The sequence below is a fragment of the Falsiroseomonas algicola genome (genome assembly GCF_011040385.1).
GTDB classification, from domain to species: domain Bacteria; phylum Pseudomonadota; class Alphaproteobacteria; order Acetobacterales; family Acetobacteraceae; genus Falsiroseomonas; species Falsiroseomonas algicola.
Genome location: NZ_JAAIKB010000002.1, coordinates 336736 through 448609, shown reverse-complemented (window position 1 = coordinate 448609; position 111874 = coordinate 336736). Strand labels below are relative to the sequence as shown.

At 69.5% G+C, this 111874-nt stretch carries 103 protein-coding genes and 3 pseudogenes (1 of these 106 cut by a window edge); 49 read left to right on the top strand and 57 right to left on the bottom strand.

Going from position 1 to position 111874, the window contains the following annotated elements:
• Positions 1-107 precede the first annotated feature (107 nt).
• Positions 108-482: a hypothetical protein gene (locus tag G3576_RS07430; protein WP_164693706.1), complete on the top strand. Its 375-nt coding sequence runs from the start codon at positions 108-110 to the stop codon at positions 480-482.
• A gap of 18 nt (positions 483-500) precedes the next feature.
• Here the strand turns inward: G3576_RS07430 and G3576_RS32220 are convergent, their stop codons facing one another.
• Positions 501-2810, bottom strand: coding sequence for a serine/threonine-protein kinase (locus G3576_RS32220; protein ID WP_164693705.1), 2310 nt, complete (start codon positions 2808-2810; stop codon positions 501-503).
• Positions 2811-2985: 175 nt separating this feature from the next.
• Here G3576_RS32220 and G3576_RS07420 point away from each other — a divergent pair, with 175 nt between their 5' ends.
• Positions 2986-4131, top strand: coding sequence for a Gfo/Idh/MocA family protein (locus G3576_RS07420; protein WP_164693704.1), 1146 nt, complete (start codon positions 2986-2988; stop codon positions 4129-4131).
• Between the two features lie 39 nt (positions 4132-4170).
• Here G3576_RS07420 and G3576_RS07415 read toward each other — a convergent pair whose 3' ends face one another.
• The 3 genes from G3576_RS07415 to G3576_RS07405 are packed head-to-tail and all read right to left on the bottom strand — an operon-like array spanning position 4171 to position 6144.
• Positions 4171-5037, bottom strand: coding sequence for an HpcH/HpaI aldolase/citrate lyase family protein (locus tag G3576_RS07415; protein ID WP_164693703.1), 867 nt, complete (start codon positions 5035-5037; stop codon positions 4171-4173).
• Between the two features lie 13 nt (positions 5038-5050).
• Complete coding sequence (locus G3576_RS07410) at positions 5051-5440, bottom strand: RidA family protein (protein WP_164693702.1); 390 nt, start codon at positions 5438-5440, stop codon at positions 5051-5053.
• Complete coding sequence (locus tag G3576_RS07405; protein WP_164693701.1) at positions 5440-6144, bottom strand: hypothetical protein; 705 nt, start codon at positions 6142-6144, stop codon at positions 5440-5442. The genes G3576_RS07410 and G3576_RS07405 overlap by 1 nt, the downstream gene beginning before the upstream one ends.
• A 100-nt stretch (positions 6145-6244) precedes the next feature.
• On the opposite strand from G3576_RS07405, the gene G3576_RS07400 reads away from it, so the two are divergent.
• Complete coding sequence (locus G3576_RS07400; RefSeq protein ID WP_164693700.1) at positions 6245-7015, top strand: HpcH/HpaI aldolase family protein; 771 nt, start codon at positions 6245-6247, stop codon at positions 7013-7015.
• On the opposite strand, the gene G3576_RS07395 is transcribed toward G3576_RS07400, so the two are convergent.
• Positions 7012-7968: a tripartite tricarboxylate transporter substrate binding protein gene (locus tag G3576_RS07395; RefSeq protein WP_164693699.1), complete on the bottom strand. Its 957-nt coding sequence runs from the start codon at positions 7966-7968 to the stop codon at positions 7012-7014. The two genes, G3576_RS07400 and G3576_RS07395, sit on opposite strands and share 4 nt — an antisense overlap.
• A gap of 206 nt (positions 7969-8174) precedes the next feature.
• On the opposite strand from G3576_RS07395, the gene G3576_RS07390 reads away from it, so the two are divergent.
• The 12 genes from G3576_RS07390 (at position 8175) to G3576_RS07335 (ending at position 20241) form a co-directional block, all read left to right on the top strand.
• A complete protein-coding gene (locus G3576_RS07390; protein ID WP_164693698.1) occupies positions 8175-9035 on the top strand; it encodes an NHL repeat-containing protein in 861 nt (286 codons plus the stop codon).
• A gap of 6 nt (positions 9036-9041) precedes the next feature.
• On the top strand, positions 9042-10502 hold the full coding sequence (gene hydA / locus G3576_RS07385) for a dihydropyrimidinase (protein ID WP_164693697.1): 1461 nt from the start codon (positions 9042-9044) through the stop codon (positions 10500-10502).
• Positions 10503-10573: 71 nt separating this feature from the next.
• Entirely contained in the window at positions 10574-11137 is a 564-nt protein-coding gene (locus G3576_RS07380; RefSeq protein WP_164693696.1) for a GbsR/MarR family transcriptional regulator, read from the top strand.
• Between the two features lie 3 nt (positions 11138-11140).
• Entirely contained in the window at positions 11141-12496 is a 1356-nt protein-coding gene (locus G3576_RS07375; RefSeq protein ID WP_164693695.1) for a cytochrome ubiquinol oxidase subunit I, read from the top strand.
• Entirely contained in the window at positions 12493-13506 is a 1014-nt protein-coding gene (locus G3576_RS07370) for a cytochrome d ubiquinol oxidase subunit II (RefSeq protein ID WP_164693694.1), read from the top strand. Before G3576_RS07375 ends, G3576_RS07370 begins: the two co-directional genes overlap by 4 nt.
• 62 nt (positions 13507-13568) lie before the next feature.
• Positions 13569-14720 (top strand): Gfo/Idh/MocA family protein, encoded by a 1152-nt coding sequence (locus tag G3576_RS07365; protein ID WP_164693693.1) that lies wholly within the window; start codon positions 13569-13571, stop codon positions 14718-14720.
• Positions 14721-14774: 54 nt separating this feature from the next.
• A complete protein-coding gene (locus G3576_RS07360) occupies positions 14775-15653 on the top strand; it encodes an amidohydrolase family protein (protein ID WP_164693692.1) in 879 nt (292 codons plus the stop codon).
• Positions 15650-16435 (top strand): ABC transporter permease, encoded by a 786-nt coding sequence (locus G3576_RS07355; protein WP_164693691.1) that lies wholly within the window; start codon positions 15650-15652, stop codon positions 16433-16435. The genes G3576_RS07360 and G3576_RS07355 overlap by 4 nt, the downstream gene beginning before the upstream one ends.
• Before the next feature lie 17 nt (positions 16436-16452).
• Positions 16453-17493, top strand: a complete 1041-nt coding sequence (locus G3576_RS07350) for an ABC transporter substrate-binding protein (protein ID WP_164693690.1) — start codon at positions 16453-16455, stop codon at positions 17491-17493.
• 2 nt (positions 17494-17495) lie between these two features.
• Positions 17496-18332: an ABC transporter ATP-binding protein gene (locus G3576_RS07345; protein WP_328728626.1), complete on the top strand. Its 837-nt coding sequence runs from the start codon at positions 17496-17498 to the stop codon at positions 18330-18332.
• Positions 18329-18997, top strand: coding sequence for a cysteine hydrolase family protein (locus G3576_RS07340; protein ID WP_164693689.1), 669 nt, complete (start codon positions 18329-18331; stop codon positions 18995-18997). The genes G3576_RS07345 and G3576_RS07340 overlap by 4 nt, the downstream gene beginning before the upstream one ends.
• Positions 18997-20241 carry an amidohydrolase family protein gene (locus tag G3576_RS07335; protein ID WP_164693688.1) on the top strand — a complete coding sequence of 415 codons (1245 nt, stop codon included), beginning with the start codon at positions 18997-18999 and terminating at the stop codon, positions 20239-20241. The genes G3576_RS07340 and G3576_RS07335 overlap by 1 nt, the downstream gene beginning before the upstream one ends.
• On the opposite strand, the gene G3576_RS07330 is transcribed toward G3576_RS07335, so the two are convergent.
• The gene (locus tag G3576_RS07330; RefSeq protein WP_164693687.1) at positions 20242-21222 is read right to left on the bottom strand and encodes a Bug family tripartite tricarboxylate transporter substrate binding protein; all 981 of its coding nucleotides are present in this window, start codon (positions 21220-21222) and stop codon (positions 20242-20244) included. It abuts the gene before it with no gap.
• A 121-nt stretch (positions 21223-21343) separates the two neighbouring features.
• On the opposite strand from G3576_RS07330, the gene G3576_RS07325 reads away from it, so the two are divergent.
• Positions 21344-22684: an LLM class flavin-dependent oxidoreductase gene (locus tag G3576_RS07325; protein WP_164693686.1), complete on the top strand. Its 1341-nt coding sequence runs from the start codon at positions 21344-21346 to the stop codon at positions 22682-22684.
• Here G3576_RS07325 and G3576_RS07320 read toward each other — a convergent pair.
• From G3576_RS07320 to G3576_RS07310, 3 genes are read right to left on the bottom strand one after another with little or no spacing between them, the layout of a single operon-like run.
• On the bottom strand, positions 22677-23417 hold the full coding sequence (locus G3576_RS07320; RefSeq protein ID WP_164693685.1) for a sulfite exporter TauE/SafE family protein: 741 nt from the start codon (positions 23415-23417) through the stop codon (positions 22677-22679). The genes G3576_RS07325 and G3576_RS07320 overlap by 8 nt on opposite strands.
• A complete protein-coding gene (locus G3576_RS07315; protein WP_164693684.1) occupies positions 23417-24712 on the bottom strand; it encodes an amidase in 1296 nt (431 codons plus the stop codon). The genes G3576_RS07320 and G3576_RS07315 overlap by 1 nt, the downstream gene beginning before the upstream one ends.
• An 11-nt stretch (positions 24713-24723) precedes the next feature.
• Complete coding sequence (locus G3576_RS07310; protein WP_164693683.1) at positions 24724-26025, bottom strand: amidase; 1302 nt, start codon at positions 26023-26025, stop codon at positions 24724-24726.
• Between the two features lie 260 nt (positions 26026-26285).
• On the opposite strand from G3576_RS07310, the gene G3576_RS07305 reads away from it, so the two are divergent.
• Genes G3576_RS07305 through G3576_RS07285 form a run of 5 tightly spaced genes read left to right on the top strand, consistent with a single transcriptional unit; the run spans position 26286 to position 31712 of the window.
• Positions 26286-27896 (top strand): ABC transporter substrate-binding protein, encoded by a 1611-nt coding sequence (locus tag G3576_RS07305; RefSeq protein WP_207622700.1) that lies wholly within the window; start codon positions 26286-26288, stop codon positions 27894-27896.
• Between the two features lie 9 nt (positions 27897-27905).
• On the top strand, positions 27906-28859 hold the full coding sequence (locus tag G3576_RS07300) for an ABC transporter permease (protein WP_164693682.1): 954 nt from the start codon (positions 27906-27908) through the stop codon (positions 28857-28859).
• The gene (locus G3576_RS07295; protein ID WP_164693681.1) at positions 28856-29731 is read left to right on the top strand and encodes an ABC transporter permease; all 876 of its coding nucleotides are present in this window, start codon (positions 28856-28858) and stop codon (positions 29729-29731) included. The genes G3576_RS07300 and G3576_RS07295 overlap by 4 nt, the downstream gene beginning before the upstream one ends.
• Positions 29728-30753: an ABC transporter ATP-binding protein gene (locus tag G3576_RS07290; RefSeq protein WP_164693680.1), complete on the top strand. Its 1026-nt coding sequence runs from the start codon at positions 29728-29730 to the stop codon at positions 30751-30753. The genes G3576_RS07295 and G3576_RS07290 overlap by 4 nt, the downstream gene beginning before the upstream one ends.
• The gene (locus G3576_RS07285) at positions 30750-31712 is read left to right on the top strand and encodes an ABC transporter ATP-binding protein (RefSeq protein WP_164693679.1); all 963 of its coding nucleotides are present in this window, start codon (positions 30750-30752) and stop codon (positions 31710-31712) included. Before G3576_RS07290 ends, G3576_RS07285 begins: the two co-directional genes overlap by 4 nt.
• Positions 31713-31823: 111 nt before the next feature.
• Here the strand turns inward: G3576_RS07285 and G3576_RS07280 are convergent, their stop codons facing one another.
• The 3 genes from G3576_RS07280 to G3576_RS07270 all read right to left on the bottom strand — a co-directional run bounded on the left by G3576_RS07280 (position 31824) and on the right by G3576_RS07270 (position 34797).
• Positions 31824-32582 carry a DUF3750 domain-containing protein gene (locus G3576_RS07280; protein WP_235951564.1) on the bottom strand — a complete coding sequence of 253 codons (759 nt, stop codon included), beginning with the start codon at positions 32580-32582 and terminating at the stop codon, positions 31824-31826.
• 19 nt (positions 32583-32601) lie between these two features.
• On the bottom strand, positions 32602-33108 hold the full coding sequence (gene dps / locus G3576_RS07275) for a DNA starvation/stationary phase protection protein Dps (RefSeq protein ID WP_164693678.1): 507 nt from the start codon (positions 33106-33108) through the stop codon (positions 32602-32604).
• A 78-nt stretch (positions 33109-33186) separates the two neighbouring features.
• Positions 33187-34797, bottom strand: a complete 1611-nt coding sequence (locus tag G3576_RS07270; protein ID WP_164693677.1) for an MFS transporter — start codon at positions 34795-34797, stop codon at positions 33187-33189.
• A gap of 92 nt (positions 34798-34889) precedes the next feature.
• On the opposite strand from G3576_RS07270, the gene G3576_RS07265 reads away from it, so the two are divergent.
• Both G3576_RS07265 and G3576_RS07260 read left to right on the top strand, forming a co-directional pair.
• The gene (locus G3576_RS07265; RefSeq protein ID WP_164693676.1) at positions 34890-35231 is read left to right on the top strand and encodes a DUF962 domain-containing protein; all 342 of its coding nucleotides are present in this window, start codon (positions 34890-34892) and stop codon (positions 35229-35231) included.
• A 289-nt stretch (positions 35232-35520) separates the two neighbouring features.
• On the top strand, positions 35521-36159 hold the full coding sequence (locus G3576_RS07260) for a calcium-binding protein (RefSeq protein WP_164693675.1): 639 nt from the start codon (positions 35521-35523) through the stop codon (positions 36157-36159).
• A gap of 9 nt (positions 36160-36168) precedes the next feature.
• Here the strand turns inward: G3576_RS07260 and G3576_RS07255 are convergent, their stop codons facing one another.
• On the bottom strand, positions 36169-37455 hold the full coding sequence (locus G3576_RS07255; RefSeq protein ID WP_235951562.1) for an NCS2 family permease: 1287 nt from the start codon (positions 37453-37455) through the stop codon (positions 36169-36171).
• A 70-nt stretch (positions 37456-37525) separates the two neighbouring features.
• On the opposite strand from G3576_RS07255, the gene sugE reads away from it, so the two are divergent.
• A complete protein-coding gene (sugE, locus tag G3576_RS07250) occupies positions 37526-37840 on the top strand; it encodes a quaternary ammonium compound efflux SMR transporter SugE (protein ID WP_164693674.1) in 315 nt (104 codons plus the stop codon).
• Here the strand turns inward: sugE and G3576_RS07245 are convergent.
• Both G3576_RS07245 and G3576_RS07240 read right to left on the bottom strand, forming a co-directional pair.
• Positions 37824-38270 carry a hypothetical protein gene (locus G3576_RS07245; protein ID WP_164693673.1) on the bottom strand — a complete coding sequence of 149 codons (447 nt, stop codon included), beginning with the start codon at positions 38268-38270 and terminating at the stop codon, positions 37824-37826. The two genes, sugE and G3576_RS07245, sit on opposite strands and share 17 nt — an antisense overlap.
• The gene (locus tag G3576_RS07240) at positions 38267-39007 is read right to left on the bottom strand and encodes a DUF2786 domain-containing protein (RefSeq protein ID WP_164693672.1); all 741 of its coding nucleotides are present in this window, start codon (positions 39005-39007) and stop codon (positions 38267-38269) included. The genes G3576_RS07245 and G3576_RS07240 overlap by 4 nt, the downstream gene beginning before the upstream one ends.
• A 125-nt stretch (positions 39008-39132) precedes the next feature.
• Here G3576_RS07240 and G3576_RS07235 point away from each other — a divergent pair, with 125 nt between their 5' ends.
• The 3 genes from G3576_RS07235 to G3576_RS07225 are packed head-to-tail and all read left to right on the top strand — an operon-like array spanning position 39133 to position 41667.
• Positions 39133-40101, top strand: a complete 969-nt coding sequence (locus G3576_RS07235) for a Bug family tripartite tricarboxylate transporter substrate binding protein (RefSeq protein ID WP_164693671.1) — start codon at positions 39133-39135, stop codon at positions 40099-40101.
• Between the two features lie 9 nt (positions 40102-40110).
• Positions 40111-41016 carry a dienelactone hydrolase family protein gene (locus G3576_RS07230; protein WP_164693670.1) on the top strand — a complete coding sequence of 302 codons (906 nt, stop codon included), beginning with the start codon at positions 40111-40113 and terminating at the stop codon, positions 41014-41016.
• 24 nt (positions 41017-41040) lie between these two features.
• On the top strand, positions 41041-41667 hold the full coding sequence (locus G3576_RS07225; RefSeq protein ID WP_164693669.1) for a glutathione S-transferase family protein: 627 nt from the start codon (positions 41041-41043) through the stop codon (positions 41665-41667).
• Positions 41668-41670: 3 nt separating this feature from the next.
• Here G3576_RS07225 and G3576_RS07220 read toward each other — a convergent pair whose 3' ends face one another.
• From G3576_RS07220 to G3576_RS07200, 5 genes are read right to left on the bottom strand one after another with little or no spacing between them, the layout of a single operon-like run.
• Positions 41671-42642, bottom strand: a complete 972-nt coding sequence (locus G3576_RS07220) for a Bug family tripartite tricarboxylate transporter substrate binding protein (RefSeq protein ID WP_164693668.1) — start codon at positions 42640-42642, stop codon at positions 41671-41673.
• 23 nt (positions 42643-42665) lie between these two features.
• Complete coding sequence (locus tag G3576_RS07215) at positions 42666-43658, bottom strand: 3-hydroxybutyryl-CoA dehydrogenase (RefSeq protein ID WP_164693667.1); 993 nt, start codon at positions 43656-43658, stop codon at positions 42666-42668.
• The gene (locus G3576_RS07210) at positions 43648-44718 is read right to left on the bottom strand and encodes an NAD/NADP-dependent octopine/nopaline dehydrogenase family protein (protein WP_164693666.1); all 1071 of its coding nucleotides are present in this window, start codon (positions 44716-44718) and stop codon (positions 43648-43650) included. The genes G3576_RS07215 and G3576_RS07210 overlap by 11 nt, the downstream gene beginning before the upstream one ends.
• Positions 44715-45593 carry an NAD(P)-dependent oxidoreductase gene (locus G3576_RS07205; protein WP_164693665.1) on the bottom strand — a complete coding sequence of 293 codons (879 nt, stop codon included), beginning with the start codon at positions 45591-45593 and terminating at the stop codon, positions 44715-44717. The genes G3576_RS07210 and G3576_RS07205 overlap by 4 nt, the downstream gene beginning before the upstream one ends.
• Positions 45581-47266: a dihydroxy-acid dehydratase gene (locus G3576_RS07200; protein ID WP_164693664.1), complete on the bottom strand. Its 1686-nt coding sequence runs from the start codon at positions 47264-47266 to the stop codon at positions 45581-45583. The genes G3576_RS07205 and G3576_RS07200 overlap by 13 nt, the downstream gene beginning before the upstream one ends.
• An 86-nt stretch (positions 47267-47352) precedes the next feature.
• Here G3576_RS07200 and G3576_RS07195 point away from each other — a divergent pair, with 86 nt between their 5' ends.
• The gene (locus tag G3576_RS07195; RefSeq protein ID WP_235951560.1) at positions 47353-48318 is read left to right on the top strand and encodes a Bug family tripartite tricarboxylate transporter substrate binding protein; all 966 of its coding nucleotides are present in this window, start codon (positions 47353-47355) and stop codon (positions 48316-48318) included.
• Complete coding sequence (locus G3576_RS07190; RefSeq protein WP_164693663.1) at positions 48311-48988, top strand: 4'-phosphopantetheinyl transferase family protein; 678 nt, start codon at positions 48311-48313, stop codon at positions 48986-48988. The genes G3576_RS07195 and G3576_RS07190 overlap by 8 nt, the downstream gene beginning before the upstream one ends.
• Here G3576_RS07190 and G3576_RS07185 read toward each other — a convergent pair.
• Genes G3576_RS07185 through G3576_RS07165 form a run of 5 tightly spaced genes read right to left on the bottom strand, consistent with a single transcriptional unit; the run spans position 48976 to position 53633 of the window.
• Positions 48976-49782: a metallophosphoesterase family protein gene (locus tag G3576_RS07185; protein ID WP_164693662.1), complete on the bottom strand. Its 807-nt coding sequence runs from the start codon at positions 49780-49782 to the stop codon at positions 48976-48978. The two genes, G3576_RS07190 and G3576_RS07185, sit on opposite strands and share 13 nt — an antisense overlap.
• Before the next feature lie 8 nt (positions 49783-49790).
• Positions 49791-50600, bottom strand: a complete 810-nt coding sequence (locus tag G3576_RS07180) for an ABC transporter permease (protein WP_164693661.1) — start codon at positions 50598-50600, stop codon at positions 49791-49793.
• Entirely contained in the window at positions 50597-51409 is an 813-nt protein-coding gene (locus G3576_RS07175; protein WP_164693660.1) for an ABC transporter permease, read from the bottom strand. Before G3576_RS07175 ends, G3576_RS07180 begins: the two co-directional genes overlap by 4 nt.
• A 4-nt stretch (positions 51410-51413) precedes the next feature.
• Entirely contained in the window at positions 51414-52556 is a 1143-nt protein-coding gene (locus G3576_RS07170) for an extracellular solute-binding protein (protein WP_164693659.1), read from the bottom strand.
• Positions 52557-52583: 27 nt separating this feature from the next.
• On the bottom strand, positions 52584-53633 hold the full coding sequence (locus G3576_RS07165) for an ABC transporter ATP-binding protein (RefSeq protein ID WP_164693658.1): 1050 nt from the start codon (positions 53631-53633) through the stop codon (positions 52584-52586).
• Between the two features lie 182 nt (positions 53634-53815).
• Between G3576_RS07165 and G3576_RS07160 the strand changes: the two genes are divergently transcribed.
• From G3576_RS07160 to glnT, 9 genes are all read left to right on the top strand, one after another.
• Positions 53816-54901: an ABC transporter ATP-binding protein gene (locus G3576_RS07160; RefSeq protein ID WP_164693657.1), complete on the top strand. Its 1086-nt coding sequence runs from the start codon at positions 53816-53818 to the stop codon at positions 54899-54901.
• A gap of 22 nt (positions 54902-54923) precedes the next feature.
• Positions 54924-56207: an ABC transporter substrate-binding protein gene (locus tag G3576_RS07155; RefSeq protein WP_164693656.1), complete on the top strand. Its 1284-nt coding sequence runs from the start codon at positions 54924-54926 to the stop codon at positions 56205-56207.
• A gap of 43 nt (positions 56208-56250) precedes the next feature.
• Positions 56251-57093 carry a carbohydrate ABC transporter permease gene (locus tag G3576_RS07150; protein WP_328728619.1) on the top strand — a complete coding sequence of 281 codons (843 nt, stop codon included), beginning with the start codon at positions 56251-56253 and terminating at the stop codon, positions 57091-57093.
• Positions 57090-57902, top strand: a complete 813-nt coding sequence (locus G3576_RS07145; RefSeq protein WP_328728618.1) for a carbohydrate ABC transporter permease — start codon at positions 57090-57092, stop codon at positions 57900-57902. The genes G3576_RS07150 and G3576_RS07145 overlap by 4 nt, the downstream gene beginning before the upstream one ends.
• 2 nt (positions 57903-57904) lie before the next feature.
• Positions 57905-58534 carry a helix-turn-helix domain-containing protein gene (locus G3576_RS07140; RefSeq protein WP_328728616.1) on the top strand — a complete coding sequence of 210 codons (630 nt, stop codon included), beginning with the start codon at positions 57905-57907 and terminating at the stop codon, positions 58532-58534.
• A gap of 175 nt (positions 58535-58709) precedes the next feature.
• The gene (locus G3576_RS07135) at positions 58710-59507 is read left to right on the top strand and encodes a class II glutamine amidotransferase domain-containing protein (RefSeq protein ID WP_235951558.1); all 798 of its coding nucleotides are present in this window, start codon (positions 58710-58712) and stop codon (positions 59505-59507) included.
• Positions 59504-60199: a GltB/FmdC/FwdC-like GXGXG domain-containing protein gene (locus tag G3576_RS07130; protein ID WP_164693652.1), complete on the top strand. Its 696-nt coding sequence runs from the start codon at positions 59504-59506 to the stop codon at positions 60197-60199. Before G3576_RS07135 ends, G3576_RS07130 begins: the two co-directional genes overlap by 4 nt.
• A 10-nt stretch (positions 60200-60209) precedes the next feature.
• Positions 60210-61535: an FMN-binding glutamate synthase family protein gene (locus G3576_RS07125; protein WP_164693651.1), complete on the top strand. Its 1326-nt coding sequence runs from the start codon at positions 60210-60212 to the stop codon at positions 61533-61535.
• A 128-nt stretch (positions 61536-61663) separates the two neighbouring features.
• Positions 61664-62962, top strand: coding sequence for a type III glutamate--ammonia ligase (gene glnT, locus G3576_RS07120; protein WP_164693650.1), 1299 nt, complete (start codon positions 61664-61666; stop codon positions 62960-62962).
• Here the strand turns inward: glnT and G3576_RS07115 are convergent.
• From G3576_RS07115 to G3576_RS07085, 7 genes are all read right to left on the bottom strand, one after another.
• A complete protein-coding gene (locus tag G3576_RS07115) occupies positions 62925-63716 on the bottom strand; it encodes a heme ABC transporter ATP-binding protein (protein ID WP_164693649.1) in 792 nt (263 codons plus the stop codon). The two genes, glnT and G3576_RS07115, sit on opposite strands and share 38 nt — an antisense overlap.
• Positions 63713-64786, bottom strand: coding sequence for a FecCD family ABC transporter permease (locus tag G3576_RS07110; protein ID WP_328728613.1), 1074 nt, complete (start codon positions 64784-64786; stop codon positions 63713-63715). The genes G3576_RS07115 and G3576_RS07110 overlap by 4 nt, the downstream gene beginning before the upstream one ends.
• Positions 64783-65652, bottom strand: a complete 870-nt coding sequence (locus G3576_RS07105; protein ID WP_164693648.1) for a heme/hemin ABC transporter substrate-binding protein — start codon at positions 65650-65652, stop codon at positions 64783-64785. Before G3576_RS07105 ends, G3576_RS07110 begins: the two co-directional genes overlap by 4 nt.
• Positions 65649-66680, bottom strand: a complete 1032-nt coding sequence (locus G3576_RS07100; protein WP_164693647.1) for a hemin-degrading factor — start codon at positions 66678-66680, stop codon at positions 65649-65651. The genes G3576_RS07105 and G3576_RS07100 overlap by 4 nt, the downstream gene beginning before the upstream one ends.
• Before the next feature lie 10 nt (positions 66681-66690).
• A complete protein-coding gene (locus G3576_RS07095; RefSeq protein ID WP_164693646.1) occupies positions 66691-67020 on the bottom strand; it encodes an energy transducer TonB in 330 nt (109 codons plus the stop codon).
• 630 nt (positions 67021-67650) lie between these two features.
• Positions 67651-69654, bottom strand: coding sequence for a TonB-dependent hemoglobin/transferrin/lactoferrin family receptor (locus tag G3576_RS07090; protein WP_164693645.1), 2004 nt, complete (start codon positions 69652-69654; stop codon positions 67651-67653).
• A gap of 162 nt (positions 69655-69816) precedes the next feature.
• Positions 69817-71409, bottom strand: coding sequence for an ABC transporter substrate-binding protein (locus tag G3576_RS07085; RefSeq protein ID WP_207622698.1), 1593 nt, complete (start codon positions 71407-71409; stop codon positions 69817-69819).
• Between the two features lie 267 nt (positions 71410-71676).
• On the opposite strand from G3576_RS07085, the gene G3576_RS07080 reads away from it, so the two are divergent.
• The 4 genes from G3576_RS07080 (at position 71677) to G3576_RS07065 (ending at position 79340) form a co-directional block, all read left to right on the top strand.
• A complete protein-coding gene (locus G3576_RS07080; protein ID WP_164693644.1) occupies positions 71677-73089 on the top strand; it encodes an amidase in 1413 nt (470 codons plus the stop codon).
• 11 nt (positions 73090-73100) lie between these two features.
• Positions 73101-74063, top strand: a complete 963-nt coding sequence (locus G3576_RS07075; RefSeq protein ID WP_164693643.1) for a Bug family tripartite tricarboxylate transporter substrate binding protein — start codon at positions 73101-73103, stop codon at positions 74061-74063.
• Positions 74064-74385: 322 nt separating this feature from the next.
• Positions 74386-76677 carry a molybdopterin guanine dinucleotide-containing S/N-oxide reductase gene (locus G3576_RS07070; protein ID WP_164693642.1) on the top strand — a complete coding sequence of 764 codons (2292 nt, stop codon included), beginning with the start codon at positions 74386-74388 and terminating at the stop codon, positions 76675-76677.
• Between the two features lie 53 nt (positions 76678-76730).
• Positions 76731-79340 carry a helicase-related protein gene (locus tag G3576_RS07065; RefSeq protein ID WP_235951556.1) on the top strand — a complete coding sequence of 870 codons (2610 nt, stop codon included), beginning with the start codon at positions 76731-76733 and terminating at the stop codon, positions 79338-79340.
• Positions 79341-79475: 135 nt separating this feature from the next.
• Here the strand turns inward: G3576_RS07065 and G3576_RS31560 are convergent.
• Together G3576_RS31560 and G3576_RS07060 are read right to left on the bottom strand one after the other, a co-directional pair.
• Positions 79476-79596, bottom strand: a pseudogene (locus G3576_RS31560) (IS3 family transposase); the annotation flags it as partial.
• Positions 79597-79749: 153 nt separating this feature from the next.
• Positions 79750-81144, bottom strand: coding sequence for a FliI/YscN family ATPase (locus G3576_RS07060; RefSeq protein WP_328728610.1), 1395 nt, complete (start codon positions 81142-81144; stop codon positions 79750-79752).
• Between the two features lie 76 nt (positions 81145-81220).
• Here G3576_RS07060 and ctrA point away from each other — a divergent pair, with 76 nt between their 5' ends.
• The 3 genes and pseudogenes from ctrA to G3576_RS07050 form a co-directional block, all read left to right on the top strand.
• Positions 81221-81955, top strand: coding sequence for a response regulator transcription factor CtrA (ctrA, locus tag G3576_RS07055; protein WP_164693641.1), 735 nt, complete (start codon positions 81221-81223; stop codon positions 81953-81955).
• A gap of 18 nt (positions 81956-81973) precedes the next feature.
• Positions 81974-82250, top strand: a pseudogene (locus tag G3576_RS31555) (transposase); the annotation flags it as partial.
• 117 nt (positions 82251-82367) lie between these two features.
• Positions 82368-83657 (top strand): annotated as a pseudogene (locus tag G3576_RS07050) (transposase); the annotation flags it as partial.
• Between the two features lie 121 nt (positions 83658-83778).
• Here the strand turns inward: G3576_RS07050 and G3576_RS07045 are convergent.
• From G3576_RS07045 to G3576_RS07010, 8 genes are read right to left on the bottom strand one after another with little or no spacing between them, the layout of a single operon-like run.
• Positions 83779-84699 carry an SRPBCC family protein gene (locus G3576_RS07045; protein ID WP_164693640.1) on the bottom strand — a complete coding sequence of 307 codons (921 nt, stop codon included), beginning with the start codon at positions 84697-84699 and terminating at the stop codon, positions 83779-83781.
• Positions 84700-84711: 12 nt separating this feature from the next.
• On the bottom strand, positions 84712-85542 hold the full coding sequence (locus tag G3576_RS07040; protein ID WP_164693639.1) for a phosphoenolpyruvate hydrolase family protein: 831 nt from the start codon (positions 85540-85542) through the stop codon (positions 84712-84714).
• A gap of 2 nt (positions 85543-85544) precedes the next feature.
• Positions 85545-86741 (bottom strand): Tm-1-like ATP-binding domain-containing protein, encoded by a 1197-nt coding sequence (locus G3576_RS07035; protein WP_164693638.1) that lies wholly within the window; start codon positions 86739-86741, stop codon positions 85545-85547.
• An 11-nt stretch (positions 86742-86752) separates the two neighbouring features.
• On the bottom strand, positions 86753-87454 hold the full coding sequence (locus G3576_RS07030) for an ABC transporter ATP-binding protein (protein ID WP_164693637.1): 702 nt from the start codon (positions 87452-87454) through the stop codon (positions 86753-86755).
• Positions 87454-88200 carry an ABC transporter ATP-binding protein gene (locus G3576_RS07025; protein ID WP_164693636.1) on the bottom strand — a complete coding sequence of 249 codons (747 nt, stop codon included), beginning with the start codon at positions 88198-88200 and terminating at the stop codon, positions 87454-87456. Before G3576_RS07025 ends, G3576_RS07030 begins: the two co-directional genes overlap by 1 nt.
• A 42-nt stretch (positions 88201-88242) precedes the next feature.
• Positions 88243-89508, bottom strand: a complete 1266-nt coding sequence (locus G3576_RS07020; protein ID WP_164693635.1) for an ABC transporter substrate-binding protein — start codon at positions 89506-89508, stop codon at positions 88243-88245.
• Complete coding sequence (locus G3576_RS07015; RefSeq protein WP_328728605.1) at positions 89505-90563, bottom strand: branched-chain amino acid ABC transporter permease; 1059 nt, start codon at positions 90561-90563, stop codon at positions 89505-89507. The genes G3576_RS07020 and G3576_RS07015 overlap by 4 nt, the downstream gene beginning before the upstream one ends.
• On the bottom strand, positions 90556-91431 hold the full coding sequence (locus G3576_RS07010) for a branched-chain amino acid ABC transporter permease (protein ID WP_164693634.1): 876 nt from the start codon (positions 91429-91431) through the stop codon (positions 90556-90558). Before G3576_RS07010 ends, G3576_RS07015 begins: the two co-directional genes overlap by 8 nt.
• Positions 91432-91547: 116 nt before the next feature.
• Between G3576_RS07010 and G3576_RS07005 the strand changes: the two genes are divergently transcribed.
• A complete protein-coding gene (locus tag G3576_RS07005) occupies positions 91548-92177 on the top strand; it encodes a phosphoenolpyruvate hydrolase family protein (protein WP_164693633.1) in 630 nt (209 codons plus the stop codon).
• On the opposite strand, the gene G3576_RS07000 is transcribed toward G3576_RS07005, so the two are convergent.
• The 8 genes from G3576_RS07000 to G3576_RS06965 are packed head-to-tail and all read right to left on the bottom strand — an operon-like array spanning position 92141 to position 101901.
• Positions 92141-93778: a phosphoenolpyruvate hydrolase family protein gene (locus G3576_RS07000; RefSeq protein WP_164693632.1), complete on the bottom strand. Its 1638-nt coding sequence runs from the start codon at positions 93776-93778 to the stop codon at positions 92141-92143. The two genes, G3576_RS07005 and G3576_RS07000, sit on opposite strands and share 37 nt — an antisense overlap.
• A gap of 29 nt (positions 93779-93807) precedes the next feature.
• Positions 93808-95121, bottom strand: coding sequence for a xylose isomerase (gene xylA / locus G3576_RS06995; RefSeq protein WP_164693631.1), 1314 nt, complete (start codon positions 95119-95121; stop codon positions 93808-93810).
• Positions 95118-96599: a xylulokinase gene (gene xylB, locus G3576_RS06990; RefSeq protein WP_164693630.1), complete on the bottom strand. Its 1482-nt coding sequence runs from the start codon at positions 96597-96599 to the stop codon at positions 95118-95120. The genes xylA and xylB overlap by 4 nt, the downstream gene beginning before the upstream one ends.
• Positions 96599-97780 carry a Gfo/Idh/MocA family protein gene (locus G3576_RS06985; protein ID WP_164693629.1) on the bottom strand — a complete coding sequence of 394 codons (1182 nt, stop codon included), beginning with the start codon at positions 97778-97780 and terminating at the stop codon, positions 96599-96601. The genes xylB and G3576_RS06985 overlap by 1 nt, the downstream gene beginning before the upstream one ends.
• Position 97781: 1 nt before the next feature.
• Positions 97782-98837, bottom strand: a complete 1056-nt coding sequence (locus tag G3576_RS06980) for a sugar phosphate isomerase/epimerase family protein (RefSeq protein ID WP_164693628.1) — start codon at positions 98835-98837, stop codon at positions 97782-97784.
• Positions 98838-98869: 32 nt separating this feature from the next.
• The gene (locus tag G3576_RS06975) at positions 98870-99691 is read right to left on the bottom strand and encodes a carbohydrate ABC transporter permease (RefSeq protein ID WP_164693627.1); all 822 of its coding nucleotides are present in this window, start codon (positions 99689-99691) and stop codon (positions 98870-98872) included.
• Positions 99691-100629, bottom strand: a complete 939-nt coding sequence (locus G3576_RS31550) for a carbohydrate ABC transporter permease (protein ID WP_207622697.1) — start codon at positions 100627-100629, stop codon at positions 99691-99693. Before G3576_RS31550 ends, G3576_RS06975 begins: the two co-directional genes overlap by 1 nt.
• A gap of 15 nt (positions 100630-100644) precedes the next feature.
• On the bottom strand, positions 100645-101901 hold the full coding sequence (locus G3576_RS06965; RefSeq protein ID WP_164693626.1) for an ABC transporter substrate-binding protein: 1257 nt from the start codon (positions 101899-101901) through the stop codon (positions 100645-100647).
• Between the two features lie 205 nt (positions 101902-102106).
• Between G3576_RS06965 and G3576_RS06960 the strand changes: the two genes are divergently transcribed.
• The 3 genes from G3576_RS06960 to G3576_RS06950 are packed head-to-tail and all read left to right on the top strand — an operon-like array spanning position 102107 to position 105093.
• Positions 102107-103309 (top strand): ROK family transcriptional regulator, encoded by a 1203-nt coding sequence (locus G3576_RS06960; RefSeq protein WP_164693625.1) that lies wholly within the window; start codon positions 102107-102109, stop codon positions 103307-103309.
• Positions 103310-103331: 22 nt separating this feature from the next.
• On the top strand, positions 103332-104429 hold the full coding sequence (locus G3576_RS06955) for a Gfo/Idh/MocA family protein (protein WP_164693624.1): 1098 nt from the start codon (positions 103332-103334) through the stop codon (positions 104427-104429).
• Positions 104430-104445: 16 nt separating this feature from the next.
• Positions 104446-105093, top strand: a complete 648-nt coding sequence (locus G3576_RS06950) for a ThuA domain-containing protein (RefSeq protein ID WP_164693623.1) — start codon at positions 104446-104448, stop codon at positions 105091-105093.
• A gap of 12 nt (positions 105094-105105) precedes the next feature.
• Here G3576_RS06950 and G3576_RS06945 read toward each other — a convergent pair whose 3' ends face one another.
• The 7 genes from G3576_RS06945 to G3576_RS06915 form a co-directional block, all read right to left on the bottom strand.
• The gene (locus tag G3576_RS06945; RefSeq protein ID WP_164693622.1) at positions 105106-106098 is read right to left on the bottom strand and encodes an ABC transporter ATP-binding protein; all 993 of its coding nucleotides are present in this window, start codon (positions 106096-106098) and stop codon (positions 105106-105108) included.
• Entirely contained in the window at positions 106095-107117 is a 1023-nt protein-coding gene (locus G3576_RS06940; protein WP_164693621.1) for an ABC transporter ATP-binding protein, read from the bottom strand. The genes G3576_RS06945 and G3576_RS06940 overlap by 4 nt, the downstream gene beginning before the upstream one ends.
• Complete coding sequence (locus G3576_RS06935; RefSeq protein WP_164693620.1) at positions 107114-107995, bottom strand: ABC transporter permease; 882 nt, start codon at positions 107993-107995, stop codon at positions 107114-107116. Before G3576_RS06935 ends, G3576_RS06940 begins: the two co-directional genes overlap by 4 nt.
• A complete protein-coding gene (locus G3576_RS06930) occupies positions 107992-108930 on the bottom strand; it encodes an ABC transporter permease (protein ID WP_164693619.1) in 939 nt (312 codons plus the stop codon). The genes G3576_RS06935 and G3576_RS06930 overlap by 4 nt, the downstream gene beginning before the upstream one ends.
• Positions 108931-108948: 18 nt before the next feature.
• Positions 108949-110535, bottom strand: coding sequence for an ABC transporter substrate-binding protein (locus tag G3576_RS06925; RefSeq protein ID WP_164693618.1), 1587 nt, complete (start codon positions 110533-110535; stop codon positions 108949-108951).
• 30 nt (positions 110536-110565) lie between these two features.
• Positions 110566-111684, bottom strand: coding sequence for a mandelate racemase/muconate lactonizing enzyme family protein (locus G3576_RS06920; RefSeq protein WP_164693617.1), 1119 nt, complete (start codon positions 111682-111684; stop codon positions 110566-110568).
• A gap of 162 nt (positions 111685-111846) precedes the next feature.
• On the bottom strand, positions 111847-111874 hold the 3' portion of the coding sequence (locus G3576_RS06915) for a hotdog family protein (protein ID WP_164693616.1). It continues 788 nt past the right edge of the window; the window shows 28 of its 816 coding nt (coding positions 789-816); its start codon lies beyond the right edge, outside the window; its stop codon occupies positions 111847-111849.

Below are 111874 nucleotides of genomic sequence, written 5' to 3'. Positions count from 1 at the left end.
CGCAGGTTTTCGCGTGGCTCACAGAACATAGCAGAAACATGCTTATGGATGCCAGGGATTCCTGGGCCGCGGGTGACGTGCCGCGCGCCCTATGGCAGCCTGCCCTCATGCGGGAGATCGTCATCGCCGAGGAGTTCGTCGCCAAGCCGGACGGCGCGGGCCAGTTCCTGCATGGCGAGATCCATCACGTGACGCGCTGGCCGGCCGTCGGCACAGGAGCGATGTATACGCCTGTCGCGAAGTACTTCGTGTGGCCCGGCGTGGCAGCGCCGGAAGTCCTCAGGCCGCATTGGCGCATCGATTGCGTGCTGCGGGAGCACCATCTCGCCCCGGCGCCGGACTGGCTGGGCCGGAGGCTGGCGGATGCGATGATGCTGCATGGCATCGTGCGGGAGCCGCTCGCCGTGACGTGGCAGATCGCCACCGCGGTGGGCAGCGAAAGCCGCGGACCTATCTGGGACGGTGACGACGGCGAAGACTGACGCGCCAGCCCTGCCGGCTCAGCGCCGCTGCACCGTCTCCACCACCACCGCCCGCGCCGCCACCTGGCTGTTCTGCATGCGCGCATCGCGCAGCGCGGTGCCGAGGGCGGCAAGGTAGTCGTCCAGCGGCTCGATCACCGGGCGGGGCTGGGCGAACAGGGGACGCTCGGAGGCGAAGACGACGATGAGGTCGGTGCCGTAGGGCTCATCCACCTCCCACCCCGGGAAACCGGGGCGGGGATCGCCAAGGCGCACGCGGGCGCCCGGCGCCTGGGGCTGGGAGGGGACGAGATGTACGATCTCGTTCGACTTCATGATGTAGCTGACATAGAGGTGGCTCGCCCGGTCCGGCATCTGGACATCGAGGCGCAGCAACTCCGCATGCTGCAGCGGCTGGATGCCAACGATCTGGACGCGCGGCGTGGCGCCGGCGGGGGCGGCGACCTGGCGGAGGACATCGAGCGCGCCGCAATAGGGGCCCTCGAAATTCTGCAGGTTCAGGGTGGCGGCGCTGCTCGGTACGGCGCGGTCGGCGAGGACGCGGCGGATCTGCGCCTCTCCGCCGCGGCGCAGAACGCCGGATACGCTGAGCGCCTGGTCAGTGGAGACGCCGTCCAGCAGGCTGCAGGGCGGGGCCGCGGCGGCGGCCTGGGCAGCCGCGCGGAAATCGATGCGGGGCGGAACCGGCGCGGCGGTCGGGGCAGGCTGGGGGGCCGGCTGTTGTGTCGGCTGGGGGGCGGGTGTCGGCAGCGACGCGATCACCGGTCCCGGGGCGGGCGTGGTGCTGGGCGCCGGCGTCGCCTCCGCCGGGGGCTTGGCCGGGGCGGGTTGCGGCGAGGCGATGACGGGCGGCAAGGGCGCGGCGGGCTGCGGGGCCGGTTGCGGCGCGGGCTGGGCCTGGGGCTGCGGCGCCGGCTGGGGCGTGCTGGCGACCGGGCCGGGCTGCGCCGGGGGCTGGGGCAGCGGTTGGGGCTGGAGGGCTGCTGGCGGCACGGAGGGCGGCAGGGCGGGCGGCGGTGCGACGGCCGCCGGCGCCGGCAGCGGGGCCGGTGGCGCGGCAGGGCTGGCGGAGGGCGTGGGCGGCGCCAGCACGCCGAGTCCGGGCGGCGGCGTGGTTGCCGCGGGGGCCTCGAGGGCGGGCGGCGCGACGGGCTGGCTTGGCGTGGGCGCGGCAGCCTGGGTGGCAGGCGGCGTGACGCTGGGCGGCGCGGGCGGTGGCGCCGCGGGGGTCGCGGGATCGCTGGCGGTCGGCGGCAGGCTGGTGACCGGGCCCGGCGCGGGGTCCTTGCCCATCAGGAAGAAGGCGGCGGCACCGGCGGCAACCAGCACGGCCAGGCCGCCCCCGATGAGCGCCGGTGAGGCGCCGCCGGACTTTGCGGGCGGCGGTGGCGCGGCCGGCGATGGTGGCGGGATGGGCGGGCGGGACTGGGTCGCGACCATGGTCGCATCGTCCAGGCCGGGCAGCTTGCCGGCGTCGGCGAAGCCCGTCGGCTCCGGCGCCGCGCTGGCGCCCGCGCCCGCCGCGCGGATCGCCTCGGCGAAGGCAGTCGCCGTCGGAAACCGGTCATCGGGGCGCTTGGCCAGCGCACGGGCCAGCACGGCGTCGAAGCCGCGCGGGGCGCTGACGGCAAGCTGGCTCGGCGGGGGCGGGTCGGTGTTCAGGACCCGGTGCATCAGGGCGGTGTAGTTGCCCTCGAAGGGCTTCTCGCCCGTCAGCAGCTGGTAGAGCACGACGCCGGCAGCCCAGATGTCGGCGCGGGCATCCACCGCCTCGCCGCGCAGCTGTTCGGGCGCCATGTAGGCGGGAGTGCCCATCACGGTGCCGACCTGCGTCATCGAGGAATTCTCGATGCGCGCGATGCCGAAATCCGCGATCTTCACCGCGCGGTCGCCGGCCAGCATGATGTTGGCAGGCTTGATGTCCCGGTGCACCACGCCGCGGCCATGCGAATAGGCCAGCGCGGCGAGGATCTGGTCCATCAGCCGCACCACCTCCGCCACCGGCATGCGGTCGCCGCGGTCGATGATGGATTTGAGCGAGCCGCCCTCCACCATCTCCATCACGATCCAGGCGGTATCGGCATTCTCGCCGTAATCGTAGACGCCGACGATGTTGGGGTGGCTGAGGCGGCCCGCGGCCTGGGCCTCCCGCCGGAAGCGCGCATGGGCTTCCTGCGATTCGGCGTCCCCGCCTTCCGGCAGCTTCACCAGCTTCACGGCGACGCGGCGTTCGATCATGCGGTCGAAGGCCTCGACCACCGTGCCCATGGCCCCGGCGCCGAGCGTGCCGCGCGCCTCGTACTTGCCTGACAGCTCCCTCGGCAGCATGGACCCCGCCTGCGGCCCAGGCCGCGCTCGTTGCGCCGGCGGACCGCACCGCCGGGATCAGTGCCCGCAACAATAGGGGCGCGGCGCGGCGGCGGGAAGCGTGACGGTGGTGCGTGGACGCGTCGTGGTGCTTCGCCTAGCGTCCGGCCCGAGGACTGTTCCAGGGAAATGCGGCATGGCTGTGCGCAGGCTCGGCATCATCGTCAACGGCGCCACGGGCGAATTGGCGCGGCGGCAGCACCTGCCGGCGCTGGTGGCGATGCGGGAGGAAGGCGGGCTGCCGCTGTCCAACGGCGACCGCGTGATGCCGGATGTGATGTTGCTCGGGCGGTCCGCCGAACGCCTGGCGCCGGTGGCGCAGGCCACGGGCTTCTCCCGCTTCACGGACGACATGGGCGCGGCGCTGGCGAATGCGGAGGACACGCTGTTCTTCGATGTCGGCGCGACGGGCGGGCGCGTGGAGGTGCTGAAGCGCGCCATCGCGGCCGGCAAGCACATCTACACGGACAAGCCGATCGCGCCCGATGTGCCGACCGCGATGGCGCTGGTCGCGGCCGCGGATGCGGCGGGGGTGAAGCACGGCACGGTGCAGGACAAGCTGTTCCTGCCGGGCTTCGCGACGCTGCAATCGCTGATCCGGTCCGGGCGGCTCGGAAGGCTGCTGGAGGTGCGGCTGGAGATGGGGCGCTGGATCTGGGATGGGGAGGTGCATCCGGGCCAGCGGCCGAGCTGGAACTACCGGAAGAAGGATGGCGGCGGGCTGATCCTCGATATGTTCCCGCATTGGCGCTACATGCTGGACCACCTGGTGGGCGAGGTGCAGGCGGTTTCCGCCGTGGCGCGCACGCAGATTCCCCGCAGGCGGGATGAGCGCGGCGAGCCCTATGACGTGGATGTGGAGGATGCGGTCTTCGCCAAGCTGGAGCTGGCGGGGGGTGTCATGGCCTCCGTGAACTGTTCCTGGGCGACGCGGGTGCGGCGCGACGCGGGCATCCAGATCCAGGTGGACGGGACCAAGGGATCGGCCGTGGGCGGCCCATATGAATGCTGGATCCAGGAGGAGGCGCAGACGCCGGTGGAGGCGATCTCGGCGGCCATCAAGATGAGCCGCAGCTTCTTCGATGACTGGACGCCGGTGCCGGTGCCGACGGGGATGGTGAACAGCTACCGCGCGGGGTGGGAGAAGTTCATCCGCCACGTCATGGAGGATGCGCCCTTCCCCTATCCGCTGGTGGAAGGGGCGAAGGGCGTGCAGCTGGCGGAGGCGGCGTATCGGAGCGCGGCGGAGCGGCGCTGGGTGGAGTTGCCGAAGCTGGGGTGATGGCCTGCGCTGCCACCACCCCGCGTCGCTTCGGGGTGGTCAGGCGGCGCCGGCCATGGCGATGAGGTCGCGGGCGCGCTTGGCGACGGGTTCGTCCACCAACTTGCCGCGGACGATGATGGCGCCGCTGCCGCTGGCCTGGGCGGCGGCATAGGCGGCGTCCACCTCCCTCGCCCATTCCAGCTCGGAGGCCGGCGGCACCAGGCCGGCGCGGAGTGGCGGGATCTGCGCGGGGTGGATGGCGAGCTTGCCGCCGAAGCCGATGGCAAGGCTGGCGCGCATCGCGGCCTCCGCCCCCGCTGCATCCTTCACGTCGAGATGCACGCCATCGATGGGCGCGGCGAGGCCCGCGGCGCGGGAGCCCGCCACGCAGAGGCGCTGCGCATGCAGGATCGCGGCATCCGTATCCGCGGCACCGGTGCCGAGATCGGCCAGCAGATCGACTGTGCCGAGGGCCACGCGGTTGATCCCGCAGGCGCGCCAGGGCAGCTGCGCGAGGTGGACGAGGCCGCGGGCGGTCTCGACGATCGGCAGGATCTCGATACTGGCGGGGTCGCGGTTCAGCGTTCCGCAGATCTGCCGGAAGGACCAGGCGAAGGCGGCGAGGTCCTCGGCATTGTCGGCCTTGGGCAGCACGATGCCCTCCGCGCCCGCGGCTAGCGCCGCCTGGAGGTCGGCCAGGCAGAGCGGCGTGGTGGCGGCGTTGACGCGGACATAGCGCAGCGCCGTGCCGCTGCGGGGCGTGGCGAGGAGCGGGGCGAGCGCATCGCGCGCGGCGGTCTTCTCGCCCGGGGGAACGGCATCCTCGAGGTCCAGGATCGCGGCATCGGCGGCCGCGGCCATGGCGCCTTCGGCACGGCGCGCGACATTGGCGGGGGCGAAGAGGAAGAGGCGGGGCGTGGTCATGAGCGCGTCCTGTTCAGGCGTTCGGCATTCTGGCGGTGGCCTTGATCTCCACCAGCAGGCCGGGGCGGGAAAGCTCGACGATGCCGATGGCGGTCCAGGGCGGCTGGTGGCCCTGCATGAAGCGGTCCCTCACCTGCTTGAACAGCGCGATGTGGGACTGCAGGCCGACATGGAAGGTGGTGAGGTCCACGATGTCCCGCACCGTGCAGCCGGCTTCCGTGAGGATGCGGCCGACATTCTCGAAGGCGCGGGCGAATTGTGCCTCGGGATCGGCGATGACGTTCATCTGCGCGTCGCGGCCGAGCTGACCGGCCATGAAGAGAAAGCCGTTGCAGATCATGCCGGGGGAGTAGCCGGATTGGGCCGGGAAGTTCTCCATGCCCGGGGGCACGATGGCGCGCATCAGCCGAAGCCCTTCTGACGGGAGGCTTCGGCGCCCCACAGTCGGAAACCCTCGGAGGCCGGGATCTCGTTCCGCTCGATCATGCCCTGCCAGACGCCGCAGGCATCGACGAAATTGGGGATGCTGCCGGGGAACATGGCGTAGGAGATGCCCTCCGCCAGTTCGAGTTCGGGAACGCCTTCCGCGTAGGCGCCGCGGATATGCACGGCGAGTTCCCACCAGGCGCGGCGCGTGGTCTGCACGGCGGCCAGGGTGGTTTCGACGAGACCGCGGGAGACGGTGCTGCCGGCCTGCGCGGCATCGAGCGCGGCGCGATAGGCGGCTTCGCGGTTGTAGGCGGGCAGGTGGTGGCCCCATTTCTCGCCGGCGAAGGCGAAGCAGCGGGCGCCTTCGGCGAAGCCGGCCAGGCGCACGGCCAGCTCGATCTCCGCATCCGTGCCGCCGCCGTTGCGGAACTTGGCGATGTGGTGCGTGGCCAGCGCCTCGTCGGTCGAGACCAGGACGGCGAGCCAGACGAATTCCTTGGAGCGTTCATCCATGAAGCGCGGCGTCAGCGTCAGCGCGGTGTAGGCGGCATCATAGCCCGCGAGCAGCGCGGGGGCGGCGATGGCCAGCAGCCCGTGATGCGGCAGCAGGTAGCCGCGCTTGGCGCGGACCTCGGACAGGCGGCGATCGATTTCCTCGGCGTCAGGCATGCTGGTCATGGCGATGTCTTCTCCCGTGTCGGGGTGACCATGACCATGCAAGCGCGGTGGCGGCAAGACGGGGTGGACGCGGCGGCGCGCGGGCGGCAGGCTTCGCGGCATGGTGATCAACGGGTTGAAGGCACGGCTGGCGCAAGGTGCGACGGCGGTGGTGGTGACGCTGCAGCTGGCGCGCAGCGGCGACGTCGCGCGCATCATGGCGCAGGCGGGGTACGACGCGCTGGTGCTGGACCGCGAGCACAACCTGGTCGGCGGCGATGCGGCGGGCGAGATCATGATGGCAGCGCTGGAATCGGGCATCGCGCCGCTGATGCGCCTGCCGGATGCGCAGCCAGGGCCGATCGGCCAGGCGCTGTCGGCGGGGGCGCTCGGCGTGATGATCCCGCGCATCGAGGATGCGGCGCAGGCGGAGGGCGTGGCGCGGGCGGCGCGCTTCGCACCGGAGGGGCGCAGGCCCCTGCCCCCGCTATTCCCGCATTTCCGCCGGCGCCCGGTCAGCCAGGGCGATGCGGTAGCGGCGCTGGCGGCGGAGACATTGGTCGTGGTGATCATCGAGACGCGGATGGCGGTGGAGAATGCGACGGCGATCGCGGCGGTGCCGGGGATCGACGTGCTGTTCCTCGGCGCGTCGGACCTGAGTGCCGATCTCGGGCGGCCGGGAATGAAGGAGGATCCGGTGCTGTGGGAGGCGGCGGCGCGGGTGGCGGAGGCCTGCCGCGATGCGGGCAAGGTGCCCGGCATCGGCGGCATCACGGAGGAGGCGCATTTCGCGCGGGCGAAGGCGCTGGGCTTCCGCTGGATCTCGGCGGGGCATGACGCGACGCTGCTGCAGGCGGCAGCGACCGCGAAGGTGAAGGCAATCCGTGCCTAGACGTTCCAGGGCCGCGTGCGCCACAGCGCGCGGTGCGTGGCGTCGGAGGCGCGGAGATAGGCGATGTAGTCTGCGGAGTTGAGGTAGCGGAGCGGCTGGAAGGCGCGCTCGCTCGTCGTGATGAACTCCGGGTTGGCGACGACCTTGGCGATGGCGGCGGAGAGCCGCGCGACGACATCGGGGGCCATGCCGCGCGGCCCGCCGACGCCGCGCAGGCTGCCGCCCAGGATGTCGTAGCCGAGCTCGCGAAGCGTCGGCACGTCGGACGCCATGGCGTTGCGCGCCTCGGCCATCACGCCAAGCGTGCGCCAGGGCTGGCTGCGGGCGAAGGTCAGGGCCTCGCCAAGGTTCGCGGTGGCGATATCGACTTCCTTGCGCAGCAGCGCGAGGGCCGCGGGGGCGGCGCCCTGGTAGACCACAGGTTCCAGCTTCGCGCCCGTGGCCTGTTCCAGCAGCAGCGTGTTGATGTGGCCGGCGGAGCCGACGCCCTGGGTGGCGACGGTGATGCGGCCGGGCTCGCGCCTTGCGGCCTCGATCAGGCCGGCCATGCTGCGGATGGGGCTGTCAGGATGGACGGAGAAGGTGCCGGGATCATCGACGACGCCGGCGATGAAGGTGAAGCTGTCCATCGTCCAGCCGGCATTGCGCTCGATCGGGATGGTGACGATGCCGGGCGTGTTGATGATGGCCAGCGTGTAGCCATCCGGTGCCGCGGCGGCGAGCGCGCCGAGACCGATCGCACCGCCGGCGCCAGGGCGGTTCTGCACGACGAAGGGCTGGCCGAGTTCGCGTTCGAGATACTGCGCCATGACACGCGCGGAGATGTCGGTGCCGCCGCCGGCCGCGAAGGGGACGATGAGCGTGACGGGACGCTCCGGCCAGGCGGCCTGCGCCAGGCGCGGCGCGGCAAGGGCGAACGGCGTGGCGAGCGCGGCGCGGCGGGTGAAGTTCATCGGGACCAGTCCTCGTTCTGCGGTGCGACGGGTGACTGTGCGTTCCTGGCCGTGACCCGATCTGGGTCGGGATGGGCGATGCGGCTTGTGTCCCCATCGTCGCGGCGTGAAGCTGGCATAACATCCGTGTCTTGGGACTGTCCATGCGGTGAGCCACTTGCTGGTACGGTCTCGGCGTGATGCCGGATTGCGAAGGGGGCCGCGTGATGCGCGAGGAGAAGCTCGTCGTCGGGCTGGGCGACGATCTCTATGAGGTGGAGCGGCCCTGGGCGCTGGATGGCGCGGCCTTCAAGGGCGGGCGCATCACCGATGTCGCGGTGGATGCGGATGACAACGCGCATGTTCTGGTGCGCTACGATCGCTATGTCGATCCCGCCGGGCTGCCGGTGGTCGTGGTGGTGGCGCCGGATGGCAGCGTGCTGCGGAGCCACGAACTGCCGGGCGTGACGGATGGGCATGGCATCACGATCGGGCCGCGGGGCGAGGCGCTGATCGCGGATCGCGACCGGCATGAGATCCAGGTGCTGGATGCCACGGGCGAGGTCGTGCTGCGGCTCGGCGAACGCAACCGCCCGGGGCGGCCCTTCAGCCATCCCGCCAATGCGGCCGTGCATCCTAATGGCGACATCTACGTGGCCGATGGCTACGGGAACTCCGTGGTGCATCGCTTCTCCGCCGGCGGCACGCTGCTGAAGACATGGGGCTCGCCGGGCGCGGGTGCGGGCGAATTCACCACGCCGCATGACCTGGCCTTCGGGTTGCAGGGCGAGGTGATCGTCTGCGACCGGGAGAACAACCGCATCCAGTTCTTCGACCCCGATGGCGCCTTCATCCGGGAAGCGATGGATCTGTTCCACCCCATGGGCATCGTGGTGGAGCCCGATGGCTGCATCCTGGTGAGCGACCAGATCCCGCGCCTCACGCGGCTGTCGCCGGAGGGGAAGCTGCTGGGGCGGTGCAGGCCGGTGCTGAATGCGGGGCATGGGCTGGCGCAGGACAGCAAGGGCAACATCCTGTTGGCGGAGATCCGGGACAACCGGCTGACGCGCCTCACGCGCAAGGGCTGAGCCGCCATGCATGACCTCGTCATCCGCAACGGCGTCCTGGTGACGGCGAGCGATGTCTTTCGGGCTGAGATCGGCATCACGGGCGGCGTCATCGCGACGCTCGGCGACGGGCTGGAAGGGCGCGAGGTGATCGATGCCGGGGGGAAATTCGTGATCCCTGGCGGCATCGACAGCCACTGCCATGCGGAACAGCGGATGAGCGGCGGCGTGAACAATGCCGATGACCTCTTCACCGCGACACGCAGCGCGGCCTGCGGCGGCACGACGACGATCATCGCCTTCGCGCTGCAGCCGCGCGACGGCACGTTGGCCGACATCGTGCCGCACTACACCGAGCGCGCGACGCGCTGCGCGGTGGACTATGCCTTTCACCTCTGGGTCACGAACCCGACGGAGGAGGTGCTGCGCGAGGAATTGCCGGCGCTGATCGCGGCGGGGCACCGGTCCGTGAAGGTCTTCATGACGGGGAAGACCAACTGGCTGGACGACCTCGCGCTGCTGCGCGTCATGGAAGTGGCGCGGGAGCATGGGGCGCTGGTGACCGTGCATGCGGAGAACTGGGGCATCCACCAGTACCTGGGCGAGAAGCTGGCCGAGGGCGGCTTCCGGCACCCGAAATACCAGGCCGTGCTGAAGCCCGCGATCGGGGAGCGGGAGGCGGTGCATCGCATCGCCTCGCTGGCGGAGCTGATCGACACGCCGATCCAGGTCTTCCATGTCAGCGCGCCGGAAGCGGCCGCGGAGATCGAGGCGGCGCAGCGCCGCGGCGTGCGCGTGCATGCGGAGACCTGCACGCAATACCTGGCCCTCTCCGCCGCCGATCTCAACCGGGAGGGCTTCGAGGCCGCGAAGTTCGTGTTCGGTCCGGCGCCGCGCGGCAGCGCGGAACGCGGGTCGCTGTGGGACTACCTCAAGCGGGGCGTGATCGATGTCGTCACCTCCGACCATGCGCCCGTCAATTTCGACGCGCCGGATGGCAAGAAGCGTTGGGGGACGGATCCGCGGGTCGACCAGATCCCGAACGGCATTCCGGGGGTGGAGACGCGGCTTTCGATCCTCTGGTCGGAAGGCGTGGCGAAGGGACGGATCACGCCATCCCAATTCGTCGCGCTGTCATCCACCAGTGCCGCGAAGGCCTTCGGGCTGCATCCGCGCAAGGGCACCATCGCGGTCGGGACGGATGCGGATTTGGTGGTGTGGGATGGCGCGCGGACGGAGCGCGTCACCAATGCGAGCCTGCATCACGCCGTGGACTACACGCCCTATGAGGGCATGGCGCTGACGGGCTGGGCGGAGACGACGCTGCTGCGGGGCCAGGTGGTGTATGACCAGGGCCGCTATCTCGGCCATGAAGGTCAGGGGCGCTGGCTGAAACGGGACCGCTATGACTGGCTGCGGCCGACCGGGCGCTTCCCCTCGGGCTACGATCCGTTCGGGCAGGTCGTGACGCATCCGGACCTGGGCTGAGCGACGTCAGAGAAGCTTGACATTCCTGGCATGATTCGCCATTTCAGAAATTCCTGAAATGACGGTCAGCCATGAAGCTACCTCCGCTCGTCCAGTCCTTCGTGCTCCATTTCGGCGAAATGGGCAGTCGATGGGGCATCAACCGCACAGTCGGGCAGATCTATGCGCTGCTCTACGTGTCACCCGGCCCGTTGAATGCAGAACAGATCGTGGAGGCGCTGGGCGTATCCCGGTCCAACGTCTCCATGGGCCTGAAGGAATTGCAGGCCTGGAACCTGGTGCTGCTGAAGCATATCCCGGATGACCGGCGCGACTACTTCACCACGCCCGATGATGTCTGGCTGATCCTGCGGACGCTCGCGGAGGAGCGGAAGAAGCGGGAGGTGGACCCGACGCTGTCCGTGCTGCGCGAGCTGCTGATGCAGACCGCGGGCAGCGAGGATGAGCGCCACGCCCAGGCGCGCATGGCCGAAATGCACGGCCTGATCGAGCGCCTGACCACCTGGTACGAGGACGTGAAGCGGTTGGAAACCGAACGTCTGGCAGCCTTGCTGGCGCTGGGCGCCAAGGTGACGCGGCTTCTGGAGGCAAAGGACAAGGTCGTCGGCCTGGTGCGGCCGCGCAAGGGAGGTTGAGCCATGGACCCCATCCTGCTGGCGCGCATCCAGTTCGCCGCCAATATTTCCTTCCACATCCTGTTTCCCACCATCACCATCGCGTTGGGCTGGGTGCTGCTGTTCTTCAAGCTACGCTTCAATTCCACACGCGACGAGGCGTGGATGGATGCCTACCGCTTCTGGGTGAAGGTCTTCGCGCTGTCCTTCGCGCTCGGCGTCGTGTCCGGCATCACCATGTCCTTCCAGTTCGGCACCAACTGGCCGGGCTTCATGGAGCGCGTCGGCAACATCGCCGGGCCGCTGCTGGCCTATGAGGTGCTGACGGCCTTCTTCCTGGAGGCGACCTTCCTCGCCATCATGCTGTTCGGCTTCAGCCGCGTGCCGGGCTGGGTGCATACGGGGGCGACCTTCCTTGTCGCCTTCGGCACGACGATGAGCGCCTTCTGGATCATCGTGCTGAATTCCTGGATGCACACGCCGCAGGGGCATGAGATGCGCGATGGCGTCGCGCATGCCGTGGACTGGGCGGCGATCGTGTTCAACCCCTCCATGCCCTATCGCCTGACGCATATGCTGATCGCCAGCGCGCTGACGGTAGCCTTCCTGCTGGCTGGCATCTCCGCCTGGCGTTGGCTGAAGGGGGACCGCGCGCCGGCGGTGATGGCAGCGCTGCGGACGGGCGTGGTGATGGGCGCAGTGCTGGCGCCGGTGCAGGCCTTCGTCGGCGACCTGCACGGGCTCAACACCCTGGAACACCAGCCGGCCAAGGTGGCGGCGATGGAAGGGAACTGGGAGACGCGCGGGCATGTCCCCCTCGTGCTCTTCGCCATCCCGGACGAGGCGAACCGCACCAACCGCTTCGAGATCGCGATCCCGTCCGGTGCCAGCCTGATCCTGAAGCACGACCCCGCCGGCGTGGTGCCGGGGCTGAATGACTTCGAGGGCAAGCACCCGCCCGTCGCGCCGGTGTTCTACGCCTTCCGAATCATGGTCGGCGTGGGCCTGCTGATGATCGCCATGGCCTGGGCGGGCGCCTGGTTCCTGTGGAAGCGCGGCACGCTGCCGGTGCTGATGCTGCGCGGCTTCGCGGTGATGGCCTTCGCGGGCTGGGTCGCGACTCTGGCGGGCTGGTACGTCACGGAAATCGGGCGGCAGCCCTGGCTGGTGACGGGCGTGCTGACCACGGCGCAGGCCGCGGGGCCGGTGCCGGCCATGGCCATCGGATCGACGCTGGTCACCTACCTCGTGCTCTATGTGCTGCTGCTGGGCGCCTACATCACGACGATCTACCGCCTGGCGAAGAAGGGCCGGGTCGCGGAGGCGACGGATGGCTCGATGGTAAAGCCCGGCAGCGCGCCGGGGGAGATGGTGGCATGACCCCCTTCCTGCCTGCCGACTGGCTGCCGGTGATCTTCGCGGGTCTCATGGCGGTCGCGATCCTCGCCTATGTCGTGCTGGACGGCTTCGACCTTGGCGTCGGCATCCTGCTGGAGACGCGGGCGGCGGAGCCCGACCGGGACCGCATGATCGCGGCCATCGGGCCCTTCTGGGACGCCAACGAGACCTGGCTGGTGCTGGGCGTGGGGCTGCTGCTGGTGGCCTTCCCCGTCGCGCATGGGATGATCCTGACGGCGCTGTACCTGCCGGTCGCGGTGATGCTGGTGGCGCTGACCCTGCGGGGCGTCGCCTTCGAGTTCCGCGCCAAGGCGACGGACGAGGCCGGCAAGCGGCGCTGGGACCGGTGGTTCTTCGCGGGATCGCTCGGCGCGGCGCTGGCGCAGGGCTGGATGCTGGGACGCTACGTGCTGGGCTTCGCGGAGGGCTGGGCCGCGATCGGCTTCGCGGCCATGGCGGCCATCGGCCTTGCCATCGCCTATGCCTTCATCGGTGCCTGCTGGATGATCTGGCGCTGCGAGGGCGAGTTGCAGCGCCACGCCATCCTCTGGGCGCGGCGCGCGATCTGGCCGCTCGGGCTCGGCATCCTGCTGGTCTCGGCCGTGACGCCGCTGGTCAGCGAGCGCATCGCGGCGCGGTGGTTCGAGATGCCGGTGGTGTTCCTGCTGGCGCTGCTGCCGCTGGCAACGGCCGCGCTGCTGGTGGGGCTGGCGCAGCTGCTGCAGCACATGCCATTGCCGAACGACGTGCTGCGCCGCCTGCCCTTCTGGGGCGCGGTCGGGCTGTTCCTGCTGTTCTTCGCAGGGTTGGCCTGGTCCTTCTTCCCGTACGTCGTGCCGGAACGGCTGACGATCTGGGATGCGGCGAGCGCGCCGGAGAGCCTGTCCATCATCCTGGCGGGCGCGGCCTTCGTGCTGCCGATCATCCTGGCCTACACGGTCTTCGCCTGGCGCATCTTCGGCGGCAAGGCGCAGGCGCTGAGTTACGACTGAGCCTGTTTTGACAGCCTGCCGCCGGGGTTCCTACCGTGTCCTCCACCAAAGGGGGACACGGCATGGCCACGCGCAGCATCCGCATCATCATGGACGGCGTCACGGGAAGGCTGGGCACGAACCAGCACCTCGGGCGGTCGCTGATGGCGATCCGGCGCGATGGCGGGCTTCCGCTGGCGGACGGCGATCGGCTGATGCCGGAGCCAGTGCTGCTGGGCCGCAACACGGAGAAGCTTCAGGCGCTGGCGGCAGCGAATGGCGGGCTGGCCTGGAGCACGGATCGCGCGGCGTGCCTGGCTGATCCTGCGGCCGCCATCTACTTCGACGTCAGCGCCACCGGTGGCCGCCACCAGCGCGCGCTGGCGGCGATCGCGGCGGGCAAGCATGTCTATCTGGAGAAGCCGGTCGCCTCCACGGTCGAGGAGGCACTGGAGATCGCGCGCGCGGCGGAGGCGGCGGGCGGGAAGCATGGCGTGGTGCAGGACAAGATCTACCTCCCGGGCTTCATGAAGCTGAAGAGCGTGATGGAGACGGGGCTGCTCGGGCGCGTGCTGTCGGCGCGGCTCGACTTCGGCTGGTGGATCTTCGACGGCGTGCTGCATCCCGCGCAGCGCAGCAGCTGGAACTACAAGCGGGCGGAGGGTGGGGGACTCGTCCTCGATATGTTTCCGCACTGGCGCTACATCGTCGAGCACCTGCTGGGGCCGATCCGCAGCGTCTCCTGCCGCGTCGCGACGCGGGTGCCGGAGCGGCGCGACGAGAATGGCCGCGCCTATGCCGTGGATGTGGAGGACGAGGCCTTCGGGACCTTCGAGCTCGACGGCGGCGTGCTGGTGCAGGTCAGTGCCTCCTGGAACACGCGGGTGAAGGGGGAGGACATGCTGACGATGAAGGTGGACGGGAGCATGGGATCCGCCACCTGTTCGCTGCACCGCGCGCATGTGCAACCGCTGGCCACGACGCCGAAGCCGCGCTGGGACGTGGATGCGCTGGTGGACAATCGCCACGCGGAGCACTGGCAGGAAGTGCCCGACATGGGCCCCTATACAAACAGCTACCGGCGGGGGTGGGAGATGTTCCTGCGACATGTGGCGGAGGGAGCGCCCTTCCCCTCCCCGCTGCTCGCCGGCGCGAAGGGGCTGCAATTGATCGATGCCTGCTATCGCAGCGATCGCGAAAGGCGGTGGATCGATTTGCCGGCGTTGACCACGTGATCCGCGATTGACCGCGCGGGCGGGCGGCTTACGATCCCGGGCAACGGAGGCACAATGAAGCTGGGCGCGCTGATCGACCACCATGGCCATCTGGCGCCGCGCGATGCGCTGGCGGAAACGATGGGCCGCCACTTCATGCCCTTCCCGAAGGACCCGCCACCGCTGCTGTTCGACATCGACGGCAACCATGCGCAGATGGAGGCGCAGGGGATCGTGAGCCGCATCGTCTCCGTGCCGCCGATCCTCTACCTCTATGAGTTGCCGGCCGAGGAGCAGGCACGGCGCATCGCCGCGATGAATGACTGGCTGGCGGAGACGGTCGCGGGCACACGGATGACGGCGATGATGGTGCTGCCGCTTGGCGATACGGCGGCGACGCTGGCGGAAATCGCGCGCTGCCGCGGCGTGCATGGCACGGCGGATGTGGCCATCGGCACGCATGTGCATGGCGTCGATCTCGACAAAGCCGTGCATGAGGAGGTGTGGGCGGCGCTGGCGGAGGGCGGCGGCCTGGTGATGATCCATCCCTGGCAGGTGCGGGATGGCAGCCGGCTGAACGACCTGAAGCTTGGCAATCCGCTGGGCAATCCCTTCGAGACAACGGTGGCGGCCGGGCGGCTGATCGAGGCGGGGACGCTGATGCAGCATCCGGCGCTGCGAGTCATGCTGGCGCATGGCGGCGGCACGCTGCCCTTCATCCTGGGGCGTATGGACCGGGCGTGGGAGGCAGCTGCGCATGGGCGCGCGCCGGAGCGGCCTTCGCTGGCGGCGAAGCGATTCCTTTACGACACGGTGCTGTTCGAGGCGGCGCCGCTGCGCTTCCTGGCGGAGATGGTGGGTGCGGAGCGCATCATCTTCGGCACGGACAGCCCCTTCGACATGAGCCTGCAGGATCCGGCGAAGCTTCTGGCAGAAGCGGGACTGGCAGCATGAGCGGGCTGCGGCGCTGGGCGGGCGGCCAGGGCGCGGCGGTGCTGACTCTGGCGGCACTGCTGGTGTTCTGGGAAGCCGCGGTGGTCGGCCTCGACATCCAGCGCTTCCTGCTGCCGGCGCCGAGCGACGTCGTGGCGGAGTTCATCAAGGACCATCGGCTGATCTTCGGCCATGCCATCCAGACGGTGTGGGGAATCCTGGCGGGGTACGTCGCGGCGGTGATCTTCGCACTGGCGGCGAGCATGGCGATGATTCGCTGGCCGCTGGTGGAACGCATGATCATGCCGATCTTCGTCGCCAGCCAGTCCGTGCCGAAGATCGCCATCGCACCGCTGATCCTGCTGTGGATCGGAGCGGGGGCTGGTTCGAAGATCCTGGTGGTCGCCTCCATCGCCTTCTTCCCCGTGGTGATCAACACCATGGCGGGGTTCAAGCAGGTGGATCAGGGGCTGATGGACGTGTTCCGCAGCGTGGACGCGACCAGCCGGCAGACCTTCCTGCGGCTGCGCCTGCCCTATGCGGTGCCCTATATCTTCGCGGGGCTGCGCATCGCGACGACGCTCGCGGTGCTGGGCGCGATCGTGGCGGAATGGTTGGCCGCGACGGATGGCATCGGCTACCTGGTGCTGTCCGGCAGCTTCAACTTCAACACCGCGCGCAGCTTCGCCGCCATCATCCTGCTGGCCGTCATCGGCATGAGCTTCTTCGGCGCCATGGGCGCGGTGGAACGCGCGCTGTCGTGGCGCAGGCCCTCGGAAGAGGCGACACGGGTCCAGGCTTGATCACGGGAGAGAACACGATGAGCGGTATCGGACGACGCAGCTTCGTGGCCCTCGGCGCACTGGCCGGGCCGATCCCCATCGGGCTGCGGCCCGCGCGGGCCCAGGGGCGGTTGCAGGACGCCATTCTGCGGCTGAACTTCACGCCCTGGGGCATGCATGCGCAGTACTATGCGGGGCTGAAGCAGAACATCTACCGCAGCGAGGGCATCAACCTCGAGATCAGGCCCGCAGCCGCGGGGCAGCAGAACGAGGTCTTCATCGCGGCGGGACGCGAGCAGTTCCTGGTCGCGAATGCGGATGGCTACATCAAGTCCCGCGCCGCGGGGCTGCCCGTCGTGGCCGTGATGGCGGACCAGCCGGACAATCCCTTCTCCGTCTTCTCGCTGAAGACTAGCAACATCACGAAGCCCGCCGACATGCGCGGCAAGAAGATCACCTGGTTCCAGAGCCAGGTGCGCGGGCTGCTGGACCCGCTGCTGGCCTCCGGCGGGCTGACGCGGAACGACATCACCTTCCTGACCGTGAGTCGGGGCGCGGAGGTGCAGATCGTCGCGGCTGGCCAGGCGGAATGCGGCTTCGGCTTCAGCTATGGCCAGCCGCTGACGCTGGAGGATCGCGGCTTCCCCTGCAACGTGATGGCGCTGAAGGATTACGGGGTGAAGTTCGCCGGCACGCAGATCGTGGCGAATGAGCGGGAGGCGCAGCGCGGCGACCTGACGGAGCGCTTCATCCGCGCCACGATGAAGTCGCTGATCTGGACGAAGGACAACATGGACACCGCGATGAACTACGTCGTGGAGGTCTCGCCCGATCGGAGCCATGCTCTGGAGGTGCGGAAGCTGCGCATCATCTACGACCTCTACCGCAGCCCGGATTTCAGCCAGCGCTTTGGGCGGTTCGAGGAGAGCAAGTGGGAGAGCTCCATCAACTACCTGATGGAGGGCGGTGACCTGCAGCGGCGGCCGACGGCGCGGGAACTCTACACCAACGACTTCGTGGATCGCATCCCAGAGGCGCTGCGGCTCTCCGCGCTGGTGCATGGAAGGGCGGCCAGCTGAGCGTGGACGGGGTGACAGGCCCGCGGGGCTTCGCGGGGCCGCCGGGCACGGAGGAGGCCGCGCCCTTCATCGCGGTGGAGGGCGTGCAGGTGGTGTATGGCGCCGGCGGCACGGAGGCCGTGCAGGCGCTGAGCGACATCCATCTGGCGGTGCCGGAAGGCGCCTTCGTGTCGCTGGTCGGGCCCTCGGGCTGCGGCAAATCGACGCTGCTGAAGGCGGTGGGCGACCTGCTGGCACCGACATCGGGGCGGATCACCATCGGCGGCACGCCGGCGGCGGAACTGCGGCGGCAGGGGCGGATCGGGACGGTGTTCCAGGCGCCGAACCTCATGCCGTGGCTCAGGATCGAGGATAATGTCCGGCTGCTCTACCGGATCGTGGCGGAGAAGGCGCCGCGCGCGGGGCTGGTGGAGCCGGACGTCCCTGCCCTGCTGAAGCTTGTGGGGTTGGACGGGTTCGGGGGCAAGCGGCCGGCACAGCTATCGGGCGGCATGCAGTCACGCGCGGCGCTCGCGCGGGCGCTGGCGCTGGATCCGACGGTGCTGCTGATGGACGAGCCCTTCGCCGCGCTGGACGAGATTACGCGGGACCGCATGGGGATCGAGCTGATGCGCATCCATGCGCAATTCCGCAAGACGGTGCTGTTCGTGACTCATTCGCTGGCGGAAGCGGCCTTCCTGTCGGACGCCATCGTGCTGATGACGCCGCGGCCAGGCCGCATCGCGCGCATCATCCCCGTGCCGCTGCCGCGGCCGCGCGTGCCGGAGATGCGGCTGACCGACGAATTCGCGGCGCTGGTCGCGGAGCTGAACCGGGACCTGTATCGGATGATGGCATGACGCATCCCATGCTGACGCCGGCGGTGATGGACCGTGCGGCGATGCTGCTGGTGGACATGAATCGCAGCCACCTCGACCACGAGATGGGACACCTGCTGGTCGCGAAGCCGGAAGCGGACCGCATCATCGATGCGGCGGTGAAGGTGCGGGAGGCCTGGGCGGCGGCGAGGCGGCCGGTGATCTTCGTGCGCACGCATCACCGCTGGAACAGCGACACGGGCGAGGTGATCGACAACCGCAACCCCTTCTGGATGGCGCAGCACAAGGCCCCGATCCCGGGCCTCGCCAAGCCGCGCAAGACGCTGGCGGTGGAGGGCGCGGCGGTGACGGAGGTGGTGCCGCAGCTGGCGCCTCGGCCCGGGGAGCACACGGTCTTCAAGCATCGCTACAGCCCCTTCCACAACACGGATCTGGAGCTGCTGCTGAAGAACCTCGGCACTGAGACGCTGGTGATCGGCGGCGTGAACACCAACAACTGCGTGCTCTGCACCTGCTTCGAGGCCTTCAACCGCGACTTCCGCGTGGTGCTGATGCCGGATGTCTGCGCCAGCATGAACGGGGCGGACTACCACGATGCCTCGCTGAAGCTGATCGAGGCGGCGCTGGGCTGGCTGGTGCCTTCGACCGACGTGATCGCTGCCTGCAGCGCCCAAGGAACACCCTGATGGATTTCGACCTGCTGCTGCAGAATGCGCGCCTGCCTGGGACCGCGAAGGATGCGCCGGCCGTGGATATCGGCGTCGTCGGCGGGCGTATTGCCGCCATCGCACCGGCGCTGCCCGGCGCCGCGAAGGACAGCGCCGATGCGGGCGGCAGGCTCGTCTGCGCGGGCTTCGTCGAGACGCATATCCACCTCGACAAATCCTGCATCCTCGATCGCTGCCGCTGCGAGACCAGGCGCTTTCCGCACGAGGCCATGCAGATGGTTTCCGAGGTCAAGCACAGCTTCAGCGTGGAGGATGTGACGCAGCGCGCCAGCGGCACGCTGGAGAAGTGCATCAGCCACGGCACGATGCGCATGCGCACCCATGCGGAGGTCGATCCCAAGGTCGGGCTGCGCGGCTTCCAGGGGGTGAAGGCGCTGGTCGATTCCTACGCCTGGGCGATGGACATCGAGATCTGCGTGATGCCGCAGGAGGGGATGCTCAACAATCCCGGCACCGAGGAGCTGATGATCGAGGCGCTGAAGACCGGCGCGCGCGTCATCGGCGCGGCGCCCAACTTCGACAGCGACCGGCATGGGCAGATCAGGCGGGTCTTCGAGATCGCGCGGGAGTTCGATGTCGATATCGACATGCATCTCGACAGCGGGCATGTGCCGGATGACCTGGACACGCGGCTGGTCTGCGAGCTGACGGAGCAGTATGGCTGGGGCGGGCGGGTCGCCGTCGGGCATGTCACGAAGCTCGCGCACCTCACCCTGCCCGCCTTCGATGACATCGCGAGGCGGATGGCGGATTCGGGCGTGGCGCTGACGGTGCTGCCGGCGACGGACCTCTACCTGATGGCGCGGGCCTTCGACCATGCGGTGCCGCGCGGCGTGGTGGATGCGACCAGGCTGGTGGCGCAGGGGGTCACCTGTTCGCTGGCGTCGAACAACATCCTCAACCCCTTCACGCCCTTCGGCGATGGGCAGCTGCTGCGGCAGGCCAACATGTTCGCGAATGTGGTGCAGCAGGGCGCCGACCGGGAAGTGGCGGCGGCCTGGGGCATGGTGACGGATGGGGCGGCGAGGCTGATCCGCAACAGGGATTATGGCGTCGCTGTCGGCAATCCCGCCGACCTCGTCGTGCTGGACGCGCCGGACGAGATCGCGGCGCTGCGGCAGCTGTCACCGACGCTGATGGGCTTCAAGCGCGGGCGGCGGACCTTCACCCGCCAGCCTGTCGAGTTGCACAAGCCGCACTGATCATCGCGCCGCGGCGCCGGAAACCTCCACGGCCCGGCGCCACTTCGCAAGCTCCGCGCGGTGGATGGTGGCGGCTTCCTCGGCTGTCGTGCCGGTGACGGTCGCGCCGAGCTCGGCGAGGCGCGCGCGGATGGCGGGTTTCGCCAAGGAGATCCGGGTTTCCGCCGAGAGCTTCTCGATGATCGCGGGTGGCGTGCCGGCGGGGGCAAAGAACATCACCCAGGCGCCGGCGTCGAAGCCGGGCACGGTTTCCGCCACCGCGGGCACGTCCGGCAGCAAATGGGATCGCGCGGCACCCGTCACGGCGATGGCGCGGACCTTGTTTTCCGCCAGGAAGGGCGGGAGCGTCAGGATGCCCTCCACGCACATCTGCACATCGTTGGAGAGGATGGCCTGCACGGTGACGAGGCCGCCGCGATAGGGGACATGCGTCGCCTCCAGCCCCGTCGCGGCGCGCAGCATCTCCATCGCCAGGTGGTTGGTCGCGCCGACGCCGGAGGAGGCGTAGTTCAGGCGACCGGCGTTGGCCTTCGAATAGGCGACGAGCTCGGGCAGCGTGCGCGCCGGCAGGCTGGGCGCAATCACCAGCACCTGCGGGAAGGTGACGAGGTGCGTCACGGCGCTGAAGTCGCGCGACACGTCGAAAGGAAGGTTCGGCATCATCGCGGGGTTAATCGCCATGTTGCCGGGGGAGCCGACGAGGAAGGTGTCGCCATCCGGCCGCGCCCGCGCCGCGGCTTCCGTGCCGATGGCGCCGCCGGCGCCGGTGCGGCTTTCCACGATGAAGGGCTGGCCGAGGCGCTCCGCGAGGTCCTGCGCGACGAGGCGGGCGACGACATCGACGGCGGAGCCTGGCGTGAAGGGGAAGATGAAGCGCACGGGGCCGCGCGGCCAGGCGGGTTGCGCGGATACGGCGCCGGTGATGCCGAGCGCGGCAGCAAGGCTTGCCAGGCCGCGACGGCACAGGGTGATGCTGGCCATGTGACGTTTCCTCCTGTTGCCGCAAGCGTGGAACACTTCCATCAGCGGCGGCAAGGGGCCTTCCGTGCGGCGCGATATGGCGGGAGACTGCGCGGCCTCCGGTCAGGGACACACGCCTTCCATGCCGCCACGCCAGCTCAAGCTCGCCGCCTTCTTCAATCCGCCGGGATCGCATGTCGCGGGGTGGCGGATGCCGGATGCGGTGCCGACGGATCTGGAGTTCGACGAATACCTCGACGTGGTGCGGGAGGCCGAGCGCGGGCTGTTCGACATGGTGTTCTTCCAGGACAGCGCCGCGGTGCCGCCCGCGATCACGCTGGCGGGGAAGGATACGGAAGCGGCGGCGGGTGCGGCGCGGACCGTGCGGATCGAGCCGATGACGCTGCTGGCGGCCCTCGCCGTGACGACGACGCATATCGGCCTGGTGGCGACAGGGACCACTTCCTACAACGAGCCGTACCACATCGCGCGACGCTTCGCCTCGATCGATCACCTCAGCAAGGGGCGCGCGGGATGGAATTTGGTGACCTCGCAGAACGAGGACGAGGCGCAGAATTTCGGGCGGGACGCGCATCTGGACCATGCGCTGCGCTATGAGCGCGCGGCGGAATTCCATGACGTGGTGGTCGGCCTCTGGGAAGGCTGGGATCACGACGCCTTCGTGCGGGACAAGGAAAGCGGGCGGTATTTCGATCCGGCGAAGCTCCGCATCCTCAATCACGTGGGCAAGCATTTCCGGGTGCGCGGGCCGTTGAACGTCGCGCGGTCCCCGCAGGGCAGGCCGGTGATCGCGCAGGCCGGGTCCTCGGAGCCGGGGAAGGAGCTTGCGGCCCGGACCGCCGACGTGACCTTCACGGCGCAGACGTCGATGACGGAGGCACAAGCCTTCCGCGCGGATGTGCGGGAACGCGCGATGCGCCACGGGCGGTCGCCGGATGCCATCAAGATCATGCCGGGACTCAACTACGTGCTGGCGGAGACGGAGAGCGAGGCGCGGGCGCTGTACGAGCACCTGCTGTCGATGATGACTGATGAGGTGGTGATGCCGTCGATCATGCGGCTGTCGGGCGGGCTCGACCTGCGGCAGTTTCCGCTGGATGGGCCGCTGCCGGAGCTGCCGCAAAGCAACGCGGCGCATGCGCGGCAGAAGATGCTAGTGGAGTTGGCGCGGCGGGAGAATCTCTCGATCCGGCAGCTGGCGCGGCGCTATGCCACGTCGAACGGCCACAACGTCTTCGTCGGCACGCCGAAGGCGCTGGCGGACATGATGGAGGAGTGGTTCCAGGCTGGCGCGGCGGATGGTTTCGTGATGCTGTCGCCCTACTACCCCACACCGATGCGGAATTTCGTGAAGTGGGTGGTGCCGGAGTTGCAGAAGCGGGGCATCTATCGGACGGAGTACGAGGGGCGGACGCTGCGGGAGAATCTCGGGCTGGTCAGCCCGGCGCCGCCGCTCAGGTGAAAGCGCTCCAGAGGAAGGACACGCCGGAGAAGGCGACCATCGCCTCGATGAGGGCGGTGTGGATGCGGAGATGGATGCGCGCGATGAGGAATCGCGCGGCATAGGCGCCAGGGATCATGCAGAGGCCGACAAGCACGCCGCCGATGAGCAGCGGGCCGTCGATCAGGTCGAGGCGGCCGTAGAGGATGGTCTTCGCGATGTTGACGGCGGCGCCGATGACGGCGTCCGTGCCGACCAGCGCGCCACCCGCCAGGCCGAGACCGAGGAGCAGCGGCACGACGATGACGCCACCGCCAGGCAGCGCGCCGGCGACCAGGCCGAAGAGGAAGCTGATGCCGATGACGGCGGCTGGTGTCGGGACGACCTTTCGCTTGTCCAGCCAGCGGCGCAGTGGGATTGAGATCAGCAGAAAGCTGCCGATCAGCGCCGCCAGCGGCGCGCGTGGCAGGACATCATAGATCAGGCCACCCACCAGCACGCCGGGCAGCGAGGGCAGCAGCACGCGCAGGATCAGGTCCGGCCGGATCTGGTCGCGATAGACCCAGGCGCGGGAGAGATTGCCGAAGGTCATGGCCACCGCCATGACCGGCACCACGCCCTTCACGCCGACGACGGGCACGAGGAAGGGCGTGACGATCAGCCCCGCCCCGAAGCCGCTGAGTCCGCCCAGCACGGCTCCGCCGAAGGCGATGAGGCCGAGGGCAAGGAAGCCCAGCCAGCCGAGATCCTCCATCAGCCCGCCAGCACCGCCGCCACCCAGCCGGCGGCGGCGAAGAGGCGTTCATCCTCATGCCGCTCCGACACCAATTGCAGGCCGAGCGGCATGCCCGCGGGCCCCTTGCCGAAGGGCAGCGTCAGGCAGGGCGTGTAGAGGAGCGTCCAGAGCGAGTTGAAGGTGGCGCTGCCGGTGCCGGAGAGGCCGACCGGCGCCTCGCCGGCGGCGGAGAGCGTCAGGACGGCGTCGAAGCCGGCGAGCGTGTCGTCGGCCCAGAGGCGCATCGCCTCCGCGCGGCGCTGTGCGTCCACATAGGCGGCGACGGGCGTTGTCTCGCCATCGCGGATGCGGCCCTCGCCAAGCGCCTTGCTGATGAGGTGGCGGTGGCCGTGGCGTTCATGGCCGAAATTGCGCGCGCCCTCGAAATTCGCGATGCGCTGGTGGACCTTGAGCCAGCCATCGAAGGTGGGGGATGGCAGGGTGAGGTAGGTGACGGTGGCGCCGGCGGCCTCGCAGCGGCGCGTGGCTTCCTCCAGCGCCTGCTGGGCGGCGGGTGACGCCTCGGACCATTCGGGGGTGCGGCAGAGGGCGAGGCGCGGCGCGCGCTCGAGCGGCGCGACGGGATCGTAGGGGATGCGGGTGAGGACGGCGCGGAGGCGCTGCACATCCTCCAGCGACCGGGCGCAGAGGCCGACGGTGTCGAGCGATCCGGATTGCTGGAAGACGCCGACGCGGCTGACCTCCCCGAAGCTCGGCTTGTAGCCCCAGAGGCCGCAGAAGGCGGCGGGGCGGATCATGGAGCCGGAGGTCTGGGTGCCGAGCGCCAGCGGCACCTGGTGGTCCGCGACGGCGGCGGCGGAGCCGGAGGAGGAACCGCCGGGCGTGCGGGTGGGGTCGAGCGGGTTGCGCGTGGCGCCGGGATGGCGGTTGGCGAACTCCGTCGTAACGGCCTTGCCGAGGATGGTGCCGCCGGCCGCGCGGATCAGCGCGGCGACCGCGCTGTCGGCATAGGTGCGACGCCCTGCATGGATGGGGGAGTTGCACTGGGTCGGCATGTCGAAGGTCTCGATGATGTCCTTCAACGCGACGGGCACGCCGTGCAGCGGGCCGCGCGGGGCGCTGCGGTCGGCGGCGCGGGCCTGGGCGAGTGCCAGGTCGGGATCGAGGAAGGCCCAGGCGCTGACCTCCGCATCGCGGGCGGCGATGCGGTCGAGGCAGGCTTGGGTCAGGGCTTCCGCCGTCAGGGTGCCGGCGGCGATGGCGTCGGCGGCGGCGCTGGCGGTGAGGGTGGCGGGATCGATGGTGAGGGACATGAGCGTGATCCTCAGCCGGCCAGGATGCGTTCGGCCCAGGCGGCGACGGCGAGGAGCCGATCGTCGTCGTGGCGGCGGGAGACCAATTGCACGCCGATCGGCATGCCGTTCGGCCCGGTGGCGAAGGGCAGCGTGATGCAGGGCATGTGCAGGTTGGTCCACAGGTAGTTGAAGATGGGGTTGCCCGTATGCGCGAGGCCGGAAGGGGCTTCGTCGGGGGCACTCGGCGTCAGCAGCGCGTCGAAGCCGTGTTCGGCCATCAGCGCATCCATCATGGCGCGGCAGCGATCGCCCTGGCGGATGGCGGCGCGGAACTGCGCGAGGGTTGAGGCCTCCCCGACATTCACGCGTTCCTCCAGCCAGTCCTGGCTGACCAGGTGGCGGGAGCGCGTGAGTTCGTCGGCGTAGTTGCGCACGGCCTCGTAGCCGCAGACCACCCGATGCGCGTCGCGCAGCGTGGCGAGATCGGCGGGGACCTCGAACGCCGTGACGGTGGCGCCGGCTTTCTCGAGTGCGCGGGCGGCGTCCTCGATGGCCTGGCGCGTGGCGGCGGACGCCAGATCCCAATGCGCGGTGTGGGCGATGGCGATGCGGGGCGCGGTGATGGCGGCCAGCGGCTCGTAGGGGATTTCCATGATGGCGGCCCGGAACAAGGCAATGTCCTCGACCGCGCGGGCCATGATGCCGACGGTGTCGTAGGCCTCCGTATTGGTGCGAACGCCGCTATTGCCGAAATGCTGGAAGGACGGCTTGAAGCCGACGACGCCGCAATAGGCCGCGGGTCGCAGGACGGAGCCGCCGGTCTGCGTGCCGATGGCCAGCGGCACCTGGAAATCCGCGACCGCGGCGGCGGAGCCGGAGGAGGATCCGCCCGGCGTGCGCGTGACGTCATGCGGGTTGCGCGTGGCGCCGGGCTTGCGGTTGGCGAATTCCGTCGTGACGGTCTTGCCGAGCAGCACGGCGCCGGCGGCGCGGGGGGCGGCGACTGTCGCGCCATCGCGGTTCGGGCGGTGGCCGACATAGATGGAGGAGCCGTAGCCCGCCGGCATGTCGGCGGTATCGATGATGTCCTTCACGCCGAAGGGGATGCCGTGCAGCAGCCCCTGTTCGGGCCCGGCATCGAGCGCGCGGGCACGGGCGCGCGAGGCTTCGGGATCGAGGAAGGCCCAGGCGGCGACGGTGCCGTTACGATGGGCGATCCGCTCCAGGCAGGCTTCGACCAGCGCGGTGGCCGTCAGTGTGCCGGCGGCGATGGCGCGGCGGGCGGCGGCGGCGGTCAGGCGTTCCGGCGCGGTGGCGAAGGCGGCATCCATCGTTTCACTCCGGCAATTCGTCGCGGCGGGTTCTGCAAGCGCGGTGCCAGCGCAGCATCGCGCGGAAGCACCGTCAAACGCGGCGTGGCGGCGGCATCGCGGTGATGCCGAAGCGGGATGCTGCCTGCATCGCGGGATTCTGCCGATGGCGCAGGCAGCGCGGGCACCAGCCCCGCCGCATCGCGGCACGCTTGAAGCGGCTGCGCGCTGTGGCCCGCGGATTGCAGAGCCTTCATGGAGATCGAGCGTCAGGAGGCTGCATGACCTGCTCCACCAAGCTGCGCCGCTTCGCCACCGCGCTGCTGCTGCCCGCGCTGATGGGCCTCGCATCGCCCGTTGTTGCCCAGGGCACGCTGCGCGTGGCGATGACGCTGGCGGATATCCCGCTGACCGATGGCGCGCCCGACCAGGGGACGGAAGGCGTGCGCTTCAGCGGCATCACGCTCTATGACGGGCTGACGAACTGGGACCTGACACAGGCGGAGCGGCCGGCGGAGCTGCGGGCAGGCCTCGCCACCGAATGGGCGCCGCGGCCGGACGACCCCACGCGCTGGATCTTCAAGCTGCGGCAGGGGGTGCGCTTCCACGACGGGTCCGTGATGAATGCGGATGCCGTCATCTTCACCTTCGAGCGGGCACTGAACAGCAACCATCCCGCCTATGACGTCTCCGCCCGGCGGCAGCTGCAGGCCTTCATCCCCGCGGTGAAGGCGTGGTCGAAGATCGACGAATACACCATCGAGATCGAGACCAACGGGATCGACAGCCAGCTGCCCTTCCAGATGACGCGGCTCTTCGTCGTCTCGCCGGCGCATTGGGAGGCGGTGGGGCGGGACTGGAACGCGTATCGGCGGAATCCCTCGGGCACCGGGCCGTGGCGGATGGATGCGCTGGTCCCGCGGCAGCGGATGGAGCTGGTGCCGAACCGGGAGTACTGGGACGCGGCACGGCGGCCGCGGCTGGACCGGCTGGTGCTGCTGCCGATCCCGGAGGTTTCCGCACGCACGGCGGCGCTGCTGTCGAACAGGGTGGAATGGGCGGAAAGCCCCTCCCCGGACAGCGTGCCGCGGCTGCGGCAGGCAGGGTTCACCATCTCCACCAACGCCATCCCGCATATGTGGCCCTATACGGTGAGCGTGCTGCCGGACAGCCCCTTCCACGACATCCGGGTGCGGCAGGCGGTGAATCTGGCGATCGACCGCGACGGGCTGGTGCAGGTGCTGAACGGGTTGGCGGTGCCGTCCATTGGCAACCTCACGCCGGATCATCCCTGGTTCGGCACGCCGAGCTTCCGCCCGCGCTTCGACCAGGCGGAGGCACGACGGCTGCTGGCGGCGGCGGGGTATGGGCCGAACCGTCGGCTACCGCTGAAGTTCATCATCTCTGCCAGCGGGTCGGGGCAGATGTATCCGCTGCTGATGAACGAGTATGTGCAGGAGAATCTCCGCCAGGTCGGAATCGACCTCGAATTGCAGGTCTTCGAGTGGGAGGCGCTGCGCGGGCGGCGGCGGGATGGCGCGCAGGGGGCGAGCAATCGCGGCGTCCATGCGCTCAACAATTCCTGGAACTCGATGGACCCCTATAACGGGCTGCTGCGTTTCTTCGGGCCGAACGAGCTGCCGCCCAATGGCACCAACTGGGGCAACATCCGGGACGAGGTGCTGGAAGGGCTGGCTGAGCGGGTGAAGGGCGAGTTCGATCCGCAGCGCCAGGCCGCGCTGCTGGCGCAGATCCACACGCGCTTCGTGGACCAGGCCTATTTCATCTGGGTGGTGCATGATGTCGGCCCGCGTGCCCTGTCCCGTCGTGTGCAGGGGCATGTGCATGCGAAGTCCTGGTACGTGGATTTCTCGCCGCTCTTCCTGCGCTGAGGGCCGCGCGTGCTGCGATACCTGCTGCGGCGGCTGGCCTATGTGGCGCCCATCGCCGTCGGGGTGACGCTGATCGTCTTCCTGCTGGTGCATATCGCGCCGGGGGATCCGATCAGCGCCATCCTGCCGGATGACGCGAGCGCCGAGATGGTCGCGGAGGCGCGGCGCGAATACGGCTTGGACAAGCCCCTGCCGGTGCAATACGGCATCTGGCTGTGGCGCGCGGCGCAGGGAGAACTGGGAACCTCCATCCGGTCGGGGCGCACCGTCGCATCCGAATTGTCGATGGCGGTCGGGAACACCTTCATCCTCGCGGTGGCGGCGGGGCTGCTTGCCTGCGTGCTGGGCGTGGCGCTGGGCCTGGTGGCGGGGCTGGCGCGGGACCGGATCGGCGATCACCTGACCAGCCTCTTCACCCTCGCCGGCGTCAGCCTGCCGCATTACTGGGTCGCGATCCTGCTGGTGATCGTCTTCGCCGTGGAGAATCCGTGGCTGCCGCCGCTCGGCATGGGGCCGGACAGCAGCGATGGCTGGCGGCCGGACTGGGCGCATCTGCAGCACCTCATCCTGCCCGCCATCGCGACCGCGCTGATCCCCATGGCGGTGATCGCACGAACGATGCGCGCTTCCGTCATCGAGGCGCTGGACCAGGATTTCGTCACGACGCTGCATGCCAAGGGGCTGCTGCCAGGGCGGCGGCTCTGGCATGTGCTGCGCAACGCGCTGCCGACGACGCTGGCGGTAACGGGGCTGCAACTCGGCAACATGCTGGGGGGCTCGGTGCTGGTGGAGACGGTCTTCGCCTGGCCGGGCACGGGTTTTCTCCTCGCCAATGCGATCTTCCAGCGGGACCTGCCGGTGCTGCAGGGCACGATGCTGGTGCTGTCGCTGTTCTTCGTGGTGCTCAACCTGGCGGTGGATCTGCTGCAAAGCTGGGCCGATCCGCGGATACGGCGGGCATGAGCGCGACCGCCGCGGTGCCGGCCAAGGCGCAGGGCACGGGGTATTGGGGCGGCGTCGCGCGGCGCTTCCTGCGCCAGCCGCTCGCGGTGGCGGCGGCGCTGGTGCTGCTCGTAGTGATCCTGGCTGCCATCGGCGCCGACTGGATCGCGCCGGCCGATCCCTTCCAGACCAGCGTGGCGCGACGGCTCGCCGCCATCGGCACGCCGGGGCGGCCGCTGGGTGGTGACGAGCTGGGGCGTGACATGCTCTCGCGCCTGATCCATGGCGGGCGCGTCTCGCTGGCCATGGCGATCGTGCCGGTGGCGGTGGCGCTGGTGATCGGCGGCTTCCTCGGCGTGCTCGCGGGCTATGCGGGCGGCGCGGTGAACATGGCCATCATGCGCGTGATGGACGTGTTCTACGCCTATCCCTCCATCCTGCTGGCGGTCGCCATCGCCGGCGCGCTGGGGCCAGGGATGCTGAACGGGATGGTGGCGCTGACGCTGGTCTTCGTCGCCCCCATCGCGCGTGTGGCGGAAAGCGTGACGACGCAGGTGCGGGCGAATGACTATGTCGTGGCCGCGCGGCTGTCCGGCGCGCCGACCTGGATGATCCTGCGCCGCCACGTGCTGAACAATGTCGCGGGACCGGTGCTGGTGTTTGCGGCCAGCCAGGTGAGCGTCTCCATCATCGCGGCCTCGGGGCTCAGCTTCCTCGGGCTCGGCGTCTCCCCGCCCCAGGCGGATTGGGGGCTCATGCTCTCCGCCCTGCGGCAGGCGCTGTATGTGAATCCCTGGGTGGCGGCGCTGCCGGGGGCGGCGATCTTCCTCTGCTCCATGGCGGTGAACATCGTGAGCGACGGCATCCGTCGCGCCATGGAGCTGCGGCGATGATGGCGCCCCTCCCCTCCCTGCCCGATCGCGGCGGACCGGCGCAGCCGATGCTGACGGTCACGGGCCTGCGGCGCTGGTTCAAGCTGGATTCGCGACGGGTGATCCGCGCGGTCGATGGGCTCGACTTCAGCGTGGCGAAGGGAGCCACGCTCGGCATCGTGGGCGAGAGCGGCTGCGGGAAATCGACCGCGGCCAAGCTGGTGGCGGGGATCGAGGCCGCCGATGCCGGCGAGGTGGTGCTGGATGGGGAGGTCTTCTGGGCCCGCGGCGCGCGGATCGGGCCGGAGGCGCGGCGCGCGGTGCAGATGGTGTTCCAGGACAGCCATTCCTCGCTGAACCCGCGCATGACCGCCGCCGAGAGCATCGCCTTCGGGCCGGAGGCCCATGGCGTAAAGCCCGCCGTGGCGCGGGCCTATGCGCTGGAGCTACTGGAGGCGGTGGGGCTGCCGCCCGACCGCTTCGCGGACCGCTCTCCGCTGGCGCTGTCCGGCGGGCAGCGGCAGCGCGTGAACATCGCGCGCGCGCTGGCGCTGCGGCCGCGGGTGCTGCTGCTGGATGAGCCGGTCTCCGCCTTGGACAAGTCGGTAGAGGCGCAGGTGCTGAACCTGCTGGTGCGGCTGCGGGTGCAGCTCGACCTTACCTATGTCTTCATCAGCCATGACCTATCCGTGGTGCGCTACGTCGCGGATGAGGTGGCGGTGATGTATCTCGGCCAGGTGGTGGAGCAGGCGCCGGCCGCGACCATCTTCGCGCAGCCGCTGCACCCCTATACGCGCGCGCTCTTCGCCTCCAAGCCCTCGGTCGATCCGCGCCGGCGGATCGCGGCGCCGCCGATCCTGGGCGATCCGCCGGACCCGGTGGACCCGCCCTCTGGCTGCCGCTTCCGGACGCGCTGCGGCTTCGCGGAGGCGCTCTGCGCCACCGGCACGCCACCGCTGGGCGCGGTGGCGCCAGGGCATCGCGTGGCGTGCTGGATGGCGGTGCCGCGCAGCGGACACAGCAAGGCCGGGGTCGCGGCATGAGCGTGGCGCTGGAGGTCAGCGGGCTGGAGGTGGCGTATCGCTCGGCGCGCGGCTTCGTGCCGGTGGTGCGCGGCGTCGACCTGACGCTGGCGAAGGGGCGCGTGCTGGCGCTGCTCGGGGAGTCGGGCTCGGGCAAATCCGTCACGCTGCGCAGCGTGGTGGGACTGACGGCGCGGGAGGGGGCGCGGGTTTCGGGCCGCGTGCGCGTGCTGGGGCAGGATGTGCTGGCGATGGATGCGCGGCGGCAGCTCGACCTGCGCGGCAGCCAGGTGGGCTTCGTCTTCCAGGAGCCGATGACGGCGCTGGACCCGGTGTTCCGCGTGGGCGACCAGATCGCGGAGGTGCTGGTGCGGCATCGCGGGGCGACATGGGCGGAGGGGATGGCGCGGGCGCGGGCGCTGTTCGACCTGGTGCAGATCCCCGCCGCGGCACAGCGGCTGCGGGCCTATCCGTCCGAATTGTCGGGCGGGCTTCGGCAGCGCGCGATGATCGCCATCGCGCTGGCCTGCGAGCCGCCCCTGCTGCTGGCGGATGAACCGACCACCGCGCTTGATGCGACGGTGCAGATCCAGGTGCTGCTGCTGCTGCGGGACCTGCAGAAGCAGCTGGGCACGGCGGTGGTCTTCGTGACGCATGACCTGGGCGTCGCCGCGGAAATCGCCGATGAGGTCGCGGTGATGTATGCCGGCCGCATCGTGGAGCGTGGCAGCGCGGAGCAGGTGCTGCTGGCGCCGGAGCATCCCTACACGCGGGCGCTGCTGGGCTGCGTTGTACGGGGTGGCTATGCGGAAGCACCGCTGGTGGAGCTGGCCGGCAGCCCGCCGGACCTGGCACGACTGCCGCCGGGTTGCAGCTTCGCGCCGCGCTGCGTTTCCGCCTTCGCGCCCTGCGGGGTGGAGGAGCCGGGGGAGCGCGAGCGAGAGGCGGGACATCGGGCGCGGTGCCACCTGGGGCGGTGATCCAGTCAACTTCGGTGTCGCGGCGGGCCCCCACCCCATCCAGCCTTCGGCCTCGCGGCAGTGCCACGAGCCCCCGGAAGCGCGAAGGAGGGAGAGGCGCAAGCGAGGTGACTACCGCTCCACCACGGGCGCAACAGGCATGCCGGTACCCAGGCGGCCGAGGCCGGGGAGCTTCAGGGCGGGCTGGAGAAAGTCGATGCCGGCGACGGCGCCGAGGATGTTGATCTCGATGCCCTCGACCAGGCCGATGGTGAGGCCGAGATAGCCGCCAAGGGTGGCGCGGAAGCCGGTGCCGGTCAGCGACAGCCAGCGGCCATCATGCGGGTAGTCCTTGCCGATGGCAGTGGGCGGCAGGGTGGCGCGGACCTCCGGCACCGCATCCATGATGGCGGCGACGAAGGTGTTGGAGTTGGGGCCGGGCCAGGCGCGGTAGTCGCCGCGGGCCTGGTGGGGATAGGCCTGGATGGCGGCCTGCATGCGGGGGATCAGCGCCTCCGCCGCCGGACCATCCGCGGCGAAGACGACTTCCGGCAGGCGACCGAACCAGCGGCCATCAGGTTCGAAGCCGTTGACGCGGATCGGGTCGCCCCAGGCGGTGTAGTCGTAGCGCGTGTAGGTGCGGGCACCGCGCGGCTTGATGACGATCCAGCAATGGCTGGCGAAGATGCCACGCCACCGCACGGTGGGCGCGGCCAGCACGCGCACCACTGCGGCATCGGGGTCGGGCGGCGGCAGCAGGCCGGCGCTCGACCGGTCCGCCGCCCACCACCCGTCGCCGATGCCGTTGCGCAGGTGCAGCAGCCCGGAAATGCCGAGCGGCAGCAGCCAGAAGAGCAGGAACAGGAGCAGCCCGACGCGCAGCGGCGACATCAGGCGCCCCGGATCAGGCTCAGCGCTCGCCGGTCGGCGTGGCGGTGGCTTCCATCATCCATACGGCCTTGTCGATGTTGCGGGACACCGCGGTCAAGAGATCGGCGGTATCGGCGTCGCCGGCCTCGTCCGTCTCATCGATGCCTTCGCGCACGGCCTTGGCGACGGCGCTGTAGCGATCCAGCAGCGCATTCAGGTGGTCCATGCCGGCCTTGATGTCGGCGGGATAGGGCGGCAGGCGCGTGCCGCTGGCGACGGACTGGGAGGTGCCCATGGCGGTGCCGCCGAGCTGGACGAGCCGCTCCGCGACCTCGTCGATGTCCTTCTCCAGCGTGCCGTAGAATTCCTCGAACATGATGTGCAGCGCGTGGAAGTGCGGGCCCTTCACGTTCCAATGGGCGTGGCGGGTGGTGTTGTAGAGGTCGATGCTGTCCGTCAGGCAGGCGGAGAGCACGCCGATCGAGGTCTGCTTCGCGTTGTCCTTCAGGTCGTTGCGGTTGGCGACCTTGGCGGTGGATTTCGGCATGGGATTGTCTCCACGGTTGTTCCAGCGGGCCCAACGTGGATCAGCCCAGGTCGTTGCATGTCTTGTCGTTGCGTGTGGTCATGATGGAGCGCCGGGCGGCACGTTCAGGTAGCGCGCGGCCTCCGGCGGCGCGGCGCCGCGATGCAGGGCTGCGGCGGCGGCGAGGATGGCGAGGTCCGATTCCGTCATGCGGCCAGCTTCGCGCAGGTGTTCGGTCCAGCTTTCGACGAGCCAGAACTCAACCCAGCGTTCGGGATGGGCCACGTCCTCGAACAGCCGCCAGCCCAGCGCGCCGCTGCGCAGCCGGACCTGGCGGCATTCGGCCATGATGGCCAGGAAGGCGGCGCGGTCGGCGGGGTCGATCTGGTAGCGCACCACCTCCAGCACCCGGCCGCTGTCGTCGTTCAGCAGCGCGGCCAAGGCGGGGGCGGCGGGTTCCGGCGCGGGGATGGCGGGGGCGGGCCTGGCGTCGACCGCCGGGGCGGCGGGCGGCTCGATGGAGAAGCGGCGTACGGCGATGCCGCTCGCGGCGCAGAGGGCGCCGGAGACGGCGAGCGCCCAGCCGATGCCGAGCACCTCGCCCCCCCAGCCGCTGAGGGCGGAGCCGAAGGTCAGGCCGCCGAAGGTGGCGAACTGGTAGATGCCGATGGCGCGGGCGCGGACCCAACCGGGCACTGAGAGCTGGGCGGAGGCCTGGAGGGTGGAGGCGCCGGTGATCCAGGCGATGCCGTAAAGGAACATGGCGAGCAGGCCGACGGACCAGTGATGCGCCTGGCCGAGCAGCACGAGGGCGAGGCCCGCCAGGATAGCCGCGCCGGTGACGGTGCCGTTGCGGTCGAGGCGCGACCGGAGGGAGGGCAGGACGAAGCCCGCCCCGACCGCGCCAACCCCCATGGCCGCCAGCATCAGCCCGAGCCATTCGGGGCCGAGGCCGAGTTGCTGGCGGACCAGCAGCGGCAACAGGCCCCAGACCGCCGCGGCGAAGAGGAAAAACATGAAGCCGCGAAGGATCGTCGCCCGCAGCACCGGGCTGTTGCGGGTGAAGCCGATGCCGGCGCGGATGGCGGAGAGAAAATGCTCCTTGGGCAGGCCGGCGCGCGGTGCCTCCCGCTTCCAGAACAGGAGCGCGACGATGACCACCATGAAGGAGAGGGCGTTGAGGGCGAAGGTCGCCTCCGGCCCTGCGGAGGCCACGGTGAAGCCGCCGATGGCCGGGCCGATGGCACGGGTGATGTTGAAGCCGATGCCATTCAGGACGATGGCGCTGGCGAGGTCCGCGCGGGGCACGACCTCCGGCGTGGTGGCGGACCAGGCGGGGGAGTTCATGGCCGTGCCGGCGCCGATGGCGAAGGTCAGCGCGACCAGGCCCCAGGGGCCCAGCATGCCCTGCCAGGCCAGCAGCGCCAGGATGGTGCCGGCCGCGGCGATCCAGGCCTGGGCGGCGATCAGGTAGTGGCGGCGGTCCACGATATCGGCGAGCGCCCCGGCCGGCAGGGCCAGCAGGAAGACGGGCAGCAGGCTGGCGACCTGCACCATGCTGACCATCAGCGGTGAGGGTGCGAGGGAGGTCATCATCCACCCCGCGCCGGTGTTCTGCATCCACATGCCCGTGTTGCTGCAGAGATTGGCCAGCCAGAGCAGCCGGAAGGCGGGGTGGCGGAGCGGCAGAAGGGCGGCGGGGAGGTGCATCGCGCGCAGGGTGACAGCAGCGGCCGCGCCGCGTGAAGCGCAAAGCGGCGCGAGGTGGCGGAAGGACGGAGCGCTCGGCTAGGGTTGCGGGCATGGAGACGCCGCGCATCGAGACCTATGCCGAGTTCTGGCCGCATTACCTGCGCCAGCATGCGCGGCCCGCGACGCGCGCCTGGCATGCGGTGGGGACCTTCACGGGGCTGGGGCTGCTCGGCCTTGCCATCGTCACGGCGCGCCCCTGGCTGGCGCTGCTTGCCGTCCTGGTCGGGTATGGTTGTGCCTGGCTGTCCCATTGGCTGGTGGAGCGCAACCGGCCCGCGACCTTCGGGCATCCGCTCTGGTCCCTGGCGAGCGACTTCCGGATGGCTTGGCTGCTGGTGACAGGTCGGTTGCAGCGCGAGATCGAGGCCGCGTCTCTTCAGGACAAAAATTAATATCAGTTGCGATTTATAAGGCATTCAGCGGTCGCGATTGGAATTGGCGCCTCCCGCTTCTCGCGCCTCCGCTCTCCCTATCCCGTTGCGAAAGTGAGCCTTTTTTCCCGGGCGCCAGTCCTGACTGATCGAGGCCTGGGCCCGTCTCAGAGCACGACACTCAGTCGGCCCGTGGGCGGCCGCGATGATTCACACTTCAGAAAGCTGTTGACGTTCGTGTCATCCAAATTATAGGACAAACCTCGACAAACGCGACCAATCCCGACGGGTTTCCTTAAGGAGCGATGACATGACCGGCTTCGCCTCCATCCACGGCTCGGCCTGCGACGATACCATCGACACGACCTGGGCAGGGTCCCGCCGGGACTACATCGAGGCCGCGGGTGGCGCCGATACCGTCAGCTCGGGCGGCGGCAATGACAGCGTCCATGCCGGGTCTGGCCACGACCTGGTCTATGCGGGTTCGGGCAACGACCAGGCTTTCGGCGATGCCGGCCGGGACACCATCTATGGCGGGTCGGGCAACGACCTGATCCAGGGCGGCAGCGAGGATGACGCGCTGTTCGGCGAAGCGGGCCGGGACACCATCCTGGGCGGCCAGGGGGAGGATTTCCTGGCCGGCGGGTCGGGCAACGACGTCTTAACGGGCGACGGCGCCGGCTTCGCCGCCAAGGAAGACACCTTCTATTACGACAGCAACTTCGGTGACGACATCATCACCGACTTCGACCTTGATCGCGACGTCCTTGAGATCAAGGGCGGCATCAACGCCTCCGGAATCAACGACCCCGCGGACGTGGCTCCCCTCGTCACCGAGGTCCACGGGAATGCCGTGATCGCCTTCTCCAACGGGGACAGCATCACGCTGCAGGGCGTCTCCCGCGACGATCTGCTGGCCGACCTGGACCAGGTGATCCGGATCGTCTGATCCGCGCCGTCACATCACGGCGAACTTGATGGCGGATAGCGCGGCGAGCAGCCAGACCGCGCCATGCACCTCCCCTGCCCTGCCGGCCAGGGTCTTCACCAGCGCATAGGTGATGAAGCCGAGGCCGATGCCGGTCGCGATGCTGAAGGTGAAGGGCATGGCGAGCGCCGTCAGGATGGCGGGCAGGTATTCGGTGGTGTCGTCCCAGGCCAGATCCTGCAGCCCCTTGGCCATCAGGCAGGCCACGAAGACCAGCGCCGGCGCGGTGGCGAAGCCCGGGATGGAGGTGGCCAGCGGCGCCAGGAACAGCGTCAGCAGGAACAGGCCCGCGACCGTCAGCGCCGTAAGCCCCGTGCGGCCGCCCGCCTGGATGCCGGCCGCGCTTTCGATGTAGCTGACGGTGGTGGAGGTGCCGAGTGCCGCGCCCATCATGGCGCCGCCGCTATCGGCCATCAGCGCGCGGCCGAGTCGCGGCACCGTGCCATCCTTGTTCATCAGCCCGGACCGGTGGGTGGTGGCGATCAGCGTGCCCGTATTGTCCAGCAGGTCTACCAGGAAGAAAGTGAAGACGATCCCCACCAGGCCGACGCCGATGGCGCCGGCGATGTCCATCTGCAGGAAGGTGGGGGCGAGCGAGGGCGGTGCGGAAACGATGCCCTTGAACTCGGTCAGGCCGAAGGGCAGGCCGATGGCGGCCGTGCCGATGATGCCGAGCACGATGGCGCCCGGCACGTTGCGCGCGGCCAGGCCCGCGATCAGCAAGAATCCCGCGCAGGCGATCAGCGTGCTGGTGGCGGAGAGCGGCCCGAGGCCGACCAGCGTGGCCGGATTGGCCACCACCACCCCCATGCCGCGCAGCCCGATCAGGCCAAGGAAGAAGCCGATCCCCGCCGCGATGCCGAGCTTGAGGGAGAGCGGGATGCCGTTCACCAGCCATTCCCGGATCTTGAGCACGGAGACCAGGAAAAACAGGAAGCCCGAGAGGAAGACGGCGCCCAGCGCCACCTGCCAGGAAATCCCCATCCCGCCGACGACCGCGAAGGCGAAATAGGCGTTGAGCCCCATGCCGGGGGCAAGCGCGATCGGGAAGTTGGCCAGCAACCCCATCAGCGCGCTGCCGATGGCGGCCGCCAGGCAGGTGGCGACAAAGGCCGCGCCGGGATCGATGCCGGCGGCGGCCATGATCGAGGGATTGACCACGACGATGTAGACCATGGTCAGGTAGGTCGCGATCCCGGCCAGGATCTCCGTGCGCGGCGTGGTGCCGCGGGCGGTCATTTCGAAGAAGCGGTCCAAGGGGGCGACTCCTGTGCGCTGCGGTGCAGCGAAACCCTAAAGGGCCGATCGGCCGGAAAGGAAGCGGGGCATGGCGTGGGTGTGGCTGGGGCTGGCTGGGCTGCTCGAAGTGGGCTGGGCCGTCGGGTTGAAGTTCACCGAGGGGTTCTCCCGCCTGGTGCCAACCGTGCTGACCCTCGGTGCCATGGCGCTGAGCATCGGGCTGCTGGGCGTGGCGCTGAAGACGCTTCCGGTCGGCACGGCCTACGCGGTCTGGACGGGCATCGGCGCGATCGGGACGGCGATCTTCGGCGTGCTGGTGCTGGGGGAGGCCGCGACGGCGGCGCGGATCGGCGGCATCGCGCTGATCGCGGCGGGGATCGTGACGCTCAAGCTGGGGAGCTAGGATCCAGGAACCGTGGCTTCGCGGCCGGGTCCCAGAGGATGCCGGCAGCCGCCAGGGTGGCCGCCAGATGGTCGCGGTCCAGCCGCGCATGGCGGACCAGCAGGTCGACATAGATGCCCATGAAGGCGGAGCCGTGGCCGTCCCCTGCCCCGTCATGGTCGGCCGTCATGGCATGGGCGACCTCATGCAGCAGCACCCAGCTCGGCAGTTCGGGCGGCGCCTCGATCGCCAGGCGGCTGCCAGTGGCGATGACGCGCGTGGAAGGCCGCTTGCGGCGGACCCTGGGCGGCCAGCGGAGACCGGCTTCGGCCCAGACATAGTCCACCAGCGCCTGCATCTGCGCGAAGGGCACGCGGGAACGGTCGAGCGGCGCGACGACCCGGTCCTCCCACGCATAGACGCGGCGGGCACGGGGCTGGTCGCGGCTCACGGCTTGTCGCGCAGGCTCCGCGGGCTGGTGCCCGCGCCGACGGGACGATCCAGGCCGACGCGGCCGCCGGCTTCCTGCCCGTGGCGGAAGGCGTTGCCGTCCCGCACGCGGCGCGTCGTGCTGCGGGAGACGAGGCGGATGCCAAGTTCCTTGAAGGCGGCCTGGACCTGCTTCTCCTTTGCCACCACCAGGGCGGTGCCGGCGGCGGGCGTGGCGCGGGCGGCGGTGGCGGTTTCCCGGCGGTGGCGGGCGATCTGCTCCAGCCGCTCGGAAATGCGCTCCGCGAATCCGTAGCGAAAGCTGCGGAGCCGCGCCTGAGGTTGCAGGCGGCTGCGGCGATAGGCCTCGCTGGCGCGGAAATCGGCTTCCTCCCGGTCCACGGCCCCGGCGACGAGGTGGAGGAGGTATTCGCCCATCAGCACGTCGGGCTCCAGCCCGAACAGCACGAAGGTGCCGCGGCCGGCGGTCCAGCCCTTGGTCTCGGTCAGGCGGATGATGGCGAGGAAGATGGCGCCGACGGCCTGCAGGCGCGGGCCTTCCATGACGATCTCGCGCTGGATGCAGACCTCCTGCCGCAGTTCGACCTCCGACATGCTGAGGCCATAGACCTCGAGCAGCTGGCCGACTTTCTGGGCGGCGGCCATGGCCTCGGCCTCCGAACAGCCGCGGTCGGTGGTCTTGGCGGCCAGCGCGCGGATGCGGGCCTTCACCTTCTCGAGTTCGCTCGCCTGGCTCATCCGGCCTTCCGTGGTGGGAAGAGGGCCCGGTAGCGCGCAAGCCGAGGGGCCGTCCAGGCCAAGCTGGGCAGCATCGATTCGCCATGCATAATGGACGAACTGGTTCATACACGGAGGAACATGCCATGATCACCCGTCGCCACCTCGCGCTCGGTGCGGCCGCCGCCCTGGCCGCCCGCCCGGCCGCCGCGCAGGACAGTTTCCCGACCCGGCCCATCACGCTGGTCGTCGCCTGGGCGCCGGGCGGGTCGAGCGACCTGGTGGGGCGGATGGTGGCGGAGGGGATGGCGAAGCAGCTCGGCCAGCCTGTCGTGGTGGAGAACCGGCCGGGGGCGGCCGGGACGATCGGCCAGGCTTCCGTCGCGCGGGCGCGGCCGGATGGCTACACCATCCTGATGTCGGGCCGCGGCACCTTCGCGATGGCCGGCCACCTGATGCCCAATCGCGGCTATGACGATGCGCGCGACTTCGCGGCCATCGGGCTGCTGTGCGAGACGCCGATCTACCTCTGCGTCAATCCGCGCCTTGGGGTGCGGGACGTGGCGGGGCTGGTCGCGCTGGCGAAGGCGCGGCCGGGGGCGCTGAACTACGCCTCCTCCGGTGCCGGAAGCTCGGCGCACATCGCCACGGAGCTGTTCCTGTCGATGGCGGGGATCGAGGTGCAGAACGTGACCTATCGCGGCGGCGCGCCGGCGGTGCAGGCGCTGATCACCGGCGATGTGCAGATGGCCTTCGTCGATGCGGTGACCGCGCTGCCGCTGATGCGGGCGGGCCAGGTGGTGGGGATCGCGGTCGGCAGCACGGAGCGCTTCCCGCAGACGCCGGAGGTGCCGACCATCGCGGAGACGCTGCCGGGCTACGAGATCTCCTCCCAATTCGCGCTGCTGGCGCCGGCGAATACGCCCGCGCCGGTGATCCGGCGGCTGTGGGGCGCAATGGATGCCGCGATGAAAGACCCGGCCATGCTGGAGCGCCTGCGCGCGGCGGCGTACATCCCGCGCGTCGGCACGCCGGAAGCCTTCCCCGCCTATCTCGCCGCGGAAACGCAGCGATGGGGCGAGGTGATCCGGGCGCGCCGCATCACGCTGGAATAGGACGCACGCATGCAGGACCTGCCCGCGCGGATGGAGCTTCACGCCATCCGCAGCCTGACCCTGACGGACAGGCAATTCCTGCTGGGCCAGGCGGAGGGGCCGGAGGCCATCGTCACCGGGCTGCTGAGCCTGGCGCAGCGAGAGGGGCGGCAACCCGTCGTGGTGGTGATGCATGGGTCGGGCGGCATTGGTCCCTCCGTCGCGCTGTGGCAGCGGCAGATCAACGCGCTGGGGGCGGCGGCCTTCGTGCTGGATGGATTCACGGGGCGGGGCATCGTCTCGGTGGCCGGGGACCAGGCGCGGCTGGGGCGGCTGGCCTTCGTGCTCGACATCTACCGGGCGCTGGAGGTGCTGGCGGCGCATCCGGCGGTGGATCCGGCACGGATCGCGGTGCTCGGCTTCTCCCGCGGTGGACAGGGCGCGCTCTATGCCGGGATGGCGCGCTTTCATCAGATGTGGAACCGGAGCGGGGTGGCGCCGGTGGGCACCGCGGCGGTGTATCCGGATTGCGGCACGCGCTACATCGGCGATACGGCGATGCTGCCGGCGCCGCTGCGCGTCTTCCATGGCAGGCCGGACGACTTCAACCCGATCGGGCCCGCGCGGGCCCATGTGGCGCGGCTGCGGGAAGCGGGGCATGACGCCGAAATCATCGAATACGACGACGCGCATCATGGCTTCGACAATCCGCTGAGCCCGGCGGCGGCGCTGGTGCGGGGATCGCAGAGCGTGCGGGGTTGCCGGATCGAGGAGCGGGAGCCGGGGCTGCTGGTGAACGCGGCGACAGGGCTGCCCTTCAGCTATGCCGATCCCTGCGTCGCGACGGAAGTGCATGTCGGTGGCAACGCCGTGGCGGGGGCCGCCCTGCGGCGCGACGTGCTGGCCTGGCTCCGCGAACTGCTCCGGCTAGACTGAGTCCGGCACGACGGAGTTTGCACCATGCTGCGCATCTGGGGCCGGGCCACATCCTCCAACGTCATGAAGCTGCTCTGGCTGTGCGAGGAGCTGGGGATCGACTTCGAGCGGATCGATGTCGGCGGGCCCTTCGGTGGGACGCGGGAGGCTGCCTACCTCGCGAAGAACCCCAACGCGCTGGTGCCGGTGATCGAGGAGCCGGACGGTTTCGTGCTGTGGGAGAGCAACGCGATCCTCCGCTACCTCGCGCGGTCACGGGCACCGGGCCACCCGATCTATCCGGCCGACCTCCGAGAAGCCGCGGATTGCGACCGCTGGATGGACTGGCAGCAGACGGCACTGAATCCGCCGCTGGTGACCGTCTATTTCACCCTGTTCCGCATCCCGGAGCCGGAGCGGGACTGGGCCGCCTTCGAGAAGGCGAAGGCGCAGGTGGAGGCGCTGTTCGGGATGCTGGACGACCGACTGTCCCGCAGCGGGTTCCTGTGCGGCGATGCGCTGACGCTGGCCGACATCGCGCTCGGCATCTACGCCTATCGCTGGCTGCTGCTTCCGATCGATCGGCGGCCGATGCCGCACCTCCAGCGCTGGCATGATGCGCTGGCGGCGCGGCCTGGATTCCAGAAATATGTGGCGCTGCCGCTGACGTAGCGATCAGCTTTCCAGGCGGATGCCGAGGTCTCGGATCAGGGGGCGCCAGACCGCGTTCTCGCGCCGGATGAGGTCGGCGCATTGAGCGAGACTCATCGGCTCCGTCTCCGCTCCCGTCGTGGCCAGCTGGCGGGTCACCTCCGGCGTCGCCATGGCGGCGCGCACCGCGGCATTGACCCGGGCCAGCACCTCCGGCGCTGCGTTGCGGGACAGCGAGACACCCTGCCATCCATCGGCAACGCAGTCCGCGATGCCTGCCTCCGTCGCAGTGCGCACATCGGGCACGGCGCGGACGCGGGCAGCGCCGAAGGTGACCAGAGCGCGGGCGCGGTTCGTGGAGAGCAGCGGCAGCGCATTGGTGACGTCGGCGATCGCGCAATCCACGCGCCCGGCGATCAGGTCCTGCAGCACCGCGGGCATGCCGCGATAGGGCACGTGCTCCACCTGGACGCCCGCCCGCACACGCAGCAATTCCATCGCCATGTGGTGCGGGCTGGCGACGGCCGGCGTGGCATAGGTCAACGACTGGCGCTGGGCCGCGGCGCGCCACTCCTCGAAAGTCGTGAGCGGGCTTTCCGGGCGGGTCAGGATGAAGAAGGGGAAACGGGCGATGAAGCCGGCCAGCACGAGATCGCGGTCGGGGTCGAAGGGCAGCCGGCTGTAGAGGGCCGGATTGTAGATCATCATGCCGTTGTCGACATGCAGCACGGTGCCGCCATCGGCGGGGGAGGCGAGCACCGCTTCCGTCGCGACGATGCCGCCGCCGCTCGGCCGGTTCTCCACGACCACGGGCGGCACGCCAGGCGCGGCGAGCGCGCGCGCGATCATGCGGGCGAAGAGATCGGAGGCCCCACCGGCGCCATAGGCCACCATCCAGCGCGTCGGCCGATCCGGCCAGGCGGCGCCCTGCGCCAGGGCGGGCGTGGCGGCAAGCGCGAGGGGGGTCGCGAGCAGGGCGCGGCGGCGGAGCGTCATGGGGCCTCCTGGGGCTGGTGGCGTCATGCTGGGGGCAGAACGGGCGGCCGCGCCAGCCCTTCCGCGCGGAGTCGCGCGATCAGTTCGCCGAGGCGGCGGCGCTTATGGGCGGCGATGTCCATCTCCGCCCAGGGGAGGAAGCCGCTGCCGGTGCCCATGCCGAGCTTTCCCTCCGCCATGTGCCGCCCGACGATGGCGGGGGCGCGGTAGCGGGCGTCGCCGAGGGACGATTCCAGGTAGCGGCTGGCGTGGTGCAGGATGTCGACGCCGCCCCAGTCGATGAATTCCAGCATGCCGAGCACGCCGAAGCGGAAGCTGAAGCCGTAGCGCAGCGCACGGTCGATATCCTCGGCGCTCGCGACGCCTTCCTCGACCAGGCGCGCGGCCTCGTTCATCGCCAGCGCCTGGATGCGGGGGATGATGAAGCCGGGGCTCGGTGCGCAGCGGACCGGGACCTTGCCGACGGATTCCAGCGTTTCCATCAGGCGCGCCGTGACGGCGGGATCCGTGTGCTGGCCTGGGGAGATTTCGACCAGCGGCACCAGGTAGGCGGGGTTGAGCCAATGCGCGTTGAGGAAGCGCGCAGGGTTCGGCACGGCGGGGGAGAGGTCGTCCACCATGATGGTGGAGGTGGTGGAGGCGAGGATGGCGTCGGGCGCCATCAGCGCCGCGGCCTCCGCCAGCGCGGCGCGCTTCAGATCGAGGATCTCGGGCACGCCCTCGAACACCACCGGCATGTCGCGCAGTGCCGCCGCCTCCGCGGCCGGGAGGATCGTGACACGGGCGGCAATGGCGGGCACGGCGGCGGCGTCACCCAGGCCGAGATCGGCCAGCATGGAGAGCGTCGCCGCGATCTCGTCGTGGGCGGCAGCGGCCAAGGCGGCGAAATCCCCGGCGGCGCGGGGCTTGAGGTCGAAGAGGGTGACGGGGTGGCCGGCATAGGCGAAGTGCACGGCGATGCCGCGCCCCATGCGGCCGGCACCGAGGCAGCCGATGGCGATTCGCTCAGAAGCCATCGCGCAGTACCTTCGCACGGCCGGCGGCATCGGCTGGCAAGCCGCAGCGCGCGAGCGTGCGCGATTCGAGAAAATCCTCGGCGCAGATGGCGCTGCCGATGGCGAGGAAGGCGCGGGCGAGCGGCGTCGGCACGCCGGCCGCGCGGCCAGCGTCGATGAGAAGCGACAGGCCGAGGCGCGTATCCTCCCGCATATAGCGATGCTCGGTCAGCACGATGTTTTCACGCCAGTCGCCGCTATCGGTCAGGCGGTCATGGCTGCCGCGGCCGTAGCACCATTCGGGGCCTTCCTTGGCGTAGTGGTCGGCCAGCGGGAAATGCGGCGCGGCGTAGCCCAGGGCTTCGCGCGTCGCCACGCGCTCCGCATCCAGCGCATCGGTCACGCGGCGGATGCTGCGCTGGGTGCCTTCCTTGTGGATGTCCCACTTCGGGAAATGCTCGAGCGGGCCGGCATTCATGGTGATGAGCGGCGGGTGAATGATCGGCCCCGCATTCATGAGCGCGCCGGACAGCGCATCGCCGCAGGGTTCGATCACGCCAGGGAAGGCGGCGCCGATGGTGGCGATGGCGTGGTCGGCGAGGGCCAGCGGGAAGACGCCGACCGGCAGGCGCTTCGCCCGCACGGTGATGGCGACCAGCTCCGGGCCGTGCTTGCGGGCGAGCCAGGGCAGCGTGCCGGTCTCCGCGAAGGCCACGCGGGCGCCAGGGCGATGCGCATGCAGCGCGCGGGCCAGGATGATGGTGCCGAGCGTGCCGGGGGTGAGGAAGACGACCTGGCCGTCCTCCAGCAGCGGCGCCAGTTGCGGCGCCAGCGCTTCATGCGTCGTGGCCGGCGCGGGGGCGAGGATGAGGGTGGCGCCGCGGATCGCCGCCGCCAGGTCGGCGGTGACGAGGGCAGGCGTCGTGGCGCGTTGGCCGCGCGAATCCCTCACCGTGATCGTGGAGGCCTCGCGCGCCGCCTCGGCGCTGGTGCGCCAGAGCCGCACGTCGTGCCCCGCTTCGGTGAAATCGGCCGCGGCGGCAAAGGCGCCGTTGCCGCCGCCAAGAACAGCGATCTTCATGCGTGCTCGCTCAGGGAATGGACCATCAAGGCTTCGGCATCGCCGCCAAAGCGCGCCATCGTCAGGCGCAGCATCTGCAGCGCCAGGCCCGACATGGGCACGGGCGTGCCGGTCTGCGCCGCCAGTTGCAGCACGGCCTCCAGGTCCTTGACCATGGAGGCGGCGCTGCCGATGGGCGGTTCGTGGTTGCCGGAGGCCATGCGGGGCACGAAGAGGCGCAGCGGCAGGCTGTCCGCGAAGCCGCCGGCGAAGGCTTCCGGCAGGCGCGCCGCATCAATCCCGGCATTCTGCGCGAGGCGCACCGCCTCCGCGATCACGCTCATCAGGCTGCCGGAGATGATCTGGTTGCAGAGCTTCGCCGTCTGGCCGGCGCCGACCGGGCCGAGATGCGTGAGGTTGCGCGCCATGGCCATGACGTAGGGGCGGATGGCTTCGATGTCGGCGGCCTCCCCGCCCGCCATCACCGCCAGCGTGCCATCGGTGGCGCCGCGCGTACCGCCGGAGACGGGCGCATCCACCCAGCGCGTGCCGTTGGCGGCCAGCAGCCGCGCGGCAATGGCGCGGGTGCGGTCGGGCGCGATGGAAGCGTGGTCCACGACGATGCGGTCCGCGGCGGGCGCCTCCGCGATGCCGCCGGGGCCGAAGCAGACGGCCTCGGTCGCGGCGGCATCCATCAGGTTGAGGAAGACGATGCGCGCCCCGGCCGCGGCCTCGGCGGGCGTGGCGGCGAGGCGCGCGCCGGCCTCCACGAAGGGTGTGGCCTTGGCGGGGCTGCGGTTCCAGACCGTGACGTCATGCCCCGCCGCAATCAGGCGCCGCGCCATCGGCGCGCCCATCAGGCCGAGGCCGAGGAAGGCGAGCTTCACAGCGGCCATTCCGCCGGGCCTTCATGAGTCACGGCGCCACCCGGCGCCTGGCCGACCAGCTTCGCGTATTTCGCCAGCAGGCCCGCACGGTGTCGCGGCGCGGGTGGCGCCCAGGCGGCGCGGCGTGCCGCGACTTCGCTGTCCGGCACGAGCAGATCCATGCGCATGGCCTTGGCATCGATGCGGATGCGGTCGCCGTCCCGGACCAGGGCGAGCGGCCCGCCGATGGCGGCTTCCGGCGCGACGTAGCCGATGCACATGCCGCGCGTAGCACCGCTGAAACGGCCATCGGTGACGAGCGCGACCTTCTCCCCCATGCCCTGGCCATAGATCAGCGCGGTCACGCCCAGCATCTCCCGCATCCCGGGGCCGCCGACCGGGCCCTCGCCGCGGATGATGAGGACCTGGCCCGCTTCGTAGTCGCGGGTGCGCACGGCCTCTACGCAGACATCCTCGCCTTCGAAGACGCGGGCCACGCCCTCGAACACCAGCGACTTCAGGCCAGCGACCTTGATGACGGCGCCATCGGGGCAGAGGTTGCCGCGCAGGATCGCGACGCCGCCATCGGGGGCGATGGGCGTCGCGGGGTCGCGGACCACCTGGCCATCAGGGGCCTCGGCGCCGGCATACTCCTCCGCCATGGTGCGGCCGGTGACGGTCAGGCAATCGCCATGCATGTGCCCGCTGCGGATCAGCGCGCCGATGATGATCGCGGCCCCTCCTGCATCATGCACGTCCTTCGCGGTGAAGCGGCCGCCAGGGCGCAGGTCGCCGATCAGCGGCGTGCGGGCGAAGACGCGGGCGACATCCTCCATGGTGAAGCGGATGCCGGCCTCGTTCGCGATGGCGGGCAGGTGCAGCGCGGCATTGGTGGAACCGCCGGTGGCGGCGACGATCGCGGCACCGTTCTCCAGCGCCTTCCAGGTGACGATCTCCCGCGGCAGCGGCCCGCCTTGTTCCAGCATCGCCAGCAGCCGCTTCGCCGCCTGCTGCGCGATGGCGGCGCGGATGGAATAGACGCCCGGCACCATGGAGGAATTGGGCAGCGAGAGGCCCAGCGCCTCCCCCACCATTGCCATGGTGTTCGCGGTGAACTGGCCGCCGCAGGAGCCGACCGTGGGCAGGCAGGCGTGCTCGATGCGCGCGGCCTCCGCCGCATCCATGGTGCCGGCCATGACGGCGCCCACGGCTTCGTAGCTGTCGAGCACGGTCAGGTCGCGGCCCTTGTAGCGGCCGGGCAAAGCTGAGCCGCCATAGAGGAAGATGGAGGGCAGGTTAATGCGCAGCATGCCCATCATCACGCCGGGCAGCGTCTTGTCGCAGCCGCCGAACCCCAGCAGCGCGTCATAGGCCAGGCCATGCATCGTCGCCTCGATCGTGTCCGCGACAAGCTCGCGACTGACCAGGCTGAACTTCATGCCCTCATGGTTCATGCTGAGGCCGTCGGAGACGGAGGGTGCCGTGAATTCGCGCGGCACGCCGCCGGCCGCCGCCACGCCGAGCCGCGCGGCATCCACCTGGAAGCCATGTGTCTGGTTGCAGGGCGTCTGGTCCCCCTTGAAGGAGACGATGCCGATCATCGGCTTGGAGAGATCATCCTCCGACAGGCCCATGGCGCGGTAGAAGGCGCGGTGGGACGCGCGGTCGAGGCCATCGATGGTGACGCGGGATCGGTTCGGCATGCGGGAAGGTTAGGCAGAAAGCCGCCCGCTTGTCTTGCCCCGGGGCGTCTGCGAACCTTCCCGCGCTGCCGGAGGATTGCCGCCCCATGCTGACCCGCCGATCGCTTGGCCTCGCCACGCTGGCCCTGCCTGCCCTGGGCGCCGCGGCCCGGGCGCAGTCCTTCCCGGAACGGCCGTTGCGATGGGTGATCGCCTATGGCGCGGGCGGGCCCTCCGACCAGTTTGCGCGGCTGATCGGGCGGCAGATGGGTGCCAGGCTCGGCCAGAACGTCGTGGTGGACAACCGCCCCGGCGGCGGCGGCGTGCTGGCGACGGAGACGGTGCTGCAGGCGCCGGCCGATGGACACACCCTGCTGATGGTGGACAACGGCATGGCGATCTACAGCCCGGCCCTCTATGCCCGGCTGCCCTATGACCCGGACACGGCGCTGACCGGCGTCGGCCTGATCGCGCGCTTCCCGCTGATCCTGATCGTGCGGACCGAGAACCCGATCCGCGACTGGGCGGGCTTCCTGGCCGCGGCGCGCGCCAAGGCCCCTACCTTCGGCAGCGGCGCCGTGGCCAGCCCGCAGCACCTGGCGATGGAGTATGTTGCGCGCGTGGCCCGCTTCGATGCGACGCATGTGCCCTACCGCAATTCGCCGGCGGCGTTGCAGGACATGCTGGCAGGGTCGGTGGATTGCATGCTGACGGACAGCGCTTCCTCCATGGGTGCGATCCGGCAGGGGCAGGCGCGGGCGCTGGCGGTGATGTCGCCCGCGCGCATCCCGGCGCTGCCGGAGGTGCCGACCTTGCAGGAACTCGGCTTGGCGGAGGCGGAGGCCTATGCCTGGATGGGCATGAGCGTCGCCGCAGCCACGCCGCCCGCGGCGGTGGCACGGCTGAACAGCGCACTGAACCAGGCGGTCGCGAGCGAGGAGGTGGCGCAGGTCGTGCGCAACCTGAGTGCGGAGGCGGTGCCAGGCGATGCGGCGGCGTTCAACGCGCAGATGCGCGGCGAAATCGCGCGGTGGCGCCCGTTGATCCGGGACCTCGGCATCAAGCTTGACTAGGACAGGCTGCGTCCGCCTGCGCTGGGTGCTGCCGCAGCAGGCCGATGCGGCGACGCTTTCGGCCTGGCATGCGGTGCTGGAACCGGCGGAGCAGGCGCGCGCCGCGCGCTTCCACAGTGACCCCGACCGCCACGCCTACATCGCTGCCCATGCGCTGGCTCGGCGGATGCTGGCCGAGGCGGGCAGGCTGGCGCCGGACGCATGGCGCTTCTTGGAAGGCCCCGCCGGGAAGCCGGAGGTGGCGCCCGAGCACGGGATGCCGTGGCTGCGCTTCAACCTCAGCCATACGCGCAACCTCGTCGCTTGTGCAGTGGCGCGGGACGATGATGTCGGGCTGGACGTCGAGGATCTAGCTCGGCGTGAAGCCGGCGAGGGCATCGCGGAGCGATTCTTCGCGCCGAGCGAGGCCGCAATGATCGCGGCGCTGCCGCGCGCGGCGCGGCACGAGGCGTTCCTGCGCATCTGGACGCTGAAGGAGGCCTTCGTGAAGGCGACGGGCGAGGGCATCGCCATGGGGCTGGAGAATTTCGGCTTCACCCTCGACGAGCCCCCTGCCCTCGCCTTCGCGCCGGCCAGCACGGGCCCCGTGCCGGCCTGGCGGTTCCTTCAGTTCAAGCCGACCGCGACCAACATCCTGGCCGTGGCGCTGCGGAAGCGTCAGCCGGGATAGGTCAGGTGCTTGACGTCGGCGGCCCAGGTATCGGGCAGGTCCAGCATCTCCGTCGTCACGCCATCCTCCGCCAGGTGGTGCAGCAGCGCGCCGCAGCGCCGCAGGCCCTGGAGGTTGTCCTGCTGGTCCGGCGTCATGACGAAGGAGGCGGCGGGGCACCAGATGCGGCTGACGGCGCCCTCGGCTTCCTGCCGGAACATGTGGAGGTGGCCGGAGGCGACGAGGCGCAGCGCGGGGTGGCCGAGCAGCGGCGCCAGGCCGGGGCGTGAGGCCGGCGGCACCGACCAGACATCGATGGCGGGATCGTCCGGCGTGGTGACGAAGACGGGCTTGTGCAGGAAGAGCGCGAGGCGACGGTCGCCGATCGTCGCGGCGCTGGCGGCGATGAAGGCGGCCTGCGCTTCCTCCTCCACGCCGGTCGCCATGATTTCCGTGTTCAGGCCGATGGCCCGCCAGCCCGGCAGGTCCACCGCGCCGAAACCATCGCCGAAAAAGCGGCGGTAGCGGGCCAGGCGTTCGGCATTGACGGGCTGGTGCGGCATGCCGACCGGGTGGCTGCCGGTGTCGTGGTTGCCGGGGATGAAGAGGTGCGGGCCCGGGAAGGCGCGCAGCAGCTTCGCCGCGAAGGCCAGGTCATCCTCCCGGTCCGCGCCATCCAGCGACAGGTCGCCGCTGAACACGGTGAGGTCGGGGCGCCGATCTTCCGCGATGCGGCGCAGCGTCGCGACATTGTCGAGGAAGAGGCCGTTGCGGGGGGAGAGATGGGTATCGCTGATCTGCAGGATGGTGAGCATGGCGTGACCTATTTGCCGACCTTGGCCAGGACTTCGGCGCGGAGGAAGCGTTCGACGATGAGCATGAAGAGCACGCTCGGCACCAGCAGGATCAGCGCAGTGATGGCGGCCACCTGCATGTTGCCGCCCGCCGCGGCGCTGAACAGCAGCAGCGGCAGGGTGCGGACTTCCGGCGCGCCGACGAAGTAGCTGGCGGTGAATTCGTCGAGCGATTCGAGGAAGACGAAGACGGCGCTGGCGGCGATGCCGGGGGCGGCGAGCGGCAGGGTGACGGTGCGGAACGCCGTCAGCGCGCTGGCGCCGATGTTGCGCGCGGCGAGTTCCAGATCATCATCCACTGCGGCAAAGGCGGCGGTCGCGATCCAGATGGAATACACTAGGCCATGCGCGGCATGGACGAGCACCACGCCGATGACCGTGCCGTTCAGGTCGAAGGTGAAGAAGATGCGCGCGATGTTGATGTAGACGGGCAGATTCGGGAAGGCCTGGGGCAGCAGGAACAGCATGAGGATCGCGGCCCGCCAGCGGAGATTGGCCTTGGCCAGCGCCCAGGCTGCGGGGACGGAGACGGCGAGGCAGAGCAGCGTCGTCAGCGACGCGATCCAGATGGAGAGCCAGAGGCTTTCCATCGCCTGGCCTTCCGGCCGGAAGACGCGTTCCCAGAAGCGGAAGCCGTACTGGCTCGGCAGCCGGTTGGGCCAGAACCAGGATTCGGCAACCGACCACAGGACCAGATTGACCAGCGGCCCGAAGATGAAGAAGGCGAAGAGGCCGAGCAGGAGGCCGCGCGGCAGCCACCACATCACCGATCGGCTCATCGCGCCCGCTCCGCCGCCGCCTGGCGCAGCCAGACCCAGGCGACCAGCCCGGTCATGACGCAGGAGACGAGGCCGAGGGCATTGGCCGTGCCGTAGTCCCCGAAGGAGTTGATGCGCCAGGCCATGGCGACGGTCAGCATGGTCGGGCTCTGGCCGCTGATCATCATGGGCACGGAGAGCACGGACATCATGGTGACGAAGGACAGCACGAGTGCCACCATGATGTTCCGCGCGACCTGCGGGATGACGATGCCGATCAGGATGCGAAGACGGTTGGCGCCGAGGTTCTGCGCGGCCTCAATCCCCGACCGGTCCAGCGCCGCCATGGCGCCCGCGACCAGCAGCGTCGCGAAGGGAAGCTGCTTCCAGACAAAGGTGATGACGATGCCGCGCCAGTCGAGGAAGCTCTGCGCCCATTCCTGCGGCATCAGGCCGATCCAGACCAGCGTGTTGTTCATCAGGCCGTTCTGGCCGATGAAGCCGCGCATGGCCTGCGCCGCCACGATGAAGGGGATGAAGAGCGGCCAGCGATACATCGCCCCCAGCAGGCGCAGCGCGAGCTTCGAGCGGCCGAGCGTCAGGTAGCCCCCGATCGCGACGGCACCAAGCCCCGTCAGCGCGGTGGAAGCCACCACGATCAGCAGGGTGAAGAGCAGGTCCATGCGGTAGAGCGACGCCGCATTGGCGAGGTTCGCCAGCGTCGGGCCCTGCGGACCTTCGAAGGCGCCGCCGACCGAGAAGGCCAGCGGCACCAGGAAGAAGGCGCCGACGACGAAAAGCGCCGGCGCGAGAAGGAGATAGGGCAGCACCGCGTCAGTTCAGGACGACACGTTCATAGGCTTCCTGCAGCGCGCGCATGAAATCCGCCTGCGGCATCGGTCGCGCGCCGCGCGCCAGCTGGTCCGGCCCGACGTCGCGGAACAGGCGGTCCCAGGTCTGCTGGTCCAGGTGCTGGCGGACATGCTGCGCATCGATGCCGGGCAGCCAGTTGAAGCGGCGGACGATGCCCTCGGCCTGCACGGGCGGGCTGGTGGCCAGTTCGATAAACCGTCGCGCCACGTCGCTGTTCGCGGCGCGGGCGGGAATGACGTAGTACATGGGCTGGCCGGGCATGCCCGATTCCGGCAGCACGAGGCGATAGGCGGGGTTGAGGCGGCCTTCCGCCTGCCAGCTGTAGAACATGTCCATCCAGACCGGGCCCATGTCGATCTCGCCGCGGTTCATCGCATCCAGCGTGCCGGCATTGCCGGGGGTGATGACGACGTTGCGGTTGAATTCGCGCAGGCGCTGGAACGCGGGGGTCAGCGCGCTGACGGCTTCCGCATCGAAGGGGCCCTCGATCAGGCGCTTCTGGTCGGGGCCGAAGGCGTAGGCCCAGCCGAAGACGAAGCCGACGCCGGACATGCCACCGCGGATGCCATTGTAGCCGAAGCGGCGGGGGTTCTGCTTCACCCAGTTCTCCAACTCCGCGAAGCTGCGGGGCGGGTTGGCAACGCGGGCGGGGTTGTAGGCCAGCGCGATCTGGCTGTTGAACATCGGCAGCACGAAGCCATCGACATTCTGGCCGAGCGCGTTGCGCGTGACGTCACTGGTGGCCAGCTGCCCCGTCGCGGCCTGGTCGCGGTAGCGGGCGAGCAGGCCCTCCGCCACCATGCGGCCGGCCATGGTCTGGTGCACGACGGCGACGTCGACATCGACGCTGTTGGTATTGGCGCGGCGCTGCGCCTCCAGCCTTTCCCAGATGCGCTGGCTGCCGGCATCGCCCGGCCCGGTGCCGAGCGAGCGGACGGTCACGCCCGGGTTCTGGCGCTGGAACATCGGGCCAAGATAGTCGGTGATGTAGTCGACCATGTTCTGGTCGCCGGCGGTCAGCACGTTCAGCGTGACGCGCTGCTGCGCCAGGGCGGGCGTGGCGGCCAGGGCCGCCGTCGCGGCCAGGAATGTCCTGCGGTCCATGGGCTTGCTTCCTCTTGGCTTGCTCGTTCAGGGGGCGGCGAAGACATGCGCCGCGGGAGAGGGAATGCCGAGCCGCACCGCGGCGCCTTCCGGCAGCCGGTCCGGCACATCGACCAGCACGTCGTCGCGGCCGACGCGGATGGAGGCGCGCCAACGGCCGCCGGGATAGGCGGAGAGCGCGACGGTGCCGCGGAAGACCAAGCCATCGAGCGGTTCGCCGGCGGCGAGGATGCGCGCTTCCTCCGGCCGGAAATGGACGGTGGCGGGACCAGGTGGCGGCGAACGGTCAGCGGCGAGGTCCAGCGGCGCCTCCCCGGGCGAGGCCTCGGCCTGGCTGCCCTGGATGCGGACCGGCAGTCGGTTGGTGGCGCCAAGGAAATCCGCGACATAGGCGCTCGCTGGCCGCGCCCAGAGATCCTCCGGCGTGCCCGCCTGGGCGATACGGCCTTCCTGGAGGATGACGATCCGATCGGCCATGATCATCGCTTCCTCCCGGTCATGCGTCACATGGATGGCGGTGATGCCGAGGGATTGCTGGAGCGCGCGGAGTTCGTGGCGAACGCCTTCCCGTACCCGGGCATCGAGGTTCGACATCGGCTCGTCCAGCAGCAGAATCGCGGGATCGACGGCCAACGCCCGGCCAAGCGCCACGCGCTGACGCTGGCCGCCGGAGAGCTGTGCCGGAAGGCGCGCGCCGAGGCCTTCGAGGCGCAGGAGACGAAGCATCTCCTCCACCTTCGCGTCGATGCGCCCGCTGTTCCATCCGCGGAGCTTCAGGCCATACCCGATGGTTTTGGCGACGGTCATGTGCGGCCAGAGCGCGTAGGACTGGAAGACCATCGCGGCGCCACGTTTCTCCGGCGGCGCCCTGGTGATGTCCTGCCCGCCGGCCCGGATGCGGCCAGCGCTGGGTGGGACGAAGCCGGCGATCGCGCGGAGCAGCGTCGTCTTGCCGCAGCCCGAGGGGCCGAGCAGGGCGACGAATTCCCCGGCCGCCACGGACAGCGAGATGCCGTGGAGCACCGATGTCCGGCCAAAGGATACCGAGAGATCGTCGACCTCGACGCTCGTGCCCAACGCTCGCCCCCTTCCTCACGCCGGTCGTTTAGATCACCGCCCTCGAGCCACGGAAGTACCGCGTCCGAGACATATCGGTGACACCGCGTGACAAGCTGCCCGCGGTCCCCTGGCGCACCGGCGCGGAAGTCCCGTATCTTCGCGTCGGTCATCAATCATGGATCGCAACGCTGACGCCCGCAATGTCTCTCCCGCAAGGACTTCGTGGCGACATCCGCCTCGACGGCATCACCAAATCCTTCGGCGATACGCAGGCGCTGGCCGGCATCAGCATCGCCGCGCGGCCAGGCACCTTCCTGGTGCTGCTGGGCCCCTCGGGCTGCGGCAAGTCCACGCTGCTGCGCGTGGTTGCGGGGCTGGAGGCACCGACAAGCGGCCGTCTGCTGCTTGAAGGGCGGGACGTGACGGGCCTGCCGCCGGCGGCGCGCGGCATCGCCATGGTGTTCCAGTCCTACGCGCTGTTTCCGCACCTGTCGGTGGCGGAGAACATCGTCTTCGGGCTGCGGGCGCGCCACGTCGCGGCGGCGGAACGCCAGGCGCGATTGGCGGCGGCGGCGGAGATGCTGGGCCTGACCAAGCTTCTGGGGCGACGACCGAGCCAGTTGTCGGGCGGCCAGCAGCAGCGCGTGGCGCTGGCACGCGCGGTGGTGGCAGAGGCGCCGATCTGCCTGATGGATGAGCCGCTGTCGAACCTCGATGCCAAGCTGCGGGCGGAGATGCGTCGGGAGATCCGGGCGCTGCAGCAGCGACTCGGGATCACCATGGTCTATGTGACGCATGACCAGGCGGAGGCGATGAGCATGGCCGACCAGGTGGTGCTGATGCGCGACGGCCGGGTAGAGCAGGACGCGACGCCGGCGGAATTGTATGCGCGGCCGGCCAGCGTTTTCGCGGCCTCCTTCATCGGCACGCCGCCCATGTCCCTGCTGCGCCTGGTGCCTGGGGAGCATGGCGCGGAGGTGGCAGGCGCGCCCGGCATCGCCGTGGCGCCGGCCAGCACCGCCGGCCAGGTGCTGGGGCTGCGGCCGGAAGAAGTGACGCCGACCGATGGGCCGGGGCTGCCCGCGCGGGTGCAGGCCGCGGAGTTCCTGGGCGCGGAGACGGTGCTGGCCGTGGCGGTGGGCGATGGGGCGGAGGTCATGCAGCTTCGCGTCCCGGGCCACCATGCGTTGCCCGCCGGCGCGCCGCTGCGGCTGAAGCTGCCGCCTGCCCGCCATATGTTCGATGCTGCCAGCGGCCTCCGGCTGCCGGACCCCGGGACTGCGTGACCGACAACGAAGGAGGATGCCCATGACCATGACCCGCCGCGCCACGCTTGGCGCGCTTGCCGCGAGCCCGCTGCTGGCCTCGCCCGCCGTCCACGCCCAGGCGCCGACCGAGATCGTGTTCAACTACCCGATCGCCGTCGGCGGGCCGATCCCGCGCCTGATCGACGGCTATTGCGAGGAATTCGCGCGGGAGAATCCGCGCTTCCGCATCAAGCCGATCTATGCCGGATCCTACCAGGACACGCTGACCAAGACGCTGACGGCGATGCGGGGCGGTGATGCGCCGCAGCTCGCCTGCCTGCTGGCCGTCGATATCTTCACGCTGATCGAGGAGGACGCGATCCTGGCGTGGGAGGATATGGCGGGGGTGGAGAAGCCCTGGCTGGACGGCTTCTATCCCGGCTTCATGGAAAACAGCCGCGCCCGCGGCAAGACCTGGGGCATCCCCTTCCAGCGTTCCACCATCGTCACCTACTGGAACAAGGAAGCCTTCCGGGAAGCCGGGCTGGATCCGGAGACGCCGCCGCAGAATTGGGCGCAACAAGTGGAGTTCGCGCAGAAGCTGACGAAGCGCCAGGGCGACAACGTCACGCAATGGGGCATCCAGATCCCCTCCTCCGGCTTCCCGTATTGGCTGTTCCAGGGCCTGACCACGCAGGCCGATGTGCGGCTGATGAATGCCGATGGCAACCGCACCTTCTTCAACGACCCGAAGGTGGCGGAGGCGCTGCAATACTGGATGGACCTGTCCCAGCGCCACCGCGTGCATCCCGGCGGCATCGTCGAATGGGGCACCACGCCGCGCGACTTCTTCGAGCGCAAGACGGCAATGATGTGGACGACCACGGGCAACCTAACGAATGTCCGTCGCAATGCCCCCTTCCCCTTCGGCGTCGGGATGCTGCCGGCGGGGCGGCGCCTCGGCAGCCCGACGGGCGGCGGCAACCTCTATGTCTTCAAGTCGGCGAACGCGGCGCAGCGGGAAGGCGCGGTGCGCTTCGCGCGCTTCCTGACGACGCCGGAGCGCGCCGCGCATTGGGGGATCGAGACCGGCTACGTCGCCGTCACGCCCGCCGCCTTCGAGACACCGGCGATGCGCGCCTATGTGGCCGATTTCCCCGCCGCCGCCGTGGCGCGGGACCAGCTGCCGCATGCGGTGGCGGAGCTCTCCACCCATGAGAACCAGCGCGTGACCAAGGCGCTGAACGATAACCTGCAAGCCGGGCTGCTCGGCCGCAAGCAGGCGGGGCCAGCCATGGCGGATGCGCAGGCGGAGGCCGAACGCATCCTGCGCCGGTATCGCTGAGGGCTTGGCGATGCGGGGCCGGACAACGATCCATGCATGGCTGATGCTGTCGCCAGCGCTGCTACTGCTGGTGGCCTTCACGCATTACCCCGCGATCGCCACCATCTGGCATTCACTGTTTTCCACGCCGCGGGGCAGCCGCCCCGCGCGCTTCGTGGGCGCGGAGAACTACCTGGCGCTGGCCGAGGACCCGATCTTCTGGCAGGCGCTGGTCAACAACCTGGTCTATGCGTTGGCGACCATTCCGCTGTCGATCGGGCTCGCGCTGATGATGGCGATCTGGGTCAACGGGAAGATCCATGGGCGGACAGCGCTGCGCATCGCCTTCTTCACCCCGACCGTCCTGCCGATGATCGCGGTCGCGAATCTCTGGCTGTTCTTCTACACGCCGGATTACGGGCTGCTCGACCAGGTGCTGCGGGCGCTGTTCGGCTGGGGGCCGACCAACTGGATCGGCACGACGGAAACCGCGCTGGGCGCGATGATCGTCGTGGCCGTCTGGAAGGAAGCGGGATTCTTCATGATCTTCTACCTGGCCGCGCTGCAGGCCATTCCCCCCAATCTCTACGAGGCCGCGGCAATCGAGGGCGCGTCGCGCGCGCGCATTTTCTGGCGCGTGACGCTGCCGCTGCTGGGGCCGACCACGCTCTTCGTCCTGGTGAATGCCGTGATCAACGGCTTCCGGCTGGTGGACCACATCATCGTCATGACAAAGGGAGGCCCGGACAACGCCACGGCGCTGCTGCTGACCTATGTCTATGAGCTCGGCTTCCGGTTCTGGGACACCGCCACGGCCTCCGCGCTCACAGTTGTGCTGCTGGTGATGCTGGCGCTGACGGCGGCGATGCAATTCGCGCTGGGTGAGAAGCGAGTGCATTACCGGTGAGCGGCCGGATCGGCAGCATCGTCGAGCATGCGGCAGCCTGGCTGCTCGGCCTGGTCTGGGTGGCGCCACTGCTCTACGCGGTGTGGGCCGCGATCCATCCGCAGGGCTATTCGACGCGGTTCGAGCTGTTCGCGCCACTGACGCTGGAGAACTTCGCCGCCGCCTGGGATGCGGCGCCCTTCGCGCGATACTTCCTGAACACATTCATCCTTGTGACGATGGTGCTGGTGGCGCAGTTCGTGCTCTGCACGCTCGCGGCCTTCGTCTTCGCGCGCAGCGAATTCCGCGGCAGCGGGCTGCTGTTCGGGCTCGTGCTCCTGCAGCTGATGATCATGCCGGACGTGCTGCTGGTGGAGAACTACCGCAGCATGCGGGCGCTGGGGCTTGTGGACACCATCCTCGCGATCGGCCTGCCCTACATGGCCTCCGCCTTCGGCATCTTCCTGTTGCGGCAGACCTTCAAACAGATCCCGCGCGAACTGGAGGAGGCGGCACGCGTCGAGGGCTGCGGGACGATGGCGATCCTGCTGCGGGTCTACGTGCCGCTGGCGAAGCCGACCTACCTGGCCTACGGCCTGACATCCGTCAGCTACCACTGGAACAACTTCCTCTGGCCGCTGGTCATCACCAACACGGTGGAGACGCGGCCGCTGACGGTCGGGCTCTCGGTCTTCGCCTCCACCGACCAGGGGATCGACTGGGCCATCATCTCGGCTGCCACGCTGATGACCTCCGCGCCCTTGCTGCTGGGCTTCCTGATGTTCCAGCGGCAATTCGTGCAGTCCTTCATGCGGGCCGGCATCCGGTGACGGTGCAGCGCCCTGACACGCCGCTGGCGACGGGGTCCGGCGCCCCGGCGGCGGAGGCGCGGACGCTGGAACAATCTCTCGGCGTGCAGGTGCGGGCGTTGCGGCGGCGGGCGGAGCGGACCATCGCGGATGTCGCGGCGGCAGCGGGCATTTCCACCGGGATGCTGTCGAAGATCGAGAACGGGCAGATCTCGGCCTCGCTGGGCACGATCCAGGCGCTGGCGGCGGCGCTGCATGTGCCGATCACCGCGCTGTTCTCAGCCTTCGAGGAAAAGCGCGACTGTTCCTTCGTGCCGGCGGGCCAGGGTGTCACGATCGATCGGCGCGGCACGAAGTCCGGGCACCTCTACAGCCTGCTCGGCCACGCGCTGGGCGGTGACGTCGCGGTGGAGCCCTACCTGATCACCCTCAGGCAGGAAGCGGAGCCCTATATCGGCTTCCGGCATGAGGGAATGGAGTTCATCTACATGCTGACGGGCGAGGTGCTGTACCGCCACGCCGACCGGTCCTACCACCTGCGCCCCGGCGATTCCCTGCTGTTCGACAGCGCCGCGCCGCACGGGCCGGAAAAGCTGATCCGCAAGCCGATGACCTACCTGTCGGTCATTGTCCATGCGCGGCGGCCGGACTGACCAGAATTTCCCAACAGGAAACACTTGTTCCGCTGAATTGACAATACGCCTTTCCCGCCCCAACCTACGGCAGCGTGGTCGGAGGCGTGCCGTGTGCGGAATCGTGGGCCTGTTCCTCAAGAGTCCAGGCCTCCAGGCTGAGCTCGGGCGCCTATCGGCGGATATGCTGGGCATCATGAGCGACCGCGGGCCGGACAGCGCCGGCTTCGCGGTCTATGGCACGGCCGCAGGCGACACGACCAAGCTGACGCTGCGCATCCCGGAGGATGTCGATGCCTCGGCGATGGCGGCCGCGCTTGGCGTCACGGCCGTGCGGCGCGGGGACCATGCGGTGGTGACGGTGCCGCGGGATGCGGAGGGTGCGCTGCGGCAGGCGCTGGCGACGCGCTATCCCGCCGTCAACATCGTCTCCGCCGGCGCGCGGATCGAACTCTACAAGGGCGTCGGGCTGCCGGATGCCGTCTCCTCACGCTACGGACTGCCTGGCATGGCGGGTACGCATGCCATCGGCCATACGCGGATGGCGACGGAAAGCGCCGTGACGACGCATGGCGCGCATCCCTTCTCGACCGGCCCGGACCAGTGCCTGGTGCATAACGGTTCGCTGTCCAACCACAATGCGCTGCGCCGCAACCTGCGGCGCGAAGGGCTGGAGTTCGAAACCGAGAACGACAGCGAGGTGGCGGCGGGCTACCTGACTTGGCGGATGCGGCAGGGCGCCAGCCTCGGCGAGGCGCTGGAAGCCGCGGTCGGCGACCTTGATGGCTTCTACACCTTCGTCGTCGGTACCGAACGCGGCTTCGGCGTGCTGCGCGACCCCATCGCCTGCAAGCCCGCGGTGATGGCGGAGACGGAGGATTACGTCGCCTTCGGGTCCGAATACCGCGCGCTGGTGCCGCTGCCGGGGATCGAGCAGGCGCGGCTGTTCGAGCCGGCGCCAGGCCAGGTGTATTTCTGGGAGCATGCGGCGTGACGGAGACGGTCTTCGACCTGGCGGCGGCGCCGCTGCGTGACCTGAACGGAAGGCTGCATGCGCTGCCGGAGCAGACCAACGAGACATCCTGGGTGCTGCGCAACCCGCAGGGGCGGCATGCGGTAGCGGTCGGCGTGGACCGGCCCATCAGCGTCCGGATCGAGGGCCATGTCGGCTACTACTGCGCGGGCTTCAACAGCCGCGCGCGGATCGAGATCACGGGCAATGCGGGTGTCGGCCTGGCCGAGAACATGATGTCCGGCGAGGTTCGCGTGCAGGGCGATGCCAGCCAGGCCGCCGGAGCCACGGGGCGCGGCGGGCTGCTGGTGATCGGCGGCAATGCGGGCGCGCGCTGCGGCATTTCCATGAAGGGCATCGACATCGTCGTGCGCGGCTCCGTCGGGCACATGAGCGCCTTCATGGGGCAGGAAGGCAACCTCGTCGTGCTAGGCGATGCCGGCGACAACCTCGGTGACAGCCTCTACGAGGCGAGGCTTTTCGTGCGCGGCGCGGTGAAGTCGCTGGGCGCGGATTGCGAGGAGAAGCCGATGGGCGAGGCCGAGCGCGCGATCCTGGCGGGGCTGCTGGACCGCGCGGGCTTCGCTGCGGAAGCGAAGCCGGAGGAGTTCCGCTTCTATGGCTCCGCGCGGAAGCTCTATCACTTCCACGTCGATTACGCCGACAGCTACTAGGGACAAGGCCATGGAAGAAACGCCGAAATCCCCGCCGCGCTGGTCGGCCAGCTTCGATCCGCACACCATCGCCTATATCCAGCGCGCGGCCTCGACCGGCATCTACGACATCCGCGGCTTCGGCGCGAAGCGGAAGCTACCGCATTTCGACGACCTGCTGTTCCTGGGCGCCTCCATCTCCCGCTATCCGCTGGAGGGATACCGGGAGCGCTGCGCGACCGATGTCGTGCTCGGGACGCGATTCGCGAAGAAGCCCGTGGTGCTGAAGACGCCGGTGACGATCGCGGGGATGAGCTTCGGCGCGCTGTCTGGCCCGGCGAAGGAAGCGCTGGGGCGCGGGGCCACGATCGCTGGCACCTCCACCACCACCGGCGATGGCGGCATGACTCCGGAGGAACGGGAACACTCCGCGACGCTGGTCTACCAGTACCTTCCTTCCCGCTACGGCATGGACCTCGACAGCCTGCGGAAGGCGGATGCGATCGAGGTGGTGGTCGGCCAGGGCGCCAAGCCCGGCGGTGGCGGCATGCTGCTGGGGCAGAAGATCACCGAGCGCGTCGCGGGGATGCGCAACCTGCCGCCGGGGATCGACCAGCGCAGCGCCTGCCGCCATCCCGACTGGACCGGTCCCGACGACCTCGAGATCAAGCTGGAAGAGTTGCGGGAGATCACCGACTGGGAGAAGCCGATCTATGTGAAGGTCGGCGCCAGCCGGCCCTATTTCGACACAGCGCTGGCGGTGAAGGCGGGGGCCGATGTCGTCGTCATCGATGGCATGCAGGGCGGCACGGCGGCGACGCAGGAAGTCTTCATCGAGCATGTCGGCATACCGACGCTCGCCGCCATCCGTCCCGCGGTGAAGGCGCTGCAGGACCTCGGCCTGCATCGCAAGGTGCAGCTGGTCATCTCCGGTGGCATCCGCAGCGGGGCGGACATGGCGAAGGCATTGGCGCTCGGCGCCGATGCGGTGGCGATCGGCACCGCGGCGCTGATCGCGCTGGGTGACCAGGACCCGGCGCTGGAGGCGGAGTACCGCAAGCTTGGCACCACCGCCGGCGCCTACGACGACTGGCAGGATGGACGCGACCCCGCGGGGATCACGACGCAAGATCCCGAACTGGCCGCGCGGCTCGATCCGGTGAAGGCAGGACGGCGCCTTGCCAACTATCTCGCAGTGATGACGATGGAGGCGCAGGCGGTCGCGCGCGCCTGCGGCAAGAGCCACCTGCTGAACTTGGAGCCCGAGGATCTGGTGGCGCTGACCATGGAGGCTTCCGCCATGGCCGGCGTCCCCCTGGCGGGCACGGATTGGATCCCCGGCGCCGGCCGGCTCTGAGCGAGCGCGGCGAAAGCCGCGAAGGGAGAACGGCCCGCACAGACGGGCCCTGGAATGCCAGCATCACCCGACCGCCGCAGGGCGGCCGGCTGCACGGCCCTTGTCCATCGTCCTGAGGGAAACGCAGCATGGTCAGCCTGGCGGAAGCCGCCCGTGAGCGCGGCATCAAGTACTTCCTGATCTCCTACACCGACCTGTTTGGCGCGCAGCGCGGCAAGCTGGTGCCGGCCGCGGCGATTGCGGAGATGCAGGAGAACGGTGCCGGCTTCGCCGGCTTCGCCACCTGGCTCGACATGACGCCGGCGCATCCGGATCTCTTCGCGAAGCCTGATCCCGCCAGCCTCGTGCAGCTGCCGTGGAAGCCGGAAGTCGGCTGGCTGGCGGCGAATCTCTGGATGGAGGGGCAGGAGGTCGCGCAGGCGCCGCGCAACCTGCTGCGTCGGCTGATCGCGCAGGCGGCGGACGATGGCGTCGCGCTGAGGACCGGCGTGGAATGCGAGTTCTTCCTGACCACGCCGGACGGCATGGCGATCAGCGACCCGGCTGACCGCGCCGCCAAGCCCTGCTACGACGCCTCCGCCCTGATGCGCCGCTACGACATCATCACTGAGATCTCGGACGCGATGCTGGCGCTGGGCTGGGGCCCCTACCAGTCCGACCATGAGGATGCGAACGGCCAGTTCGAGATGAACTGGCACTATGCCGATGCGCTGGTGACGGCGGACCGGCATGCCTTCTTCAAGTTCATGGCGAAGTCGATCGCGGAGAAGCACGGGCTGCGCGCGACCTTCATGCCGAAGCCCTTCCCATTGCTGACGGGCAATGGCTGCCACGCGCATGTGTCGCTGTGGCGCGGCGATGAGAACCTGTTTTCCGACCCTTCCGGGGCGCTCGGCATTTCTGCCACGGGCTATCACTTCATCGGCGGCATCATCGCGCATGCCGAGGCTCTCTGCGCGCTGCTGAATCCAACGGTGAACAGCTACAAGCGCATCAACGCGCCGCGCACGACATCGGGCGCCACCTGGTCGCCGAACACGATCACCTATGCCGGCAACAACCGCACCCACATGATCCGCATTCCCGATCCCGGGCGCTTCGAACTGCGGCTGGCGGATGGCGCGGTCAATCCCTACCTGCTGCCGGCGGCGCTGCTGGCGGCGGGGATGGAGGGCGTTTCGGCGAAGCGCGATCCTGGACAGCGGCTCGACATCAACATGTACACGGATGGCCACCGGGTGACGGATGCGCGCAGGCTGCCGCTGAACCTGCTGGACGCGCTGCGGGCGCTGGAGGCTTCATCGGTCCTGAAGGCCGCGCTGGGGGATGAGTTCTGCGCGGCCTATGGGCGACTGAAGCGGGCGGAATGGGACGATTACGCCCGGCACCTCACGCAGTGGGAACGCGATACGACGCTGGATTGCTGAAATCCGGGCGCAGCGCGCCTTCCCCGCCTGCAAAGGGCACGCCATAGACGGCTTCGAGCAGTGGCGGGCGAAGAATCGCCGCCGCTGGCCCCAGGGCGTTGCGCCAGCCACCCGCGACGACGGCGACCTGGTCGGCCACGAAGGCGGCCTCGTTCAGGTCGTGCAGCACGACCATGACGGCGACGCCATCCGCCGCCAGGCGCTTCAGCAGGCGCAGCACGGTGCCGACATGCCGGACATCGAGGCTTGCCGTCGGCTCGTCCAGCAGCAGCGCGGCTGGGCGAGGCGCGCCGTCGATCTGCGCCAGGGCGCGCGCGATCTGGATTCGCTGCCGCTCGCCGCCGGACAGCGTGGCGTAGCGCTGCTGCGCCAACCCGGCAGCATCGACGGCATCGAGCGCCGCGGCGATGGCGGCATCATCCCGCGCGGCGCCCGGCGTGGCGTGCCAGGGCAGGCGGCCGAGGCCGACCACCTCCCGCGCCGTCATCGGGAAGGCCAGGGCGACGGCCTGGCTGACCACGGCGCGGCGGCGCGCGAGGTCGCGCGGATGGAAGGCGCCGATGGGCCGGCGGTCCAGCGAGACCACGCCCTGGTCCGGCCGGAGTTCCCCGGACAGCACGCGCAGCAGGGTGGATTTGCCGGCGCCGTTGGGGCCGACCACGGCCGTGACCTGCCCCGGAGCCAGTTCCAGCGAGACGTCGCGCAGCAGGGCGCGGCCGCCGGCGCGGAAGGTGATTGCCTGGGCGGCGATCACCGGCCGAAACCCCCATGCGACCGGCGGAGCAGCCAGAGGAAGAACGGCGCACCGATCAGCGCGGTAACAACGCCGACCGGAAGCTCCGCTGGCGCCGCCAGACTGCGCGCCGCCAAGTCAGCCAGCACGAGGAGTGCCGCGCCGAGCAGCGCGGCACCGGGCAGGACGATGCGGTGATCCGACCCGAAGGCCAGGCGCACCAGATGCGGCACGACGAGACCCACGAAGCCGATCAGCCCGGTGAAGGCGACGCCGGCGGCGACGGCGATGGCGGCCAGGATGATCGCGAGGCGCTTCAGCGATTCCACGGGGACGCCGAGGTGATAGGCCTCGGCCTCACCCAGCAGGAGGGCGTTGAGCGGCCGGGCCAGAGCGCAGAGCACAAGGCTCGGCAGTCCGACGAGGAGCAGGATGACGGGCAGATGCTGCCATCGCGCGCCGGCCAGGCTGCCGAGCGTCCAGAAGGTGATGTCCCTCACCTGCCGGTCGTCGGCCATGAAGATCAGCAGGCCGGTCAGCGCGCCGGCCAGCGCGTTGACGGCGACGCCGGCCAGCAGCAGCGTGGCGACCGAGGCGACGCCACCGATGCTGCCGAGCCTCGCCATGAGCAGCGTGGCGCCAAGACCACCGAGGAAGGCCGCTAGCGGCAGGAGCCAGAGACCGAGCAGCCCGGCCGCCGCGCCGAACACCGTGCCGCCGAGCACGATGGCGGCGACGGCGGCAAGCGCCGCGCCGCTGGAGACGCCGATCAGCGCCGGATCGGCCAGCGGGTTGCGGAACAGCCCCTGCATCGCCGCGCCGGCCGCGCCGAGGCCCGCGCCGACCAGCGCGGCCAGCAGCACGCGCGGCGCGCGGATCACGCCAAGCACCGCGGCATCCCGCGCGTACTCGGCCGGCAGCGGCGCGCCGAACAGATGGGCGAGCACCGCCAGCAGGCCATCCGGCCCGACCCGCGCCGGGCCCAGCAGCAGCCCTGCCAGCATGGCCGCGCCCAGCAGGCCGACGGCAAGCGGCAGCAGTGCCACAGGGCGCGGCGCGCGCGGCAGCGGCAGGGCGAGGGTCGTGCTCACGTCCAGGACCGCGCCGGCAGGGCGGGCAGCGCGGCGCCGTGCAGGCGCTGCGCCAGATCCCGCCGCGCATGCGCGGCGCGGGGGCCGAAATTCAGCATGTAGGCGCCATCCATGGCGACGATCCGACGACTGGCGGCGGCGGGGGTAACGGCGAGCGCGGGGATACGCAGCAGGGCATCCGGGCCGCCGGCCTCGGCCAGGGCATGGTCCATCATGACAACGGCTTCGGGCGCGAGGGAGGCCGCGAGTTCGGCGGAAAGCGGCCGGTAGCCCGTAAAGCCCCGCACGACGTTGCTGGCGCCCGCAGCCCGCAGCATGACGTCGGCATGGGTGTCTCGGCCTGAGACCAGAGGCGCGCCGCGCGCGGCAGAGAGGACGAAGATCGCACGCAACGGGCGAAGCGCGGCGATGGGCGCATCGAGGGCCTGCCAATCATCCTGGACGGCGCGGGCCAGCGCGGTGCCGTCCTGGCGCAGCGCCGCGGCGATCGCCTCCGTCTTGCGGAGGATCGCAGGCAGGCCTGCCTGGTCGGGCACCAGGGTCAGCGGCGCGCCGGCCGCGCGCAGCACGGCCAGCGCCTGGGGCGGGCCTGCTTCCTCCGACACCAGCAATAGATCGGGCGCCAGGCCGATCAGCCCCTCTGGTGCCAGGGCGCGGAGATAGCCGACCTGGCGGAGGTCGGCAGCCTGCGCGGGGAAGCGGCTGGTGCTGTCCACCGCCACCACGCTGTCGCCCTGGCCAAGCGCGAAGACCGTCTCCGTCACGGCACCGCCAACGGTTATCAGACGCCCGCCGCCCGCCCGCGCCAAATGTGGTGCGGCAAACACGCCGGCCAGGGCCGCCGGCAGGACCCGGCGGCCGATCATGCCGCTTCATCCGCCAGCGTAGCGTGGCGCTCGGCGACGGCCGCCACAAGGGCGCGCCAATCCTCGCGCTCCGGCTGGCCCGGCTTGCGGGCACCAAAGAGCAGGGCGACGACCTCGCCGTCCGCGTCGAGCAGTTCGACTGAGGTCACGACACCATCCTCCGTCGGCTTCACGACGCGCCAGGCAGCGGCCACACCGGCTTCGCGCAGATGCAGATTGAAGTCGGGGTCGAGCACGTTGAACCAGCCCGGTGTGGCCCGCAGACGGCGCACCGGGCCCGTATGGATCTGGATGCCGCCGGGATTGCCGACGAAGACCATCACCGGCACCTCCGCCGCCCCGGCACCTTCGAGGATGGCGCTGCCCGCGCGAGGATCGAGGCGGAGCGCAAGGTCGTCGCCGGCCAGTTGGAAGGCCTGGCGGCGGGAGGCGCGGTGGCGGCGGAGCATAGGGAAGAAGTCGTGCGTATCCTTCAGCGCCAGCCAGGATGCGCGGAGCGATGCGCCATCCACCACGCCCTCGGCAGCAACGCGGGGCGCTGCGGGCGCCTCCGGCGGAGCTTCGCAGGCATCGGTGGCGAAGTCTGCGACGATGCTGTCCCAGCCTTCACGCCCTGTCGCCTCGGTGGCGAAGATTTTGTGAACGGCGGTGCCATCCCGCCCGAAGATCTGGATGGAGGGGCGGTCGCCACCCAGCGCATAGGCATGTCCCCAGCGCGCAGGGAACAGCCGCAGGTCGATGTCCGGACCAAGGACGAGGATGTGGCCCGGACCGCTGGAGACATCCGTATAGGTGCCGTGGCGTTCATGCACCGCATGGTCATTCCGCGTGAGCGCCATGACGCGGCCGGCGCGTGGCATGGCGCCGATCAATCCAGCCCAGTCCGTGCGCAGGGGCGTCGCCGGACCGGTGGCGCCGCACGCCACCAGCGCGGCTTCCGTGACGCCCAGGCGTTCCGCCGCGTCGCGCGCGCGCAGCGTGCCGGCGGTGCGGACCAGGTCCTGATGGCGTTCGAGCAGGCTCGGCATGGGGTCTTCCTCAGTTCAGGCGGAAATGGACGGGAACCTCGACCCAGGCCTCGACGCGGCGGCCCTCGATCGAGGCGGGTTCAAAGGCCCAGCGGCGGACCGCAGCGATGGCTGCAGCATCCAGCAGGGCGTGGCCTGAGGATCGCCAGAGGCGTGTCTCCTCCGTGCTTCCATCAGGCGTGACCCGGGCGCGGACCAGGACCGTGCCGGTCAGCCCGAACTCGACGGCGCGGGCGGGATAGGCGGGTGGCGTGGGCGGGCGGCGATAGCGGGGCGCGGTGACCAGGATGGGCCCCTCGGCGCTTCGGGCAGGGGGCGCAAGGGGGGAGGCGGCGGCCATCGCGGCGGAAGGTGCGATGGCCGCCGCCGAAGCAGCCGCGGGCGCAGCTGCTTCGCTTCCCCCAGCACCGGCCGCGCCAGGACGGATGGCGGGACGGGCCGGGGGATCGGGGCGCGCCGCCGCCTGCCTTGGCGGCGCTGATGGGCGGGTGGCGGGCGCGCGCGTTGGGGCCGGTGGCTCCGACAACGCCGGCGCGGCTGGGGGCGGCGGGATTGGCGCCTCCTCGGCGGGCACGGTTTCCGCCATCGCAGGCAGGGGTGCGGTCTCCTTGGCTTCGGCACGGGCGGGCTCAGCCGCGGCGGGCGGAACCTCCACCGGGACAGCGACCTCGGCCTGCGTTTCAGGCGGCACGTCCTGCGCTTCCGGGAACGATGAGCCCGGCGGCTCGTGGCCCGGCGGATCCGTCGCTTCCGGTTCTGGCGGCCTCGCGGGCTGAATGTCGGCGACGGGGCCAGCATCCGTCGAGGCTGCGCCGGGAAACACGAGTGTCACGGCAACCGCCGAGCCCGATGGGGGAGCGGTTGGCGCCTGCAGCAGCGGCAGCACGGCCGCAACGGCGACCGCCCCGTGCAGCGCTAGGGAGGCGCCAAGGGCGCCCCGCCGTGAGGATGCCGCCGCCCGCATCGCTGATCAGAAGGCGATGCGCAGGCTGCCGCGGATGTTCCGGCCCGTTTCGTAGAAGGCTGGGACCGGGTCGCTGTTCCAGGTGGAACGGCGATAGGCGTGGTCGAAGACGTTGTCGACGGCCACGGCCAGGCGGACATTCGGCGCCGCCGTCGGCGTCCAACTGGCGAAGAGGTCCAGCACCCCGTAGCCAGAGGTCTGCTGCGCGACGCCAGGGGTGCGGGGCGCGCGATCCTGCTCCGCCGTGGCCGTGAGGCGACCGCCGACGGTCACGCCCTGGTCGAGAAATCGGTAGCCGGCGTTCAGCGTGACACGGTGCGCGGGAATGGAAGCGAGCGGCTGGTCGGTCTCCAGATTGTCGCCCTTCAGCGCGGAGGCGCCGAGACCCGCCCACCAAGTGCCGGCATCGTACTGGGCTTCCGCCTCCACGCCCGTGATGCGGGCCTGGCCGATGTTGCGGCTGACCGTCGTAGTGGCGAGGACCGTCTGCTCGATGAAGTCATCGATGTCGTTGCGGAACGCGCTCAGGCGCACCCGGAGGCGATCCCCGTCCCGCAGCACGTCGGCAAAGCGCAGGTTCACCCCCGCTTCCTTGTTGCGGGACACTTCCGGCCGGAGGTTCGGGTTGGGCACGAAGAAGTTGCCCGGGAAATGCTGGCCGCCGACATAGAGTTCGGTCAGTGATGGTGCGCGGAAACCTTCGGCATAGCTGACATAAGGCTGCATCCAGGGCAGCACCTGCCAGCCCAGCGACACGCGCGGCGAGACGCGATCGACGCTGCGGTCGTTCAACCCGTTCGGGCTTTCCTGTTCAAATCGGTCGAGGCGGAGGCCGGGCGTCAGGGTGAAGGCGCCGAGCGTGATCTCATCCTGCGCGAAGAGGCCGAGGACCGATTGCTGCGCGGTCGGGAACTGGCTGCGGGAGAGGTTGTTGCTCGTGCCCTCCTGCTCATCGCGGTAGTATTCGAAGCCGTAGGTCAGGGCATGGCGACCGAAAGCGCCGAGGCCGAAGCGCGATGTGTTCTGCGCGTCGATGCCGGTCGTGGTCAGCGTCGTGCCGTCGACGGCGCGCGTGCCGGTCAGGCGCCGCTCCTGGATATCGACGTGGTTGCGGTAGACGACGATTTGCGGCGCCAGCAGGGGCATGGAGGGATCGTCGTAGGACCAGCGCAGGCTCAGCGTCTCCTGCACTGTCTCCCGGTCCGTGATGCTGGTCGTGGTGGCGGTACTGGCCGCGATGGGCAGGGTGTTATTGTCACGGAACCGCATCGCCGAGAGTTCGAAGCGGTGATGGCCCGGGTTCCACCCGAGCTTGCCGAGCAGTGAGGTCGCCTCGTCTTCCGAATAGGGAATGGTGGTACCGCGCCCATCCGTGAAGTTGTTGTTGCTGAAGCCCGCCATCGCGCCGAGCACCGAGAAATCGCCGGCCCGTGCGCCGAGCGCCAGGCTGCCGCGGGGGCCGCTGCCCTGGCTCTGCCACCCCATGCTCGCTACGCCACCGAAGCTGGCACCGGGCTGGAGGATATCCTCGGCATTGATGGTGCGCAGCGAAATCGCGCCGCCGAGCGCACCCGACCCATACAAGGTGCTCGCAGGGCCGCGGAGAACCTCGACCTGACGCAGCAGCTCCGGATCCACGAAGGTGCGGCCGCGATGACCAGCGTTGAAGTTGTTCCTGCTGCCGTCGAGGCGGAGCACGATGCGTTCATCGCCGAGGCCACGAATGACCGGCTGCATCGCCGTGGTGCGCGGGACGCCGGAGCTTTCGACGCCAGGGATGTCGCGGACGAGGTCGAGCACGCTGCGAGCATCCCGACGCTCGATCTCTTCTCGCGCAACGACCGTGGTCGGCGTTGCAAGATCGCCAGCCACGGCCCGGGTGCGCGTGGCGGTCGTGGTCACCGCATCGAGCGGCGTGGCAGCAGGTGTCGGTGCGTCTGGCGTCTGGGCGCCCGCTTGTCCGGCCGCGACGAGGGCAAGGGTGGCTGCAAGCAGGGTTCGCTGATCCATGGGGCATCCCGATCGAGGTCGGTGCCTGGCTGGCGCGCTGGGGGCGAAGGCCCTGGGCTGGCTGGCTTGGCTAAGGTTGGGGCCGATTAGCGCAACTGAGAGTCATTCGCAATATCTATCTGGCTGGGACCGGCGAGGCGCCAAGCCCCGCCGACCTCCGCCTCAGTTCGCCGGCTTCACGCTCATGGCCAGGGTCCACTCATCGGCGCGCGCGGCGTGGGCCAGCCCGCGGCGCACGCCCCATAGATTGACCTGGTGGTGCATGGGCACCAGGCCCACATCGCGCATGGCGATCTCGGTCGCCCGGATGAAGACCTGGCGTCGCGCCTCGTCGTCCAGCGTCGCCAGGCCCTGGGCGACAAGGCGGTCGACCTCCGGGTTGGAGTAGCGCGATCGGTTGGACGCCCCCTGCCCCGTGGCGCGGTCGAAGGTGGCAAGCAGCGATCCGAGCGGCGAGGAAGGCTCTGCCGTATCGATGCCCCAGCCGCCGAACAGCATCGAATAGTCCTGCCGGCTCGCGGCGGTGATCCAGGTGGCGAAAGGCAGCGCCTGCACCGTGGTCTGGATACCGATCCGCGTCAGCATCTGGCCCAGCGCCTGGCAGATGCGCTCGTCGTTCACGTAGCGGTTGTTGCTGCAATGGATCGTCAGGTTGAAGCCGTTGGGGTAGCCGGCTTCGGCCAGCAGCCGGCGCGCGCCTTCGGGATCGTAGGCTGGCGGCGGCAGGGTCGGCGTCCAGCCGAACCAACCGCGGGGCATGACTTGCCCCGTTGCCTCCGCGGCACCGTCCATGACGCGCGTGACGATGGCGTCGCGGTTCACGGCGAGCGAGACAGCCTGGCGCACGCGGACGTCGCGGAAGGGGTTGCGATCCAGCGGCCGGCCCTGTCGGTCCGTCACGAAGGGCGAGAGGCGATCGAGGTGATCGACGAAGACATACATGTTGCGGTTGGACACCGTGCGGCTGACCTGCGTGCGCGCATCACGCTCCACGCGGCCGATGTCGGAGGTCGGCAGGGCGTCGATCAGGTCCACGTCGCCGGACAGAAGCGCGGCGACGCGGGAGGCCGGGCTGCGCATGAAACGGGTGGTGACGCTTGCCCAAGGCTGCACGCCGCCCCAATAGGCCGGGTTGCGTTCCATGGTGATGCGATCGCCCTGCGCCCAGGTGCCGAAGCGGTAGGGCCCCGTGCCTACCATCGCGCGTCCGTTGTTGTAATCGGCCGTCGTGGCACCCTCGCCATGCTTCCGGGAGACGATACCGAAGGTGGAGAGATAGACCGGCATCAGCGGAAACACGCCGGTCGTGCGGAAGCGGATGGTATGGGCGTCCACGACGGTCGTTTCGGCGATCTGGCGGATGTAGAGGCCGAAGGAGGACGGGCTGTTCGGCACGGCCGGGGCGCGCTGGACGGTGAAGGCGACATCATCGGCCGTGAAGGGTGAGTCATCGTGCCAGGTGACGCCTTCGCGGAGCTTGAACTCCCAGGTCGTGTCGTCGATGGCGCGCCACGACACGGCCAGGCCGGGGACAAGGCGCTGCTGTTCGTCCTGCAGGATCAGCGGATCGAAGAAGTGCGCGGAAATCGCCTTGTTGGGGGCAAGGTTATGGTAGTGCGGATCCGTCGAGGTGATGTCTGCTTCGACGGCGATGCGCAGCGTCGGGGCGGGCTGCGCTTGGGCACCGCGAGGCATGAGCGTGAGCGACGGGATCAAGGCGCAGGCCATCAGGGCGCGGCGCTTCGGTGATGCCATGTCTTCAATCCTCATTTTTGTATGCCGCATCGCTGAAGGATGGATCGGCTGCCGGCGGTGACGGGGCACTGCAAGCCGCATGCCGTGCGCGCCAGAGGATACGCAGCGGTTGCTGCATGCGGGTGAGGCAGCGACGGCGCGCGAACGCCACCTTTCTGATCGACCGCTGTCTGGAACGCCGCTTTTGCCGCGTGCGCGGCGATGATCGTCTGTTGATCATGACACCGTGTGGCGATGCATTGGCGCGGACCTGAACCGGAGCCGCGCGTGACTGTCCTACCCGTCCAGCCCCTCGATCCCGCCGCACCGCAGCGGCGCGTACCGTATGCGCCGGGGGCATCGCTGCTGCGTCCCTATGTGCCGCTGGCGACCGCCTTGCGCGCCGGCACGACCACGCCGCGCGACGTCCTCGAGCAATGCCTGGCCACGATGCGGCGCGATGAACCCGCCATCGCCGCCTTCGTGACGCACGACATCAAGGCCGCGCGCCGCGCGGCCGATGCCGCGACAGCACGCTGGCGCGCGGGCGCGCCGCTATCGCCCGTCGATGGCATGCCCGTGGTGGTGAAGGACATGATCGAGACGATCGATCTGCCGACGCAGATGAACAACCCGATCTATGCGGGATGGTCGGCCCGCCGGGACGCCGCGGCCGTGCATGCGCTGCGCCAGGGCGGGGCCCTCATCCTCGGCAAGACCGTCACGACGGAGTTCGCCTGCGGCAATTCCGGGCCGACGCGCAATCCCTATGACACGAGCCGAACGCCGGGCGGGTCTTCCTCCGGTTCCGCCGCGGCGGTCGGCGCGGGGATGGCGAGCCTCGGTTTCGGCACGCAGACCCACGCCTCCACCATCCGGCCCGCCGGCTATTGCGGAGCCTATGCGCTGAAGGCGACGCATGGCGCGCTGCATGTCGGCGGCGTCACGCCACTCGCGGCGACACTCGACCACCTGGGGCTGATCGGGGCGAGCCTCGAGGATGTCTGGGCGAGCGCCATGGTGATCTCCCGCCTGGTGGGCGGCACGCCGCCGCATCCCGGCATCAGCGGACCCATGGAGACGCCGGCGGCGCGCCGGCCGAAGCGCCTCGTGCGGCTGGCGACGCTGGGGTGGGACGAGACGCCCGACACCTCCCGCGCCGCCTTCGAGGCCGCCGTCACGCGCATCGCGGCCGCGGGGGTCGAGGTTCTGGACGCCGGAGGCGATGCCGAAGTCGCGGCGCTGGAGGCCGCGCTGCGGGAGATTGGTGACTTCGCGAACGACCTGCTCGCCTGGGAATCCCGCTGGCCGCTGGCAAGCTATCGCAACCATGGCGACGGGATGGTCGGCCAGCGGATTCAGGACCTGCTGGCGCGGGCCGAGGGCATGGATGCCGCGCGCTATGCCCGCGCGGTCGCGGACCGCGAGAGGCTGCGGGCCCAAGTGGCGGCCCTGTCGTCGCGGACCGATGGCTTCGTCATGCTGTGCTCCAGCGGCCCCGCCATCCAGGACCACGGCTTCACCGGGTCCCGCAACTACGCGCTGCCCTGGACCCTGGTGGGCGGACCTTCCTTCGCGCTGCCGGTGCTGGCCGCGGAGGGACTGCCGCTCGGCCTCCAGCTCGCCGGCTTTGCCGATCGCGACGCCGATGCCTGTGCCGTCGCCGCCTGGCTGCGCGACACGCTGCTGCCCGACGCCTGAGGAGGATCCCGATGCTTCGTCGCACCTTGCTGGCCGCCATGCCGGCGCTCATGGCCACGCCGGCCCTGGCGCAGCCTGGCTTTCCCAGCCGGCCCATCCGCTTCGTTGTCGGCTTCCCGCCGGGGGGCACCACGGACCTCGCCGCACGGCTGATGGCGCCGAAGATGCAGGCGGTGCTGGGACAGCCGGTGGTGGTGGAAAACCGCACCGGCGCCCATGGCAATATCGCCTCCGAATTCGTCGTGCGGTCGGCGCCGGATGGCCACACCATCCTGATGGGGACGATCGGTGGGCTGGCGATCAACCAGACCCTCTACGGCAACCTGACCTTCGACCCGCAGAGCGACCTGCAGCCGATCACGCGCGTCGGCATGATCGTGAACGTTCTCGCCGTACCGGCGGACCGGCCGTGGCGGAGCGTCGCGGCTTATGTCACGGCCGCGCGGCAGGAGGCGCTGACCTTCGGCTCCTCTGGCGCGGGCGGCGCCGGGCATCTGGCAGGTGAGCAGCTCAACCTGATGGCAGGCCTGCGCAACATCCACGTCCCGTATCGCGGCGGTGCGCCGCTGATCACCGACCTCATCACGGGCAAGATCGACAGCGCCTTCACCCCATCCTCCGGCGCCGGGCCGCAGGCGGAGGCCGGGCGGCTGCGCATGCTGGCGGTGACGGGGAAGGCGCGCAGCCCGCTGCTGCCGAACCTGCCCTCCATGGCGGAAACGCCGGGGCTGGAGGCCTTCGACATGGTGGATTGGAGCGCCGTGATGGCGCCGCGAAATCTGCCCGCCAACGTGGCCCAGGCGCTGCATCACGCCGCGACGACGGCGCTGCGGGATCCCGAACTCCTGGCAGCCTTCGCGCTCCGCCAGATCGAGGCGACGCCCTCCTCGCCTGAGGAATGTGCAGCCTTCATCCGGTCCGAGACGGCGAAATGGATGCCGATCGTCCGGGCATCGGGCGCCAGGCCCGATTGACCTCGTGTTGTGGGCATGGCGGGTCGGGGACGAAGAAAATGCGCGCAAGGGCTGGGAACCCCCTTGCACGTCAACGTCACTGTCCCTTATTGTGCACCGCAGCAGCGCGCTAGCGCGCTGTCTTTCTTGGACGTTTCCTCCCTAAACTCGGCGGTGCCGCAAGGCACCGCCTTTTCTTTTCGGCGGGGAGATACGCCCTGCTGACAGCCTGCCACGGCCCCTTAGGGCGGTAAAGCGTGAACTCGGCATGCTTGACGGCTGACCGCGGCGCGGCGACCCATGTCGCTGGGGGGCCCCTGCCCCATCGTCCGGGAGTTCAGTCATGGCCATCCTCACTGTCACGCATTGGGGCGCCTATGAGGTCGAGATGGCGGGCGGCGAGGCGGTGGCGCTCCGCCCGTTCCGGCATGATCCCGACCCATCACCCATCGGCCTCCACATGCTGGCGCCGGAACTCGACCGGCTGCGCATCCGCAGGCCGGCGATCCGCAAGGGCTGGCTCGAAGGCCGCGCCAGGACCGGACGGGGTCGGGACCCGTTCATCGAGGTCTCGTGGGAACAGGCGCTCGACGCGACCGCGGGAGAACTGCGGCGCGTGCTGGACATGCACGGCAACCGCGCGATCTTTGGCGGATCCTATGGCTGGTCGAGCGCCGGGCGCTTCCACCACGCGCAGAGCCAGGTCCACCGCTTCCTCAACAGCCTGGGCGGCTATGTCCGCAGCACGGACAGCTACAGCCTGGGCGCCGCCCGCGTCCTGATGCCGCACATCGTGGCGCCGATGGATGAACTCATGGCCCGGCACACCGCCTGGTCGGTGATGGAGCAGCACACAAGGCTGTTCGTGACCTTCGGCGGCGTGCCGGCCAAGAACGCGCAGATCAGCCAGGGCGGCGCGATCCAGCATCGCGTCCCCGGCGGGCTTCGACGCATGGCGGAGGCGGGCTGCCGCTTCGTGAACATCAGCCCGACGCGGGACGACCTGGACACCGGGGCCCCCTTCGAATGGCTGCCAATCCGCCCGAACACCGACACGGCGCTGATGCTGGCGCTCTGCTGGGTCCTGCATGCGGAGGGCCTGCATGACGCCGCCTTCCTCGCCAGCCACTGCACCGGCTTCGACCGCTTCCTGCGCTACCTGACCGGCGCCACGGATGGGCAGCCCAAGGATCCTGCCTGGGCGGAAGGGATCACCGGCATCCCGGCCGCGCGGACCACGGCGCTTGCCCGGGAAATGGCCGCGACGCGGACCATGCTGAACATCGCCTGGTCGCTGCAGCGCGCCCATCACGGAGAGCAGCCTTTCTGGGCCCTGGTGACTCTCGCCGCCATGCTGGGCCAAGTCGGGTTGCCAGGGGGCGGCTTCGGGCTCGGCTACGGCGCCACCAACCTGATGGGCAGCCCCAATGCCCGCTTCAGCGGGCCGACGCTGCCCCAGGGCCACAACCCCGTGCGCGACTTCATTCCCGTGGCGCGCATCGCGGACATGCTGCTGAACCCCGGGGGTGCCTTCACCTACAATGGCGGCACCCATGCCTATCCGGACATCAGGCTGGTCTACTGGGCCGGCGGCAATCCCTTCCATCACCACCAGGACCTGAACCAGCTGATGGAGGCCTGGAGCAAGCCGGACACCGTGGTTGTCCATGAGCAGTATTGGACTCCCGCAGCCCGCATGGCCGACATCGTGCTGCCGGCCACCACGACGCTGGAGCGCGAGGATATCGGCTACGCCAACCGCGAGAGCCACATCATCCACATGCCGGCCGTCCGGCGCCCGGCGGGCGAAGCCCGCGACGACTACGCGATCTTCGCCGCGCTGGCGGAGCGCCTGGGCGCCGGGGCGCGCTTCACCGAGGGCCGGGACGCGGCAGGCTGGCTGCGGCACCTCTATGAGGAAAGCCGCCAGCGCGCTGCCAAAGCGGGCGTGGTGCTGCCGGACTGGGACGGGCTTCGCCAGGCAGGGCTGGCCGAGGTCGCGGTGCCGGCGGCAGCGCCCGTCTTCCTGTCCGAATTCCGCGCCGATCCGCAGGCGCATCCGCTGCCGACGCCCTCCGGTCGCATAGAAATCTTCAGCGACACCATCGCGGGCTTCGGCATCGCCGACTGCCCTGGCCATCCGGTCTGGCGCGAGCCGGCGGAGTGGCTGGGCGCCGCGGCTACCAGGCGGCATCCGCTGCACCTGTTGTCAGATCAGCCGGTGACGCGCCTCCATAGCCAGTTGGATCCGAGCCCGCTGAGCGCGGCGGACAAGGTCTCGGGGCGGGCGCCGATCTGCCTGCATCCTGCCGATGCCGCTGCCCGCGGCCTGGTCGATGGCCAGGTAGTGCGGGTGTTCAACGACCGAGGGGCCTGCCTTGCCGGGCTTCGCCTGACGGAGGCGGTGATGCCCGGCGTGGCACGGCTCTCGACCGGCGCCTGGTTCGATCCGGCCGATGACGACAGCGGCCTTGAGCGGCACGGCAATCCGAATGTGCTGACGCTGGATATCGGCGCCTCGGGCCTGTCCCAGGGCTGCATCGCCCAGACGTGCCTGGTCGAGGTCGCAGCGGCGCCCGCCATGCCGCCAGCCGTCCGGGCGCACGAACTGCCTGATTTGCTGCCGATGGGATGAACCGCGCGGCCTGTCCTGTTGCAGTGCCGCAGGATCGGCCGCATGTCAGCTTCATGCCCCCCTCCCCCCAGCGCCAGCCTCCAGCGCCCGCCATCAGCGCCGGCCGCATCTCCACCCTGCTGGCCCAGGCGAGGCTGCCGCCGCAGCGGGGCGAGGCACGCCTGGTCGCGGAGATGCTGGCGGGCGTTGGCGCGCTTGAGCCGACGGTTGAGGAAGCTGCCCTCGCGCTCCGGACCCTTCGAGCGAATAACGGCATCCCGCCTCCTCTGCCGGAGGTCGATCCAGGGCTGAAGCAGTTCATCGCGGGGCGGCTGGAAACGGCGTCGCTTGCAGCCTCGGCAGAGGAGCTGACCCTGCTGACGCGGCGCTTCGCGTCCCTTCCGGAACCGACGACAGCCGCCCTTGGACAGGCGCTGCAGGCCCTCCGCCGGCCAGCATGGCGGGCCGGCCTTGCGGCAGTGATGGCGGAACAGCCTCTGCTGCCGGTACGCAGGACCGATGTGGAAGGCGCGCTCGAGACCATCGGGGTTGCGGACCCATCCCCAGATGCGCTGCTGTCCACGCTGCGGGGTGCGATCCGTCGACGACTTCGGCTGGCGGGATCGCCGGAAGCTGCCGCTTCCCTGGCCGCCGAGGATCTGGCAGCGCAGCAGGGCAAGCCGGAGGCGACGCTGGAAGGAATCGCCGCCTGTGCCGGATTGGCCGCGCAGGCGTTCGACCTTGATGAGGGAGCGACGGCGCGCTTCGTCGCGGAAACGCTGGAGGCTGAGCGCGCCCGCCGGAAAGCCCTGCGTGACGCCGCCAGCGCGGCCCGGAAGGCGCGGGAGGAAGCCGACCGGCAGCAGAAGGAGTGGGAAGCCAGCCTGGTCACGCGCGACGCCATCGCAGCGCTGTTGGGCTGCACGGCGGCGGAAGCCGAGGCCTGGATCCGGGCGCGTCGCATCCCGGTGGCGCGCCGCCTGGCGACGGGCCGCGGGCGCGGCGCCGAGATCCTGCAATTCGATCCCGCCGTGTTGGCCTCGCTGCGGCCGGAGGTCGCGGCATGGCGGCAGGAGGCGGCGCCAACAGGCCGCCCGGCCCGGAGCCGGGTGGAAGCGCCAGGGGCACCGCCCCAGCGCGTCGCGAATGCGGTGCTGGCAAAGGCCGCCGCCATGGACCGCTTCGTGAGTCACTTCACGACGGCCCGTGCGCTCGACCGGCGCATCACGCTGATCACGGGGCCGACCAATTCCGGCAAGAGCCACCAGGCACTCGACCGCCTGTCCAGGGCGGAGAGCGGGATCGCGCTCGCGCCGCTCCGCCTGCTGGCGCATGAATTCCGGGAAGCGCTGGCGGCACGGGGCATCCAGGCGACACTCGTGACCGGGGAGGAGCGGGACCCGGTTCCCGGCAGCCGCTTCACCGCGGCCACGGTGGAGATGTGCCCCTTCAACACGCCCGTCGACGTGGCCGTCATCGACGAGGCGCAGTTGCTGACCGACCCCGACCGCGGCCATGCCTGGACTGCCGCAATCATGGGCGTCCCGGCGCGGGAGGTGGTGGTGCTTGGCTCGCCGGACTGCATCCCGCTCGTCAGGCGGATCGCGGCGCTCACGGATGAACCGGTCGAGGAAATCTCGCTGGAACGGAAGTCGCCGCTGAGGGCAGCGGATGAACCCGTGGCGCTCGGCGACCTGCGAAAGGGCGACGCGCTGATCGCCTTCTCGCGCCGCGATGTCCTCGAACTGCGCAGCGAATTGCAGCGGCGCAACCGCCGGGTGGCGACGATCTACGGGGCGTTGAGCCCGGAGGTGCGCAGGGCCGAGGCGCGCCGCTTCCGGGAGACCGGGGAGGCAGACATCCTCGTCGCCACGGATGCCATCGGGCTCGGGCTCAACCTGCCGATCTCGCGCATCGTCTTCTCCACGCTGGAGAAATGGGACGGCACGGCTCGACGGGCGCTGCATGCGTCGGAGGTCCGGCAGATCGGCGGACGCGCCGGTCGCTTCGGGCATCACGAGGAGGGTGTCGTCGCCGTGCTTGTCGGCGCCGGCCGGCCGGCGGCGATCAAGCTCGCACTCGGCACGGTACCCGCCGCGCCCGACGACCTGCGCCCGCGCGTCGCGCCGGACCTGGCCATCGTCACGGCCGTGGCACGGGAGATGGGGACCGAGTCGCTCTACGCCACGCTGACGCGACTGCAACGGGCGGTGCTGCGGCCGGATGATCCGTCCTACCGCCTCGCAGACATCTCGGCGCAGATCACCATCGCAGCCGAGATCGACAAGCTCGACCTGCCCCTGGCGACACGATGGACCTATGCCCTGTGTCCCGTCGATTCGCGCGACTATGGGATCGAGAGGTTGGCGCGCTGGGCCCTGGACCATACACGCGGGCACAAGGTTCGCCCCCCTGAGGCGGGCACCCTGCCCCGCCCCGACACGGCGGGCCCGCTGGAACTGGAACGGGCCGAGAAGACCTACAAGCGCCTGGTGGCGTGGCGCTGGCTGTCCATGCGCTTTCCCGACACCTATGTGGCCGCCGAGGAAGCGGCGCGCGAGAGCACCCGCGTGAATGACTGGATCGAGGCCGTGCTGGCCAGCCATCCGGCGCGAGGCGGTCGCCACGCGCCGGAAAGGCCGGACCCGAAGGCACGGCGAAAGCCGGGGCCGCTGCGCCGATAGGCGGCCGTTCACATCCAGGGTCTCTCGCGCCACCTGGCGCGGAAACGGCGGTCCGCATCGCGGACCTGTCGTATATGGGCGTCGCCTGTGCGTAGTGAAGTTGCACAGCTTCAGTAGATGGTTGGTGGGTAGGGATCAGTCGTTCTTGGCCATGGCTCTTGCTTCGTATTCGATGGGCGAGAGGTAGCCCAGGGCGGAGTGGCGCCTGGTCGGGTTGTAGAAGCCTTCTGATGAAGGCGAACACCACGATCCGTGCCTCGGCCTGGGAGCGGAAGCTGCGACGGTCGAGCAGCTCGCACTCGAGGGCGCGCTCTGCGCCGAGTCACGGTGCTGGTCGATAGCCACCGCGGCCTGCCGGCGCGCTGACTCCACATCGGTCCTCCGCAACAGAAACAGAATGTCAAGTGGATCAGGGCGACTCATCGTTCATCGCCTCGCCCAGCGCCCGGAAGGCATCATCAAGGGAACCGACCTCTCCCTTCTGTTGGCGAAGCACAACCTCGATTTTTGGTGCCAGGCGGAGGGCGAGGTCGGTTTCCGGATCGGTTCCGACCCTGTAGGCGCCGAGGCGCACGAGATCGGCTACGCTGTCGGACAGCGAAAGCAGACGCCTCGCTCGGGTAGCAAGGTCCGCCTGGTCTCGCGTCTGGCATCCAGGGACCGTACGCGACAGGCTGCGTAAGACGTTGACGGCTGGGTAGCGGCCAGACTCTGCAATCCGCCGGTCGAGTACTACATGTCCATCAAGCGTTCCACGGACAGCATCGGCGATCGGTTCGTCGTGGTCATCGCCTTCGACAAGCACGGTCATGAGGGCTGTGATGCTGCCGGCCCCCGGCGCGCCAGGGCCAGCTCGCTCCAGCACCGCTGGTAGTTCACCGAACACACTGGGTGGATAACCGCGCGTCGCCGGTGGTTCGCCGGCGGCCAGTCCGATCTCACGGCAAGCATGCGCAAAGCGAGTGATCGAGTCGAGTAGCAGCAGGACACGCTTGCCCTCGTCTCGAAAGTGCTCGGCAATGGCCATTGCCGCGTAGGTAGCTTCCCGGCGCAGCGCCGCTGGTGCGTCGGATGTCGCGCAGACAACGACACTTCGGCGCAAACCTTCGGCCCCGAGGTCATCTTCCAGAAACTCGCGCAGTTCGCGTCCACGCTCCCCAACCATGGCCAAGACTGTCACGTCGAAGCTGGTCGATCTTGCCATGGTCGCGAGGAGGGTCGATTTGCCGACACCAGAGGCAGCGAAAAGGCCAAGGCGTTGGCCTTCGCGAATAGTGCAGAAGCAGTCAATCGCCCGGACGCCAAGCGATACCGGCGCGCCCAGACGCTGGCGCACACCGGGAGACGGGGGCGCGCAGCGAGTGGGAGAACGGCGAAGCGAGGAAGTTGGCATCGGCCTGCCATCCATCGGACGCCCTAGTGGATCGAGGACGCGGCCGAGCCATTCCGTGCTGACGGGCAACCCTTGGCTTGGAAGGCTCTCTGCACGCGTACCTGAGGCTAAGCCCTCCGCTTCGCCAAACAGTGCTGCTCGCGCCAGTTGGCCATCAGCGCTGACTACTTCGGCGAGCAAAGGTCTACCGCGTCGATCCCGCACCATCACACGGTCACGTACGGCGAGCGGTGGTCGAAAGCCGGCAAACACGAGGCCGTTTTGATCGACGGCGGCAACGTGACCCTGCTGTAGGGTTAATGCTTGCGACTGCATTAACCCATCGACCAACCTCAGTCGCTTGGCCAACTCCAATTTCGCCATATTTCGAAAAACGTCCTGTTTTTTAAACTGTAGCGAAAGATGATCCATTTTTCGGATGAATCAGCCCTTCACATATCGCGCAAAGATGGTATCTCTACACGCATCAGGTGTGTGGAGCCGTCGCATGCGTGTCCTTCTGGTTGAAGACGATACAATCGTAGCGCGCGGGGTGGCGTTGGCCCTCAAGGCTGCTGCCATGATCATCGATACGGCCGACACCGGGGAGGAAGCGCTGGAGTTGGCGCGCCTATATGACTACGACATCGTCGTCCTCGATCTGATGCTGCCGGACATGGAGGGGTACGAAGTTGTGCGCCGGTTGCGGGCGGCGCGGGTGGAGACGCCAGTGCTTATCCTGTCCGGCCTGACCCGCCCTCAAGCCAAGGTTCGAGGCTTCGGCATGGGGGCAGACGACTACATTACAAAGCCCTTCGACCAGCAGGAGTTGGTCGCACGCATCCAGGCAATTGTCCGGCGTGCCAAGGGCTTCAGCCAGCCGACACTTTCGGTCGGTCCTCTCACATTGAACCTTGGGTCGCGTGAAGTGCTGGTCGATGGGCGCGCTGTGCATCTGACCGGCAAGGAGTATGCCGTCCTGGAATTGCTCACTCTCCGCAAGGGCGTCGTGCTCACTAAGGAAGCGTTCCTCAATCATCTCTACGGCGGCATGGACGAACCGGAAGTAAAGATCATCGACGTCTTCATCTGCAAACTGCGAAAGAAACTGGCCAGCGCTGGCGCCGCTGAACTCATCGGAACAGTGTGGGGTCGCGGCTATGTCCTACGCGAGCCAAACGGCGCGATCAGGCTGCCGAACGCCGCTGACCCGCGCGAAACCCCGGCTTCTGCCGCAGCCTGACCAACGGAAGACAATGAAGCTGTGGGGCGCGCCGACGGGTGGCGCGAAGTCCTCGGCTTGGTGGGCGGCAGTTCCCAGGCGGAGCCCTTCTGGCTCGTCGACGCAGTGCGTCGACCGACCTTACCCTGAAGCGGCACGGCTTGGCCGGCGTGAAGCTGCTGCTCTCCGACGTCCATGAGGGCCTGAAGGCCGCCGTGGCGAAGGTGCTGCGGGATCCTGGCAGCGTTGCCGTTTCCACTTCACCCGCAACGCGCTCGCCCATGCGGGCAAGGCGCAGCGCCGCATCCTCTCGGCCGTTGGACGTCTATGAACCGCGCCGGGTTTGCCGAAGGCTTTTTGGTGTGATGTTAACGCCCTGGGCCTGTTGAAGAAGTGGCGTCGCCCTGATTCGATGCTGTTGCGGCGGGTCGGGATGTTGGGACGTCGGGCGCGGGATCAGGGGGAGTTGGTGTTCGCTGGCTCACTGCGCGAGCTGATTCCGGGCGACCATGTGCTGGTCCGTGTGGACCGTGTTCTCGACCTCGGCTGGCTACGGACGGAGGTCGCGGATTGCTATGCGGCCGGCAGCGGGCGGCCTGGGATCGACCCTGAGGCGGCGGTCCGCCTGATGCTGGCCGGCCTGCTGCTCGGCATCGTGCACGACCGGCGACTGATGCGGGAGGCGGCTGTGAACATCGCCATCCGCTGGTTTGCCGGCTACGGGCTCACCGAGGCGCTGCCCGACCACTCCAGCCTGACGCGCATCCGTCAGCGCTGGGGTGCGGAGCGGTTCCGGCTGGTCTTCACGCGCACCGTCGAGGCCTGCGTGGCGGCCGGCATCGCCAAGGGCGAGGTGGTGCACATCGACAGCTCGCTGGTCCGTGCCGACGTCAGCTGGGAGGCGATCGCGCGCAAGCACGCGGATGCGGTCGAGGCGGCGAACGGCCCGACGGAGCCGGTCTGCCGGACCGCCCCGGATGCCAGCCTGGCAACCAGCAACCGGGCCCGCCGGGTGGAGCCCGCCTACAAACAGCACACGGCGGTCGATGCCGAGGCCGGCGTGGTGCTCGACGTGGCGGTGACCACCGGCGCGCAGCATGACACCCGAAACGTCGAAGGCCAGTTCGACGCCGTCCGCGCCACCACCAGGGTGCCCATCAGGATCGCCACGATGGATGCGAGCTACGCCATCACCTGCGTCCTTGCCGCCCTCGAGGCGCGGGGGATCGAGGCGGTGATCCCGGCCAAGGCCGAACGGCCACCCAAGCGAGGCACCATCCCGGAGCGGCGCTTCAAGCTGGACGCCAAGCACCGCATTGTCCGCTGCCCAGCCGGGAAGGTCCTCCGTCCGCACGGCGTGCCCGACAGCGACGGCTTCCAGCACTATCGCGCCCGCATCCCGGACTGCGAACCCTGCTGCCTACGCGCGATCTGCTTCAGCACCACCATGCGGCGACGCGCCATCCTGCTGCACAAGGACCATCCGGCCCTGTTGCGGGCACGCCGCAAATACGCCGGCTGGGGGCCACGCGAGCGCACCCTCTACCGCTGCCACCGTCGCCAGGTCGAAGGCGTCCACGGCGAGGCCAAGACCTGGCACGGCCTCGCCCGCGCCATCCGGCGGGGGCTGGCCAACATGCAGAGCCAGGCCTTCCTCACCGCCGCCGTCATCAACCTCAAGCGGCTGGCAAGGGCCGCCATGATGGCGCTCCTCGCCGCGCTCGCCGTCGGCGCTGCGCCCGGCTCTACCCAGCATCGTCACCCGTCACCAACCGGCTCATCACCCGCCCGCTGCGCCATCCAGACCCCAGCGGCAATTCTTCAACAGGCCCAGGGCGTTGGTATCACACCAAGGCCCTGGAACACCGCCGCGCCACGGTGTGGAGGGCCTTGAGGTAGACGTTCTGCTCCGTGTTCGGGATCAGCGCTGCATCGTCGCGCGGCGATGCCACCCAGTCGCCGAACCAGGTGCCGAAGGTGCGGTTGCCATCCGTCACGGGCCAGAGCCGCGGGCCGCTGACGTACTGCATCCAGGGAAGCTCGGATTTCGTGATGAAGTAGGAATAGCTGCGCTCCGTATCGTCGAGGTGCAGCAGCTTCTCATTCAAATGCCCCGCGCCGAACAGGAAGTCGCGCGTGCCGGAGACCTTGTCGCTGCGCGCGCCATCCAGCATCTGCATCCGCGTTATATCGTCATGCCAGCCGCCCATGCCGGCGAAGTCGCGGATGATGGACCATACCGCTTCCACCGGTGCATCGATGACCGTGCTGCACCAGGCCTTGCTGGGCGGGAAGCCGCTCCAGCGCTGCGCACCCGCCGGCGCGGCGCGGCCGGCCACGCGAGGCTTCAGGGAATTCCATCCGGCCTGGAAAACGGCGTTGGAGACGATGTCCACATACTTGCCGGCATCCTCCGGCGCCTCGTCGAAAGTCGCCTCCCATTCCGCGAAGGTCTTCTCTCCATCGGTCACCGGCAGCAGCCGCATGCGGGCCAGGTAGTTCGTCACCGGGAAGGCCGGCGTCTCGAAGTTGTAGGTGAAGCTGTAGTCGCGGTCGTTCAGGCTCAGCAGGCGTTCGCGCACCAGTGTGCCGTCGGGCAAATGGAAGCGCCGGACGCAGCCGACTACGTCGGAATCGAGGCCATCCTCGATCTCCGACCGCGCGATGGCGGCGTTCCAGGCTGGCAATCCGTTGAAGTCGCGGACCAGATCCCAGACGGCCTCGACCGGCGCGTCGAGGATGGTGGAGGCATAGGCGCGGGCCATGGCGTGAATCCCTCAGAAGGAGATCGACTTGAACTCGCGGGTGCGCTCGACCAGCGCGGTTTCGGTCGGCAGGCGTTCCATGGAGGAAGCGCCGTAGAAGCCGTTGATGTTCGCGGTGTTGCGCAGGATGAAGGTGGCATCCTCCGGCGTCGCAATCGGGCCGCCATGGCAGAGCACGATGATGTCCTTGCGCACGCGGCGCGCGGCCGCGGCCCATTCGTCGATCAGCACAGGGCAGTCCGCGAGCTTGAGGGCCGTCTGCGCGCCGATGGCGCCGCCGGTGGTCAGGCCGAGATGCGCCACCAGGATGTCCGCGCCGGCCTTCGCCATCTCCGCCGCTTCCTCCGCGTTGAAGACATAGGGGGTGGTCAGCATGTCCTTCGCGTGGGCCAGGCGGATCATGTCGATCTCATGCCCGAACCCCATGCCTGTCTCCTCCAGGTTCGCGCGGAACACGCCGTCGATCAGGCCGACGGTCGGGAAGTTCTGCACGCCGGCGAAGCCCAGCGCCTTCAGCTCATCCAGCAGGTGATCCATGATGGCGAAGGGGTCGGTGCCGTTCACGCCGGCGATGACCGGCGTGCGTTGCACCACCGGCAACACCTCCCGCGCCATCTCCTTCACGATCTCATTCGCGCTGCCATAGGCGAGCAGCCCCGCGAGCGAGCCGCGGCCGGCCATGCGGTAGCGGCCGGAATTGTAGATGACGATCAGGTCGATGCCGCCGGCCTCCTCGCATTTGGCGGAGAGGCCGGTGCCGGCGCCGCCACCGATGATGGGCTCTCGCCGTGCGACCATGCCGTTGAAGCGGGCGAGCAACTCGCTGCGGGTGAAGCGGGGCATGGTCAGGCAATCTCCCGGAAGGCCGCCAGCACGGCCTGCACGAAGGCAGGGTCGTTGATCGCGGCCTCGACCTCGATCAGCCTGCGGTGGGGCGCAGGCACAAAGCCGGCGCGGATGGTGTCGAACAGCGCCGCGTCGGCGGCAGGATCATGGAAGGGCATGCCCGGCACATCGATGGCCGAGACGCCGCCGAGCGGCAGCAGGAACCGTACCGGGCCTTCCATCCGGTTCAACCGCTCCACGATGAAGCGGCCGATCTCCACATTCTCCGCCGCCGTCGTCCGCATCAGCGTCACCTGCGGGTTGTGGACGTAAAGGTTGCGGCCCGCGAATTGCGGCGGCACCGTCTCCTTCGCGCCGAAATTGACCATGTCCACGGCGCCGACGCTGCCGATATAGGGCAGGCGCGTGCGGATCGGCGCACCGAAGCGATCGGCATCGCAGGGGAAGACGCCACCCACGAGGAAGTCGGGCACCTCCGTCGTCGTGATGTCGATCAACGCAGAAACCAAGCCGGAATCAGCAAGCTTCTCCATGCTGCGGCCGCCAGCGCCGGTGGCGTGGAAGACGTAGCATTCATGCGAAGGCTCGAGCGCCTCCCGCAGTTGCGTCACGCAGGCGGTGGTGACGCCGAACATGGTCAGGCCGATGCCGGGCTTCTCGGTGCCGGAGGCGGCGGGCGGCGCGGTCAACGCCATGCCGGCGGCCGCATGGGCGGCATTGGCGATGACACGGCGTGAGATGGCGTTGATGCCCGCGACATCCACCACCGAATACATCATGGCGATGTCGGAGGGACCGACATAGGGCGCGACATTCCCGGCGGCGACGGTGCTGACCATCAGCTTCGGCGTGCCGATCGGCAGGGCGCGCATGGCCTGGGTGACGAGTGCCGTGTTGCCCGAACCGCCAAGCCCGAGCACCGCGCCGATGTCCCCACGCGCCAACAACCAGGCCGTCAGCGCTTCCGCCATGCCAGCCACGGCACGGCCGCGATCATCAAGGCCGAGCACGGCGGCGGCTCCGTCCCGGTGGCAGGCAGCGACCTCGGCCGCCGTCACATCGGCGCCCTGCCCCACGCCCCTGGTCCCGACATCCACCAGCACCGGGTCGGCACCCGCGCGGCGCACGCAGGCGGCGGCGAAGCGCAGTTCCTCCGCCTTCGTGTCCATCGTGCCGATGACATAGACCCTTGCCATCCTCTCCTCCGTCAATGTCCGCCGGCCGCGACGCCGAGGTAGCGGCGCTGCAGATCCGTATCCTCGGCAAGTTGGCGTGCCGGCATGGTCGCGGCGATGCGGCCAGTGACCATGATGGCAACCTCCTCCGCCACCGCCGTCGCGACGCGCAGATTCTGTTCGACCAGCAGCAGGCTCATGCCATCCGCGGGCAGGCCGCGGAGCAGGCCGATGAGTTGTTCCACGATCACGGGCGCCAGGCCCTCGCTCGGCTCGTCCATGATGACGAGCCTGGGGTTCATCAGCAGCGCACGGGCGATAGCCAGCATCTGCTGTTCCCCGCCTGAGAGTTCCGTGCCCCCGTTGCGGCGGCGCTCCGCCAGGCGCGGGAAGGTCTCGTAGACGCGATCGATGGTCCAGCGCGCGCCGCGCGTCGCGACGAGCCGCAGATGTTCGTGCACCGACAGGGAAGGCCAGGTGCGCCGCCCCTGCGGCACCAGCGCGATGCCGCGCCGCGCGATGCGGAAGGGGGGCAGGCCTTGGATCGGCTGGCCATCGAAAGCGATCTCGCCGGCCGAGGCCGCAACCAGGCCCATCACCGCCTGGCAGAGCGTGGTCTTGCCCATGCCGTTGCGGCCGACGATGGCGAGTGGCTGCGCGCCGACCGTCAGCGCCACGCCCTGCAGGATATGCGCCTGGCCGAAGCGCACATGAAGGTCGCGCACCGCCAGCATCAATGCCCGTCCCCGAGATAGATGGCCTGGACGACGGGATCGTCCTCGATCCGGTCGGGCGGCGCTTCCACCACCACCTCGCCATCCTTCATGACGGTGACGATGTCCGCGGCAGGCAGCGCGATGTCCATGTCGTGCTCGATCAGCACGAGCGTCAGCGTGCGCGGCAGTTCACGTAGCAGACGCAGCAATTCGGGGCGATCGCCCGGTGAGAGGCCGGCGGCGGGCTCGTCCAGCATCAGCACGCGCGGGTCGCCCGCCATCGCCATGCCGACCTCCAGCTGACGGCGCTGGCCGTGGCTGAGGTTCACCACCTCCGCGTCGATCAGATGCGACAGGCGCATGCGATCCGCGAGGTCGCGCGCCTTCGCCATGCCGCCATCGCCAGCCGAGGGGCGGAGGAATGAGAAGCGGTTCGGCCGCACGCCGCGCACCGCGATGAAGAGGTTTTCCAGCACGCTGAGGCCGTTGAAGAGCAGCGAGGTCTGGTAGGTGCGCCCGATGCCGAGCCGCGTGCGTTCATGCGGGCGGAGCCGCGTGATGTCCCGGTCGAACAGTTCAATGCTGCCGGACGTTGGTGGGAAATCGCCGCAGATGGTGTTGAACAGCGTCGTCTTCCCCGCGCCGTTCGGGCCGAGCACGGCGCGCCGCTCGCCCGGCATGACGTCGAAGCTGACGTCACGCAGGGCTTGCAGCGCGCCGAAGCGACGGCTGACACCGCGCAGGCGGATGGCCGGAGCCGTCATGGCGAGACGAGGCCGCCGGCGATGCCTGCCACGCGCGTCACGTCAGGCCACGCAGCCTGCGTTGTCGCGCGACGGCGAGCCGAGGCCGAGGAACTGCGCCTCCGGCATGCCGAGCGTCTGATTGACGGCCCGGGCACGGTCGAAGGCCACCACCACGGCGCTGCCACCACGCTCCTCGATCCGGTTCAGGAAGATGTCGGAGATGGCCTGACGGTTGTGGTCGAGCTTGACCGCGGCACCGGTCGGCGCCGTGACCTCCGCCGCCGCCATCGCGCGCTGGAAGGCCGCCTGGTTGCCCGACAGGTCGCCATTCGTCGCGCGCAGGCCTGCGAGGATGCCGTAGAGGTTCGTGACGTAGTTGACGCCGTGGATGGAGGGGGATGCGAAGCCGCCCTCATTCGCCCAACGGCGGCGATAGCGCGCGACGAAGTCGTTCCAAGTGGGGTCATCGATGATGTCGGCGATGGGCCCGCCGGAAAGCATGCCCATCATGACGCGGCGATGCGGGCCGCGGGCGGAAAGCATGGTCTGATCCGCCATGATCGATCCGCCGACCAGCGGCTTGCTGCCGCCAGCCTGCGCGTATTGCGTCATGAAGGCGAGGCCATCCGTGCCGCCATGCACGATGACGATCGCGCCGGCATTGGAGCGGTTGATCTGCGCGATCTGGGAGGTGAAGTCGGTCGTGCCGAGTGGCGCCCAGTACTGCGTCACGCGGCCGCCCAGGCGGCAGAATTCCAGGTTGAAGCCGAAGACCTGCGCGTAGGGGAAGGCGTAGTCGCCCGCGGTGATGGCGACGTCGCGGATGCCCATGCCATGGATATGCCGGCCGAGGCCTGCCATCCATTGCGTGCCATCCGTGGAGAAGCGGAAGAAGTTGGGCGATGGATTGCGCAGCGTCGTGTCGGACGCACCCGAGGATCCGTTGACGATGGTCTTGCCCGTGAGGGTGCGGGAGTAGTCGCGCAGCGCAATGCCTTCCGCACCCGAAAGCGGGCCGAGGATGATGTCGACATTGTCCTGCTCGATCAGCTTGCGCGCGCGGGCCAGCGCGACATCCGCCTGGGCGTTGGAGCTTTCGCGGATGAATTCGATACGGCGGCCGCCGATGGTGTGGTTGATGCGCTCCAGCTCCATCTGCACGCAGCGGAAGGCATCCTGCCCGCCAGTGGCGAAGGGTCCCTCCAGGGTAGTGAGGCCGCCGATGCGGATCGGCGCGTTCTGCGCGATGGCAGGCAGCGCGAGGCTGCCGGCGGCAAGGCCGGCACCGCCCAGCAGCGCGGCGCGGCGGGTGATCATGATGGTCATGGCGTCGTTTCCTCTCCTGCTTGTTGTTGGGACGCGCGGGAGCCTTCTGCCCCGCGCGGATGGTTCCGCCCCGCCCCCAGCAAACGTCGCAGCTTCGCGCCGATGCCGATCGCGCCATCCGGCGAGACCAGCACGATCACGAGGAAGACGAGGCCGATGAGGGTGTTGAAGCGGTCGCGGTCGTAGATCGTGGCCGCGAAGGTGTCGAAGACGGTGAAGATGAGCGATCCGATGAAGGCGCCCGCGGGATGGCCGAGACCGCCGACGACGCTCATGATCAGGATGTTCACCGTCGCGCCGAGCCCGATCGAGCCCGGCGAGATGCCGATGTTGTAGATGGTGGACAGCACGCCGCCGCAGCCCGCGATGAAGCCCGCCACGCCGAAGGCGGCGATGCGGTGCAGCCCGACCGAATAGCCGAGTGCCGCGACGCGCCGCGGATTGTCCCGGATACCCTGCAGCACCAGGCCGAAGGGCGTCTTCACGAGGTAGAGGATGCCGAGGAAGAGAGCTGCGGCCGTGCCGAGCGCCACGTGGTAGAAGACGAAGGCGTTGCGGAAATCGAGCCCGAACAGCGTGGGGCCAACGACGTTGCGGATGCCCTCATAGCCGTTGAACCAGGCGATGTTCGTCTCGATGAAGCGGAAGACGCCCATGGCGAGTGCCAGCGTGATCATCAGCAGGTAGATGTCGCGCGTGCGGACGCTGATGGCGCCGACCACCAGCCCCATCACCGTGGCGGCCACCAGGCTGAGCGGGATGGCCGCGGCATAGCCCCAGCCGCCGACGATTCGCGGCAGTGCGCCATCCACGAAGATCGCCAGCGTGTAGCCGGCGACACCCGCCACCATCATCTGCGCGAGCGAGATGAAGCCGCCATAGGTCGCGAGGAAGGTCAGCGACATGGCGATGATGCCGAAGACGATGGCGCGGCCGAGGATGTTGGCCGTCCAGAACTGCGCCTGGTTCGCCGGCAGGAATTGCGGCAGCAGCCAGGGCAGCGCCAGCAGCAGCGCGAGCACGACCAGTGTTGCCAGGATCGCGCGGCTATGCACGGCCGAGGATCCCCTGCGGCCGCAGCGCCAGCACGGCGACCATGATGACGAAGGTGAGAATGACCGAATAGGTCGGAAAGAGCGCCTGGCCGATCTGCTCCGCGAGGCCGATCAGCACCGCGCCCACCGCCGTGCCGGTCACGCTGCCCATGCCGCCCACGATGACGACGACCAGCGAAATCAGCAGGAAGCGCCCATCCGCCCCCATGGCTAGCGGCTGCGCCGTGGCGCCGATGACGCCGCCGAGCCCGGCCAGCGCCGCGCCAAGGGCAAAAACCGCGATGCCGATCAGCGGCACGTTGACACCGCAGGCGCCCAGCATCTGCCGGTCATCCACGCCGGCACGGATCATGATGCCGAGCCTCGTCCGGTTCAGCAGCAGCCAGAGCCCGATGCCGACCGCGACCGCGACGCCGATCTGCACCAGGCGGAAGGTCGGGTAGCCGCCGATCCCCGGCAGCTGCGTCGCGCCGAAGATGGCGTCCGGCGCGAAGAACTGCCGCGGCGTGCCGCCATAGAAGGCGAGGAGCTGGTCGGCCACGATGATGGAGAGGCCGATCGTGACCAGCGCCTGGCGCAGCTCCTGCCCCTGCATCCAGCCGAGCAGCGCCACCTGCACCGCCGCGCCGAAGACCGCGGCGAAGGCGACGCCGGCGGCGAGGCCTGCATACCAGGCGTACCAGACATCGCGATCATAGAGCGGTTCGAACACCGCGTAACCGACATAGCCCGCCACGAGATACATCGCGCCATGCGCCATGTTCACCACGCGCATGAGCCCGAAGATGAGCGAGAAGCCGCTGGCCACGACGAAATACAGCGCGGCGAGCGTCAGCCCGTTCAGCACGATGGTCGCCGCGAGATCCATGCTTTGGACCGATCCTCCCTGGACGGCGTCATCGCGCCGCTTGCGGGGCACACCATGGCGGCCGGGGATGGCGGGCCGCAAGGTGACTTCCAGGCAATAATGGGTAAGATTGGGTCATGCCCCAGCAGCCGACTTTCCTGGAACCAGCAGCGACCCTCGAGGGGCTGGCGCCAGCGCGGCGCGTGCGCACCGTCTTCCTGCCGGCGCTTGCCCCCTTCCCACCCGATACCTGGCCGCTGGTCGCATTGCTGCCGGTGCTCGACATCAACGGCGCGCTGCGCGCGGCGCTGGCCGCGCGCCGGCCCTTCCGCGGCGCCCGGCCCATCGCGGGCATCTTTGCCTGCGACCCCTTCCTGCGCCTCGCGGACCTGGCGGCGGCGCTGCGCCAGGGGGGCATCACAACCGTGGTCAACTACCCGACCGTGCAGATGTTCGAGGGGGAGAGCGCGGCCGCGCTCGCCGCAGTGGGCTACAGGGCGGAAGCCGAGTTCCGCCTTCTCCAGCGCCTCACGCAATCAGGCTTCGCGGCCATCGCTTGCGCGACCGACCGCCACGCCGTCGATGCCGCGATCAGCGTCGGGCTGCGCCGCGTCCTGCTGCATCCCGGGCTGGCGCCACCGGCCGATCCGCAGGCCTGGTGGGCTGACCTTGCCGGCCATGTCGCGATCGAGGGGGGCGAGGCGCTGGGCTGGGCGGCGCCCGCCGCCGGTCAGGTCTCCAGCCCGAGGCGCCGCATCCGGTTGTAGAGCGTCTTGCGTGCGATGCCGAGGAAGGCCGCCGTCTCTCCCCGGCGGAAGCGGTTCCGGCGCAGCGCGTCGAGGATCCAGGCGCGCTCATCCGCCGGCGAGGGTGCGGCGACGGCGGTGGCGGGGCCCAGCTGCGCCTCCAGCACCGCCAGCGTGATCCGGCCGCCGGGCGCATCGGTCGCCGCTCGCGTCAGCACATGGGCGAGCTCGCGCAGATTGCCGGGCCAGTTCCGCGCCATCAGGAAGCGCAGCACGGCGGGGTCCAGCGCCGTCGGGCCGCGGTGCAGGCCGCGCAGCATCGTGCGTGCCAGCAGCGGCAGGTCATCGAGCCGGTCGCGCAGCGGGGGGACCACGAGGCGCTGGGCGGAAAGCGACCGGGCCAGCGCCTCACCGCCCGGCGGATGGGTGAGGATGAGGCGCGCGCGGGGCAGGCGTTCGCCGGCCTTGGCGAAGCGTTCGAAGCTGCCGCGCTCGATCCAGTCAGCCAGCTTCGTGCGCAGCGTGGGCGGCAGCGCATCGGCGTTCTCCAGCACCAAGGTGCTCTGGCGCAGCGCCAGCAGGGCGGTGGGCCCGCCCTCTCCGAACAAGCGCGACCCGATATCCTCACGTGCGTCGAGGAGCGTCAGCGGGCCGGCGCGGCGGCTGCCCTGGTGGATGGCGCGTGCCAGCGTGGTGCGCCCCGATCCGGGCTCGCCCTCAAGAAGGATGGGCAGGTCGGTCGCCACCAGCCGGGCCACGCGCGCGGCCAGCTGGCGCATGGCCTGCGAGCGGCCGGCGAGGCCGGGGAGCCGCTCCGCCTCCCCAGCCGGTTCATCACGGAGCAGCGCTGCCGTCTTGAAGGCGGAGGTGGTCTGCATGACCGACATCTCGAGCGGCAGGCGGTCCAGCGTGGAACCGCCGACATAGCCATCGGCGCGGGAGGCATCGCAGACGTGCAGCAGGTGGACCGGCCCGACGATCGGCCCGCCCTCCACCAGGCAGATGGTGCCAGGCGCGCGGCGTCGGACCTGCGCGAAGACGCGGCGTGCGCGTTCGGCCGCCTGGTCGATCGGCACGCCGCTCGGCACGCCCTGGCTGCCGCCGGAGTTCCAGCCGAAGTTGAGGCAGAGCCGCTGCACCCCCGCTTCCACCAGCGCATCGACCTCCGCGCGGGTCTTGGCGTAGCCGAGCGTCGCGAGGCCGAAGCGCGGTGCGGCGCGGATCAGCTCGACCTCCCGCCCGAAGCCGAGTCCAGCCTGTTCCAGCGCCGCGCGGAATGCGCCGTCGTGGTGGATGGCGGTGGGGAAGTTCGCGACGCCCTGGTAGCCGGCGTCCCGGATGCGGCCGAGCAAGGCCTCGATCGAATGGCGGGGGTCGCAGGCAGCCGCGCCGAAGAAGACGGGGATGGCGACGCGGTCCAGGATCTCGCTGCGCGCGAAATCATCGGTGAAGGCGTTGCTGTCGCGGATCGGAAGCATCGCGGCGAGGGAGGGCGCGCCCATGACGCGCAGCCGCCCGGCGCTGAGTGCCAGCAGGAAATCCGCGCCGCCATCAGCCGCGGCCCGGGCTGTCATGCCAAGGCCGATGGCCGCGCCGACCAGAAGCTCGATCCGCCGTGCCATTCACGCCCCCTCTGGCGCGGAGGATGCCCTCAGGCGAAGCGCGCGGCCAGGTTCTCCAGCGCTTCCTGGCGGCCGCTGCGGGGCATAGGGCCGGCGCCACCGGCTTCCGCATGCGCCGCCAGCGCATCGAGCCCCATGCGGCCTTCCAGGATCGCCCGCCCCGTCGCGCTGTCCCAGCCGGCATAGCGTTCGGCCCGCAGCCGGTCGAGCGTGCCGTCCTGCACGATGCGTTCCGCGATCAGCAGGGCGCGGGCGCAGCAATCCAGGCCGCCGGCATGGGCGTGCATCAGGTCCTCGGCATCGATGCTCTGGCGCCTGATCTTGGCGTCGAAGTTGATGCCGCCCGTGCCGAGGCCACCGGCGCGCACCACCTCCAGCATTGCCAGCGACAGATCCTGCGCGTTGTTCGGGAACTGGTCGGTGTCCCAGCCATTCTGCGGATCGCCACGGTTCATGTCGAGCGAGCCCAGGATGCCGAGCGCGCCGGCGGTCGCGATCTCATGCTCGAAGCTGTGGCCGGCAAGCGTCGCATGATTGGCCTCGATGTTCACCTTCACCTCCTTCGCGAGGCCGTGCCGGGCGAGGAAGCCATAGACCGTCGCGACATCGCGGTCGTACTGGTGCTTGGTGGGCTCCATGGGCTTGGGCTCGATCAGGATGGTGCCCTTGAAGCCGATCCGGTGCTTGTGCTCGACGACGAGGTTGAGGAAGCGTCCGAGCTGCGCATCCTCACGCGCCAGATCGGTGTTGAGCAGGGTGTCGTAGCCTTCGCGACCACCCCAGAGCACGTAGTTGGCGCCGCCCAGGCGGTGCGTCGCCTCCAGCACATGCTTCACCTGGCCGGCGGCGAAGGCGAAGACCTCCGGGTCCGGGTTGGTGGCGGCGCCGGCCATGTAGCGGGGATGGCTGAAGAGGTTGGCCGTGCCCCAGAGCAGCGCGATGCCGGTGCGGGCCATGTGGGTCTGCACCACCTCCAGCATCCGGTCGAGGTTGGCGTTGCTCTCCCGCAGCGTGGCCCCTTCCGGCGCCACGTCCCGGTCGTGGAAGCAGAAGAAGGGCAGGCCGAGGCGCTCCATGAAGGCGAAGGCCGCCCCGGCCTTCATGCGGGCGCCCTCCATTCCATCGGCGGCGCCGAACCAGGGGCGGTCCATGGTCGGCGCGCCGAAGGGATCGGCGCCGGTGCCGACGAAGGAATGCCAATAGGCGACGGAGGGGCGGAGCCAGTCCGCCATGGTGCGGCCCAGCACGACGCGGTTGGCGTCGTAGTGGCGCAGCGCGAAAGGCCCCGTGGCATCGGGCCCGGCGTAGCGGAGATGCGGCAGGTGGTCGAAGGCGGTGCTCATGTGGGCTGTTCCATGCGGGCGGTGTCAGCGAAAACGTCACGCAGTGCCGGGTAGAGGCGCCGGTGGGCTTCTCGCCGGGACAGCAGCGAGGCGGCCAGCGCGGGATCCGGCTCGTGGCAGGCGGCGACGGGCGGCTTCACGCAGGCCTCCGCCACGGTAGCGTCGCCGCAGGCGATGCGCGCCAGCCTTGCGGCACCGAGTGCGGGGCCGACCTCCGCGCCTGCCGTCGCCAGGATCGGCCGGCCGAGCGTGGCGGCGAGGATGCGGAGCCAGGCGGCGCTGCGCGCGCCGCCGCCGATCGCGGTCAGCGACGGGATGCGCGGTCCCGCGGCCTCCAGTGCCTCCACCCCATCGGCCAGCGCGAAGGCGACGCCTTCCAGCACCGCGCGGGTCAGGTCCGCACGGCTGGTGCTGCCATGCAGGCCGAAGAAGGTGCCGGTGGCGGCGGCGTCGTTGTGCGGCGTCCTCTCCCCGGAGAGGTAGGGCAGGAAGACGAGACGCCCTTCGGCGCGCAGCCCCTCCCCTTCCATCTCCGCCAGCAGCGCCGCTTCCGGCGTGGCCGTGGCCCGCGCCAGCCAGGCGAGGGAGGCGGCGGCGGAGAGGATGACCGACATGCGGTGCCAGGTATCTGGCAGGCAGTGGCAGAAGGCGTGCACGGCGCGTTCGGGGTCGGGCAGGAAACCCTTGTCGCTGACGAAGACGACGCCGGAGGTGCCGAGCGAGACGAAGGCATCGCCGGGCGCCACGCATCCGATGCCGGCCGCGCCGCCCGCATTGTCCCCGGCCCCGCCCGCCACCGGGATGCCTGCCGGGAGGCCGAGTTGCGCCGCGACATCGGCGCGCAGCCGGCCGGTGACCTCCGTGCCCTCCACCAGACGCGGCATGTGGGAAAGGTCGAGCCCCGTCGCCGCCAGCATCGCGGGCGACCAGCGCCTTGCCGCCACGTCGAGCCACAGCGTGCCGGCGGCGTCCGACATCTCCGACACCGCCTCCCCGGTCAGGCGCAGGCGCAACCAGTCCTTCGGCAGCAGCACGCGGCGGGTGCGGGCGAAGATGTCGGGCTCATGGTGCCGTACCCAGAGCAGCTTCGGCGCGGTGAAGCCCGGCATGGCGAGGTTGCCGGTGATGGCGCGGGACCGCGGCTCCGCCGCTTCCAGCGCGCGGCATTCGGCATGGCTGCGGCCGTCATTCCACAGAATGGCGGGGCGCAGCATCTGGTCGCCGGCGTCGAGCAGCACCGCGCCATGCATCTGCCCGGCGATGCCGATGCAGCGCAGGCCCGAAAGGTCATGCTGGCGTCCCAGCGCGGTAATGGCGGCGATGGTCGCGTCCCACCAGTCGCCAGGGTCCTGCTCGCTCCACAGCGGATGCGGGTTGGAGAGGCCGAGCGGCGCCGTCGCCTGGGCCAGCACCTCCCCCGCCGCGCCGGTCAGCACGGCCTTCACGCCGGAGGTGCCGAGATCGAGGCCGAGATGCATCAGGCGGGGATGTCCGTCCAGGCGGCGCCGCGCTGGCTGGACGCCACCGCGGCCGCGATGAAGCGCATGCCGCGAAGCCCCTCCGCGATGCCGGGCACCAGCAGGCTGGCGGGATCGGGCGCGCGCCCATCGATCCGCGCCGAGATCTGCTCCGCCAGGTCGCGATAGAGCTGCGCGAAACCCTCGAGGTATCCCTCGGGATGCCCGGCCGGGATGCGGCTGGCATGGCCGGCCACGGCGGAGGAGCCGGGGCCGGATCGGCTGATCAGGCGGGAGGGTTCCCCGAAGGGCGTATGGCGCAGCGTGTTCGGCTGTTCCTGATGCCACTCCAGCCCGCCCTTCTCCCCATAGACGCGGAGCTTGAGGCCGTTCTCGTTCCCCGGCGCGACCTGGGACGACCACAGCATGCCCCGCGCGCCGCCGGCGAAGCGCAGCATCATGTGGGCGTTGTCGTCCAGCCGCCGGCCGGGGACGAAGCGCGTCAATTCCGCCGCCAGGCTTTCGCAGCGAAGCCCGGTGACGAATTCCGCGAGGTTGAAGGCATGGGTGCCGATATCGCCGACGCAGCCCGCGGCACCGGAGCGTTCGGGATCGGTGCGCCAAGCCGCCTGCTTCTGGCCCGTCTCCTCCAGCCGCGTCGTCAGCCAGTCCTGCGGGTATTCCACCTGCACGACGCGCAGCGCGCCGAGGTCACCTTGCGCCACCATCTCCCGCGCCTGCCGCACCAGGGGATATCCCGTGTAGTTGTGCGTCAGGCCGAAGATGACGTCGGTGCGCGCCAGCATCGCCGCCAGCGCCTCCGCATCCTCCAGCCGATGCGTCAGCGGCTTGTCGCAGATCACATGGATGCCGCGCCGCGCGAAGGCCTGCACGGGCCCGGCATGCCGGTGGTTCGGCGTGACGATCGCGACCACGTCGATGCCATCGGGCCGCGCGGCCTCGGCCTCCGCCATCGCCTCGAAATCCGCATAGGCACGGTCTGGCGCGATGTGCAGGTCGGCGGCGCTGGCGCGGGCGCGATCGGGGTCGGAGGACAAGGCGCCCGCCACCAGTTCGTACCGGTCGTCCAGCCGGGCGGCGATGCGGTGCACGGCGCCGATGAAGGCTCCCTGCCCGCCGCCGACCATGCCGAGCCGCAGCCGCCGTCCCGCCGCGCCGTCCCTGCCTGCCTCGATCACCATCTCAGCCGATCCCCAGCAGCTTGCGGTTGGTCGCCATGTCCACGCCGCTGGCGGCGAAATCATCGAAGGCGCGAGACGCCACCTGGATGATGTGGTTGGCGATGAAGGGCCCGCCTTCCGCGGCGCCCTGTTCGCTGTCCTTGATGCAGCATTCCCATTCCAGCACCGCCCAGCCGTCATAGCCGTATTGCGAGAGCTTGGAGAAGATCGCCGCGAAATCCACCTGCCCGTCACCCAGCGACCGGAAGCGGCCCGCCCGCTTCACCCAGGGCTGGAAGCCGCCATAGACGCCCTGCCGCCCGGTCGGGTTGAACTCCGCGTCCTTCGCGTGGAAGGCGCGGATGCGCTGATGGTAGATGTCGATGTAGTCGAGGTAGTCGAGCTGCTGCAGCACGAAGTGGCTGGGGTCATAGAGGATGTTGCAGCGCGGGTGGTTGCCGACGCGCTCCAGGAACATCTCGAAGCTCGCGCCATCATGCAGATCCTCGCCGGGATGGATCTCATAGCAGACATCGACGCCCGCTTCGTCGAAAGCATCGAGGATGGGGCGCCAGCGCGCGGCGAGTTCGTCGAAGGCGGTCTCCACGAGACCGGCGGGACGCTGCGGCCATGGATAGATGAAGGGCCAGGCGAGCGCGCCGGAGAAGGTGGCATGCGCCGTCAGGCCGAGGTTGCGCGAAGCCCGCGCCGCCAGCTTCATCTGCTCCACCGCCCAGGCCTGGCGCGCCTGCGGCTTGCCCCGCACCTCCGGCGCCGCGAAGCCATCGAAGGCGAGGTCATAGGCGGGATGCACGGCGACGAGCTGGCCCTGCAGATGCGTCGACAATTCGGTGAGCGCGAGGCCGTGCTCGCCGAGGATGCCCAGCACCTCCTCGCAATAGCCGCGGCTCTCCGCGGCCTTGGCGAGGTCGAAGAGGCGCCAGTCCCAGGAGGGGATCTGCACGCCCTTGTAGCCATGGCCGGCGGCCCAGCGCGCCATGCCGGCCAGGCTGTTGTAGGGGTCGGCGTCACCCGCGAACTGGGCGAGGAAGATGGCAGGGCCCCTGATGGTCCGCATATCGTTGTTTCCTCCGGTCTCTTGGTCGGGCATCAGCCCTTCACGGCACCGCTCGTGAGCCCGGCGACGATCTGCTTCTGCGCGACAAGGAAGAAGACCACGGCGGGGACGAGCGTCAAGGTGATGAAGGCCAGGATCATCGGCCAGTCGGTGGAGTATTCGCCGGCGAAATCCATGATGGTGAGCGTCCAGGGATAGGAGCGGGACGAGTTCAGCAGCGTCAGCGGCAGCAGGTAGCTGTTCCAGCTATGCACGAGGGAGAAGACGGCGACTGTCGCCAGGATGGGCCGCGACAGCGGCAGCACCACATGCCACAGGAAGCGCGCATAGCCGCAGCCATCGATGGTGGCGGCATCCCACAGCGCTTCCGGCAGTTGCCGGAAGAAGCCCCAGAGCAGCAGGATCGCCATGCCGAGGCCGAAGGCGGTCTGCGGCAGGATGACGCCCCAATAGGTATCGAGCAGGCCGAGATTTCTCACGCGGATGAAGAGCGGCAGGATCGCTGTCGCGGCCGGGAAGAGCAGACCCATCAGGAAGTAGGAGAAGAGCAGTTTCTTGCCGAGGAAGTGGATCTGCGCGAAGGCGAAGGCCGCCATGGTGGAGACGATGAGCGTCAGCACCACGGTCCCCAGCGCCAGCAGCACCGAATTGCCGAGCGAGAGCCAGAGACGCTGGCTGAACAGCGAGGAGAGGTAATTGTCGGGGAACCAGGATTCCGGCAGGCCGAAGGGGTTCACCCGCAACTCGCCCATGGTCTTGAAGCCGCCGATCGCGACGGTCACAAGCGGCACCAGCACGAAGCCCGCGACCAGCAGCAGCGAGAGATGGCGCAGCAGCAATGATTCATCGCGCATCAGTCACGCTCCCGCAGCACGAAACGCCGGTAGATCAGGGTGAAGCCGACGCAGGCCAGGAAGAGCACCACGCCGACAGCGCTGCCGAAGCCGATATTCATGCGCGTGATGCCGAAGGTGTACTGGAAGCTGACCACGGTATGCGTGGCGTTGGAGGGCCCGCCGCCCGTCAGCGGCATCACCACGTCGAAGAGCTGCAAGGAGCCCACGACCGAGAAGAAGATGGAGATGCGGATCGCCGGCCACAGCATGGGCAGGATGACGTAGCGGAAGGACTGCCAGCGTGACGCGCCGTCGATCGCCGCGGCTTCCTTCAACTCCCGCGGGATGTCTTGCAGCCCCGCGACATAGATCATCATGTGGAAGCCGAAATACTTCCAGACCACGACGGCAAGGATCGTGTAGATCGCCATGTCGGGATCGGCGAGAAGGAAGGGCGGCTCGAAGCCCAGGGCGCGCGCGGCGGCGGCAATCAGCCCGACATTGCCATCAAAGATGAAGCGCCAGATCAGGCCGGCCGCGACCTCCCCCAGCACATAGGGCAGGAAGAAGATGGTGCGGAAGATCGTGCTGCCGCGCCCGCCGCGCGCCACCAGCATCGCCAGCCACAGCGCCAGCGGCAATTGCAGTAGCAGGGAGACGGCGACCACCATCATCGTGTTGGTGGCGGCGGAGGCGAAGACGGCGTTGCTGAACAGCAATTCGTAGTTCCGCCAGCCCACCCAGTTCGTCGGCGTGCCGTAGCCGTTCCAGCGGTAGAAGCTGTACCAGGCGGCTTCCACCACCGGCAGCACGACGAACAACGTGAACAGAAGCGTGGCGGGCAGCAGGAAGCCGCCCGCCGTCGCGGTACGGGACAGCGCCGCCCGCCGCCGGCCGCGCCGGCGCTCGGCGGTGCCGAGTGCGACGCCGGCCGGCAGGGTGCTCGCGCCGCTCACGGTCCCGCCTCCTCCTTACCGCTCCAGTTCCCAGGCATCCTGGATCAGCCGCCCGACCTGGCGCGGCGTGATGCGGCCCACGGCCAGGTCGGCGGAGGTGTCGTTGGCCACGCGGCCGACCGACGGGCCAAGCATCTGGTCGTAGAAGTTCTGCACATAGGCGGCGCGGGAGAGGTAGCCCGCGATCTCCCGCAGCATGCGGTTCTGCAGCGCCTCGCCGGCGCCTCGGGAAGCCGGGATGAAGAAGCCGCGTTCCGCCGCTTCACGCTGGACGGCGGGGCTGGTGTAGAAGCGCAGGAAGTCCACCGCCTCCGGCGGCGCGCCGCGCGTCACCAGGAAGCCGTTCACGCCGCCGACGACGTCGTTGCTGGCCGCGCGGCCACCCGGCACCTCCGGGAATGGCAACCAGCCGAAATCGGCATCCGGCACGCCCTGCTGGTTCGCGCTCTGCGTACGCTGCGTGTTGACGAACCAGTTGCCCATGACCTGGAGCGCCACGCGGCCATCACCGAACTGCCCGGCCGCCTGCGGCGCGGTATCGCCGAGGAAGCCGCGCTGGAAGGGCTGAAGATCGATCAGCTGCTTGAAGAGCTCGCTGGCCCGCAGGAAGTCGGGGCCGTTGAAGCCCTGGCCGGTGCGGGCCAACGCAGCCTCGAAGGCCTGGCGGCCGCCGACGCGCAGCGACAGGCTGGCCCAGATCATGTTCAGCGGCCATTTGTCGGACCCGCCGGCGCTGAAGGGCTGGATGCCCGCGGCGCGGAGCTTGCGCACCGCTTCCAGCATCCCGTCCCAGGTCCGCAGGCTCTCAGGCTCCACGCCCGCCTGGGCGAGCAGGCGGCGGTTGTAGAACAGCGCCACCATCGTCTGGTGCGACGGCGCGCCATAGACGCGGCCGCGATAGCTCAGCGCCTCCACGGCGCCCTGGTTCAAGCTGTCCGCCCAGGGGCCGCGGATGCGGTCCGTGATGTCCTGCAGCAGGCCCGCTTCCACCTGCGCGAACATCACGCCGCCGCCCCAGGTGTAGATCAGATGCGGCCGGTCGTTGGATTGCAGGGACGTCGTGAGCTTCGCCTTGTAGGGCTCGCCCGACATCACCTCGATATTGAAGCGGACATTCGGGTTGGCTTCCTGGTAGCGTCGCGCCACGTCGCGCTGCCAGACGGTGGTCTCGGGCGTGCTTTCCGAGATGAACCATCGGATGGTGGTCTGGGCGAAGGCGGGAAGCGAGGAGACCATCAGCGCCGTGCATAGGACGGCTGAGCGCAGCCACATACGCATCGTTTCCTCCATCGCGCCGTTCCGGCGCTTGGTTATTTCGGGCTCCTTAGAAAGATGACGACCGGCCAGCGGCCACGTCAACCATGATCTGCAATACTGCGGCTCCGACGTTCATTATTTTCGCCCGCCTGATTAAACACCTTGACCGGCGCCGCAGCCCCACCCGATCCTCCCCGCCTTGGGAGAACACGACGTCCGCATGAAAACGGCCGATCCGGAGCTCATGCGGGCGATCAACCGCTACCACGTGATCGACACCATCCGGCGCGATGGCCCGATCGCGCGGGTGGAAATCGCCGCCCGCACCGACCTCAGCCCCGCCTCCGTCTCCGCCATCACGGCGCAGCTGATGGAGGAAGGGCTGATCGACATCCATCATGTCGCCCCCGGCGGCGATGCCGTGCGCGGGCGCCCGCGGGTCCTGCTCGGTCTCAACCCCGCTGCCTACACCGTCGTCGGCGTGAAGCTCACGGCCTTCCGCATCGGCATCGCCGTCACCGACGCGCGCGGCGGCAGTCTGAGCAGCCTGGTGCTGCCCATCCGCGTCGCGCGGCAATCGCCGGAGGTGGTGGCCGACCTGGTGGAGGATGGCGTGCGGCGTTGCGTGGCGGATGCCGGGCTGGCGATGGACCGCATCAGCGGCGTCGGCGTGGGCCTGCCCGGCGTGATCGACGGCATCGACGGTGTCTCCCACTGGAGCCCCGTGCTGGGCGGCACGCCCGCGCCCTTCGCCGCGGCGGTTTCCCGCCGCCTCGGCGTGCCCGTGCTGCTGGAGAATGACGCGAACCTCGTGGCCGTCGCGGAACACTGGTTCGGCCTGGGGCGGGACCAGACGGCCTTTGCCGTCGTCACCGTGGAGAACACGATCGGCCTTGGTCTGATCGTCGATGGCAAGCTCTATCGCGGCGCGCATGGGATCGGGCCGGCGCTGGGCCATACCAGGCTGGTGCCGGGCGGGCTGCCCTGCCGCTGCGGCCTGCGCGGCTGCCTGGATGCCTATGCCTCCGACTGGGGCCTGCTGCGCATGGCGGAGGAGGCCGGGCTGCTGCCGCAGGGAGACGATGCGCCCGACCGGATCGAGGGCCTGGTCCAGCGTGCGCTGGCGGGCGAGGTGGCCGCGGCCGCGCTGTTCCGCGGCGCCGGCCAGGCGATCGGCATCGCCGTCAGCAACCTGGTGAACCTGCTCAACCCGCCGCGCGTCATCCTGACAGGTGAGGGTCTGCGCGCCGGCCCGCTGCTGCGCGAGCCGCTGCTGGAAGCGGTGGCGGAGAACATGCTGCCGACGCTGAAGGACGGGACGGAGATCCTGTTCCACAGCTGGGGCGACGAGATGTGGGCGCGCGGTGCCGCCACCATCATGCTTCGCCGAATCTACGAAGCCCCGTGGAACGCCACGACATGATGGGGCATGGAGGAAACGAGCCATGAAACCGGTGACCGTCGGCCTGATCGGCTGCGGCAACATCAGCGCCGCCTATCTGCGCACCGCGCCAATGTTTCCCGAACTCGCCATCACCTGCTGCGCCGACATGAACGCGGAGCAGGCGCAGCGCCGCGCGACGGAGTTCAACCTGCGCGCCACCACGGTGGAGGCGCTGCTGGCCGATCCCGCGATCGAGGTGGTGCTGAACCTCACCACGCCCCAGGCGCATGTGCCCGTCGGCCTCGCTGCCATCCGCGCGGGCAAGCATGTGCACACCGAGAAGCCGCTCGCGACCTCCACGGCGGAGGGCCGAACGCTGCTGGAGGAAGCGGCCAAGGCGGGGCTGCGCGTCGGCAGCGCGCCGGACACCTTCCTTGGCGGCGCGCACCAGACCGCGCGCAAGCTGATCGATGACGGCGCGATCGGCACGCCACTTTCGGGCACCGCCTTCATGCTCAACCACGGGCATGAGCATTGGCATCCCGACCCCGCCTTCTACTACGCGCCGGGCGGCGGGCCGATGTTCGACATGGGGCCCTACTACCTGACCAACCTCATCAACCTGCTTGGCCCCGTTGCCCACGTCATCGGCGCCACCACCAGCGGCTTCGCGGAGCGCATGGTCGGCAGCGGGCCGAAGACCGGCGAGGTGATCAAGGTCGAGACGCCGACCCATGTCACCGGGCTGCTGCACTTCGTGAACGGCGCTGTGATCGCGGTGACCACCAGCTTCGATGTCTGGCAGCATCGCCATGGCAACATGGAGATCTACGGGACGGAGGGCACGATCGTCGTGCCTGATCCCAACCGCTTCGGCGGCACGGTCGCGCTCGCTAAGCGACGCGAACCCTGGGCAGATATGCCACTCTCCCACGGCTTTGCCGACGGCAATTTCCGCATCCTCGGCCTGGCCGACATGGCGCGCGCCATCCGTTCCGGCCGCCCGCATCGCTGCAATGGCGATGTCGCCTACCACGTGCTGGAGATCATGGAGGCTTTCGGCCGTTCCAGCGACGAAGGCCGCACCATCCCGATCGAAAGCCGCTGCGAGCGGCCCGCGCCCCTGCCCGCGCGCAGCGTGCTCGGCGATCTCGACTGAACCGGAGGAAACATCCATGACCAAGCAGGCCCTGATCGTCTGGGGCGGCTGGCCCGGCCACCAGCCCAAGGAATGCGCGGACATCGTGGCCGCGATGCTGAAGGAGGACGGCTTCGACGTGGTGCTAGAGAACACCACGGAAGCCTATACCGACCCCGCGCTCGGCGACTTCAACCTCATCGTCCCGATGGTGACCATGTCCACCATCGAGAAGGAGGAGGTGGAGGGCCTGTCGAATGCGGTGCGCGCCGGCACGGGGCTCGCGGGCTTCCACGGCCAGATGGCCGACAGCTTCCGCAACGAGGTGCGCTACCAGTTCATGGTCGGCGGCCAATGGGTCGCGCATCCCGGCAACATCATAGACTACACTGTGCAGATCACGAAGCCCGATGATCCGATCATGCAGGGGATCAGCGATTTCCCCTACCGGTCGGAGCAGTACTACATGCATGTCGATCCGAACAACGAGGTGCTAGCGACGACGACCTTCAGCGGCGAACACGCCGACTGGATCGCGGGCCATGTCATGCCCGTCGTGTGGAAGCGCCGCCACGGCAAGGGCCGCGTCTTCTACTCCTCCCTCGGCCATGTCGCGGCGGAGCTGGAAGTGCCGTCGATGCGCACCATCCTCCGCCGCGGCATGAACTGGGCCGCGCGGGACTGACGTGATGCCGCGTCAGGAGGGCACCGGGATCGGGTGATCCGTCGCGAAGTGGCAGGCGGCCTGGTGGCCGCCGCCGACTGGGCGCAACTCCGGCGCTTCCATCCGGCAGCGTGCCTGCGCGATCGGGCAGCGCGTGTGGAAGGCGCAGCCGCTCGGTGCGTTGCTCGGGCTTGGCACGTCGCCCGTCAGGATGATCTGGCGCTTCGGAATATCGGGGTCGGGGTTCGGCGCCGCGGAGAGCAGCGCCTGGGTGTAGGGGTGGTGGGGCGCGGCATAGACCCGCGCCTTGGGGCCGATCTCCACGATGCGGCCGAGATACATCACCGCGACCCGCGTCGCGATGTGCCGCACCACCGCCAGGTCATGCGCGATGAACAGGTAGGTGAGGCCGCGGCTTTCCTGCAGATCCTGCATCAGGTTGATCACCTGCGCCTGCACGGAGACATCGAGCGCCGAGACCGGTTCATCCGCCACGATGAAGGAGGGCCCGGCCGCGATGGCGCGCGCGATGCCGATGCGCTGCCGCTGCCCGCCGGAGAACTGCCGGGGGTAGCGGTCCATCACCGACGATGGCAGGCCGACCTGGTGGAGCAAATCCGCCACCATCTCCCGCCTCGCCTTCCGCGATGGCGCCAGGCCGAAGGAATCGATTGGCTCCGCCACGATGTCGGCCACGCTGCGCCGCGGGCTGAGCGATCCGAAGGGGTCCTGGAACACCATCTGCATCCGGCGCCGCATCTCGCGCAACGGACGCGTGCCGAGATGGACAAGGTCCACCCCCTCGAACATCACCTGGCCTCCACTGGCCGGGATGAGTTGCAGGATCAGCCGCCCGAGCGTGGACTTGCCGCAGCCGGACTCGCCAACCAGCGCCAGCGTTTCCCCGGGCTCGACATCGAAGGATATGCCGTCGACGGCGCGAACGCCGGCCGACGGACGCCCGAACCCGGCCTGCGCATTGAACACCTTGCGAAGGTCGCGGACGGAGAGCAGCGGTCCGGTCATGGCGTCACCGCCTGGGCCATCGGCGCCTGTGCCATCGGGCCTGCCAGCCAGCAGGCGGCCTGGTGGCCACCGCCGAGTTGCATCATGGGCGGCCGGTCCGTGGCGCAGCGCAGGAGCCGTTCCGCGCAGCGCGTGTGGAAGGCGCAGCCGGCGCGTAGCGGGCCAGGTGGAGGGACATTGCCGGGGATCTGGTGCAGGCGCCGCCGCTCCTCATCCAACCGCGGGATGGATTGCAGCAGGGCGCGCGTATAGGGATGGGACGGGTTGCGGAAGATCGCCCGGACCGGGCCGCTCTCCACCACCCGTCCCGCATACATCACGACCACACGCTGGCAGGATTCCGCGACCACGCCGAGATCATGGGTGATCAGCAGGATGGCCGTGCCGAATTCGGTCTTGAGGTCCCGCAGCAGCGCCAGCACCTGCGCCTGGATGGTGACATCGAGCGCCGTGGTCGGCTCATCCGCGATCAGCAGGCGCGGGTTGCAGGCCAGCGCCATGGCGATCATCACGCGCTGGCGCATGCCGCCTGAGAACTGGTGCGGATAGGCATCGATGCGCCGTGAGGGATCGGGGATGCCGACCAGGCGCAGCAGGTCCAGCACGCGCGCACGGCGCGAAGCGGCATCCAGCTTCTGATGCAGCAGGATCGCCTCCGCCACCTGGTCGCCGATGCGCTGCACCGGGTTCAGGCTGCTCATCGGTTCCTGGAAGATCATTGCGATGTCGCGGCCACGGATATCCGGCAGCTGGTCGCGCGGCAGGGTCGTGAGGTCGACGCCATCCAGCAGCACGCGCCCGCCAGCCAGGTGGCTCGGCGGCTCCGGCACCAGGCGGAGGATGGACAGGGCGGTGATGGATTTGCCCGAGCCTGACTCGCCGACCAGGCCCACGGTCTCTCCCGCCTCGATGTCGAAGCTCACCTCATCCACCACGCGCAGCCGCGCGGCGGGGCCGCCGAACTCGACGCTCAGCCTATCCACCCGCAGCAGCGGGCGATCCTCCACCGCGGCGGTCATGGGGAGGTCTCCGGGTCCAGCACATCGCGGATCGTGTCGCCCAGCAGATTGAAGGCGAGCACGACGCTGGTGATGGCGAGGCCCGCGCCGATCACGGGCCAGGGCGATCCGAACAAATTGTTCAGCCCGTCGCGGATGATGTTGCCCCAGCTCGGCTGCGGCGCCTGTGTGCCGAGGCCGAGGAAGCTCAGCGAGGCTTCGAGCCGGATGGCAGAGGCGGTCCAGAGCGTCATCAGCACCACGATCGGGGCGGCGATATTCGGGATGATGTGGCGCATGATGATGCGGAGCTGCGTGACGCCGGAGGCGACGGCCGCTTCCACATAGGGCTCCGCCCGCACCGCCATGGTCTGCGCCCGGGCCACCCGCGCGAAATTCGGTACGAAGGCGGCGGCCAGCACGATGACGATGTTCCAGAAGCCGCCACCGAGGGCGGCCGCGATGATGATGGCCAGCAGCAGTTCCGGGAAGGAGATGAGCAGGTCCACGAGGCGGGAGATGACGCGATCGATGATCCCACCGAAGAAGCCCGCCACCACGCCCAGCGTCGTGCCGATGATGGCCGCGACCAGCGGCGCGAGCACGCCGATGATCAGCGAATTGCGGGACCCGTAGATCATGCGGGACAGTACGTCGCGGCCGAACTGGTCGGTGCCCAGCCAATGCTCCCAGGAGGGCGACTGGTTGATCTTGATGTAGCTCTGCGCCAGCGGATCATAGGGCGCGATCAGGGGCGCGGCGGTTGCGATCGCCACGAAGACGAGAATCAGGCAGACCGCAGCGATGGTGCTCGGCCTGTTGAGGATGACCATCCGCACGATGGCCAGGCGGGAGGGCTCCGGCGCCAGCAGGTCAAGGCGTTCGGTCACGGCGCTCATGCCTGCACCCTCAGCCTCGGATCGACGGCGATGTAGAGCAGATCGATCAGCAGGTTCACGAAGACGACGAGAAGCGCGAAGACGATGATGCCGCCCTGGATGACGGCGTAGTCGCGTTCGCTGATGGCGCCGATCAGCAGCGTGCCGATGCCGGGTCGGTTGAACACGAGTTCCACCGCCACGGATCCCGACAGCGTCGCCAGCAGGCTGATGCCGAGGCCCGTGGTCAGCGGCAGCAGCGCGTTGCGCAGCGCATGGCGGTAGATGACGCGGCCTTCCCGCGCGCCCTTGGCGCGGGCGGTGCGGACATAGTCCTTGCCGAAGACCTCCAGCAGGGAGGTGCGCGTCAGCTTGCCGATGAAGGCCGCCTTCAGGAAGGCGAGCGTGATGGCGGGCAGCAGCACATGGTACATGCGATCCCAGAAACCCTCTCCGCCACCGCTGATCGGGAACAGGCCGAGGTTGAGCGAGAAGGTGATAAGCAGCAGGGCGCCGAGATAGAAGTCAGGCACCGCATATCCCACGAGGGAGAACAGCCGCACGCCGGAATCCGGCAGCCGGTTGCGCCGCGTGGCGGCGAGCACGCCGAGCGGCACGCCGATGGTCACGCCGATGAAGGTGGCGACGATCGTCAGCTCGATGGTGAAGGGCAGCGCATGGGCCAGCATCTCCAGCACCGGGCGGCTGTGCAGCAGCGACCGCCCGAGGTCGAAGGTCAGCACGCCGCCAAGGAAATCGAGATATTGCCGCCACAGGGGCTGGTTCAGCCCGAACTGCTCGCGGAAGGCGGCCAGCTGTTCGGGCAACGCATTGTCGCCCAGCGCCGCCAGCGCCGGATCGCCCGGCAGGATGCGCATCGCGGCAAAGACGAGGGTCAGCACCAGCAGGACCGTCGGCACCGCATCGAACAGGCGTCGAAGGAGGAAGTGGCCCATGCTGTGCTCCCCCGCCGTTCAGACGCGCTTCGTGGCGCGGTGGAAGCGCCAGCGGGCATAGCCGCCCTTCACCTCGTAGCCGAGGTCGATGTTGCCGCGACGGGCTACGGTGAAGGACAGGGTGGACAGCCCGATGAGCGGCAGGTCGCGCAGGACCTGAAGCTCGATCTCCTTGCAGATGGCTTCATAGTCCCGGAAGCTCGAGGTCTTCAGCGCGCGGTCGAGCAGCCCGTCGATGCCGGGCATCGCGACGCCGTAATGGCTGTAATTGCCGCCACCCGAGCCATCCGCCTTCACCACCGACGCCGCCGCCAGTTGCTGCTGGTAGAGCTGCGTCGGGATGGGCGGGTAGCTCGACGAATGCATCGCCAGCGTATTCTTGTCCGAGCGATTATCGGCGTGATACGCGGTGTGGTCGCCGATCTTCAAATCCATGTTGAAGCCCGCCGCGCGCAGCTGTTCCTGCACGATGAGCATGGTGGAGGAATAGTCCTCCCGCCGGCTGCTGTTCGCGGAGAAGCTGATCCCGTTCGGAAAACCCGCTTCCGCCAGCAGCGCGCGGGCGCGGCGTGGGTCGTGGGGGTAGCGTAGTTCCGGCGGCAGCTGTTCGGTCGTGAAGCCAGCGGGGAAACCGGGCGGCTGCAGGCACGCCATCACGCCGCCCATCGGGGCCAGCGCCTGCGACACGGCGGGGCGGTTGATGGCGTGCATCAATGCCTGGCGGACCTTCAGATTGCCGAAGGGGGCCCTCGTCAGGTTCACATGCAGCGTGTTGAAGGAACCTGGCGCCGTCATATCCATCTTCAGCGTGCGGTCACGCTGCAACATAGATTGCACCCAACCCGGGGCGCGCACCGCCTCCATCATGTCGATGCGGCCGGCGAGCAGCGCGAGCGTCCGCGCCGTGGTGTCGGCGATGTACACGCACTCGACGTTGCCGATCTTCGCCTTCTGGCCCCAGTAGCCCTCATGGCGCTTCATGATGATGGCGCCATTGGTGTCGAAGCGGACCAGTTCATAGGGGCCAGTACCGACCGCGTCCGTCGTGAACCGCTCTCCCATCTCCGTCGCCGCCTTCTTGGAGACGATGGAGGTGTTGTTCAGAAAGGCGGTGGATCCGAGGAAGCTGGCATCAGGGCTCTTCAGCCGGATGACGACGCCGTAGCGGCCATCCGGCTGCACATCCGCGACATTCGCGAGGATCGTCGTATTCGTGCCGCCGGTGATCGCGCGCTGGTAGGAGTAGACGACGTCCTCCGACGTCATCTCCCCGTAGCCCTTGTGGAACTGCACGCCTTCCCGCAGCCGGAAGCGCCAGGTCAGCGCATCCTCGGACTGCGTCCAGCTGATCGCCAGCGTCGGGATGTTCTCCTCCGGCGTCACGGCGAAGCGGCCGTCATCCGGGCGCACGAGCTGTTCGTACATCTGCTCGGTCGCCCAGTTGTCCGATCCCTGCGTGGTCAGGTTCGGGTCGCTGTGCCGCGGGCGGGCGGCGGCGATGCCGATGCGGAGCACATCCGCTTCCTGTGCATGGGATGACGCGACGCCAGCCATGCTTGCCGCGAAGGCGGCGCTGCCAAGCTTGAGCACTTCACGGCGATTCATGGTTCTTTCCTCCCTGTTGCGCGGTCGCTGTCAGGCGGTGCGTCGCCTGAGTTCGCCGTCATCGATCTGGATGCCGAGCCCGGGTCCGTCCGGGATGGTGAACTGCCCGCCCTGCGGCTTCGGCAGATCGGGAAAGGCCGCGTCCATGCGGCCCGACCCGTCCGCATATTCCGCAGGCTTCGTCAGATGCATGATGGCGGCGAGCACATGCAGGTTGGCGACATGGCCGATCGTCGGCTGCGTCTGGTGTGGGACCAGTTCAACGCCATGCGCGTAGCAGATCGCGGCGCACTGCATCAGCCCGGTAATGCCACCCATCTTGACGATGTCGGGCTGCACCATGCGGACACCGGCACTGATGATGTCCACCAGGGCCTGCGTCGTATAGGTCTGTTCGGCCGCGGAGACGGTGATGTCGAGGCGCTGCGCGACCTCACCCATGTTGCGCACGTCGTAGTGCTGCACAGGCTCCTCGAACCAGATATAGCCGAGTTCTTCGAGCGCCCGGCCCACCCTGATCGCGCCGCCGACCGAGTAGCCGTTGTTGGCGTCCCAGGCGAGCGGGAAGTCATCCCCCACCAGCCTGCGTACGGCCTTCGCCTTGGCGATGTCGCCGGGAATGTCGAGATCCAGCTTGGAACGATCGCCGTCACGCCGGACCTTGATGGCGGAGGGCTTCTCCCGCTGGAAGCGGCCTTCCACCACCTTCACCACCTCCTCCACCGTGCGGCGCGCATTGCCGCCGACGGAGGAATAGAAAGCCACCTCGCTGCGCCAGGCGCCGCCCAGCATCTTCGCGATGGGCAGGCCGAGCACCTTGCCCTTGATGTCCCACAGCGCGATGTCGACGGCCGCCAGCGCCCCCGTCAGCGCGCCTTCGGGGCCCAGCTTGATGTTCTTGTGGAACAGGCGGTCATGCAGCACCGCCTGGTCGAAGGCATCGGCGCCGATCAGGCCGGGTGCCAAGTCCCGTTCGATGATGCCAAGGGAATGCAGGCCGCCCTGCATGGGCGATGCCTCGCCATAGCCGACGACGCCATCGGTCGTGGTGATGCGCACGAAGGCGCTGCGGCTGCCCGGCGGGTCATCCGCGGACCATGCGACCTGGAACGGCTCGACGGTCTTGATCGTCGCGCGAGCTACCGCCATGGCTTTACCTTCCTGGCCGGGCACGTCGTGGACCGTGTTTGGTCCGCGCTGCCCGCGTTTCCACCCGATTGTTCATTCTTCTGTCGCGCAGGACGCGAAGCTTGTCCTGCACCGCTGCCACGATCTGACGACAGGTGCGATCCGGCTGGCAAGGGGCGTTCTTCACGCATTGGCCGCGTCCCGCCCGTAG

What these genes read in the sequence shown, in the direction of transcription:
- G3576_RS07430 (WP_164693706.1), top strand. Translation starts at nt 108, where the DNA reads ATGCGGGAGATCGTCATCGCCGAGGAGTTCGTCGCCAAGCCGGACGGC.
- G3576_RS32220 (WP_164693705.1), bottom strand. Translation starts at nt 2,810, where the DNA reads ATGCTGCCGAGGGAGCTGTCAGGCAAGTACGAGGCGCGCGGCACGCTC.
- G3576_RS07420 (WP_164693704.1), top strand. Translation starts at nt 2,986, where the DNA reads ATGGCTGTGCGCAGGCTCGGCATCATCGTCAACGGCGCCACGGGCGAA.
- G3576_RS07415 (WP_164693703.1), bottom strand. Translation starts at nt 5,037, where the DNA reads ATGACCACGCCCCGCCTCTTCCTCTTCGCCCCCGCCAATGTCGCGCGC.
- G3576_RS07410 (WP_164693702.1), bottom strand. Translation starts at nt 5,440, where the DNA reads ATGCGCGCCATCGTGCCCCCGGGCATGGAGAACTTCCCGGCCCAATCC.
- G3576_RS07405 (WP_164693701.1), bottom strand. Translation starts at nt 6,144, where the DNA reads ATGACCAGCATGCCTGACGCCGAGGAAATCGATCGCCGCCTGTCCGAG.
- G3576_RS07400 (WP_164693700.1), top strand. Translation starts at nt 6,245, where the DNA reads ATGGTGATCAACGGGTTGAAGGCACGGCTGGCGCAAGGTGCGACGGCG.
- G3576_RS07395 (WP_164693699.1), bottom strand. Translation starts at nt 7,968, where the DNA reads ATGAACTTCACCCGCCGCGCCGCGCTCGCCACGCCGTTCGCCCTTGCC.
- G3576_RS07390 (WP_164693698.1), top strand. Translation starts at nt 8,175, where the DNA reads ATGCGCGAGGAGAAGCTCGTCGTCGGGCTGGGCGACGATCTCTATGAG.
- hydA (WP_164693697.1), top strand. Translation starts at nt 9,042, where the DNA reads ATGCATGACCTCGTCATCCGCAACGGCGTCCTGGTGACGGCGAGCGAT.
- G3576_RS07380 (WP_164693696.1), top strand. Translation starts at nt 10,574, where the DNA reads ATGAAGCTACCTCCGCTCGTCCAGTCCTTCGTGCTCCATTTCGGCGAA.
- G3576_RS07375 (WP_164693695.1), top strand. Translation starts at nt 11,141, where the DNA reads ATGGACCCCATCCTGCTGGCGCGCATCCAGTTCGCCGCCAATATTTCC.
- G3576_RS07370 (WP_164693694.1), top strand. Translation starts at nt 12,493, where the DNA reads ATGACCCCCTTCCTGCCTGCCGACTGGCTGCCGGTGATCTTCGCGGGT.
- G3576_RS07365 (WP_164693693.1), top strand. Translation starts at nt 13,569, where the DNA reads ATGGCCACGCGCAGCATCCGCATCATCATGGACGGCGTCACGGGAAGG.
- G3576_RS07360 (WP_164693692.1), top strand. Translation starts at nt 14,775, where the DNA reads ATGAAGCTGGGCGCGCTGATCGACCACCATGGCCATCTGGCGCCGCGC.
- G3576_RS07355 (WP_164693691.1), top strand. Translation starts at nt 15,650, where the DNA reads ATGAGCGGGCTGCGGCGCTGGGCGGGCGGCCAGGGCGCGGCGGTGCTG.
- G3576_RS07350 (WP_164693690.1), top strand. Translation starts at nt 16,453, where the DNA reads ATGAGCGGTATCGGACGACGCAGCTTCGTGGCCCTCGGCGCACTGGCC.
- G3576_RS07340 (WP_164693689.1), top strand. Translation starts at nt 18,329, where the DNA reads ATGACGCATCCCATGCTGACGCCGGCGGTGATGGACCGTGCGGCGATG.
- G3576_RS07335 (WP_164693688.1), top strand. Translation starts at nt 18,997, where the DNA reads ATGGATTTCGACCTGCTGCTGCAGAATGCGCGCCTGCCTGGGACCGCG.
- G3576_RS07330 (WP_164693687.1), bottom strand. Translation starts at nt 21,222, where the DNA reads ATGGCCAGCATCACCCTGTGCCGTCGCGGCCTGGCAAGCCTTGCTGCC.
- G3576_RS07325 (WP_164693686.1), top strand. Translation starts at nt 21,344, where the DNA reads ATGCCGCCACGCCAGCTCAAGCTCGCCGCCTTCTTCAATCCGCCGGGA.
- G3576_RS07320 (WP_164693685.1), bottom strand. Translation starts at nt 23,417, where the DNA reads ATGGAGGATCTCGGCTGGCTGGGCTTCCTTGCCCTCGGCCTCATCGCC.
- G3576_RS07315 (WP_164693684.1), bottom strand. Translation starts at nt 24,712, where the DNA reads ATGTCCCTCACCATCGATCCCGCCACCCTCACCGCCAGCGCCGCCGCC.
- G3576_RS07310 (WP_164693683.1), bottom strand. Translation starts at nt 26,025, where the DNA reads ATGGATGCCGCCTTCGCCACCGCGCCGGAACGCCTGACCGCCGCCGCC.
- G3576_RS07305 (WP_207622700.1), top strand. Translation starts at nt 26,286, where the DNA reads ATGACCTGCTCCACCAAGCTGCGCCGCTTCGCCACCGCGCTGCTGCTG.
- G3576_RS07295 (WP_164693681.1), top strand. Translation starts at nt 28,856, where the DNA reads ATGAGCGCGACCGCCGCGGTGCCGGCCAAGGCGCAGGGCACGGGGTAT.
- G3576_RS07290 (WP_164693680.1), top strand. Translation starts at nt 29,728, where the DNA reads ATGATGGCGCCCCTCCCCTCCCTGCCCGATCGCGGCGGACCGGCGCAG.
- G3576_RS07285 (WP_164693679.1), top strand. Translation starts at nt 30,750, where the DNA reads ATGAGCGTGGCGCTGGAGGTCAGCGGGCTGGAGGTGGCGTATCGCTCG.
- G3576_RS07280 (WP_235951564.1), bottom strand. Translation starts at nt 32,582, where the DNA reads ATGTCGCCGCTGCGCGTCGGGCTGCTCCTGTTCCTGCTCTTCTGGCTG.
- dps (WP_164693678.1), bottom strand. Translation starts at nt 33,108, where the DNA reads ATGCCGAAATCCACCGCCAAGGTCGCCAACCGCAACGACCTGAAGGAC.
- G3576_RS07270 (WP_164693677.1), bottom strand. Translation starts at nt 34,797, where the DNA reads ATGCACCTCCCCGCCGCCCTTCTGCCGCTCCGCCACCCCGCCTTCCGG.
- G3576_RS07265 (WP_164693676.1), top strand. Translation starts at nt 34,890, where the DNA reads ATGGAGACGCCGCGCATCGAGACCTATGCCGAGTTCTGGCCGCATTAC.
- G3576_RS07260 (WP_164693675.1), top strand. Translation starts at nt 35,521, where the DNA reads ATGACCGGCTTCGCCTCCATCCACGGCTCGGCCTGCGACGATACCATC.
- sugE (WP_164693674.1), top strand. Translation starts at nt 37,526, where the DNA reads ATGGCGTGGGTGTGGCTGGGGCTGGCTGGGCTGCTCGAAGTGGGCTGG.
- G3576_RS07240 (WP_164693672.1), bottom strand. Translation starts at nt 39,007, where the DNA reads ATGAGCCAGGCGAGCGAACTCGAGAAGGTGAAGGCCCGCATCCGCGCG.
- G3576_RS07235 (WP_164693671.1), top strand. Translation starts at nt 39,133, where the DNA reads ATGATCACCCGTCGCCACCTCGCGCTCGGTGCGGCCGCCGCCCTGGCC.
- G3576_RS07230 (WP_164693670.1), top strand. Translation starts at nt 40,111, where the DNA reads ATGCAGGACCTGCCCGCGCGGATGGAGCTTCACGCCATCCGCAGCCTG.
- G3576_RS07225 (WP_164693669.1), top strand. Translation starts at nt 41,041, where the DNA reads ATGCTGCGCATCTGGGGCCGGGCCACATCCTCCAACGTCATGAAGCTG.
- G3576_RS07220 (WP_164693668.1), bottom strand. Translation starts at nt 42,642, where the DNA reads ATGACGCTCCGCCGCCGCGCCCTGCTCGCGACCCCCCTCGCGCTTGCC.
- G3576_RS07215 (WP_164693667.1), bottom strand. Translation starts at nt 43,658, where the DNA reads ATGGCTTCTGAGCGAATCGCCATCGGCTGCCTCGGTGCCGGCCGCATG.
- G3576_RS07210 (WP_164693666.1), bottom strand. Translation starts at nt 44,718, where the DNA reads ATGAAGATCGCTGTTCTTGGCGGCGGCAACGGCGCCTTTGCCGCCGCG.
- G3576_RS07205 (WP_164693665.1), bottom strand. Translation starts at nt 45,593, where the DNA reads ATGGCCGCTGTGAAGCTCGCCTTCCTCGGCCTCGGCCTGATGGGCGCG.
- G3576_RS07200 (WP_164693664.1), bottom strand. Translation starts at nt 47,266, where the DNA reads ATGCCGAACCGATCCCGCGTCACCATCGATGGCCTCGACCGCGCGTCC.
- G3576_RS07195 (WP_235951560.1), top strand. Translation starts at nt 47,353, where the DNA reads ATGCTGACCCGCCGATCGCTTGGCCTCGCCACGCTGGCCCTGCCTGCC.
- G3576_RS07185 (WP_164693662.1), bottom strand. Translation starts at nt 49,782, where the DNA reads ATGCTCACCATCCTGCAGATCAGCGATACCCATCTCTCCCCCCGCAAC.
- G3576_RS07180 (WP_164693661.1), bottom strand. Translation starts at nt 50,600, where the DNA reads ATGAGCCGATCGGTGATGTGGTGGCTGCCGCGCGGCCTCCTGCTCGGC.
- G3576_RS07170 (WP_164693659.1), bottom strand. Translation starts at nt 52,556, where the DNA reads ATGGACCGCAGGACATTCCTGGCCGCGACGGCGGCCCTGGCCGCCACG.
- G3576_RS07160 (WP_164693657.1), top strand. Translation starts at nt 53,816, where the DNA reads ATGTCTCTCCCGCAAGGACTTCGTGGCGACATCCGCCTCGACGGCATC.
- G3576_RS07155 (WP_164693656.1), top strand. Translation starts at nt 54,924, where the DNA reads ATGACCATGACCCGCCGCGCCACGCTTGGCGCGCTTGCCGCGAGCCCG.
- G3576_RS07150 (WP_328728619.1), top strand. Translation starts at nt 56,251, where the DNA reads ATGCTGTCGCCAGCGCTGCTACTGCTGGTGGCCTTCACGCATTACCCC.
- G3576_RS07135 (WP_235951558.1), top strand. Translation starts at nt 58,710, where the DNA reads ATGAGCGACCGCGGGCCGGACAGCGCCGGCTTCGCGGTCTATGGCACG.
- G3576_RS07125 (WP_164693651.1), top strand. Translation starts at nt 60,210, where the DNA reads ATGGAAGAAACGCCGAAATCCCCGCCGCGCTGGTCGGCCAGCTTCGAT.
- glnT (WP_164693650.1), top strand. Translation starts at nt 61,664, where the DNA reads ATGGTCAGCCTGGCGGAAGCCGCCCGTGAGCGCGGCATCAAGTACTTC.
- G3576_RS07105 (WP_164693648.1), bottom strand. Translation starts at nt 65,652, where the DNA reads ATGATCGGCCGCCGGGTCCTGCCGGCGGCCCTGGCCGGCGTGTTTGCC.
- G3576_RS07100 (WP_164693647.1), bottom strand. Translation starts at nt 66,680, where the DNA reads ATGCCGAGCCTGCTCGAACGCCATCAGGACCTGGTCCGCACCGCCGGC.
- G3576_RS07095 (WP_164693646.1), bottom strand. Translation starts at nt 67,020, where the DNA reads ATGGCCGCCGCCTCCCCCCTTGCGCCCCCTGCCCGAAGCGCCGAGGGG.
- G3576_RS07090 (WP_164693645.1), bottom strand. Translation starts at nt 69,654, where the DNA reads ATGGATCAGCGAACCCTGCTTGCAGCCACCCTTGCCCTCGTCGCGGCC.
- G3576_RS07085 (WP_207622698.1), bottom strand. Translation starts at nt 71,409, where the DNA reads ATGGCATCACCGAAGCGCCGCGCCCTGATGGCCTGCGCCTTGATCCCG.
- G3576_RS07075 (WP_164693643.1), top strand. Translation starts at nt 73,101, where the DNA reads ATGCTTCGTCGCACCTTGCTGGCCGCCATGCCGGCGCTCATGGCCACG.
- G3576_RS07070 (WP_164693642.1), top strand. Translation starts at nt 74,386, where the DNA reads ATGGCCATCCTCACTGTCACGCATTGGGGCGCCTATGAGGTCGAGATG.
- G3576_RS07065 (WP_235951556.1), top strand. Translation starts at nt 76,731, where the DNA reads ATGCCCCCCTCCCCCCAGCGCCAGCCTCCAGCGCCCGCCATCAGCGCC.
- G3576_RS07060 (WP_328728610.1), bottom strand. Translation starts at nt 81,144, where the DNA reads ATGGATCATCTTTCGCTACAGTTTAAAAAACAGGACGTTTTTCGAAAT.
- ctrA (WP_164693641.1), top strand. Translation starts at nt 81,221, where the DNA reads ATGCGTGTCCTTCTGGTTGAAGACGATACAATCGTAGCGCGCGGGGTG.
- G3576_RS07045 (WP_164693640.1), bottom strand. Translation starts at nt 84,699, where the DNA reads ATGGCCCGCGCCTATGCCTCCACCATCCTCGACGCGCCGGTCGAGGCC.
- G3576_RS07040 (WP_164693639.1), bottom strand. Translation starts at nt 85,542, where the DNA reads ATGCCCCGCTTCACCCGCAGCGAGTTGCTCGCCCGCTTCAACGGCATG.
- G3576_RS07035 (WP_164693638.1), bottom strand. Translation starts at nt 86,741, where the DNA reads ATGGCAAGGGTCTATGTCATCGGCACGATGGACACGAAGGCGGAGGAA.
- G3576_RS07030 (WP_164693637.1), bottom strand. Translation starts at nt 87,454, where the DNA reads ATGCTGGCGGTGCGCGACCTTCATGTGCGCTTCGGCCAGGCGCATATC.
- G3576_RS07025 (WP_164693636.1), bottom strand. Translation starts at nt 88,200, where the DNA reads ATGACGGCTCCGGCCATCCGCCTGCGCGGTGTCAGCCGTCGCTTCGGC.
- G3576_RS07020 (WP_164693635.1), bottom strand. Translation starts at nt 89,508, where the DNA reads ATGACCATCATGATCACCCGCCGCGCCGCGCTGCTGGGCGGTGCCGGC.
- G3576_RS07010 (WP_164693634.1), bottom strand. Translation starts at nt 91,431, where the DNA reads ATGGATCTCGCGGCGACCATCGTGCTGAACGGGCTGACGCTCGCCGCG.
- G3576_RS07005 (WP_164693633.1), top strand. Translation starts at nt 91,548, where the DNA reads ATGCCCCAGCAGCCGACTTTCCTGGAACCAGCAGCGACCCTCGAGGGG.
- G3576_RS07000 (WP_164693632.1), bottom strand. Translation starts at nt 93,778, where the DNA reads ATGGCACGGCGGATCGAGCTTCTGGTCGGCGCGGCCATCGGCCTTGGC.
- xylA (WP_164693631.1), bottom strand. Translation starts at nt 95,121, where the DNA reads ATGAGCACCGCCTTCGACCACCTGCCGCATCTCCGCTACGCCGGGCCC.
- xylB (WP_164693630.1), bottom strand. Translation starts at nt 96,599, where the DNA reads ATGCATCTCGGCCTCGATCTCGGCACCTCCGGCGTGAAGGCCGTGCTG.
- G3576_RS06985 (WP_164693629.1), bottom strand. Translation starts at nt 97,780, where the DNA reads ATGGTGATCGAGGCAGGCAGGGACGGCGCGGCGGGACGGCGGCTGCGG.
- G3576_RS06980 (WP_164693628.1), bottom strand. Translation starts at nt 98,837, where the DNA reads ATGCGGACCATCAGGGGCCCTGCCATCTTCCTCGCCCAGTTCGCGGGT.
- G3576_RS06975 (WP_164693627.1), bottom strand. Translation starts at nt 99,691, where the DNA reads ATGCGCGATGAATCATTGCTGCTGCGCCATCTCTCGCTGCTGCTGGTC.
- G3576_RS06965 (WP_164693626.1), bottom strand. Translation starts at nt 101,901, where the DNA reads ATGTGGCTGCGCTCAGCCGTCCTATGCACGGCGCTGATGGTCTCCTCG.
- G3576_RS06960 (WP_164693625.1), top strand. Translation starts at nt 102,107, where the DNA reads ATGAAAACGGCCGATCCGGAGCTCATGCGGGCGATCAACCGCTACCAC.
- G3576_RS06955 (WP_164693624.1), top strand. Translation starts at nt 103,332, where the DNA reads ATGAAACCGGTGACCGTCGGCCTGATCGGCTGCGGCAACATCAGCGCC.
- G3576_RS06950 (WP_164693623.1), top strand. Translation starts at nt 104,446, where the DNA reads ATGACCAAGCAGGCCCTGATCGTCTGGGGCGGCTGGCCCGGCCACCAG.
- G3576_RS06945 (WP_164693622.1), bottom strand. Translation starts at nt 106,098, where the DNA reads ATGACCGGACCGCTGCTCTCCGTCCGCGACCTTCGCAAGGTGTTCAAT.
- G3576_RS06940 (WP_164693621.1), bottom strand. Translation starts at nt 107,117, where the DNA reads ATGACCGCCGCGGTGGAGGATCGCCCGCTGCTGCGGGTGGATAGGCTG.
- G3576_RS06935 (WP_164693620.1), bottom strand. Translation starts at nt 107,995, where the DNA reads ATGAGCGCCGTGACCGAACGCCTTGACCTGCTGGCGCCGGAGCCCTCC.
- G3576_RS06930 (WP_164693619.1), bottom strand. Translation starts at nt 108,930, where the DNA reads ATGGGCCACTTCCTCCTTCGACGCCTGTTCGATGCGGTGCCGACGGTC.
- G3576_RS06925 (WP_164693618.1), bottom strand. Translation starts at nt 110,535, where the DNA reads ATGAATCGCCGTGAAGTGCTCAAGCTTGGCAGCGCCGCCTTCGCGGCA.
- G3576_RS06920 (WP_164693617.1), bottom strand. Translation starts at nt 111,684, where the DNA reads ATGGCGGTAGCTCGCGCGACGATCAAGACCGTCGAGCCGTTCCAGGTC.